The organism is Dysgonomonas hofstadii, assembly GCF_014196915.1.
In the GTDB taxonomy this organism is placed as follows: domain Bacteria; phylum Bacteroidota; class Bacteroidia; order Bacteroidales; family Dysgonomonadaceae; genus Dysgonomonas; species Dysgonomonas hofstadii.
This window is the reverse complement of record NZ_JACIEP010000013.1, coordinates 1-115,343: the sequence shown is the minus strand read 5'-3', so window position 1 is coordinate 115,343 and position 115,343 is coordinate 1. Positions and strand designations below refer to the sequence as shown.

The window sequence follows — 115,343 nt, the reverse complement described above, 5'->3', positions numbered from 1 at the left end:
GAGAACTATAAAAATGGTACTGGACAGAGCGGATCATAAATTAAAAATGAAGAATGAAAAATTAAAAATGAAGAATGACGGACAGGAGGAAAATCGTAAAATTGTCGAAGCCAAAACCGAAGCGCCGGAAATTCCTGAAAAAAGCATGAATGACACTGACCGGGAGCAAGCGGTAGCGGATAATAAGATTCCGGCCGATACGAAAAATACGTCAGTAAAGAATATTAAAAACAGTATAAAGATACTGAGTGATAAAGGATATTGTAAAAGTCACAGGAAGCGAAAATACAGCATAAAAGAAACAACGTGAAAAAAGGTGTAAAAGTGTAACTTTTGTAACTTTTTGTTTTATAACTCATCCTGTTTTTTACTCTGTGGCTCAATAAAAAGCTGAAACGACTTTAATACAAAAAAGAAAAAGTTTTTTTGAAAAGAGAGAAAAACTTGTCACCTTTGTCTGTTTGTAAATTTTATGTATAACCTGAAATATATTCACCATGCGTTGTTTAAGCATTATTTTCTTTTTGTCCTGTGCATTCCTGATGCAGGCGCAACCCAAAGCTCTGAGATTTAATGAGAATGGAGATTTTAAAATCGTCCAGTTTACTGATGTCCATTACAAAAAACTAAGTAAGGAATCGGCTGTCGCTCTGGAACTGATAAATGAAGTTTTGGAAACAGAAAAGCCCGATCTGGTTGTATTCACCGGGGATGTTATATGGGCAAAACCTGTGAAGGAAGGCTTGGATGATGTCTTCGATCCGGTGGCAAAAAGAGGGATTCCATGGGCTTATGTTTTTGGAAATCATGATGATGAATTTGCTATGTCGCGTCAGGAAATAATGGACTATGTTGTGCAAAAGCCTCATTGTCTTGCCCGGGCGGGAGATAAGTCGCTGAAAGGTGTCGGTAATTATATTTTAGAGGTAAGGAACAATGGGAATGACAGTATCGGCGGATTGCTTTATTTCTTCGATTCGGGAGCTTACTCGCAAGTGAAGGGGATAAAAGGCTATGACTGGTTCGATTACGGCCAGATAGACTGGTACCGTGCCGAAAGTGCCGCTTACACAAAAGAGAATAAGGGAAAACCTTATCCGGCCCTGGCGTTCTTTCATATTCCTTTGGCTGAATATCCTATAATGAAGGCCGCTAAGTATGACGAACTTATTGGAAGTAAGGACGAAAAAGAATGTAACGGGGTACTGAATACGGGAATGTTTTCGGCAATGCGCCAGGCGGGAGATGTGATGGGTACATTTGTGGGGCACGATCATGACAATGACTACATAGGTGAATATCATGGGATTTATCTGGCTTATGGGCGTTATTCCGGAGGAAAAACAGTCTACAATAACCTTGGAAAGAACGGCTGCCGCGTGATTGAACTGAAAGAAGGGCAGCGGGAATTTTCTACTTATATTCGTCTGTTGGGCGGGGATATATTATATCCGGTTAAGTATCCGGAAACTTTTGAGAAAAAATAGCCGGATGTTTAATTTATCCGGCTTACTTCCTTTATCCCTTTTACACCCTTGAGTTTTTTCATCAGGCCGTTCAGCATATCGGTGTTGTTGAGCATAACGGAAATATTTCCATGAAACAATCCGTCGTTTGAATCGATACTTATAGAACGCATGCTTATGCCCTGCTCTTTTGCAATGATGGAAGTCAGGTTGTTGATAATACCTATATCGTCATTTCCTATTATCCGTAAGGTTACGGTATACAGTGACCCTGATTTTCCTGTCCAACGGGCAGGGATTACCCTGTAGGAAAAGCGGGATAGCATATCATTGGCATTCGGACAGTTCTTCCGGTGTATTTTGATGCCCTGCGAAGAGACGAATCCGAATATCTCATCGCCGTATATAGGGTTACAGCATTTAGCTAATTTGTAGTCCACTCCTGTCAGATTCTGGTCGATGACGAGTTCTTCCTTGCTTGTCAGCTCCTTTATTTCATCCGACTGATAGGCTACATAATTCTCGGCGCTGATAGTTCCGTGCTTTTCGTGTTGCTCAGTCTCTTTCTTTTCCAGATCGAGATACTGGTCTATTACCGAGTTCACATCAAGGTTCTCTTCTGCGATCCTGATGTAAAAATCGGTAACAGTCTTAAAGCCTAACTTTTTGATCAGGCGCATCATAATAGAATCGTTTATTTCTATCTTACGATTCTTTACCCGGCGTTGAAACAGCTCTTTGGCAATTTCTACCTGCTTGTTATCTTCTTCTTTCAGGCTCTGGCGTATCTTATTTTTGGCCTTTGAGGTAACTACAAAGTTGAGCCAGTCCCGTTTTGGCGACTGGTTAGGCGAAGTAATGATCTCTATCTGATCGCCATTTTTCAGTTTATGCCGGATCGATACATTTCGTCCGTTGATTTTTCCCGAAACACAGGTTGAACCTACACGCGAGTGAATGGAAAATGCAAAGTCGAGAACAGAGGCATTCGCCGGCAGTTTGTGTAAATCTCCTTTTGGCGTGAAAACATATATTTCTTCGTCGTAGACGTCGAGCTTAAAGTTTTCCAGTTTTTCTCCGCTGTCGAGGTCTTTGTTTTCCAGCATTTCCCGCAGGCTGGTGAGCCAGTCATCCATTTTCGACTGGCTTTTCACACCCTTGTATTTCCAGTGCGCGGCAAGTCCCCGTTCGGCGATCTCGTCCATCCGGCGGGTACGTATCTGCACTTCTACCCAGCGCGACTCTGGTCCCATCACTGTAGTATGCAACGATTCGTAACCGTTACTTTTGGGTATAGACAGCCAGTCTTTCAACCTTTTCGGGTTAGGTGTGTACATATCTGTTACGACAGAATAAGCTTGCCAGCATTCGGCTTTTTCCTTTTCCTGAGGCGAGTCGAGAATGATGCGTATGGCAAAGAGGTCGTATACTGATTCGAAATCTATCTTTTGCTTCTTTAACTTGTTATTTATGGAAGATATAGATTTTACCCGTCCTTTTATTTCATATTTCAGACCTGTTTCTTTTAGCTTTCTGTTTACAGGTTCGATGAATTCTGAGATAAACTTGTCACGGGCTTCCTTGCTTTCGCTCAGTTTTTCCTGTACAAAATCATAAGCATCCCTATCCGTATATTTCAGATAAAGATCTTCCATTTCGGTCTTTATTTTATAGAGCCCCAGTTTGTGGGCAAGAGGGGTATATAAAGATGATACTTCGATGGCCAGTTGCACGCGATGTTTTTCATCGTAGCTTTCGGCACATCTGATCATATGCAGGCGGCTGGCGATCTTTATAAGGATTACCCGCATATCTTCGGCCAGTGAGATCAATAACTTTATGTAATTGTCTGAAGCCATTACAGACTCGTTCACATCGAGGGCGTTGACCTTTAGCAGTCCTGTGACAATGTCGTGTATATCTGTTCCGAATAGTTTCTTTATCTCGTCGGTAGTGATCGATTTAGATATGACAGGCCGGTAGAGTATAAGGGCTATAATGGAAGCTCCTTTCATGCCCAGTTCTTCTGTCAGTATTATACAGGTACTCACAGTAAGATCAGTTACGCTGCCAATTTTTTCATCCTGTTTGTATACGCCTTCCGCTAAAGCTTTCTTCACAACTATCTTTAGTTTCTGAAGTTCGTCAGGTGTAAGATTGACATACAGCCCTTTCATCAGCCTCTTGAATTTAGAGAGGGTAAGACCTGTCGCATTATAAGTAGGGTAACCGTTAGTATCCATTGTGTATTGAGCGTATAAAGAAGGTAATGTTTATTTTACTAACCAGATGCAAAATTAATGCTTTTCTGATACTATAACGTCTTTTTCATAACAGATGTTTATTCTTTTTTACTTTTAGAAACTTTATGCTTTTTGTGACATATTTATTTGCAAAGCCTTTTAACTTTGTGTTTTTAACAAATTAAACGGATTATAGTATATGAGAGCTGACGATTATGCAAAGCTGGAAAAAGATATAAAGTTTAAGAAAAGCTATCTGAGCAATACCACGTGGTGGAAGGACGGAGCTATAATAGCGCCAATCGTGTTAATGTTCGGCGGACTGGTTGGTATATTGTATCTGTTCAATATGGATAAGCTGATTTCAATCTCGGCGATTCCCTATTTATTATTGTTTGCTGTAGGTACAATCCTGTTTAAAGCAATAAAGATGAATCTGCAGAAGAGGAAGATGGCAGAGCCCGGAGCTTTCCATATCTGTGTGGCTGTGCCGGTCGGAGAGGAGAACGGATACACATATGCCGTTTTTACGAATGACACACATCGCTACAATAAGCATTATATAAAAAATATCGCCAAAGAAACCTTGTTGGATAGTATTCCGGAAACAGATAAAATAACATGCCGGAAAAAAACGATATTGGCAGAACGCCCGGAGCAGGGAGATAAGTATTGTATCAGAGCCTATAAGACTAAGGATATCAATAAACAAAACATCAATTGGCGAAATGATGACTATTTTCCTGTACTTTTTATAGATGAAAATAATACTCCGGTAATAAAGAGTAAAGATATCAAATAATAAAACGAAGGATAATTACCTGAAAAGGATCTAGCTGCTTGGTATTCTGAAAAATAAGACTAATCAATTATCGGTTTGTATTATTTATATTATCTTTACGCCGGAATTAGACAAAGAAATGAGAATACTTTTAATAGGCGAATATAGCCGCGCACATCTCACACTGGCTGAAGGATTGCGGCATTTGGGGCATGAAGTGTTGACCGCTTCTGACGGGGATGGTTTTAAAAATTATCCACGCGATATAGATTTAAGCCGAAAAAGTTCAGAACTTATTGATACGTTGACAAGCATGTTGTCAGTTATCGATAAGTTTAAACACTTTAAAGACTATGATGTCGTACAGTTGATAAATCCATGCTTCACTACTCAGAATGTGAGAGTAAACAATTACCTGTACAAAAAGCTCCGGAAGAATAATGGAAAGATTTTTATGGGGGCTTTTGGTGATGATTCGTATTGGGTAAGAGCTTGTCTGGGAAACAAAATTTTCGATTACTCCGAATTTTTTGTAGATGGGAATCCTATTAATGTTGATTTTAATCAACAGTTTATCGATAAATGGATAAGTACTCCGCTGGAGGTCTTTAATAAAAAACTGGCCAAGTCAGTTGATGGTATTGCCGCCTGTCTTTACGAATACTATTGTTCTTATCAGCCGTTCTTTCCTGACAGATTAAGGTATATACCGCTTCCGTTAAATACATCGGAAATAGAATTTCAGGAGATTAAAGAAGAACCTGAGAAAGTGAACTTCTTTATTGGAGTAAATAAAGTCCGGGAGAAATTCAAGGGGACAGATGTAATGGAAAGTGCTTTAGCCCGGATTAAAGATAAATATGAGGATAAAGTGATTGTTACGCGGGTCGAGTCAGTAAGTTACGATGTTTATCAGCAGTTGATGTCGCAGGCTCATGTAGTATTGGATCAGTTGTATTCACACACTCCTGCGATGAATGCCCTGCTGGCAATGGCTCAGGGAAAGGTGCTTGTTGGTGGCGGCGAACCTTATATATATGATTTGTACGATGATAAAGACAATCAGCCAATTATAAATGTGCATCCTTCGGAAGATGATGTGTATGACAAACTGGAGTGGTTAGTGTTAAATAAACAGGAAATTCCTGAGATTTCGAAAAAAAGTCGTTTATTCGTAGAGGAAAATCATGATTATATCACTGTAGCCAAAAAATATTTAGACTTTTGGAACAATACCAAGGGCAAATAGATGAAGACAAAATTATAAAGACAAAATTTTGAGGAGTATAGTTTTATACTCCTTTTTCTTTTTTCTTAGCCTCTTCCCATAAGATATCCATCTCGGATAATGTCATATCTTTTAGTTTTTTATCTTGTTTCCGGGCTTCTTGTTCTATATAATTGAAGCGGTGTATGAATTTCTGATTGGTACGTTCCAGTGCATTGTCAGGGTTCACTTTATAAAGGCGTGCCGCATTTATCAGGCTGAAGAACATATCCCCGAATTCAGCTTCTATCTTGTCTTCGTCCATATTCGATATTTCAGTTTTCAGTTCTGATAATTCTTCGGATACCTTATCCCAAACATCTTCTTTTTTCTCCCAGTCGAACCCGGCATTGCGAGCTTTATCCTGTATGCGGTGAGCCTTGGCTATAGATGGCAATGAAGCCGGCACACCTTCAAGAATGGTCTTGTTTCCTCCTTTTTCTTTCAGTTTGATCTGTTCCCATGATTTTTCCACTTCTCCGGCCGTATTGGCAGCTTCATCGCCGAATACATGAGGATGACGGAATATGAGCTTGTCACATAGGGTGTTGCATACGTCGGCTATGTCAAATGTCTCTTTTTCTTCGCCTATTTTAGCATAAAAAACGACATGTAAAAGCACATCACCCAGTTCTTTTTTTATTGCTTCGTCACTGTTTTGTATAATTGCTTCACAGAGTTCATAGGTTTCTTCGATTGTATTTGTCCGCAGGCTTTCGTTAGTTTGTTTGGCATCCCACGGGCATTTAACCCTCAACTCATCCATGATGTCGAGTAGGCGGCCGAAAGCTTCCATTTTCTGTTCTTTTGTGTGCATAGCTTATCCGGAGTTTAAAGAAAAAGCAGATTCATTGATAATCTGCTTCTCCTGTATGTTTTATTGTTTTGTATCCTGTATTTTCTTGAAGTTGGTCAGTCCCTGATTCAGGAATTGAATATATTTTTGTATATCTTCGTTATATGCATATGATTTTCCGATAGGTTTACCTTCGGTATCGAGCAATACATAATATGGTTGCGAATTTGTTCCGAATTTATGGCGTTGGAGATAGCTCCATTTGTCGCCAATAGTCTTCAGTTTTGTTGTTTTTCCGTTTTCCTCCACTTCTATTATTTCGGGTAGTTTCTTCTTGTCGTCCACCATTAGGGTGATCAATACATAATCTTTTTCGAGAATGTCTTTTACTTTCGGATCAGTCCAGACCGATGCCTCCATTTTCCGGCAATTCACACAACCATAACCTGAGAAGTCTATGATGACAGGCTTATTGTTTTTCTTTGCATAATCCATGCCTGCCTCATAATCGTCGAATTTAGCATGCACCTCTCCTTTATACAGGTTGAAATCTTGTGTGATCAAAGGAGGTGAAAATGCGCTGATTGCTTTCAATGGAGCACCCCATAATCCAGGTATCATGTAAACGGCAAAAGCAAAAGATACGATAGCCAGGAACAGACGGGAAACAGACACATGTTTGAGGTCACTGTCGTGAGGGAGTTTCAATTTCCCCAAGAGATACACCCCAAGTAAAACAAAAATGACGATCCACAACGCAAGGAATACTTCGCGATCGAGAATTCCCCATCCATAAGCAAGATCGGCAACCGATAAGAATTTCAACGCCAATGCCAGTTCGAGAAAACCGAGAACGACCTTTACTGAATTTAGCCATCCTCCCGACTTCGGCATACTTTCGAGCCATGAGGGAAATATAGCGAATAAGGAAAATGGAATCGCCAGGGCAAATGCAAAGCCAAACATTCCTATTGCTGGTGCTACAATACTGCCGGAGGTAAAAGCCTGCACCAGTAAAGTTCCAATGATAGGCCCCGTACACGAGAAAGATACGAGTGCTAAAGTGAAGGCCATGAAGAAGATACTGAGTATTCCGGTAGTGGAATCTGCTTTCTGATCCATTTTATTCGTCCATGAAGAAGGTAGCACCATCTCAAAGGCGCCAAAGAACGAAATGGCAAAAATAACAAGCAGACCAAAAAATAAAAGATTGAAAATAGCACTGGTAGACAGATCGTTCAACGCACTTGGCCCGAATATCGCTGTAATTATAAGACCCAAAGCCACGTATATTATTATTATACCAAGCCCATAAGTAATCGCATCTTTAATGGCTTTGCCTCTGTCTTTTTTATTTCTTTTCAGGAAGAAGCTGACAGTCATAGGGATCATTGGCCACACACAAGGGGTTAACAGGGCTATAAAGCCCCCTCCCATACCTACGATAAATATCCACAATAAAGACAGATCGGAAGTGTCACCTTCTGCTCCGTAGTCTCTTAGTTCTTTTATAACAGGTGTCCATAAATCTGTATTGCCAGAGGACGTATTTGTTACCGTCTGAGTTAGAGAATCGGATGGTATAGGTTCTGTAGCCTGTTCAACCGGTTTTTCTTCTACTGGTTGTTCTGTCGCATTTGCCGCTGCAACAGTAAGTGTTGCAGGCAGGTCTTTAGATGTATAATTAAAATCTATCTTAATCGGAATACATTGTCCGTCAACTTCACTACATACCTGGCTGCGGAGATCGCCTTCCAATAGAAAGGCGGCTTTATCAGTTACTTTGAACCGTTGGACAAAAGTGGCTTCGTTTTCATAGTAGCCCACTTCCATCTGGAATATCTCATCATAACTCTTTTTTAATTTGGAATTTACAGCTTTAAAACTCCCCACTTTAGTCGCACCTTTAAGTTTGTCTACAGAAAGGCTGGTTGGCATAGGCCCTCCGTCAGGGATATGGATGTCATAAAGATGCCATGTAGGATCGATTTTAAAACTGGTGGTTAATTCGATCTCCCCGTTTCCTTTGTCAATTAATTTTATTGAAGATTTGGCTGGTTCCTGCGCAAAACCGTAAGTAAAAGATAGAATAAATAATATCAGGGTAAATAGTGATTTCTTCATAAGAAATTCTTTTTTATATGTATTTCAATATTGAGGAACAAATATAAGAAAAAGAGCGCAGGATATCAGATTGACAGATGCTTTTTTAATATTATTAGTATATAGGGGTTCCTTAATGGATATAGATGGATTTTATATCTTTTCATATGTCTTTCTGATAGTTGTGTTTATCGTGTATAGATAAAACTATCGTTCTTCTTCGATTTACATGATTTTATATTTGCTGTCATATTGCCTGTTTTGTATAATAGTTCAATTATTTTTTTTCCTACGTACGATCAAAGATTGCCTATATTCCTTTTCATGTGGCATCCGTCATTATTTCTGCCCCTGTAACAGATCGTAAGTGGAGAATGTAAAATCTGACAAACCTGAGAAGTACATGACAAAAAATATATTACATATATCTAAAAGACTTATTATGTTTCCCTTACAGGGCGCAACCTCTTGGGTTATCAGTACCCGGGGCGTTGCCCCGGGCTAGAATATATCAGGCTTTCAGCCTATTATCTTTCCGGATGGCCTGAAAGGGCTACATAATATAGCCCAATGGCAACGCCTTGGGTCGGGAAACATAAATACTGAAAGGGCGCCCTGTAAGGGCAGTATAGGTTTATATTCTATTTTTTGCCATGTACTGTGCAAACCTGACACTTCGCTACGCTCCGTTCAATGTGCCAATGATGGTAATCAACAAAGAACTCCGGCGACTCTTTTTACTCTGTGTTTCAAAAAAGTTACAAAAGTTACACTTTTGCAGTATTTTCAACCAAAACCTGACACTTTATTCAGTGAACAGTGAACAATCTCATACTTTGCGTCTCTGCGTCTTTGCGAGAAACTTGTTTTGTTAAAACCTGACATTCCTGACAGATTTTCTCGCAAAGACGCAAAGTCGCAAAGTATAATCAGTTATTTTAACTCATAATTCATAATTCATAATTCATAATTCATAATTCATAATTCATAATTCCTTTCTTACATAGATAAACTTCCCCCCAAAAAATGCAGATTACATACGCTTTGCTCCTGTGATTGTTTATTGCCCCGTTTTTGCTTTAGTGAATTGAATTAGCAATCGCCGAAGCAAAGGCGAGGCAAACCTGTAACTTTTAAACGAATATCAAATACAGTGACTTCACATTATTTAATTACCCGCATCAAGATATTTTTAGTACTTTCGTACTCACAAAATGATAGATCAAGTTACCATAGACCGTATAATAGATGCTGCACAGATCGTGGATGTGGTATCCCAGTTTGTTACGCTAAAGCGTAGGGGAATAAACTATGTGGGTCTATGTCCTTTCCATGAAGATAAAACGCCATCTTTTTATGTGTCTCCTGCGAAAAATATCTGTAAATGTTTTGCCTGTGGAGAGGGCGGTTCGGCTGTTCACTTCATTATGAAGCATGAACAGTTATCTTATTTTGATTCGCTTCGCTATCTGGCGAAGAAATATAATATCGAGATACAGGAACGGGAACTTACCGATGAACAAAAGCAGGCTCAGAATGATCGTGAAAGTCTTTTTATACTGAATGATTATGCCCGTGACTATTTTAAAAATATCCTGCACGAGCATATCGAAGGAAAATCGGTAGGACTTAGTTATTTCAAGGAACGTGGATTCAGAGAAGATATCGTAGAAAAATTCCAGTTGGGATATAGCCTTGAACAAAAGGATGCTTTCTCTCAGGAAGCTCTGCGGGCAGGGTATAAAAAGGAATACCTTGTAAAGACCGGACTGACAATAGAAAGTGAGAATAATAACGCTTTGATCGACCGTTTCCGCGGCAGGGTAATGTTCCCGGTACATACGTTGTCGGGAAAAGTCATAGCCTTTGGCGGACGTATACTGAAGAAAGCGGAGAATACAGGAAAATACATCAACTCACCCGAAAGTGAGATTTATCACAAAGGGAATGAACTTTATGGTATCTACTTTGCCAAACAGGCTATAACAAAAACAGACTGTTGTTATCTGGTGGAAGGATATACCGATGTTATATCCATGCATCAGGCAGGAATCGAAAATGTGGTGGCTTCGTCAGGTACGGCGCTTACTCATGGACAGATACGCCTGATTCATCGTTTTACAACCAATATTACTGTTATTTACGACGGTGATGCAGCAGGGATTAAGGCCGCTCTACGTGGAATTGACCTTTTGCTGGAAGACGGGATGAATGTAAAGGTGGTATTGCTGCCCGATGGTGAAGACCCGGATTCATTTGCAAAAAAACAGAATGCGGCATCATTCAACGAATATATAAAAGAGCATGAAGTTGATTTTATTCGCTTCAAAACGCAATTGTTGTTAGAAGATGCCGGAGGAGATCCGATAAAACGGGCTAATCTGATCACGGATATAGTAAATAGTATTTCCATCATTCCCGATAATATAATCCGTACGGTGTATATTAAGGATTGCAGTATACTGATGGATATTGACGAACGGATACTCACACAGGAAGTAACTAAAAAGCGACTGGCTTATCTCGAAAAAACAGGTTCGCGGATAGCAGCAAGTGAAATGCTGGCTGTAAGTAATGATCTCTCGGCGCCTGTTGTGCATAATACAGTCAAAAAGGGTGTAACAAAGACTCCTATCGATAAATACGAGCTGGCGATCCTTTATTATGTTATCCGTTACGGAATGCTCCGGTTGAGGGAAGAACCGGCGGAAGAAGGTCAGGAAGAACTATCGGAATTTGATATGCGGGTTATCGAATTTGTGAAATTCGATCTGGAGCGCGATAGATTGTGGTTTACCAATCCTTTGTATGCACAGATATTGAGTGAGGCGGTAACAAACAGTGAAAAACCGGATTTTAACCCAAGCAGATATTTTCTCGCTCACCCCGAACCAGATATAAGCAGGATAACAGCAGATATATTGAGCGATAAATATCAGCTTAGCAAGGTACATACCAAGCAGTTCGGCGAAAATGCAAAGCGGGAGGACACCCCTATGGCTGAAGAAAAACACCTGTATAAAAATGTACCCCGGGTACTCACCGAATTGAAAGATGCTCATATAACCAAAAGAATTGTCAAGATAAAAGAAGAAATGGCAGCCAGTCAAAAAGAAGGTGATATGGATACAACTATTTCACTGATGCAACAACTGAAAGAATTGGAGGAGATTAAAAAAGCACTGGCCAAGATATTGGGTGAACGGATTATATTGAGGTGGTAAGAATATAAGAATATTAACACCTTATCTGTGATTTTCGCAACTACATAACGACTAATAGTTTAAAAATAAACTTAATCAAATATATACACAATGTTTTATCTTGAAACACAAGACATAGTAAAGCAATATGGGAATCATACGGCTCTTAACGGAGTAAGTATACAGGTTCCTAAAGGTTGCATTTACGGCTTGCTCGGCCCTAATGGGGCGGGTAAATCTTCCTTGATCCGCATTATTAACAGGATAACCGCTCCTGACGAGGGTAAAGTTTTTCTTAATGGCAGGGAGTCCGAAGCTGGAGATATCTTCAATATCGGATATCTGCCCGAAGAACGTGGATTATACAAGAAAATGAAAGTCGGTGAGCATATTATTTTCCTTGCCCGTTTGAGAGGATTGTCCATGGAAGAGGCTAAGACGAAGACAAACTACTGGCTGAAGAAATTCGATATCCTTTCGTGGGAAAATAAGAAAGTGGAAGAGTTGTCGAAAGGAATGCAGCAAAAAATACAGTTCATTGCTACAGTGATTCATGAACCTGATTTGTATATCTTGGATGAACCGTTCAGCGGATTCGACCCCGTAAATGCTGAGTTGTTGAAAAATGAACTGCTGGAACTGAAAGCACAAGGCAAGACCATTATCCTGTCTACACATAATATGGAATCGGTAGAGGAACTTTGTGACGAAATCACACTGATAAACAAATCCAAGGCTGTGTTGCAGGGTAATGTGAAAGAAATACGCGCCCGCTACAGAAAGCATATATTCAAACTGGATGTTGCTGGAGACAGTTTTGATATGGAGTCTGCTCATTTCTCGGTTCTCTCGCAAAATACGAATAACGGATCGACTGAAGTCCGTATACAGCGGAATGATGAGGCCTCTAATTCGGAACTATTACAAGAGGTTACTCGAAAATACGAAGTATTGACCTTCGAGGAAGAACTTCCATCTATGAATGACATATTTATACAAATCGTATCAACAAAAGAACAATGAGCGCATTAGGAATTATAATAGAAAGAGAATTTTCTTCCAGAGTAAAAACAAAGGCTTTTATTCTGACGACTTTGTTAACTCCGTTGTTATTTGCCGCTATGATGTTCCTGCCGGCATTATTGATGAAAGTAAGTGATAATGACGATATCAATAAAGTTTATGTGATTGATGACACCGGAATGTATGCCCGGTTGTTCCAAAATTCGAAAAGTTATGAATTTATCCCCTTGACAGCAAATGATACAACTTCGAAAGAAAAGTCGACCGCATTGCTGCAAATAACGGGAGATCTCAATGCGAATCCTAATGCAGTAACATTTTTTTCAGAAAAGCAACAGCCACCTCGGGAGCTTACTGCGTATATAAACAATACACTGACCGAAGCCGTTCGAAATAAAAAAATAGATGATTTTACGGCCAATAGTAATCTTGATACTACCATCGTTGCCGATTTGCAACAGATATTGAAATCGAAAGATAAGATAAGCGTTTCCACTATACGATGGGACGAAACAGGTAAAGAAACAGAAACACTTGGCGAGATGGCATCTATTGTGGGTATGGGGCTTACTTTCTGTATGTTCTTTTTCATTATGATGTATGGCCAGATGGTGGTGCAAAGCGTAGTGGAGGAAAAGACCAACCGTATCATAGAGGTTATTATTTCATCGGTAAAACCATTTGACCTGATGATGGGTAAAATAATCGGAGTCGGATTGGTGGGGTTGCTGCAATTGGTGGTGTGGCTGTTTGTCGGTGGTGGAATTATGTTTGCCGTGCAAATGTATTTCGGACTGAATACGGAAATGATATCCACCATGGATACTCAGCAGCTTGGTGCAATAATGAACAATAATATGGATATGGGTGTAGCAATGAAAGAATTATTCAGTGTAAACTGGATACAGGTAGCTGTTTGTCTCATCCTGTATTTTGTCGGCGGATACCTTTTGTTCTCTTCCTTGTATGCTATGTTTGGCTCGGCTGCTAACGATTCGCAGGAAGCTCAACAGCTGATGATGCCTTTGACTATCATTTTATTAGTGTCATTCTACACAGGCTTTGCTGCTGCCCGTAACCCAGAAGGAGCTATGGCATTCTGGTGCTCGCTGATACCGTTTACATCTCCTGTGGTGATGATGGTACGTGCTCCATTCGAAATTCCGCTGTGGGAACTTCTTGTGTCTGTCGTATTGCTGTTTGTTGCGGCTGTACTGATGGTTAAGCTGGCTGCTAAGATATACCGTGTCGGTATATTGATGTATGGCAAAAAAGTAACTTTTGCTGAGATGTTTAAATGGTTGAATTATAAATAAGTAGTTAATATAGCTGGTAGTCAAAGTAGTCAAGTAGTACATTTTTCTGGCTATTTTGACTACTTAACTACTCTGACTACTATTTGATCACAGATTCAGCCTGCTTCCTTTCGGATATTTCACACTGTAGCTTATCTGATATACTTTTGTTTCCCCTGCTTTTATTTCTTCTTCCCAGGTGATAACGCCCAGGTCTTCGATGTTGGCAGTCCACGGGGTAGTATCTTTCGTCAGTAGTTCCACTTCGATATTCTTTTGGGTAGAAAGCGGGTACTGATCTTTCAAGGTCATTTTTATAGGTTTATTTTGTCCGTTGCGTACCGTCAGGCGATAAGTGAATACCTGTTTAGTGTCGTTACCTAAGAATTTCGTACTGCTGAAATCCTGCAATTTCTCCCGTTTTACACTCACCCGTTTGTCTGTTCCCAGTGTAAGGGTAAGTTGCTTTTGAGTAGAATTGGCATTGATGAGCGTTTCGCCTACATAGGTGCCGTCGTAAGTAATATTAGCTTTTCCACTGAGGAGTTTCAGTTGTTCCCAGTTAGATATTTCAGCCAGCAGATATGTTTCGGTATCCAGCTTAGGCGCACAATAATATTTATATTCGGCATCGGTTTCCTTGTTTTGCAGGTCGATACTTTGTTCTTTGCCATTGCCCGGAATAGTATAAGGCATATCGATATTGAAAACCATATTCAGGTCGGTTTCTTTTTCGGTCACAAAGTCGTCCATACTGCTCTTTGTGGTGACCATAATTACCCCGTTTGATGCACGTGAACCGTATATTGCTGTAGAAGATGCATCTTTCAGCACATTTACGTCTTTTATCATATTTGGATCGAGTGATTTGAAGTAATCGGCATCAGCGACCTCTCCGTCAACAACATATAGAGGCTGAACATTATCATTCAAAGATGCTTCTCCCCTTATTCTCATTTGTGGGGCGGCGACAGCTACTTCTTCAAGTTGATCTCCCTTATATGAATAAGAGTTTTGCGCCATGCCAAGGTTAAAATAGCCATTAGAGGAATTTGCGCGAGATAAGTTACTTTGAAAATTCAAAAACCATGAATTGAACAATGGCGCTATCTTCCCATTACTAGGCACTGCCGAAGACAAAGTCAGTTTAACTTTCTCCCAATCCAAACCTGTTGTCTGGCGTACTTTCGATTTCATCAGTATTTTTATAGGCTTGTCTGTCGATGCGATATTGATATCATAGTAAGGTGCCCATGCTGCTGCTGTTGTATAATACGAGACTGTAAAATTGCAGTTGGTAGCCAGTGGTGCCGACAGATTAAGACGGAGAACGCCCGATGTTTTATTGTTTTTCAACGATTCCTGTTCCAGTTGGTTTTCAAGCCTGTCAATAGCATTGTCATATTCCTCTTTTTTCTTGCTATTGGCTGTCTGGGTGTTTTGCAGTTCGAGGGATTTATTTTTATAATAATCCATTGTCTTTACCAGTTCGTCTATGCCAAGTCCTTTCTCCGATCCGGCAACATTTTTATCTGTGCCCTTTTGCAGCAGATCTATCAGGTTTTTGGTGATCTTGATGTCGGTGTTTATTTCGTCGAGTTTCTTCCCGTAATATTCAATAGAGTCGTTCAGTTTTTTTGTTTTTACATTCAATGATTTACCTTCTGAAAGGTAATCCACAGAGAATTCGTAAGCCGATACAATCACGTTGTTGGTCGTCTTTATTTTCAGGCTGTTTTTGTCTATATTCGGACTAAGCCCTTCAATATAGATTTCATTTTCACCTTTTACCAGTGTATAGGACGCGCTGTGCATTAGTTCAGCCCCCTGAAAGAATACGGTCGCTTCGTTCAGTTTGGCTTTTACGGTTTTCTTATCCTGTGCATATCCCTTTAAGGAGATGAAAATAGCTAGTAGGACAAGAATTGAAAGTGCTTTTTTTCTCATAAGTATATAGTTTTATAATTTATTGTTTTTCTCAAATGTAGATAAAAATATATTAACACTTTTACAAGAACGGGCAAAACAATCGTTTCGCTTGGTGAATGGTTGAGGGCAGATGATAAAAAAAAGAGGCTGTCCCAAAAGTAATTTTTAATTTCTTTCTGTCATCCTGAACGAAGTGAAGGATCTTCTTTTGAGAGTTGAGATTCTTCGTTACACTCAGAATGACAAAAGAAAGTAACACTTTGATAGTGTAATCTTACTTTTGGGACAGCCTCTTTATTATAATCGGATGTCGATATTTATTATAATTTAGCTATATCATTGATCAATGACATGCGATTTTCTTTCTCCATAAACCGGAAAAACATATATAGTTCATATTCCACATCCAGTCCATAATCCGTTTTCGTATCATAATCGATAGTCGCTTCGTATATTCTGGGGTTATAAATGGATGGATTATTACATCTGTAGTTCCATTCGCTGACCATCAATAGATTTTTAGTCTTCAGGTAAGATTTGGAATAAAAATCTTTTGATTTTTGCGTAGCTAAGAATGTTTCATAACCCGGGGCGAAAACGATGGTTTCGTATTTATCCTCAGGTCTTATAAAAACAGGATCACATAGACAACCAGACAAAGCTTCTGCTATATTATGGAGAGGAGGCTCTTTCCTATTCATTGACAATCGACTAATGTTTAAAGAAAGCATTCGGTCATCAATTTTTATATTTTGGGCGGCATCTTTATATTTTCCAATCTTTGTTGTAATAATATACACTCCATTCATGCCTCTTAGCCCATATATCGCTGATGAATAGGGGTGTTTCAGGATTTCAAAGTTATCAATTTGATCGCAATTGAGGCTGTCAAGATTAAAACTATCTTTCATGCTAACTCCGTCCACAATATATAATGGCATATCCAACCTTAAATCCTTCAAAGGGAACTTGTCTACAATTTTACCCTCATTCTTCGATTGGGCGAAGCACAAGACAGGTGCTATTATTAATAGTATTACTAAAATCTTTTTCATAATGCTAACTTATTTTATCACCGATCAACGATATGTTATTTTCTTTCTCCATAAACCGGAAAAACATATATAGTTCATATTCCACATTTAGTCCATAATTTGTATTGGCTTCGTAATCGATACTGGCTTCGTATATTTTAGGATTGTAGATGGATGGATTATTGCATCTGTAGTTCCATTCGCTGACCATCAATAGATTTTTAGTCTTCAGGTAAGATTTGGAATAAAAATCCTTTGATTTTTGTGAGGCTAAGAAGGTTTCATAGCCGGGGGCGAAAACGATGGTTTCGTATTCAATGGGAGGAATTGTAGATATCCAGATAACTCCGTTCTTTCCTTGAGTCCCAAATAAAGCAGTTGCTTGCTCGTCTTTATATACTTTAATGGCATAAATATCATTGACAGAAATTTCATTTAAATCAAAAGACTCTTCCATTATAATCCCATTCAGGACAATTAAAGGGGATATCCTTTCTTCAATTGGTATACGAGGATGTATTATTAATTTTATGGGAGCCTGAGGAATATGATAGGGGTCTTTTATAAGAGGTATTTTTACGGTCCCCTTATTATTTAATAACATATTATCTGTTATCTTAATTCCATCCTGCCCAAATCCCAAAACAGGCAAAACAACTAACAATACGAGTATAATCTTTTTCATGGCTTACCAAATTGAAAGTTATTATTCTCAAATATAATAAATTATAGGCTAAATAATTCTATTTTAAGAAGTTTTTTAATTTGATATATAAAAAGCAAGCGGCGAAAAACGAAACTTTCAGGCTTTTAGCTATCTTTGCACCCAAATTATCTTTAAAATAACAATCGAATAATACTATTCACCATTATATATTCTAAACGCTATGATGAAAAGATATAACCTGATAAACAACATCCTTGGCTGGTTCAGCTTTGCGGTGGCTGCTGTGGTTTACCTAATGACCATTGAACCAACTGCCAGCTTCTGGGATTGCGGGGAGTTTATCACCTCGGCCTATAAACTGGAAGTAGGCCATCCGCCGGGTGCACCGTTCTTTATGCTGACAGGTAAATTTTTCTCACTGTTTGCTTCTGATCCCAGTCAGGTGGCGATGATGGTGAACGCTATGTCGGCTTTGCTTAGTGCGGCAACTATTTTGTTCCTTTTCTGGACAATTACGCATCTGGCAAAGAAGCTGATATACAGTGACGATAGTAAAGAAATGACAACAGGGCAATTTATCGCTATCATGGGTAGCGGCCTTGTCGGTGCCCTTACATATACATTCACCGATACATTCTGGTTTTCGGCAGTCGAAGGAGAGGTTTATGCCTATTCTTCCATGTTTACTGCATTGGTATTCTGGCTGATACTGAAATGGGAAAACCGTGCCGACCAGCCGGGCTCCGATAAATGGCTGATACTGATCGCATACGCGATGGGTTTGTCTATCGGTGTCCACTTATTGAACCTGCTTTGTATTCCGGCAATCGGGCTGGTATATTACTTCAAGAAAGCTAAGAATATAGACCTCAAAGGAACTTTAATTGCGTTGGCCGTATCGGTGTTCCTTATCGTGGTGCTGATGTATGGTATCATTCCGGGTTTTACCCGTGTAGGGGGATGGTTCGAAATGCTGTTTGTCAACAGTTTCGGATTCTCTTACAATACAGGTTCGCTTATTTACATCCTGCTTGTTGTAATTTCCATAATCTGGGCTCTATATGAAACAATGTCCCAAAAAGGCAATGTAAAGCGGGCAAAGATTGCGACTGTCATTTCCATGACGCTTAGCGGAGTAGTACTTATCAGTGACAATGCATTGTTGTGGCTGGTTCTGATCGCAGGTCTTACAGCGCTCTTGTTTCTATATAAGGGCATTAACACAAGGTTACTGAATACTGCAGTGCTTTGCCTTATGGTGATACTGATCGGTTATTCGTCATTTGCCCTGATTCCTATCCGTTCCATCGCAAATACACCGATGGATCAGAACTCTCCTGAGAATGTATTTACATTGGCAAGCTATCTGAATCGTGAACAATACGGAGACCGTCCGTTGTTTTATGGTAAGACGTATGCTTCTTCCGAAAAAAGAGATGCTAATGGCAGGCTCGAACCTCCTGCGAGTGAGAAAAAAACGTATGATAAGGTAGTGAAAAAATCTCCCGATCAGAAAGATGAATATGTGGTAACAGGCACTGTCCCTACATACGGATATGATAACACAATGTTTATGCCTCGTATGTATTCTACCGAAAGCAGACATATGCTTGGCTATCAGATATGGGCGGGAATAAAAGACACTTCTGTGCCACCAACCATGTTCGAAAACCTGAAGTTCTTCTTCGATTACCAGCTGAATTTCATGTACTTCCGCTATTTTATGTGGAACTTTTCGGGGCGTCAGAACGATATTCAGTCCGTAGGTAATCTGGCTGATGGAAACTGGATCACCGGCATCGGTTTTCTCGATGAATGGCTGGGGCGTGGGCCTCAGAACAATCTGCCACCGGATATTGCAGAAAATAAAGGCCATAATAAGTATTATATGCTCCCTCTCATCCTTGGTATTCTGGGTATAGCTTACCAGTTGACAAGGGGCAAGAAAGGAGAGCAGCAATTCCTTGTCACATTTATGCTGTTCTTTATGACAGGTATTGCCATTATCGTATACCTGAACCAGCAACCGTTCGAACCGCGTGAACGTGACTATGCGTATGCCGGTTCGTTCTATGCGTTCTGTATCTGGATAGGGTTTGGTGTGGCGTTCTTGTGGCGGTTATTGCAAAAGGTATTGCCTGAAACACCTGCTGCGGCAATAGTTTCAGTGGTGTCTTTGCTTGTTCCTATACAAATGGCGAGCCAGAACTGGGACGATCATGACCGTTCGGACAGATACACTATGCGCGATTTCGGGATGAATTACCTGCGTGGATGTGAGCCTAACAGTATATTATTTACGATGGGTGACAACGATACATTCCCGTTATGGTATGCTCAGGAAGTGGAAGGCTTCCGTACCGATGTACGTGTAACCAACCTCAGCTATCTGCAAACAGACTGGTATGTAGATCAGATGCGCCGTCAGGCATATGATTCACCACCATTGCCAATAGAATGGGAAGAAGACCGTTATCAGGGTTCGAAGGGACAATCGGCTTATGTTTTGTCTAAAAAAGATATAGAGAGCGTTTTGCAACGGGAATTAGCATCCGGTGAGAACAGGCTGGCCCGTGTTAATTATAGTGATTATTACGATACGCAGGCATATAAGGACACTATGTTATTGGGTGATGCACTGGAAATATTGAGGACAAAAGATAATTATGCACCACGCAATCCTTTCGGTCTCGATAAAGGTGTGGTTATACCTAGCAGTATTCTCAAAATGCCGGTCGATGAATCGAAAATAGACTGGGCAGCTTTGGGTTCCCAACCTAAGAATGAGTTCATATTCAATCTGGGAGATAATAAAGGTGGCATTTACAGACAGGAAATAATGATTATGGAGATGCTCTATAATATAAATAAAGATGACTGGAAACGTCCTATTTATTATGCGGTAACTATTGGTGAGCCTCCATTAAAATTAATGGATCAATCGGCCTATGAAGGGATTATCTGCCGCATAACCCCGGGCGTGATAGACAGTACTGGTGTAAATGTAGATGCGATGTTCGAGAATATGGTGAACAGGTACAAATGGGGAGGAATTGAAAACCCTAATGTATATCTGGACGAAAACAATCTGAGGTTATGCCGTTCTTTCCGTTTGATGTTTTCTTATCTGATCAGGGCTCTTCTGGAAAAAGGAGATGATGAAAGAGCGCTTATTGCTCTTGACCGGTCAGTAGAAGTACTTCCGGGAAATACTGTGCCGCGGGGAGCAGAGTCTGTTGAGTATGCAGAGAATTACTATCGCTTGGGACATCCTGAAAAAGCACAGAAAATAATCGAAGAGATACTGTATAGGGCAGAAGGGAATCTGCAATGGTATGCAGGTATGAAACAAAGTGATATGATAAGCTGTAGTACCAATATCAGGGATATGCTGAATATTCAGATACAGATATTGGATATATACCAGCATTATGATATTGAAAAATATAAACCATTCCTGGATAAAATACTGGCAAGTACAGAAGTTTTCCTTGTTAACAGGGTAAGCTTCAGTGACCGGAACCATCCGCTTGATGCCTTGATGCGTATAACTATGAGACGCTATATGCTGAATGAAGATACAGTTGCCCGTCAGGAAGATGGTCAATTGATGGAACGCACAGCCGGACTAATGCAGAAATACAGTCCTGCACTTTTACAAAAATATTATCAACAGAATAATTAAAAAAGATATACGGGTTTTCATATAAGATAATATGGAAACCCGATTTTTTTGGACATGTTCATAGAGCAACCCCCTATATTATACCGTTTACTGTTTCCCGGGGCCGTTTGGCGTAAACCTGTCGAAGGAGAAAAAACGGTATACCTGACTTTCGATGACGGCCCCATCCCGGATATTACTCCATGGGTATTGGATGTATTGGATAAATACGATGTGAAAGCAACTTTCTTTTGTGTAGGAGACAATGTAAGAAAGTACCCCGATATTTACAAGATGGTTCTCGACAGAGGGCATCGGGTAGGGAATCATACGTTCAACCATATACAGGGTATTCGTAAATTTTCGAAACGGTATTTAGATAACACGAGACTGGCATCCGGGTACATAGACTCCAACTTGTTCAGGCCCCCTCACGGGCATATGCGGATACCTCAGTTCTTTACCTTACGCAGGTATTACAAGATAATAATGTGGGATGTTGTTACAAGGGATTACAGTAAATATATGACCCCGGAGAGGGTTTTTGAGAATGTGAAAAAATATACCCGTGACGGATCTGTTATTGTGTTTCACGATTCGCTGAAGGCTGAAAAAAACATGAAATATGCTATGCCGGAAAGTATTAAATGGCTCAAAGAACAGGGTTATACATTTAAACTATTATAAAAGAAGCTACATTATTTCGCCTATTTCCTGTACATATTTTTCGAAATTATTCCTGTCTACGATAGAGTAGTTTTTTACTTTATTCCTGTAATTATATATAGTTTGTGGAGAAAAATGCAGGAACGACGCTATTTTGGAGCTATCGCGTATTCCCAATTTTATTAAAGCGAATACACGCAGTTCAGAATTGAGGAGTTCTCCTTTTTTCAACTTTACCTTTCCTTCATCTGAAAGCAGTTTGTTGAATTCCTCCAGAAAATCGGGATAAAGTCTTAAAAATGCGTTGTCGAAAGTCTGCAAAAATGTATCCTGTACCGACTGTATCGATTCGGTAGTAGTACTCATCGAATATAGGTCATCTATTTGTTTAGCCAGTATCTTCCTCTTTACAGTTTCCCTGAAAGAGTCCATTTTATTGAGATATGATGAGCTTAGATCGATAAAAAGACTAATGGATTCTTCCCTTATTCTGTTCGCGCTTTGCAGGTTGTTATTTAGTTTGTTTAACTGATTATTTAAAGTATATAATTCTTTTCTGTTCTTTTTCACTATTTGCACCTGCCTGTATACATAGGTTAATAGTCCTATCAAAACGAGAAGTAAAATACTTATTATTATCAATGATGCACGCAGGTTGCGGTTTTCTTCTTCACTTTTCAATTGATATGCTTTAATTATAATAGGCATGTTCTGAGCCACCTGTACTGTGCGTAAGCGACTGTTGTAGAAACTGGCATCTTCCATTGAGTAATTGATGTATTGATAGGCTCTTGTTAATTCTTCGGGTTTGTTTTGTGAAAGGAAGATGGCGAGCCTTTGCATTGCTGAATTTTCTTTCAAGGCGCATATCTGATCGGAAATGGCAGCCAGTATAAGGTATTTTTCATAGTCCCTATTATTATCCTGCAGCCTGTTTATAGTGGCCAGATTGCTGCAAATAATAGCATATAGTCTCACGTTTTCAGGTAAATTTTCCAATAAATTGAGTAGTATTTCTTTCGCCTCTTCCAATTGATTATTCACCAATCGTTTATAGCCGCTGTAATATATTTGATTGATAGAGCCTTCAGGTAGTAGGCTGTATACGGAATCTATATATGCACGTTCTATTTTTTCGTATTGTGGAGTATATATACTGTCATTTGAATAGTTTTTTGCAGTATAATAAATACTTTCCATTGTTTCGTAATAGATAAGAAGTAATGAATTGTCTAGTTTGCTCCGGTCCAGTTGCGAAATATTAGTAATCGATTCGTTGATTAAACCTGCTGTTGACAATAATTGTGATTGGCTGATTCTGACCTCGTCCTTATATTTGTTGTTTTCCATGAAGTCTGCAATTTCCTTATTCCTGGCGATATAATACATCGCTGAATCATATTTATACGTATGATACTCTTCAAATATTTGTTTGTTGATCCGATATTCTTCACCTAATGGTATATCTTTTTTTATTAATTTTCTCAGGCTGTCTATTTTTGACTCTTTTATATTCATGTATTCATCGCGTTTGCCGATTTCTTGATCAAGTATTTTCAGGAGGCCGTCTGAATTTGCTGAATACAGGCTGATATTTATAAAAATAAGTAATATTGTAATGATTATGTCTTTCATTTCGTATGGTTGTTGATATGTTGAAATTAGTTATTAAAATTAAACAATCATCAAATTTAGTATCGAGAAGCGTCTTAAGCATATAATTCAATGCTTCAAATTTAGTTTTTTTTATATTATCTCCCTAATAAAAGTCTACTTTATTCCGAAAATGATATATTTGTAAATGTTTGATTATTAAATTTATATGTATTCTTAATGATTTGTAATTTCTACTTTACACAATAGATTTGTTAAGTAAAGTAAAAATGTGGTTAAATTTGTGTAAATAAAAATGGGAATGAATATATTATAACCAAAAGGATGTAATTCTTTAGGAATTTATACCCCATATCTATCTTTAATATCTCTTCTTATTATTTATAGTCTGACAAATTAAACTAAGAGCTTTAAAATAATATGAAAACACCAAATAGATGGACAAATAATACAATGTGTTATCCAAGTTTTCTTTCTGAAAATTTGGAAGTTAGCATTGTTTTATTAGAGAGAGAGAGAGAGAGAGAGAGAGAGAGAGAGAGAGAGAGAGAGAGAGAGGAAGTAAACGCTTATTATATACATATAAAAAAGGATAACCGCTCATTTTTATGAACGGCTATCCTTTTATTGTTTAAAAAAATATAGTAAGGTACATAAATATGTTAAGTATCACATACTAATTACACTAGTTTTAATCTTAAACTTAATGACGCTTATGAAAAAAATGGGAATTATTGCCCTATTTTTGTTTTTGGGGGTAGGTATAGCTCTAGCCCAAACTCAAGTAGTGAAAGGGTCTGTAGTAGATGAGTCCGGAGAACCTATTATCGGCGCAACTGTGTCTGTAAAAGGGACTACCACCGGTACTATTACTGATGTTGACGGAAAGTTCCAGATTGCAGTTGCAAATAATGTTACAACATTGACATTCTCTTATGTCGGGCATACAACAGCTGATGTGAAGATTAGTCCTAACATGCGTGTTGTAATGGCATCCGCCTCAACGGAGTTAACTGAGGTAGTTGTTACAGGGATGACATCAATGGATAAACGTTTGTTTACAGGGGCTACCGATCGTTTGAAAAGCGAAGATATTAAGATCGACGGTATGCCTGAAATTACCCGTGCACTGGAAGGACGTTCGGCAGGGGTTTCTATCCAAAATGTATCGGGAACATTTGGTGCAGCGCCTAAGATCCGTGTGCGTGGAGCGACTTCCATTTATGGAGACTCTAAGCCGTTATGGGTTGTGGATGGTATTATAATGGAGGATGCGATCAACGTAAGTGCCGATGACTTGTCTTCTGGTAATGCGAACACGCTGATTAGTTCTGCGATCGCAGGTCTAAACGCCGAAGATATTGCTGAAATTCAGATATTGAAAGACGGTTCCGCTACATCAGTATATGGTGCACGTGCCATGGGTGGTGTAATTGTAGTTACAACAAAAAAAGGAGTTGCAGGCCAGCATTCCATAAATTATACCGGAGAGTTTACTATGAGGGTTAAACCTATGTATAGGGACTTCAATATTATGGACTCTCAGCAGCAAATGGGTATATACAGGGAAATGGAATCGAAAGGATGGCTGAATTTTTCTCAATCGTTCCGTTCAGCAGACAGCGGTGTGTATGGTAAGATGTATCAAATGATGAATACTTATAACCCTACAACAGGAACTTTCTTGCTCGAGCACTCAGATGAGGCACGTAATGCTTACCTTAGGGAAGCTGAAATGAGAAATACAAACTGGTTTGATGAATTATTCCAAAACAGTGTGATGCATAATCATACGGTCAGTATATCTTCGGGATCGGAAAAATCTTCTATATATGCATCAATAGGGGCTATGCTTGATCCGGGATGGTACAAGCAAAGTAATGTAAAACGCTATACAGCTAGTGTTAATGCAACTCATAAGATTTTGCATAACTTGTCGTTCAAGTTAGGTGCCAATGCCGCTTATCGTAATCAGAAAGCGCCGGGAACATTGTCTTCCGACGCGAATGCAGTCTACGGATATGTAAAAAGAGATTTCGACATCAATCCGTACAGCTATGCATTAAATACTTCCAGAGCGCTTGATCCGAATGAATTTTATCAATCGAATTATGCCTCATTCAATATTTTAGATGAGTTGGAAAAGAATCGTATGGAATATGATGTGACCACATTGAGATTCCAGGGAGAATTTACCTATAATCCTATATCCAATATCACACTGAGAGCTTTAGGTGCATTCAAGTATGACCTGACTACAAGAGACCACTATATACATGACGATTCTAACCAGGCACGGTCATACAGAGCTATGGATGACCCAACTATACAAAAAGCAAATCCGCTATTGTATAACAATCCGGACTTTACATACGAATTGCCAATGTCTATCTTGCCTAATGGAGGTATATGGTATCGTAATGATTATAAAATGCATGGTTATGACTTGCGTTTATCTGCAGACTGGAATCAGACATTCAATGATGTGCATATCGTAAACGCATTTGCCAGTATGGAACTGAATTCGGCCAACAGGAATGAATCGGCTTTTACAGGATGGGGAATGCAGTATTCGATGGGTGAAATACCGTTTTATGTATATGAATTCTTTAAGCAGGGAATTGAACAAGGTAATTCATATTATAGCCTTAATAATTCACGGACAAGAAATGCGGCATATATCGGTCAGGCAACATATAGTTATTTAGGTAAATATGTGCTCTCTGGTACTTTCCGTTACGAAGGCTCCAATAAACTGGGTAGATCACGTAGTGCACGCTGGCTTCCTACATGGAACGTCGGATTGGCGTGGAATATATATGAAGAAGAATTCTTTAAGAAATGGCAACCTACATTATCTCATCTGCAAATTAAAGGTAGTTATAGTATGGTTGGAGACTTGCCTCCAGGTTCCATGTCAAGTAGTGAGGTCGAAATACAGGCTTACAAGCCATACAGGCCATTTACAGATATCCAGGAAACTGGTTTAACTATTAATTATCTGGCAAATACAGAATTGACCTACGAAAAAAAGCACGAGATTAATGTAAGCCTTCAGGCAGGATTTATAAACAACCGTATTAACCTTGATTTTGCATGGTACGATAGAAAAAATTATGACCTTATCGGTTATGTAAACACCTGGGGTGTCGGTGGTGAAATTATGAAACGTGCCAATGATGCAGAAATGCATTCGTGGGGACTTGAAGCTACTTTGAATACGAAGAATATACAGATGAAAGATTTTAGCTGGACTACCGATTTCATCTTTGGTTTTACAAAAACAAATATTACTAAACTTACCTCATCGGGAACAAGGGTATTTGACCTTGTCAGAGGACGTAGTCCATTCGAAGGTTATCCTCAGCGGGGAGTATTCTCTATACCATTCGTTAGACTGAATGAAATCGGTCTCCCTGTATTCCTGGATGAGAACGGAGAAGAAACGACTACTGGTATCGATCTTCAGTTGAGTGATCCCGACAAACTGGGATATCTGAAATATGAAGGACCGGTAGATCCTACTGTTACAGGAGGATTCCAAAATACATTCCGTTACAAGAACTTCTCTCTCGGAGTATTCTTCACATATCAGTTCGGAAGCGTAATCAGACTAGACCCTGTGTTTAGTGCACGTTATACAGACCTGACAGCTACACCGAAAGAGTTCAAAAACCGATGGATAATGCCAGGAGACGAAGAGTATACAACGATACCTGTTATATTGAATACCCGTCAGTATAATAAATACAGTAATATGACAAACGCTTACAGTGCATATAACTATTCGACTGAACGTGTAGCTAAAGGTGACTTTATCCGCTTGAAAGATATATCGTTGACTTATGATGTGCCTAAAGCATGGTTAGGACCTTATGTGAAAAATGCATCTTTAAGATTCTTGGCTACAAATTTATTCCTGATATATGCTGACAAAAAACTGAATGGACAAGATCCGGAATTTATTAATTCGGGAGGTGTTGCTGCACCGGTGCCTAGACAGTTTACTTTCTCTGTCAGATTAGGTTTTTAATCATATAAAAAAGATAGAAATATGAAAAATATATTAAAAATAGGACTCTTCCTGGTATCATTTTTGATCTTTATGTCATCTTGTGATGACTATTTGGATACCCTTCCGGATAACCGGGCGGAAGTGGATACAGAAAGTGAAGTTATTGCATTGCTGGTTTCGGCATATCCCAATAATAACACGGCCATGATGTGTGAATATTGGAGTGATAACATTGATAACCATGATTGGAACCTGAATTATAACAATTATATGGAAGATCTTTGGACTCTGAAAGATCAGCCAAGCAGGTCGGGAAATGATACAAATTATCGTTCCTGGGAGTTAGGTTATAAAGCAATAGCCTCCTGTAACCAGGCACTGGCAGTTATGGAAGAAATGGGATTTCCTGCAACGTTGAAAGCAGCAAGGGCTGAAGCGTTGATTGCCCGTGCATGGAATCACTTTGAACTGGCTAATCTTTTCTGCCTTCCATATGGAGAAACTAGTAGCACTGATCCGGGATTAGTGTATATGACTGCTCCGGAAACAACAGTTAAACCTGATTATGACAGAGGAACCGTTGAAGAATTTTATAAAAAGATAGGAGAAGATATTGAAGCTGCTTTACCTGACATAGATAACAGTATATATACTCAGGTTAAATTCCATTTCAATGTAAGCGCTGCCTATGCTTTTGCTGCAAAATATTATCTGGCAGTAGGGAATTTTGATAAAGTTATAGAATATTCCACAAAAGTTCTGGGTAGTGATCCTGCTCAGGTACTCAGAGACTGGCAGGCTATGACCGGTATGGACCTGAATACAACAGATGTTTCGAATGCGTATGTAGATAAAAACAGTCCGGCCACATTGCTTGCATCCTACCCTATTTCGGGTTGGTGTACGGCTGGTACAGGTCCTTATAGCACCGGAAATAAGTTTTCTCATTCCATGTTAATAGCCAAATACGAAACACTTCAATCTTCTGGTCCGTGGGGTAATCATAATAATATCTACATAAAAACATGGTGGAATTCGAATACAAATAAACTATTCCATCGCAAAATAGGATATTTCTTTGAGTATACCGACCCTGTTGCGCGTACAGGATATACACATACAAGTGTTGTTAATTTTACTACCGATGAAGTCTTGTTGCACCGGGCAGAAGCTTATATCCTTACAAAACAGTATACCAAAGCCTATCAGGACCTGACTACATTTATTACCAATTATACGAATAGTAATCCTTCTTATCAGAGTATCATAGACTTTTATAAAAATATGCCGTATCATTCCTATAAAGAGGTTTATGAAGATCCGGTAGGTTTAAATAATCTGTTAGAATATCCGACACCGAAAAAGCCTTTACATCCTTCATTGTATCAGATAGAATATGGGACAGATCAGGAATGGTTGTTGCATTATGTATTGCATCTGAAACGAGTTTTATTGGTAGGTGAAGGTAAACGCTGGTTCGATGTTAAACGCTATGGAATAACTGTACACAGGCGTCTTGTTGACAAAGGCCACATGGTAGTATCAGTATCAGACTCGATAACCTATCAGGATAAGCGCAGAGCTATGCAAATCCCGCAGGAAATATTAAATGCTGGTTGTCCGGCAAATCCTCGATAAAGATTGTATAACGTAAAATTAACCAAGAACAGTATGAAAAAAATATTTATATTTTTACAAATATTACTATTTACGCTATCCTTCTCTTCTTGTGGGGATGAATTGGATACGAGTTATAGTATTTTCGATGATAATGTTATCAAAGAGCAAAATGAATTCGACGAATGGCTGGATAGATATTATGTAAAGCCTTATAATATAAGGGTTATTTATAATTATGTGGACATGTATTCTAATTACGATTACGACTTGATCCCCGCCGATTTTGAAAAATCGAAGGCATTGACATATGCCGCCCGTTACTTATGGATCGAGCCCTATGAAGAACATGTTGGCTCTGCATTTTTCCGCCAGTATGCACCTCGCGTTTTGCACTATGTAGGTAATCCGGGTTGGAAAAGTAATGGCTCTGTAGTGCTGGGAGAAGCCGAAGGAGGATTAAGAATATCATTCTTTAATGTGAATGCCATTACAATAGGAAATGCTTCTACCCTTATGCGCTATATAAAGACGATGCATCACGAGTATGCTCATATATTCCAGCAAAAGAAATTAACTGACCCTGCATTCGACCAGTTGACTCCGGGGATGTATCAGAGTGACAATTGGACAAGTACGTCCCTGGCTGATGCTTTGAAAGGTGGTTGTATTTCAGCGTATGCTACCAGTTCCCCAACTGAGGATTTTGTTGAAGTTTATTCAATATTTGTAGTCAGTACTCCGGAAGAATGGGCAGGTTTTCTAGCTACGGCAGGAACTGATGGTGCAAAAATAATAAATAAGAAATTTGAGATCGTTTATAATTATTATAAAGATAGCTGGGGGATAGATATTTACGAGATGAGAGATATTGTCGGCAGGCGTAAAAAAGAAATAGAAACAATAGATTTGAATACACTTTATAAATAATTGAATATTATGAGAAATCTAAAATATTATATATTGTTTTTCGCCGGAATTCTGTTGATGCCATCCTGTCTGCATGAAGAAGAGGATATCTTTGGCAAATCCGCGTCGGAAAGATTGAATGAGGCTCAGTTGCTCTATGAGAAAATATTAACCACTCCTTCTAAGGGATGGGTGCTTGAATATATTGCAGGTGATACAGATGCAACAAGAAGAGGAGCTTTCAACTATCTGTTAAAGTTTGAAAACGGAGAAGTAACCGCTGCTGTTGATCAGAATGCACTGTATGATATAGCTCCTGCTATAGACCCATACACACAGATAACCTCCTATTACAAACTGGAGCAGGATATGAGTATTACATTATCGTTCGATACATATAACTCATTCCTTCATTACTATCATGAGCAACACGGAAGTTACACAACTTACAAAGGTGACTTTGAGTTTACCATCATGGAAGCTTATGACGATCTGGTAATTCTCAGAGGTAAGAAATATGGAAATATTATGGAAATGCACCGTCTGGCGGATGATGTTACCTGGGATGAATATCTTCAAGATGTGAATACAGTCTACAATCAGTCTCTTGATTACCCTGAATTTTCTATCTTTTCGGGAGCTAATGTAATAGCCAAAGGATCGGTACTTGAAACCAGGCAATTTTCATTTTCGTATGAAAATGTAGATTATTTGAAAAGTGTAATCTATACTACAACAGGCTTGAAGTTTCTCGAGCCATTGGTAGTCGAAGGAAAAGAAGCTCAAAACTTTGTGTGGGACGTAGCTAGTGCAACATTCACATGTACCGATAATGGCGCAACAGGTATTGTTATCCAGATGACTATTCCGGCAGAATATGTGAAATATAGCGAATATCTGGGTACATATACATTTAAATATACGAATCTTTCGGGTGTCGTCTATAACGAGACTATTAACCTGGTGCAACATGTAAATGGCAGGTCGTATATTGCTGAAAACTTTACAAAAGGTATAACCGGTGCTGTAACAATATTGCAATTTGATAAGAGCACAGCTCGGTTGTGTATAGGTGCGCACACTGTGTTGTCGGTGGGTACTGATGATAATTATAACCTGTATCCGATGATAATGCCTCCTACTGGTACTGCCGGAAACTTCTATGCCGGTCTGGGCGATGCTTACGGACGCTTTTGGGGTAAATTAACATCGACCGGCCTAATTAGTATGACAAGAGACCCGAGTGGATCTTTAACGAACGTGACTGCTGGATTCAGGGTTATCCGCAGGCAGGGTACTTCCAATTATGGTACTAATGCTGCAAATTCTTACACGGATATGTCATTCCAGAAGCAGTAAAGGAACTATTGCTTAATGTAAACAGAATAAATAATAGACTATTATGAAAAAAATATTTAATATATTCATCTTTATTACTTTGGGGCTATTGTTAGCTTCTTGTGAGAAAGATACTGGTGTAGATGTTCCTGCCAAAAAAATGAAAGTAATAGAATCAAATGTACTCTTCGAACAGGAAGGCGGGACAGGTTATATCAAGCTTGAGGCTGAAGAAAGCGTGACGGCGACTACCGAACAGGACTGGATAGGTATTTCTGTATCAGGTAAAACGATAACAGTATCTGTGGGTGCGAATAATAATATCGGGGGTCGTAACGGAGTTGTTGTTATCAAGTCAGGAAGTGAAACTATAGAAATGGCTGTAATGCAGTTGTCAGCACTTTTCCGGTTAGTTAATGCCGAAGACGCAGATTCGGTTTTTCCTCTTGTCGGAGAAACGAGAGACATCCCTTATTCAGGTAATGCGTCTTTTACTCTATCTCCTCAGGATAGTTGGGTAAGAGTTGAAGCGGTAACTGTAGAAGGTAATAAGTATCTAAGGGTTACCGTTGACCCAAATAGTGAAGAAAGAACTTCGAAGATTGTTGTAGCTATAACATATGAAGACGGACATCAGGATCAGAAAACAATAAATATAACACAAGAGCTTTTGTATGCTGACTTGTTAGGTGAATGGGAAATGACGTATAACACTAGTGCGAGTGGTACCGTTGACTATAATAAGGATCTTATTTTTAGTGAGGCTGAGGTTGATAATCAATATGATGTTACAGGATTAGGCCTGAATAGCACGATGAGAGTGGTATATAATACTTCGAATAAGAACCTTGAGATATATCCATCACAAGATATGGGACCAGATCCAAATAATAGTAGCAGGAGACTTTCAATATTGCTTTATTCTTTGCCTGGTAACATAACGTGGGGTGCAGCTTACTATTATAAGGGAGTCAAGGACAGCAACCCCAATGATGTAAGCTTTACTTTTACCGATAGTGGAACTTGGTCAGGTTATTCTGTCTGTGGTTTGTATGGTGTTTCTACTTCTGTTATACCTGTTGCTAGTGGTACCTACTCCGCTCTAGCGGCTCTGCATCACTATAATATTTCTATAGTAAAGAAGTAATTAATGGAAACAGACTATGTGATATAGTTTTATTTGGTAAAATTTTCTTTTACTAGAACACTACTTGAGGCACCCTCCACTAACGTAGTGGAGGGTGTTTTCGTTAAAATTTTATAACGTTTTAATCTTGCTATTGTGATGTAATTATCTAAATATTAGATATTTATATTGTTGTGGAATGTGCGCCTGAACTCTAACCTCAAAATAATTACTTATATGGATACCTTGAAAAATATACTTCTAACTATACTGTTATTTGCTTTGTCTTTGGGCTTATCTGCCCAGAAGGAATTTATACTGAAGTCACCGGACAGTAAATTACAGGCAAAGATTATTATAGATAAAGAAGCAATAAAATACACGGTGATACATGATGGCGATATTATGGTCGGTTATTCACAAATATCATTAAGCTTAGCCGATGGGAGAATATTGGGTGATAAGCCGCAACTATCCAAATCATCGGCAAAAATATTTGAGGAAGTTATACAGCCACCGATATATAAAAGAAAGGAAATCGAAAGTATATATAACGAATTATATTTAAAGTTCAAAGGCGATTTTGATATCGTTTTCAGAGCTTTTGATGAAGCTATTGCTTATAAATTTGTATTACATCAGAAGGATCCATATATAGTAGAAGAAGAGGTGGTTGAGTTTAATTTCCCGGCCGATACAAAAGCTTATATCCCTTATGCAAAAGGACGCGAAAAGAATAAATTTGATGATCAGTTTTATAGCTCTTTCCAGAATATATATGAACATGTCTTGCTCTCGCAGTGGAATAAAGACCGTGTATCCTTTCTGCCTCTGGTTGTTGAAGGAGCGAATGGTAAGAAGATATGCATAACAGAGGCCGATCTTTTAAATTATCCCGGTTTATATTTACATAATAAAGATAACTCTACAACACTGAAAGGTGTATTTCCGGCATACCCTAAGAAAATAGTACAGGAAGTACGCGGATTAAAAGGAGTTGTAAGGGATCGTGAATCCTATATCGCCAGGATGAATCCGTCGGATCAATTTCCATGGCGTGTAATCATAGTTTCGGAAAACGATTATGAACTGGCCGACAGCGATATTATATATAAACTGGCCAGTCCGTCGAAAGTTACCGATCCATCGTGGATAAAACCCGGAAAAGTAGCATGGGAATGGTGGAACGACTGGAATATTTACGGTGTCGATTTTGAAGCCGGTATTAACAATGAGACATACAGGTACTATATAGATTTTGCATCTAAGTATGGAATAGAGTATGTGATACTGGATGAAGGATGGTCTGTTCACGGAGAAGCCGACCTGATGAAGGTCATTCCCGAAATAGATATTCCCGGGCTTGTCGCGTATGCTAAAGAGCGGAATGTGGGTATTATCTTGTGGGCGGGCTATTTTGCCTTCGATAAGGATATGGATAATGTCAGCAGGCATTATGCTGCGATGGGCGTAAAAGGATTCAAGATAGATTTTATGGACAGGGACGACCAGTTGATGATCGATTTTAACCGCCGGGCTGCCGAAACGGGTGCCAAATATAATCTGTTGATCGATATACACGGAACATCCAAGCCAACGGGATTGCAACGTACATACCCTAACGTGGTTAACTTCGAAGGGGTGCATGGGCTCGAAGAAATGAAATGGGCAAAGGATTCTACCGATCAGGTCACCTATGATGTTACCCTTCCTTTTATTCGTATGGTTGCCGGCCCGTTGGATTATACCCAGGGTGCTATGCGCAATGCGATCAGGAAAAACTTCAGAAGTATTTATACCGAGCCGATGAGCCAGGGTACACGTTGCCGGCAGCTGGCAGAATATGTAATATTCGAATCACCATTGAATATGTTGTGTGATACTCCTTCGAACTATGAAAAGGAACCGGAGTGCACAAAGTTCATTGCTGAAATTCCTACGGTTTGGGATCAGACGATTGCCCTGAACGGTGAAATTGCCAAATATATTACCATTGCCCGCCAGAAGGACGGCGTATGGTATTTAGGCTCTCTCACTAACTGGGATGCGAGGGAACTCGATCTCGATCTTTCTTTTCTCGGTGAAGGAAAATTCAAGGCCGAAATATTCCGCGATGGAGTTAATGCCCATAAAGCAGCGAGAGATTACAAAGAAGAAACGATCAATATTGCCTCTGATAAACGAATTAAGATAAAAATGGCTCCGGGAGGAGGATTTGTAGCGAAGATTTATAAAGACATGTAATACATGCTATTACGACAAACCGATGAGAGGCCGATTGATATTTATCACAATCGGCCTCTTTTTAATTCCTAACTTCGTAAAAAATCGTACTTTTGTAATCCGGATTATTTATTGCATGCAATGTTATTAGAACGTTTATCCATACTCAATTATAAAAATATAGAACAGGCCGAACTGGCTTTGTCTCCCAAGATCAATTGTTTTTTGGGCAGTAATGGTATGGGCAAAACAAATCTGCTGGATGCGATATATTACCTTTCTTTCAGCAAGAGCTATAATAACCCGATAGACTCGCAGAATATAAAGCATGATGCCGAGTTTGCAGTTATACAAGGCTGGTATAATCTCGATAATAAACCCGAAGAGTTTTTCTGTAGTCTGCGCCGCAGGCAGAAAAAACAGTTTAAACGGAACAAAAAAGAGTATGAACGCCTGTCGGATCATATAGGGGTACTGCCTTTGGTAATGGTTTCGCCATCGGATACCGAACTTATAAATGGCGGGAGTGACGAGCGCCGTCGTTTTATAGACCAGTTCCTTTCCCAGTTCGATAAAGAATATCTGCACTCGCTTATCCGTTATAACAAGGCACTTCAGCAACGAAATGCTTTGTTGAAGACCGATGGGTTTATTGATGAAACATTGATTGGCCTTTGGGACGACCAACTGATTGAGGAAGGTGTGATTATTTTCAGAAAGAGGAAAGACTTTATCGATAAGTTTATACCCATATTCCAGAAGTTCTATGATTTTATCTGTCTTTCTCACGAGAAGGTATCTCTAGCATACGAATCGCATTTCGATACTGAAGATTTCGCGAAACTGCTGAAGGAAAGGCGTGAGAAAGATAAAATACTGGGTTATACAACTGCCGGTATTCATAAAGACGATCTGGATATGCGGATGGATGATTATTCCATAAAGCGTGTAGGATCGCAGGGGCAGAACAAGACCTATGTGGTAGCACTTAAATTCGCACAATTCGACTTTTTGAAAAAAGCTACATCTACCACTCCTGTTCTTTTGCTGGATGATATATTCGATAAACTGGACGCTTCACGTGTGGAGCAGATAATAAAGCTTGTGCTGGATAAAGATTTCGGCCAGATATTTATTACAGACACAAACCGGGAACATCTTTCCGACATATTGTCGCAGACAAGCAACGATTATCACCTTTACGAGGTCGCCGATGGTATAGTGACGCAGAAAAATGTAGCCGCCCTATGAGAAAACGGAATACCGAAAGCATAGGAGAAGTATTGAAGCAATACTTCGAAGAGAACCAGTTTATAAAAAAGAAGCTGGCCGAAAGCCGTGCCGTAACGGGTTGGTCAAAACTTCTGGGAACGATGATCTCTTCTTATACGACAAATATCTACCTGCGGAACGGAGTTTTGTATGTATCGTTGAGTTCTTCGGTATTGCGGTCAGAATTATTGATGGCAAAAGAACAATTGATAAATAAAATAAATGAACATGCAGGAATGTATGTTGTGAGTGATATAATATTCAGATAGAAAAATAAAAAATGGAAATCAAACCAGAGACATTCAATACCACATTGCCTGTTCAGATTCGTTTCAATGATATAGATGCAATGGGGCATATCAACAATAATATTTACTTTAGCTATTTTGACCTCGGCAAGACCGATTACTTCGACAGGATACGTCCTACTTCTATAAGCTGGACAGACGGACTTATTGTTGTCGCTCATATCGAAGTGGATTTTCTATCGCCTATATTCTACAAGGAAAAGATAGTAGTGGATTCAAAAATTATTAAGCTGGGTGATAAAAGCGGTGTATTCCTGCAACAGATACGCAATGTGAAAAACGGTGATATTAAGTGCCGTTGCCAGTCGGTATTCGTTACCTATAATGCGCATACACAAGCTTCGATGCCTATTCCCGACGATTGGCGGGAAGCTATATCGAAATATGAAAAACTGGAATATTAGTATAAAAAGGGAGATAAATATAAGATTTATCTCCCTTTCCCTTTTCTGTTTTATTCTATATATCAGTCTTTTATCTCCTCATAGGAGACATATTCCCCTTCATCTTTCGGAAAAATTTTCTTTTGATTGTCCGAAGTATATGAATTATGTTGTTCCCTGTTCCATGAAGAATATCTTCTGCCTTCAGGGTTTCCCATTGAAGAAGGCTTGCCTGAAATTAAAGACCATACACCTTTTACCATAGATAAAAACAATGCTATTACCAGCAGGAGTATAGTGAAAAATATAAAGAGTATAAATCCCATTCTTAAATAATTTGTTTATAACTAAAAGCAAATATAGCAACTTGTATTTTAGTTAATAACATCTCCAGTAAATCTTCGTTCGGTTGTTTCGTTTATTTAACAAGACTTTGTGATTGTAAACAAATCATGTAGCGCAGTATGACCGGTGAGGACAGTATGTTCGGCCAGAATGCTGAAAGCTATGAGAATGAGTATGATGCCTCCAAGAATATTGATGCGCAGATTATAACGTTTGCCAACTTTCGATCCGAAAATGATTCCCAACGATGAAATAAGTAATGTTACTATACCAATGATAATAGCTGGCTTTAAGATATCTATGTTCACCAGCGACAAGGATAATCCAACAGCCGTAGCATCTATGCTGGTGGCAATAGCCAGACTTAGCATTACTTTGAAATTCAGTGGGTTGAATGGTGTGCTTTCCTCTTCTTTAATGGCTGAAACAATGACTCGTATGCCTAAGAACAATAGTATAGCAAAGGCGATCCAATGGTCGTATTTATCGATGTAACGGACAAAAGTAGAACCTATCAGCCAGCCGAATATGGTAAGGTTCATCTGTATGAAAGCCAGCATGCCGGCAATCTTCAGCACATTGACTACCTCATGGTTCTTAATAATGGCTCCGCTGGTCAGCGCTATTATCAGGCTGTCCATCGAAAGGCCTATTGCCAGTATGATTAATGGGGCTATATCCATAGCCCCCGTACGTATTTCTTCACTCTTTTTTCCTCTCTTTTACAAGTTTAAATGTGGCTGGTGCTATCCAGTCTATATTCTTACTGCCATTGATATGAATATTACTAGCCTGAACTATCCCTCCGTTTTTATATACATCTATAACAATAGTATCTGACTCATTTTCGTTCCATTTGATAATAGTGAGTGTCTTATTTCCTTCATATTCTTCATATGGAGAAAGTCCAAAACCGCATATGTATTCATGATCGTCATCTAGTTCATGCTTGCTAACCCGATATCCTTTAGGACTATCCAGATTATTATAATAAAATTTGATGAATTCCCCATTTCTTAAATAATATTTTTCTATTTTCGAAGTATCAATAGCCCCTTCTGTATCTGGGTTCAATAAATCGTTGCCATCTTGGTCTATTACTATGCAGGATAAGGACATGTCAATAACCATTGAGTTTACATCTTTATCACATGAGTTCAATACGAAAAGTACTGCACATATTAATATATATTTCCTCACTCCCCTTTTCTTTCTTTTACCAGTTTGTATGTGCGATAGCCCACCTTTTCAAGGTCTTCGTCACTAATATTATTATATGTAAATTCATAGACACCTGTAATATTTCCATGTGTTGTTATTGTTGAAATTATTGTATCCGACTCGTTTTCATTCCATTTAATAACGGTTACCGATTTATTCTTTTCGTATTCTTCATAGACTGAAAGTGCTATACCTAGTATATATCCAGTCTTTTCTCCGGCTTCTGGTTCTCTAAGTGAATATGCATTCCGACCACTCGAGGTATTGTTGTATAGCCTAATATATTCACCATTTTTAAGATGATATATCTCTATTTTATGTACTTCAATAGAATTCTCAGTAGAAGGATTTAAAAGATCATTTCCATCCTGATCAACGATTGTGAAAAATAAATCAAAATCAACAATTGCTTCTTCATTATTTTTATCGCATGCTGTCAATATAGCAAGTATTGAGAAAATTAAAATATATTTTTTCATATATTACCTCTTTTTTACCAGTTTAAAGGTACGAGAGGCTATCCATTCTATATCAGAACTTCCGTTCAGTTCAAAGTTTGTAGTTATAGCCAAGCCTCCATCTTTATGTATTTCTGAAACAATAGTATCCGATTCATTTTCATTCCATTTTACAATGGTAAGCGTTTTCTTTCCCTTATATTCTTCATATGGGGAAAGGAAAAAAGTGCATTTGTATTCATGATCGTCATCTAGTTCATGCTTGCTAACCCGATATCCTTTAGGACTATCCAGATTACGATCATAATATTTAGAAAACTCCCCGTTTTTTAAGTAGTAAATCTCTATTTTGGAAATCTCTATAGCACCCTGTGTGTCTGGATTTAAAAGATCATTCCCGTCTTGGTCTACTACTATACAGTGAAGACTATAAACAAATTCAACTGGATCTTTATCACATGCTGTCAATATAGCTAGTATTGAGAAAATTAAAATATACTTCTTCATAATTTCTTACGGTTTTATGTTGTATACCATTTTTTTTGTATAATTGAAATTATATTCTCCATCATTGGTATCCCAACTATTCCATGAATACCAACCATTATAATTAGTATTATCTATATTCCAGCCCCAGTTCATATACAGCCAAGTGCTCATAGTATAATTACCATTAAACCTTCCGTTAAGGTCATATTCACATTGTATATTTTTCTTATAGCCGTCACATACCCAAGCATGTCCATCTCCTCTATATGGTAATCCCAAAGCGTATTCTTTTCGCGCTCCACTTAGTATAACCGGTCTTCTCTGTTTAAGGTTTGCAGTCACTATGTCTACATTAAAATGATCATAAACGGCAGAACTATATCCGAATCGATTTTTTAATATTTCAGGGACTTTGCTGGTTTCAGCATTTGACTTTTCGCAACTATACTCCGTGCCTAAGGCTGTTCCAATATCTGAAACCAGCCGCGATGCTTCATCTGTTCCTGTTCTGTCCAGCATAAAGATCCAGAAATATGAAGTAGTAGGAAACTCGTGGTATCTCATCACCTGTGCTACTGCTATAGCAACACATCCGGCCGGATATCTACCATTTGTTTTGTCTGTATTGCATCCACCATATTGTAAAAGATTATTGAAACCGTCTCTTTGATGCCATGCTGTAGTCAATAGAGGACCTACCAACTCATTTTGTGGGCATTGTCCCCAGTCTGGCTCGAATTCATCGTTGCCTCCACCACCGATAATAATACGTTGTACCGAAATCGGGTTCCATGCATCGGCGACATTGCCCGTTTGTTCTTCATCCGATTCCCTGATATAACTTACATAGGCTGCTGTTTCTTCAAGCCATTCCGATACACCGGGTGGTAATTCTCCGGCTATTGCAAATTTTCCTGTTTCTGAGTGTGCCAGTACGGGTGTGAGTCTATTATCCGCTGGCATAATGATAAATCCACTATCTTCGTAGTTTACAATGTAGCACGATGGTAAATTATCTGTTCCCGTAACAACTCCAATATCTTCTACTTGTTTCAGAACAGAAGATTTAGGTCCATTTCCGTCATCAGTAGTAAACGAAAGCTGAGAAGCCAGCCCTAAGATCGTTTCTTTATCTACAAAATTATCGCTTTTCGGGATTTCTTCTTGCATTTCTGTGTTTTGACAGGCAGTAAAGAGTAGAATAGCAATTGCCAAAAAAATTTTTGAAGAGTATTTCTTCATAAGTTCTATGTTTAAGGATAATTTTATGTTAAATATACTCTTTTTAGGTTAATAATCGTTTTTTTGTTGAAATATTTACATTAATTAATGTATTGGTGGGCATTTACTCCCAAAAACTATATCCATTCTGTAATGTCAGAAAGTGGTTTTCTTTTCTTTTCGGTTGGCTTGCTGCTTTCTTCGTCGGTATATCCTATCGGAAATATGGCTACAGGCTCTATATGTGATGGCAGGGATAATGCTTCTCTCAGAATTTGCGGATTGAAGTTGCATATCCAGCATGTTCCCAAACCGATTTCAGCCGCTGCAAGGCAAATATGCTCTGCTGCTATGGCCGCATCTATATCGGCATGATCCTTATTATCGTAGTTTTTCCTTTTCCACGAAGCAGAAGTGTCTTCGCAAACGATAATTTGTATCGGAGCGGTTTTGAACCAATCCCTGTCGTACGCCTTGTGTACTTTTTGTTGCATATCGCCATCCGCGATCACATAAAATTTCCAGGGTTGCAGGTTACAGGCTGAAGGAGCTAGCCTTGCACATTCCAGGATATATTCGATTTTTTCGTCTTCTACTATTTGCGACAGGTAAGCTCTGACCGAATAGCGGTTTTCGATTAGTTCTTTCAAACTCATAATTTTTCTATCTTAAGTTTACTTTTTATGTGTTGTTGTGTTTAATTGGTCTATTTATTGTTCATTTTGGCATTGCCCAAAACGAACCAAAAGGCTAGTGCTTCGTTTACCGCCGACCTGACATTGGCTTTGCCGGCTAAACCAAATAAACTCGCCTGCGGCTCAAACAGTATTTGGTTTCACGCCGTCTTCAGCCGTCAGGTGCCCGGCTTGTAAACCTATGCACGGGAAGCTGACGCACTCGTGGCTTCGCCCGGTGGCATTAGGCCGGAGAGCTGGGCACCCGTCAGGTGAAAGGGGCGTGAAATTAAAAGCGTCCGACAGGACAATCTTTTAATTTAGCCCGTGAACCTGTAACGGGTAGCACGGAGGACGAGCCACCAAAGACTTTTTGCATTCTTTTGGGGCTTTGGCCAAAAGAATGACAAGCAATCTTTGATTGCGCGTAGTAAAAATAAATAGACCTCTTTATTACAACAAAATACATAAAAAATGCCGGTATTATCTATCGGCATCTATTTAGTTTATAGTTCTTCTTCTATCTTATAATCGTTTCGGGTAGTGGCATTCCGGGATACAATTTCTCCCAGAAATCCGGCCAGAAACAACTGGGTTCCCAGTATCATCGTGGTAAGCGATATATAGAAATATGGCGAATTTGTTACCAACGGATGCGCTACGCCTTTGTTGATGGCATATAGTTTCGAGGCTCCGACAATAATGATAGCCACAAAACCGAGGAAAAACATAATGCTACCCCATAGTCCGAAAAAGTGCATAGGCTTTTTGCCGAATACCGACAGAAACCATAACGTGAGCAAATCGAGATATCCGTTCACAAAGCGGCTGAGTCCCGCAAATTTGCTTTTTCCAAATTTGCGGGGACGGTGTTGTACAACCTTTTCTCCTATTTTATTGAATCCTGCTATCTTTACCAGGTATGGTATGTAGCGGTGCATATCGTTATATATTTCTATAGATTTTACCACCTCTTTGCGATACGATTTCAGGCCACAGTTAAAATCGTGCAGCTTTACGCCCGACACTTTCCGTGCCGTAGCATTGAACAGCTTTGTAGGAATTGTCTTCGATAGTGGATCGTAGCGTTTTTTCTTCCATCCCGATACCATATCATAGCCTTCGGCCTTTATCATATTATACAGCGCCGGAATTTCGTCGGGACTGTCCTGCATATCGGCGTCCATCGTTATAACGACATCTCCCTGAGCCTTTTGGAAAGCACAATGCAAGGCCGGAGATTTGCCATAATTGCGACGGAACCTGATAGCTTTTACATTTTGCGATTTTTCGCGCAGTTCGCAAATCACATCCCATGAATGGTCGGTGCTGCCGTCGTCAACAAATATAACCTCGTAAGAATAGCCGTTCTCCTGCATTACACGCTCTATCCAGGCGTATAATTCGCCAAGAGATTCTTCTTCATTCAGCAACGGTATAACGACAGATATATCCATATGGCAAATATATGACTTTTATTTCTTTTGACTATTAATAAGTAGTCCCATCATCAAACCAAGTATCAGACCGAGAATGGTATTCCCTATAAAATTGGAGACAATATATAAAGGTTTGCCTGTGACCAAATCCATAAAAAATTTTCTTAAAGGTTCTTCTTCCTCCGGCGGGAAAGACAGATTGTTTACCATTTCCACCATGGGCTCTGTCATCTTATAAAAATAGCCGGGATCGATAAGTTTAAAATGCGCATACATCATGGTACTTTCGAAGAAAGAAGCAAAGAAACAGACCAACGTGACAAACGCAATACACGACAATATACCTCTGGGATTGTCGGGGTCGGCATTCTTGAATTTGAATGTGAATATATATATCATCAGGAATGTTCCCACATTCAACAGGTAGAACACATAAATGAATATGTGGTCAGAAAATCCGGCGCCTATCCTGAACAAGTATTTGAATGCCCAGAAGAGTCCCAGTATCATACCATAATGCATGGCATAACGGAGTAGGGTGGTCCCTTTTTCTTTTATATCGGGGCTGTTCATCATTGCGATGCCAAAGGTACAAAATAGTTTAGAAAGTGATGTTATCGGGGCTTTTATCTTTTGGGAGAGAGTGTTAATAGCTGTTACAAAAATATGATTATATTTATAAGATATTTTTATAAAATAAGAAAAATGGAAAAAATTGCTTCGAAAGTAGAAAATGATAGAATAATTATTTATATAGGACTATTGTTATTTGTTATAAACAGTTCATTCTTTCATAATATTTATGTGTTACATATATCAGCAGTTATTATATCTCTAAGTTTTATTTATGGTGTCTTTTTATTGGTTAAGTATATAGGTAAAGATTGGATAATAAAACATAAATGGGCTTCATTTATGTTTTTCTTTGGATTGTTATTTTCCTTGGTCATTATAATTGAGTATCTGCTTATAGTGTTTAATATCATTGAATTATAATAAATATTCGGCTTTTTAATTAGTCCCTTTTTATTTCTTTTCCTCCTTTACTGCCAAGTTGAGTGTTTGTTTTTATTTTTTCATTGCTTCGGCTCTTAATTCCGGCGGCATTTTCTCGATGGCATAACGCAGGGCTGTACGTGGCATTACCGCCTTTCTAGAAATTACATAGTCAAATACTTCTTTCCGGTGGGCTTCGCTTGCTGCCTTGAGCATCCAGCCATAGCCTTTCTGCACCATATCGTCCTTGTCCATGAGAAGGATGTCTGCAATTTCGAATATATCATTCAGGAACATTCCTTTTCTTGCGGGAATGATCAGGGTAACTGCCGATGCTCTCTTTTCCCAGCGACCGGGTGATTTGGCCCACTTTTTTAATTCATGTATGTATTTGGGATACATCATTATAAAAGTGCCTATCGTATGGTTGCACAGGGTGTCGCAATCAGCCCAGTTGTTTACATAGTTTTGAACCCAGTATTCGAAGACTTTGAAATCGGAAGGTTCGTATTGTTCGTGCATGGCATCGGTAAAGATACAGGCGATAACAGCCTCTTCAAGATAGGCTGATTTCCATAATCCTTCACAAATTTCGAAAATTTCATGTTTAGGCATATCCTTTATCTGACTGTAAAAGAGCTTGCCTAACTTACTGATTTCGCCCATCCGTACGCCATAGACCTTTGGTTCTTCTCCTTCTTTAAAATAACGTTTCGGGGAATTAAGTGTCTTTTCGTCCACACTATCTTTTAATATCTGGCGGATTTCCTTTATTATTTTCGTTTTCATGTTTTTTATATTACCATTGTTTTTTGGTTGCTGCCGACTTTTATCACCTTTGTATGAGATAATTTATCGTGTAATCCATTTCGGGTGAAAAGAAAAGAAATAAGATCGAATGGAGCAATGATTCTTAAAAGCGTTCTTGCCAGGATATCCGCAGTGCTTGGTTTCTCTTCATTGTATTTCACTACTTTGGTTTTTGTGAGCATTTTACCTAATGTCTGTTGGAATTTCGTCTCGAGAAAGAAATAATAGCCGATATATGTTCCCAGCATCACAATATATCCGATAAGCATTTGCCCGTTATTATTGGCATTTAAAGGAAATGTAAATATGAAGGCAATTATAAGCCAAACAAGCGAATCAATTATAAAATTGAAAAATCTTATTCCTGGATTAACGGTATTTTTTTCAATCTTAATATTTCGTATTTTGTCTTCAAGTGTTTTTTGCTTTGTGCTTTCAATCTCAAAGTCGGAGATATTACGTTTTTTTAGTTCGTTTTCGGCGGCTTCGATAGCGAGTAGTTGATAATCCTCCCGGTCGATAGTTACGATTTTTATTAGCTCAGTATTTGTTTTTCGGAACATCTCCTGATCAAATTTGTTTTCCATAGGTATAGAGAATCTATTTCTTATTTATAGGGTAATAATATACAATAATACAAAAAAAAGTGCGAACCCTCCGATTCACACTTTTCTATTTATTGATTTATTCTCAGTTTCCTTTTTCTGTCTTCTCTTCCTTTACTGTCAGGTCGAGGGGATGTTTTACTTTTTCCTCGAGCAGCGCGATATTCAGTACCTGTCTGATATCGTCCACATAGTGGAATTTAAGACCTTTCAGGTACAACGGTTTGATCTCATCTATGTCCTTCTGGTTCTCCTTACACAGGATGATCTCTTTTATACCCGCGCGTTTCGCCGCAAGGATTTTTTCACGTATCCCGCCCACGGGAAGAACCTTTCCACGAAGCGTGATCTCTCCTGTCATGGCCAGATTTGGCTTCACTCTACGCTGAGTAAGAGCCGATGCCAGCGATGTCACCATGGTGATACCTGCCGACGGGCCGTCTTTCGGAATGGCGCCTTCGGGCACGTGTATGTGTATATTCCAGTTTTCGAAAACACGTTCGTCAATCCCCAGTTGCTTGTCATGCGAATGAAGATATTCGAGAGCCAGTACTGCAGATTCCTTCATCACATCGCCCAGATTTCCGGTCAGGGTAAGTTTACTGCCTTTGCCCCGGCTCAATGATGTTTCGATAAATAGTATCTCACCTCCGACAGAAGTCCATGCCAGTCCGGTAACTACTCCGGCATAATCATTGCCCTGATAACGGTCGCGGGTATATTCTACCGCTCCGAGGTATTCCTGCAGATCTTCGGGATCGATCACTTTCTTGTATTCTTCTTCGGAAGCCACTTTGCGGGCTACTTTGCGCATTATTTTGGCAATCTTCTTGTCCAGTTCGCGTACTCCCGATTCGCGGGTATAGTTTTCGACGATCTTTTCTATTGTTTTCTTCGGAATGTCGATAACGTCTTTTTTCAGGCCATGATTCTCCAATTGTTTAAGGATCAGATGGCGGCGTGCAATCTCCACTTTTTCTTCGATTATATATCCGCTGACATCGATCAACTCCATGCGGTCGAGCAATGGTTGCGAGATTGTGGAAAGATTGTTTGCTGTGGCAATGAACATCACTTTCGACAAATCGTATTCCACATTCAGATAATTATCGTGAAAAGCCGAATTTTGTTCAGGATCGAGCACCTCGAGCAGGGCCGACGCAGGATCGCCCCTGAAATCGTTGCCGATCTTATCTATCTCGTCAAGGACAAATACCGGGTTCGAAGAGCCGGCTTTCAGTATATTCTGTATAATACGTCCCGGCATAGCTCCTATATAGGTGCGACGGTGTCCGCGGATTTCCGATTCATCGTGCAACCCACCGAACGAAACACGCACATAGTTGCGGTTCAAAGCTTTGGCGATAGATTTTCCCAGCGATGTCTTACCCACTCCCGGAGGGCCATACAGGCAAAGTATCGGAGATTTGAGGTCGCCTTTCAATTTTAGTACGGCAAGATGCTCTATGATGCGTTCTTTCACTTTTTCCAGTCCGAAGTGATCCTGGTCGAGCACTTTCTGCGCATGCTTCAGGTTGAAATTATCTTTGGTATATTCAGCCCATGGCAGGTCGAGGAAAGTTTCGATATAGGTGTATTGCATCGAATAATCCGGCGATTGCGGATGCAGACGCTCCAGTTTGCTTATTTCTTTTTCGAAAGCTTGTGCTACATCTTTCGTCCATTTCTTTTTAGCTGCCCGCAGCTTGAATTCTTCTACATCGGCCTGTTGGGGATTACCGCCCAGTTCGTCCTGGATGGTTTTGATCTGTTGTTGAAGGAAATATTCTTTTTGCTGCTGGTTCAGTTCCTCTCTGGTTTTCATCTGAATGTTCAGCTTCATTTCCATCATCTGAGTCTCGCGGTTCAGTATCATCAACAGGCGGTAAGCACGTTCCTTGTCGTCATCTATTTCAAGGAGAACCTGCTTCTCTGATCCCGATACGGGCAGATTGGCACAACAATAGTTGACTAGCACTGGTGAAACTATATCGGACTTCAGCCGCTGTATAAATTCTTTTGGCGGTTCTCCATACATGCGCAACATCTGTATCATCAGGTCGCGAATAGAATCGAGCAAGGCTTTATACTCGGTGTCGGTTTTGATAACAGGGATTGTTTCCTTTATTTCATGCCGGCCTTTCAGGTATGGTTCTGTTTGTGTCAGTTCTGTCAGTTCAAAACGTTTTTTACCCTGAAAAATCACGGTTACATTTTCATCGTCGGGAAGCTCTATTACACGGATTATCTCACCGATAACACCCATGGGATAAAGATCGCTAAATTCGGGATCTTCGTTTTCCGCGTCCTTTTGGCAGATGAGGCCGACATATTTACCTTTTTGCCGGTTTATTGCTTTTATCAGTTTCAGTGATTTTTTGCGTGCAACGGCAATCGGCATGCTTGTACCCGGGAATATAACAGTGTTGCGTAGCGGAAGTATGGCCAGTTCCTCTTTCAGGTCACGTTCGTTTATATAGCAGTCGCCGTCGTCGAAGTCATTAGTAATGATCGAGATGACAGGTTCACTTCCCTCTTCGATAGCGAGTAAATCTTTTTTCTTGTTGAACATATATTTATCCTTTTATATTGTGTTAGCCCGTTTACATTAAAATGGGCTGTAAAAATACAGATTATTAACTAACTTTGCTTTAAATATATAACAAAAGTTGTGCCATAAAGTTATAATCTTCATATCATGCCAAATCCGTATTTCCGGTTTAAGAAGTTCACTGTTTATCACGACCGTTGTGCCATGAAAGTGGGTACCGACGGTGTATTGCTCGGCGCATGGACTGATGTGGCAGGAGTGGATACTGCACTCGATATTGGTACAGGGGCAGGATTGGTAGCCTTGATGATGGCTCAGAGGAATGACAAATCATTGATTGATGCTATTGATATTGATGCAGATGCTATAGGGCAGGCTAAGGATAATGTAGATAATTCGCCTTTTAGAGGACGGATAAAATGTATTCATCGGCCGTTGCAGGAATTTGTTTGTGAAAATCGGCGGAAATATGATCTGATAGTTTCCAATCCTCCGTATTTTACCCAATCGCTAAGATCGCCCAGTGACAACAGAACCTTGGCCCGTCATACTGATAGCTTATCGCTAGAGGAACTGATCGGTTTATCTTCGGGTATATTGAACAGGGAGGGGAGGTTTGCGATGGTCTATCCTTACGATGAAAAGGAGAAAATTATTTTATTGGCAGAAGAAAATAATCTGTATGTTTCGAAACTGACAAATATTTACCCCAAACCGGATTCTATGCCTAAGCGGGTTTTGGTAGAACTGTCGAAAAAGCAAATGCCTGTAAAAGAATCGAGCCTTGTAATAGAAAAGGCAAGGCATGTTTATTCGGAAGAGTTTGTTGCGCTGGTCAGGGAGTTCTACCTGAAATTGTAAGATTTTGGTTGTGTTCTGAAGGATTTTTAGTCAAAATTCCACTGAAAGTGAGTTTTTTTGTTATCAAATCTGGACAGGTTTATCTATACTGGAAAACCACGGCCCCCTAACCCCCGTAGGGGGAATAGCCTCCTCTGTGGGGAGGTTGGAGGGGCCTCTAAAAACAAAAACTATGTCCAAGTACACAAAAGAACTAGTATCGGAAATCCTATCCCTGATCGAATCCGACATTTACACAGTAAAAGAACTATGCATGGTGGCGCGTATCTCCCGCGAAACTTACTACCAGTGGCTCGACACCAAACCCGAATTTAAAAAGGCGGTGGATGAAGCCATGCGCCAGCGGGACGAGATGCTGGTGTCCATCGCCCGTGCTTCGCTTCGCAAGAAACTGGAAGGTTATACACTGGAAGAAGAAAAAGTGGTGTATGAACCAGCCAAAAGCAATCCGCATGTGCAGATAGAAAAATCACGGGTAGTAAAGAAGAAACAATATCCACCGAACTTGGCAGCTATCAAATATGTGCTGGAACAGGAGGAAAAACGCAAGGAGAAAGAAGCGGCAGAAAAGCCGAAACTACGGCAGCAAATTATTTATGTAAATAACCAGCATGAGGCCGACTTGTTTATTAAACTGGATAAGCATCTGAACGGGGAGGACAGCCAGGTCATCAGGATGGCGACCGAAGAGGAGAGGAAGAGTATTGAGAATGATGAAAGAATGAGAATAAATGAAAAATGAAGAACTAAGAATTAAGAATTAAATGCATTGTTAACTGGTTTTTGCCTCCTTTTACCCTTGATGCTACGGGGAATTATTTATCTCCGGGGAAATTTTAGATATTGATATTTTACTTCCATGTGGGAATGTTTATATATTTGCGTCGAATTTTGCCATGCTGACGAGGAAAGGCATTTCTTTTGTTTAGATAGGATCTTTCGTTACTTCAGAATGGCAGATGAAAGTAATAAAAATATGAACCATATAGATATAAAGGAAGTAACTATCAGCGATCTTCTCCAATTACAGTATATTAGTAAAAGAACATTTTTTGAAGCGTTTTCTGATGTAAACACAGAGGAAAACATGGCAAAATATCTGGAAGAGGGTTTTTCATTGGAAAGATTGACAGAGGAGCTGAACAATGCTGATTCAGAATTCTATTTTGCCCTGATCGATGATAATATAGTCGGTTATCTGAAGTTAAACTCCGGACAATCACAAACCGACTTAAAAGATGACCATTCGCTTGAAATTGAACGTATTTATGTGCTCCCTGAATTTCATGGGAAAAAGATAGGACAACTGTTTTACGAAAAAGCTGTGCAGATTGCCATGCAGAAAAATGTGGATTATATATGGCTGGGAGTCTGGGAAGAAAATCACAAGGCATTAAAATTTTACAGTAAGAACGGCTTTGTAGAGTTCGATAAGCATTTTTTTATGTTGGGTGATGACAAACAAACGGATATCATGATGAAATTGCGACTGAAAGATTGAGAAAATGTCAGGTTTGTCAGGTTTTATTTAGTTACGAGTTACAAGTATTTCTGATAACTGCTAACTGAAAAAGCCGCCTGAAGAAGTCTCCAGACGGCTGATTATATAGTGAAAGTCGATTTTTCTGTTTATTTCGCCGGAATATTTTTCAGAATATCTAATAATAGATCCCACCATAGAGGTACAGTTGCTATTTCGATCTGTTCTTCCGGAGAATGCGCATTCCTGATGGTTGGGCCGCATGAGATCATATCCAGATGCGGATATTTTTCGAGGAACAGTCCGCATTCCAGTCCGGCATGTATGGCCATAATTTCAGGTTCTTTTCCAAATAGTTTTTTGTATGATTCTTTGGCTACGCCTAATACTTTGGATTCAGGGTCCGGTTTCCAGCCCGGATATCCGGCAGAATGCTGCACATCTGCTTTCGCCAGTGTGAATACAGTATTTACCATATTGGCCGCATCATCCTTCAGTGAGTTGGTCGAACTCCTTTGGCTGGCAGTGATAACTATAGTATTGCCTTCTTTCATTTTCACCGAAGCCAGATTGGTAGAGGTTTCCACCAGTCCTGTAATCTCGTGGCTCATTCCTAATACTCCGTGCGGACAGGCATATATGGCATTTAGCAAATTGTAACTGGTCTCTTTGTCTATAATAAAGGCCGGGGTATCGGTTGACCCTACTGTCATTTTCAGGTTAGGATCTACCATTTTTAGCTCAGCCTCGATTTCGGGAGCAAGTGTATTCAGCTCCACTATAACGTCTTCTTTTTTGCTGTAGGGAACACCGGCTACTGCATACGCTTCACGGGCAATGGCATTGTGGAGGTTTCCTCCGTTTATTCCAGCCAGGGCAAGGTCGGATTTCCGGGACAGAGCCCACAGGTACCGGTTCAGTATTTTATTGGCATTACCCAGCCCTTTGTCTATGTCGGAACCCGAATGGCCGCCACTCAGCCCAGTTACCTGGACTTTGAACCAGAAGTAGTTGGATGGTACCGGTTCCGGCTTGTAGGTAAAGGTTGCAGTGGTGATCTTTCCTCCTGCACAGCCGATATATATTTCACCTTCTTCTTCGGTATCCAGATTAATAAGGATATCCCCGTTGAGGAAGTCTTTGCCAAGCGCATAGGCTCCGGTAAGCCCGGTTTCTTCGTCCACAGTGAACAGACATTCCAGCTTACCATGTTCTATCGTGCCGGATGCAAGTATCGCCAGGGCAGCGGCAACACCTACACCATTATCAGCACCAAGCGTGGTGCCTTTAGCCTTCAGCCAATCGCCGTCTACATAGGTTTCTATCGGGTCTTTGTCGAAATCGTGTATAGTATCGCTGTTTTTTTCAGCCACCATGTCCACATGTCCTTGCAGAATAACGGTAGGCAGGTTTTCGAGGCCTTTGGTTGCAGGTTTTACTATAAGAACGTTCCCAGCCTCGTCTTTTTTAGCTTCGAGATTATGCTTGCGTGCAAAATCAAGCAAGTATGCTATCACTTTTTCTTCTTTCTTGGAAGGACGCGGTATTTGAGTCAGTTCGTAGAAGTAATGCCATACTTCACTAGGTTTCAGATCTTTTATTGTCATAATCTTTTTTAATTTGAATTATCTATATAGAAAAATGTTTATTCCAGTTATAAAATTATGGAGTTAACAGATAAAAAGCAATTTTTTTACATCTTTTAAAGGTTTCGATGTAGTGTTGTTTTAACATAAAGATATATCTTTGCCAGACCGTTCTTGGAAATAGATATATTTAGTTATATTTGCACAACTTTCAACGGGTCTAAATTAGATTAACTAAATGAATGAAATAAATGAAGAACCTCTCTGTTATTAAGAAAGTCCTGTTAGGGGCAACCTTGTCTGTTTTCTTTTTTTCATCTTGTAACAATAGTAATTCCCAGGGCGGTGGCTCTTCTGTGAAATTTATAGAAGGAGATTCCGTAGGTGTATTGCCGATAGCATATGTGAATTTGGATTCGCTGTTAAGTCATTATGATTTATATAAAGATGCCAGCGAAGTGTTGATGGAAAAATCGAAAAAAGCAGACGCTACCCTGAAATCGAAACAAAGACAATTCGAAAATGATGTGCAGGATTTTCAGAGAAAGCTTCAGAATAACGCTTTCCTGAGCGAAGATCGTGCCCGTCAGGCACAGGCCGGCCTCCAAAGACAAGAAAATGAATTGCATGCATTGGCACAGAAGTTGCAGGAAGATATAGCAAAAGAACAAATTCGTGTAAATAACCAGATTGCCGATTCGGTTCGTTTAAATCTGGAAGAATATAACAAGACAGCCAATTATCAGATGATATTATCGAATACAGGTATGGATAACATCCTGTTGGCAAAAGACCAGTATAATATTACCGACCAGATAATAAAACTGATGAATAGCCGCTATAAGTCAGAATCGTCTAAGTAACAGGCTGATGAAATAGAAATTAGGATAACAACAATCTGGGGTTATCCTATTTTTTTGTATATAACACCTAAGTCTAGCTTTATGGATTTGTATGGTATAATAGGGAATCCCCTTACACACTCATTCTCGCCGAAATTCTTCAATGAGAAGTTCCGGGTAGAGAATATAGATGCAGAATACGTTAAGTTTGAAATATCGGATATCAGTTTGTTTCCGGAGATAATAAAGTCACATGAAAACCTTAAAGGAATGAATGTGACTCTCCCTTATAAGCTGCAAGTGATGCAGTATCTGGATGATTTTGATCCGCAGGCAAAAGATATAGGAGCTATCAATGTAATTAAGATAATCAGAGACGGCGGCAATGTGAAATTAAAGGGATATAATTCCGATATCATTGGTTTCCAGAATTCGATTTCGCCTCTGATTAATAAAGAGGATCATAAGAAAGCCCTGATTTTAGGTACAGGAGGCGCATCGAAGGCTGTGCTTAAAGGTTTGCAGAATCTGGGGCTGGAGGTAACTTTCGTGTCGAGGACAAGTCAGCCGGGTATGCTTACTTATGCCGAACTGGATGGAAATATTATGTCTGAGTTTAAGGTGATAGTTAATGCGTCTCCGGTAGGAATGTATCCTAAAACGGAAGAAGCACCTGATATTCCATATGAGCTACTATCTTCAAAACATCTGCTGTACGATCTGGTTTATAATCCTTCAGAAACAAAGTTTATGAGGCTGGGTAAGGAAAACGGAGCTGTTGTAAAAAACGGGGAAGAGATGCTTGTTTTGCAGGCTGTAGCTGCCTGGAAGATATGGAATAGATAATATTTAACGCTCCTGATCTGTTATTTTGAAAGAAAACTACTAATTTTGGCGTAAAATCTTTATATGAAAACAATAAATCTTTCGGAACAAAACACTATTTTGAATCGTTTTGTTAGCGAGCTACGGGATGTAGATGTTCAGCGCGACAGTATGCGGTTCAGGCGAAATATTGAAAGGATAGGCGAGATAATGGCCTATGAAATTAGTAAGACGCTCGATTATTCTTCATTAGAAACACAAACGCCATTAGGCACATCAACGACGAATGTCCCGGTGGACTCACTTGTTATTGCTACTATTCTTCGTGCAGGGCTTGTTTATCATCACGGTTTCCTGAATTGTTTCGATAAGGCAGAGAATGCTTTTGTTTCGGCATACCGTAAATACAGGGAGAATCATCAGAGTTTTCATATTCATATCGAATATATTGCTTCACCCCGTATCGATGGCAAGGTGTTGATCCTGACCGATCCGATGCTGGCAACAGGGGGGAGTATGGACCTCTCATATCAGGCATTGACCACGAAGGGTGAACCTAAGCATATCCATATAGCTACTATAATTGCAAGCAGGCAGGCTATTGAATATTGCGAACGAAACTTCCCGCAAGACAAAACTACAATATGGGCCGCAGCTATTGATCCGGAACTGAATGAGTCTGCGTATATTGTTCCGGGATTGGGTGATGCCGGTGATTTGGCTTATGGGGAAAAAGAAGGATGATTGATAATAAATTATATAATGAATAAAGGCCGGGATTCCGGCCTTATGTGTTTTATATGGAGATGAATTTATTATCAGGGATTTCTTTTAGAAAGTAACCATGCTGTCCCGTATTTAGGGTTGTCTTTCCTGAACCCTTCGAGAAATAATTCAGCTTCTTTCTTGTCGAAGAATGATGCTACATAGATTCTATATCTGTCCGGGGATTCTATGATGGAAGCATCTTTAAAGTCTTCGTTTTGTATCTTGCTTAGTAGTATATCGGCTCTGCTTTTAGACTCTTCACCACCTATTATAATATAATAGGTACGTGCAGGCTTTTCCCAGACCTGATTGTTTTCCAATCTTTGTGTTGGCGTCTCCACTTTGGGAAAGGTGATGGTGGTTACTTCTTTGTTTGTCAGAGATAAAGAAGTGCTTATAGAAGAAAGGAAACTGGCACTCTGAGTCACCTCCTGATTGTTATTAATGTTAACACTTGGGATTGTAAATAAGAGTATGGCAACAGCGGCCGCTGCTACGCTTCCAGCTATGTACTTGAATGAGATATATTTTTTCTCTTTATCAATGGATTCGTTTATGTCCTCTATACGTCTGATCCCAGTATGGTATAGCCCGATATAGTCCGGATGTGTGTAATCCCTGTTCGGCGTAAATATGATGTTCTCATCAATATTCATACTCATAGAGCCTATGTTTCCACAAGAGATATATCTGTTGATCTTCAGGTCTGATTTGATCCTTTTTACAGATTCTTTTATCTTGTTACAGGCAGCATCGTAAGTAATGTTCTCTATCTTCATTATGTATGAAGGTAGAACGCCATCATTATGAGTTATTTCAGGATTGAATGTGATTGTATATCGTGGGGCCTGAACTTCTCCGTTTTTTGAAATGGTGGAAATATCCAGGTTTATAATAAAAGCTCCTAGATTCTGGATGATGACACAGTTATGTGTGGGTAATAAAAAATCTAAATAATTAAAGAGTTCTCTTTTCATAATACAAATATAAATATAATATATATCATTCCCGAGTTAAGGAGAGTAAATACTTATCAACATTTTTTCATCAATTGTAAATTCTTGGTTGTGGTGGGTTTTTATGTATGTTTTGTCTGTAATAAAATTAAAGTCTTTTGAGAATTATTTCATTTAAAAACATTACTTTTGTGCAATAATTAACCACAAACGATACAAAACTGCAAGATTTATATTTGTAGAAAAGGTATTTACGTATGAATTTAGATAATATAGTTATCCGTCAGATACAAGATTCCATCTCTGTGAAAGAGAAAATGCTTGATGATTTAGACTTGCTAAAGGCTGTGAGAGTTGCGGCTGAAATGGTTATTTCTGCTTATCAGGACAATAAAAAAACGATGCTTGCCGGAAATGGAGGAAGCGCAGCCGATGCTCAACATATTGCCGGGGAATTTGTAAGCCGGTTTTATTTTGATCGACCAGGAATTCCGTCCATTTCATTATCAACAGATACTTCAATAATAACAGCAATCGGGAATGATTATGGCTTCGAAAAGCTTTTTGCCCGGCAGATTCAAGCTCAGGGGGTTCCGGGAGATGTTTTTATTGGTATAACAACATCGGGTAATTCGGAAAATATTATCCAGGCTTTAAATGTGTGTAAAGAAAGAGGAATCAAATCTATTGTGATGAGTGGAGAGACTGGAGGTAAGGCTGCTACTCTATGCGATCTTTGTATAAAAGTTCCATCAAAAGAAACGCCAAGAATACAGGAATCTCATATATTGATCGGACATATAATATGTTGTATAGTGGAAGATGTGTTGTTTGGGTATTATAGATAAGCTGTTATTATACTCTAGTAAGAAGTGATTGGCTGGTTATCTATTGAAAATGTTGGAATAAAAAGCTTGCTTTCAGTTAAAAAATCCCTACATTTGTAGCGCAAAAATAAAATCGATGGTTTTGTGATATTGCACTGAGACGTAAATACTTGTTTTCTTGGGTGGTAATTGAAAACTTATTTTGATCAATAAGCTCTTGGTTTTATTGATCTTATTAATCCAAAATTAGAGATAATGAAATTATTATTAAGAAGGATATGTTTAGTATTATTGATACCTGTGTTGTTAGGATCTTGTACGGCATATAAAAAAATCCCTTATTTAACAGACGCAGAGTTAATATCGACAGAGGAATTTGCTAAATCAGCAGAAAACTATGAAGCAAAAATAATGCCTAAGGATGTATTAAGTATAACGGTTAATACACCAACGCGGGAGGCTGCGAGTGATTTTAATTTGCCTATACTTCCTTCCGGATCTAATAATGTTTTGCAAACACAAATAACAAACATTAGTACAGGAGGTGTTTCAGGGAGTCTTCAAAATTATATTGTCGACAATAGTGGCTTCATAAATTTTCCTGTAATAGGAAAGATTGAAATTGGAGGGTTGACAAAAAAAGAGGCGGAAAAGAAGATCTATTCATTGGTTTATCCTAAATATCTAAAAGAAGAGCCTATTGTTAATATTCGTTTTTTGAATTATAAAGTTGCTGTATTAGGTGAAGTTGCAAGGCCTGGCCTATATACGTCAGAGAACGAACAAATGACTCTCTTTGATGCATTAGCATCAGCTGGAGATCTTACTATATATGGAAATCGGAAAAATGTACTCCTTGTAAGAGAAAATGCAGATGGAGAACGTAGTGTTCGCCGGATAGATTTGCAAGACAAAGATGTATTGCTTAATAATGATATTTATTATTTGCAACAAAATGATAAGATAATTGTTTCACCAAATAAGGCAAAAGGAAATAATTCTTCATTTGGTACATTCGAATCGTTGGCTTTGTCTGGTTTGTCTATACTGATTTCTGTTATTGCTATAATAACTAGATGAAACTCTATTAATGGTTGATTTTTAATGTAAAAACAGATTGTCTAAAAGTATGAATAAATTTTCTTCAGAATCTGGTTATAGTAATCTCGAAAATAAAGAAGAGGAAATTGATTTAAGAGAAATCCTTTTTAAATATATACTCCATTGGAGGTGGTTTGTATTATCAGCAATAGTATTTCTTATAATAGGGGTTTTTGTATATTTGAGAATGGATCGACAATATGGTGTTTCTACATCTGTCTTATTGAAAGAAAATACAGGAACAGGTGCTCAAAAAAACAGTCCTTTAGGTGCATTGGAAGATTTGGGCTTATTGAGTACAACCAATAATGTTGATAATGAAATTGCTGTTTTTTCTTCGCCTAATTTAATGCGACAGGTTGTATCTACGTTAGAACTACAGACTTCTTATTTTGAAAGTGGTTTTTTTAGGGATACTGAAATTTATCAAAATTGTCCTTTCTATGTAAGACTGGAAGATGTAAAACCTGACGAATTAGATGGCTTTATAAAATTACACATAAAGAAAAATGGACCATCTGTTTCTGTCCGGGGTAAATATTATTTGAAGAAAGATGAAACAGAAATAGATGGAAATTTGGATAAATTACCCGGATTCATAGAATTACCTTCGAATTTAGGACGCCTTTATGTTACTGATAAACCGAATATAGATGAAGAGCAACTGGATGAAGAATACATTGTTACTATACAGAATGTTCAAAAAGTAGCTTATGGATTGGCTAGTGAGCTAAAGGTGTCTTCAACAACTAAGAACTCATCAGTATTGACCATTGGCCTCGATCTGCTTAATGTTGATAAAGGCATAGATATCCTTAATGAAATAGTTAAGATTTATAATGAAAATAATATTAAGGATAATAATGAAATGGCGTATAATACGTCTAAATTTATAAATGAGCGTTTAGATAGTATTTCAATAGAGTTAAGCGGCATTGAAGATAAGGTTGTTAATTACAAAAAAGAGCAAGGAATCACAGACTTAAGCACTGAAGCAAAAGTTTTTGTAGAACAGACCTCTACTGTAGAACAACGCCGAATTGATATTGAAACTCAATTGAAAACTATAGAGTGGGTAGAGAACTTTGTACAAAAGCCAGATAATAATTATAAACTGATTCCAAACCTAGGAATTACAGATCCGGGATTATCTGCAATTATCGCACAATATAATGAGTCTTTATTAGCGTTTCAAAGATTAGAACGAAGTACAAGTGAAAGTAGCCCTTCGCGACAGGCTGTGTTATCAGAGTTAGCTAACACACGAGAAAGTATTCAAAGTGCGGTAAATACTGTTCGCCGGGGGTTGAATATCGCAAAGCTAGATGCAGACCATCAAGCCTCTCAGATTTCTGCTCGAATACGTACTGTGCCAATGCAGGAAAGAGGACTGTTAGAGGTGACTCGTCAACAGCAAATCAAACAAGCGTTGTATCTTTATTTGATGCAAGTACGCGAAGAGACAAGTATAACCATGGCTTCTACGGCAGATAAAGCTAAGGTAATAACAGATCCTGTTGTTCCAGATGAACCTATTTCTCCTAAGAGGAATATAATATTACTGGCATCACTCTTAATTGGCCTTGTAATTCCTGTTGCTGTTATTTATATCCGTGATATGATGCAGTTGAATATAACGGGAAGAGAAGAACTTGAAAAATTATCTGATGTTACTGTTATTGGTGAAATTATGAATAAAGACGAGGATGGAGTAATAGTTATGGGTAAAGATAAAACAACTCCTATTGTCGAATTATTCAGAACATTAAGAAATAATATTCAGTTTATATTAAATGATCCTGACAAGAAAGTCGTTTTGGTAACATCGACAATACCAGGAGAAGGTAAAACATTTGTAAGTGTAAACACAGCCGTATCCTTTGCTTTGTCTGAAAAGAGAGTTCTTTTGATAGGTATGGATATCCGGAATCCAAAATTAGCTGTGGATATGGGTTTTTCTAAAGGAGACGGGCTGACTGCTTATTTGTCTGGAAGCGAACCTGATTGGAAGCAATTGTTAGCTTCTGTTACGGAATTTCCAAATTTGGATATCTTGCAGGCTGGAATTATTCCGCCAAACCCGAATGAGCTACTGATGAAACCGTCATTGAAAGAATTACTAGATGAAGCAAGAGAACTCTATGATGTAATTGTTATCGATTCCGCACCAATAGGCGTTGTTTCCGATACGTTTTTGCTTAGTCTATATGCTGATACGACAATATATGTTACTAGGGAAAATGTAACACCTAGGAATGCGATAACATTTGTAAATGATGTATATCATGATAAAAGGCTACCAAATATGTATTTGGTCATAAATGGAGTTGAGCCATCTAAGAATAGGGGAAGATATGGCCGTTATGGGTATGGGTATACTTATGGATATGGCGAAAATAAAAAATAGTATTTGAAAATAGCTTGCCTGATGGTGAGGTGAGTCGGTTTTATTGGTTCAAATTTAGTAAGGCTTTATATACATATTCTTTATAAAACGAACCATATTTGATATTTTACCTATGTAGGTAATTCGGTTTTTTAACTAGTGGGCTATATATATTTATATCAATACAGAACTAATGAATGCCGCAAATAAAGTAGCATTAAATACAGGTATTTTGTATGCTAAGATGTTGATTACAATAGGTATCTCATTGTACTCGACACGGCTTGTCCTGAACTATTTAGGTGAGTCTGATTTTGGCGTGTTCAATTTGATAGCTGGTGTAATAGCAATGCTTGCCTTTTTGAACGCAGCAATGACTACCTCCACTCAGCGGTATCTCTCTTTTCATCAGGGTACAGGTGATTTTGAAATGCAAAAGAAGGTTTTTGCAAACAGTTGGATTTTACATATCCTAATTGGAATTATTGTCGTTATTGCATTGGAAGGTATCGCCCCATTTTTGTTTAATGGTTTTTTGAATATTTCTCCTGACAGAATATCTGCGGCAAAAGCAGTTTATCAATTTATGACGGCTTCTGTCTTTTTTACGATTATTGCGGTTCCCTTTACTGCGTCATTAAATGCACACGAAAATATGCTGTGGATATCTATTGTATTAATCATAGAATCAATTTTTAAATTGTTGATAGCTATTTCCTTGGCGTATTTTATTCAGACAGAACGATTAATTTATTATGGATTTTTTACTGCTATTATAGCATTTGTGTCTTTCTTACTTTATGGAATATATTGTTTGAAAAAATATAAAGAATGTATTGTTACCAATTATCAAATAGATAAGTCTTTGATGAAAGAAATAGGCAGTTTTGCAGGATGGAGTTTGGGGGGTGCATTAACATACAATGTCAGAACACAAGGTATTGCAGTGATTTTTAATATCTTCTTTAATACAATTATTAATTCAGCGTTTGGCATTGCACAGCAAATTTTCGCTCAGGCAAGTTTTCTATCGCAGGCATTGCTTCGGGCGTTCAACCCACAAATAGTAGCCAGTGAAGGAATGGGTAATAGACAACGGATGTTACGTCTTTCAATGAAAGCATGTAAATTTAGCTTTTTGCTTGTTACAATAATTGCTGTTCCCTGTATTTTTGAAATGCCTGCAATTTTGAGGTTTTGGCTAGAAAATGTACCTGATTATACAGTTTCATTTTGTTCTTTGATTCTGGTTGCACTTTTATTCAATCAGCTGACAGTCGGTTTGCAACCAGCTGTTCAGGCTGTTGGTAAAGTTAAATATTATCAGATTATTATCAGTAGTATTTACTTGTTTAACTTGCCGATTGCATATGTTTTGCTGAAAGCAAAATTCCCTATAAATTCTGTTATGATTTGTTTTGCCTTGATTGAATTTTTAGCAACTATTTTTCGGATAGTATATATAAAAAAGATTGCGAATATGTCAGTTAGGGTTTTTTTTAATAATGTAATATGGCGAATAACGATACCTTTTTTTGTTATTATTTTGGTTTGTTGGATAATAACAAATAACTTTTCATTTGAATATCGTTTTATTTTTACAGCAATTATTTCGGCTGCAATTTTTATTATAAGCATTTTTCTTATAGGCTTGTGTAAGGATGAAAAAAAGATGATTAATGGGATGTTACAAAATGTTATATGTAAAATAAAGAAATAATTTTGATGAAAGATAAAGTTAAGAAGATGTTAAAATATATATTACCGAAGTGGTTTAAACAAGGACTGGTTAATTGGGCTAATTCACTCAAAGAATTATATATTTGTGAAATAATTCCAATAATTCTATCTCGTCACGTTAGAAAAATTATGTATAGGTTGTTGGGGGCCAAAATCGGAAAAGATGTTGCAATGTATCGCTCGTTGGAAATACGTAACCCTGCAGGGCTAATGATTAAAGGAAATAATTCAATCGGGAAAAATGTCGTTTTAGATGCACGGAAAGGACTGGTGATAAATGAAGGTGTAACGATTGCTTCGCAAGTTATTATTTGGACTTTACATCACGATTATAATGACCCTGATTTTGCAACTGAGGGAGAAAAGGTGGAGATTGGTGACTATGCGTGGATTTGCTCTCGAGTAGTTATTTTACCAGGTGTAAAAATTGGAAAGGGAGCCATAGTCGCTTCTGGTGCAATTGTAACTAAGAATGTTCCTGATTATGCAATAGTGGGAGGAGTTCCCGCAAAGATTATAGGAGAACGAAAAATTAAAGAATTTAATTATAGTCCTTTCCATGTAAAACATATTGTTTAAAGTGTATGGAAGTAAAAAATAGAATAATGAGTGTTTTTCGATACATAAAAAGATATTCTCCATTTTTTAAAGATTACAGTAATGATCAGGAAGTTATCTTCACAAACTTGCGAGTTAAGTGCCATATATTAGACAAGGGAATACATATTGTTCCTTTTGAGAAGGGGCATAGTGGTGCAGCCTACAGGCAATGTATTGAACTACGCGATAAACTGACTGATGAGAAAATACTTGCAGATGATTCGTATTTCTGGGCTTGTGCTGTGATAGAGAAATATGAAAGATTACAAAATGGCAAATCTGTAGAACTAAATGAAGATGTTGCTAATAATTACTCACAGCAGGATAAAGAATTTTTTTATAAAATAATAAAATCGCGAATTTCAACCCGTAATTATATAGACAAACAAGTGCCAGATGAACTTTGGAATGAAATTGTTGATATAGCTAATGATGCACCAAGTGGCTGTTGTCGTCAACCTAGTCGTTTCTATATTGAAAGTGAGGAGAAAAATATTGTTAAATTATTGCCAAATATAGCAGGTACAACAGGTTATAGTTCAAAAGTTCCGCATTTGATATGTATTACCGCTGATACCCGGCCATTTCCGGTACAGGCGAAATTGATGCCAGTGATTGATGCGACTTTAAGTATTCAAAATTTTCTGCTTGCGTGCACTGTAAATAATATTTATACTGTGCCGTTAAACTGGCAATTTGCAACTCTAAAAGAGGAGAAAGCAGTTAAACAAATTTTAAATATTCCTGATTATGAAAAGATAATTCTTTTTGTTACAGCAGGATATTCCAATACAATACCAGAAAAGCCCAAAAGACTAAATGTGAATTGGATAAGGAAGAGATAGGAAATTATGACAGGCAATACGATTTTGATACTTAATGCAAGTGTTTATACGCTGACATTATTGATTTACTATATAAGGAGCAAATCATTTAATGTCGGGGTATTTTTGTTATTGCTCTATTCTGTTGCTGCGTGGAGTTCAGTACTGTACTATAATCATAAATTATTTATTTACTCTTACAGTTATTCATCTATAACAGTGGAACCATTTATATACTTGTATGTAGTATTAATGTTGTTTCTTTATCCTTTCTTGAAATTTAAGACAAATGAAATTTTAAAGATTGAAGCACCCAATAAAAGAAAAATGCTTTTGTTGATTAAGATATTGACAATATTACAATTGTTTATTATTTTAATCCAACTTCCCAATGTGGCAGATATAATAACTAGTGCAAATTGGGGTGAATTAAGAAACTCTCAATATGATTTAGAATATAAATTCTGGTTTAGCAGTATTCCTATAGTTAGCCGTTTTTATGGTTTGGTAGCAGGAATATTACCTATTTCCATTGTTTTGTCGTTTTATTTTTATTTTATTGATACATATAAGAATAAATGGCAAAGTTGGTTTTTTTATTCTACAATAATAGTTGTTGTACTTAACCAAATAGTAGTAGCTGGACGAGGCTCCCTCTTGTTGTTTATAGTATATATATTTAGTGTGTTTTTATTATTTTACAAAAAAATACCTGAAAGGAAAAGAAAATTAATTATAAAACTATCTGTTGTACCCATAGCAATATTCATTGTTTTTTTTGTCTCTGTTTCACAATCCAGATTTGGAGATGCGGTATCATTTGAAACATACCGTTATGCAGGTGAAAGTATGATAAATTTTAATGGAAAATTATATTATGAATTGAAGGATAGTACCAATGGTAATGCCTATTTTGTATTATTAACAAACATATTTGACCGGGATAACGCTTTTAAAACTGTTATTGAAAAGTGGAACTATATAGAAAATATAACGGGTGTCGATGCTCATTACTTTTATACATTTATTGGGGCATTTCTACTGGAATTTGGAAAGATAATTACTTTTTTAATTGCAATCATATTTTGTATTATTAGTTCTTGGGTTTTGAGAAAAAATAAAACAACAACTTTACCTATTATTTTATATTATTCAATATGGGGTTATATGTTTTCTTCCGGTATCTTTTTCTTTAATTTACAAAATGCAACAGGGAATTTTACGATTATTCTATTAATTTTTCTTATGTTTTATTTAAAAAACAAAAACGCTAAAAAAATATATTATGAAAATAGGTCTTCTTACTTATCACGCAGTCGCTAATTTTGGAGCACAACTGCAAACTTTTTCGACTGTATCATATTTGAGAAACAATGGATATGATCCGGTAATTATAAACTGGTTTCCAGAGGATTTGGAAAATTTTTATAAAAAAATAATTCCTCAAAAACAATTGAATGAACATTCGAAGTTTATTCTGGAAAATATGCCAATAACACAGCTCTGCAGAACAGAAGCAGATGTTATATCTGTGATAGAAGAAGAAAATATTGAGGGAGTGATAATAGGAAGTGATGCTATACTTAATTATCAAACTTTTAGATCGAGAATAAACTTGACTAAAAAAGGATTGAAACTTGACAAAAAAGAAAGTAATAGAGCTTACCCTAATCCTTTTTGGGGTAGTTTTGCAACTAAATTAAATAAAAAGATACCGATTGTAATGATGTCTGCTTCTGCTCAAAATTCTTCTTATACTCAAATTCATAACTCTTTGCGTAAAAAGATGCAGGAAAGTCTTTTAAATTTCGATTTCATTACAGTACGTGATAAGTGGGCTCAAAATATGGTTAAATATTTGACGCAAGGAAAACGTATACCAATGATTACTCCCGACCCTGTTTTCGGTTTTAATTATAATGCAGAAAAGGCAATCCCCACTAAAGAAGAAATTTTATCTAAATTTAATTTGCCTGAAAAATATATTCTATTAAGTTTTAATGAAAACGGAGGATATTCTGTATCGGAAGATTGGTTCGATACATTTGAACAATTGGCGAACAAGGCAGGTTATTCTGCTGTTGCTTTATGTATGCAGAGTGGAATTAAATTTAAAAATAATTTGAAATATAAAATAGATATACCATTGGCTCCCTTCGATTGGTATGCGTTGATTAAATATTCGCAGGGTTATATTGGGCATAAAATGCATCCTATTGTTATATCGCTTCATAATGCAAATCCATTTTTCAGTTTTGATAATTTTGGAATTGTAAGATTCAAATATTTTGTTAATTATAAATCAAGTAAAATATTTCATATATTGAATGAAGCAGGATTATTAAAAAACAGGTGTACGGCACTTGGAAGATTTAGTTATAAAGAACCTGCCCCTGAAATGGTACTTGATTGTATTTTGAATTTCGACAAGAAAAAGTGTAAAGAATTCTCGGATCGATATTTGAATTGTTATGTGAATATGATGAAAGATATAGAGAACACTTTAAGGAGTTAAATAAATTAATTAATGATATTGTATCTGGCAATATGACGTAAAATATTTATTTACTAGATGACAACGATTATATATAAATAAATTACATGAAAAATAAACCAAAAATAGCATGGGTAACAGCCGATTATTTTATTGATTGTGATATTGATATTATTAATGGCTTATTAGATAGATATAATATTGATTGGTTTATTATTCTGCCTCGTAATAATGCTCGTTATAATGAAACACAGATTAAGAATGTTATTAATAATAGTGTTAATTTACATTTTATATATGATGCTAGTCGCTTTCGAAGTATAAGAAAAATTAAATTTTATTATAGTCTCTGTAAACGTATTGAAAAGATAAGATCAGATGTTACTTACATTAATATGCAAGGATTTCCGTATCTATTTTTTATTGCATCATTTTTTTTGAAAAGAAGAAAAACTATTTTTACTGTTCATCAAAGTGTAGTGCATGGAGGAATGAAATATAAAAAACTTACTTCAATATATTTTAAACTTCTATATTCATGGTTCTCTTATTTTCATTTATACTCAGAAAGCCAGGCTAAAAGTTTCAGAGAAAAATATTCGAATAAAAATATATTTATTATCCCTCTTGGTCTGAAGAGTTTTGGTGAAAAACCTAAAACTAATCTACGAAATAAAATTGTTTTTCTGAACTTTGGTACGATATTGAAGAATAAAAATATAAAAAGTTTGATATTAGCCTCTAATAATCTATATGAGAAAGGCTATAGCAATTTTACTACAAAAATTGTGGGACATTGTGATAATTGGGAAGAGTATTCTCAATTAATAAAGTACCCTCAGGTATTTGATTTAAATATAAATGCAATATCTAATCAAGAGATACCTGAATTATTTTCTAGTGTCGATTATTTGGTACTTCCTTATTCTCAGGTTTCTCAGAGTGGACCTCTGAAAATTGCTTTTAATTATAATGTACCTGTAATTGCTTCTGATTTGGATGAGTTTAAATATGAAATAGAAAATGATTATTCCGGCTATTTGTTTGAGTGTAATAATATATCCTCTTTAACAGACGTTTTAGCTAAAGCAATAAATAATTATTCTTATGAGTATGAAAATCTAAGAAAGGGGCAGAAACAATTAGTAGATGAAAGATATTCAGGAGATATAATATTAAGTAAATATATAGAAACGTTTAATTTTGTATTGAATGCTGAAAAAAATTAAGACTAATCTTCGCTATAATAGCGGAATAATAATACTTCGTTTATTTAAAGAGATACTCTTGGAATATTCTACTATAATAAAACATTTAGGAGAAGTATCGAAGAAAAAGAAAAAAGAAAAATGGGAGGCAGATATACTTATAAGGTTTCATGCTATAGAGAAAGGGTTGTCATTAAAAAATCCAAGAATCGGTTTTGGTGAAGAAAAAGTGCAGATACTATTAATTAATATACTAGAAATTACTCAAAAGTATGGATATATAGAAAATTTGGCTAAATATAAAAGTATTTTAGATGCCTATTTTAATTTTAATAAACAAAATGGACATCAGAATGAAAAGTTATATAATTTTTTTATAGATGTTTATAGTAAAATACCGAACAAGTTGCCTTTTGATGGCGGATCTAAAGTCGTTTGGAAAAAAGATATTCTAGAGAATGTAAACTTTAATTTCGAAGATTTTTTTAATAACAGATATTCTATACGAAATTTTTCTACAGAAAGTATTCCGTTTGAATTAATACAAAAATGTTTTAAAATTGCTGAAAAAACACCATCCGCATGTAATAGGCAATCATGGCGAATATATGTAGTTCGTGATAAAAAGAAGAAAAAACAGATTTTAGAATGGCAAGGTGGAAATAGAGGTTTTAGTGATGAGATTGATACAGTAATCGTTGTGTGTAGTGATATCAATATGTACTTTATTAATGAAAGGCATCAACCATATGTCGATGGAGCTCTTTATGGAATGAGTCTAATATTGGCTTTTCACTCAAAAGGCTTGGGAACAATTCCTTTAACATTAGGTATGCTTAATAATAAGATGAATTTATTACATTCATATTTAGACATACCTAAAAATCATATTCCTATTTTAATGATTGGAGTAGGGCAGTTGGAAGAAAGCTTTGAAGTCGCATGTTCCTCTCGGATACCTAGTACTGACTATGTCCAAATTTTATAAAGAATGTTAATATAAATATGAAAATAGCAATACTTACTTTTACAAAGGGAATTAATCCGGGAACATTTATGCAAGCATATAGTGTTCAGTATGCACTGAAGGAAATCTTTCCTGATGCCAATATTACGTTTTTAGATATAATAGACTTTAAAAAAAATGCAATTACTAAATTGCCAGATCGTTCGATAAAGACCCTATTTTTTCAAAAGTTATACGCTTTTATAAGACTCATCAATTATCGAAAATCATATAAGAAAATATTTAATCTAACTAATGAGAAATACGATCTGTTTAACTACGATCAGAATCGAATTAAAGAGCAATTAGAAAAGTTTGATTTGCTGGTTATAGGAAGTGATACAATATTGGAACAGATGTGTCTAAATGGGAAGATTGGCTTAAATTATCCATCCTATAAAATCAATTTAAAAAAGATATACTTTTCGGCTAGTGCTTCTCCGGCAAATTTTACTATCACAGGTTCATTGAAAGAAGAAGTGAAGTTAAACTTAGAAGACTTTACATTTATAGGACTAAGGGATGAATTAACGATGAGGCTATTTACTGAGAGAATTGGGCTCAATCCTGTGTTGATCTTAAAACAGCCGGATCCGACTTTTTGTCTCAAAAATATTAATGAATTCGTATTGCCTAAGCGATATGTAAATAAATTAAGAGACAAGAAGAAAATAGCGTTATATAATTTTAATATTAATTTTCCATATAGAAAAGAACTCGCTACTTTGTTGAAAGATAAAGGGTATACTCTTATTTCTACTTTTTATAATCCTTATGTGGATATACCGATAGCTACAGTTGATGCTTTTGGGTGGGCTGGAGTATTCAAATATTGTGATATTGTTATAACAGAAAGGTTTCATGATACGATATTTGGTCTTCGAAATGGCAAACCGGTAATTGCTATAGATTGGGATCAAGAACGGTTTTCAGAGACGAAAGATTCTAAAACTTTGAAATTACTAGAAGATTATGATCTGAAAGAATTTCATTTCAATCTTTATAATAATAGTGATCTGAACCCTATTGCTCAAGTAATAGATTCCTTAGATTCTTTTGATAAACAAAGAATCTTGGATAAAAATGAATTTTTATGTAATAAGGCTCAATCTCTTTTAATGCATATAAAGGAAAAGATTATTTTATGAATAGGATAAAGATATGCTATCTTGTTTCTTCACTATCTAACGAGGGGCCTGTAAATGTAATGTATAATATTATAAAATACATTAATCTTGAGAAATTTGATGTGTCAATAATTACTCTTATTCCTGAAAAAGAAAATAGCCGGTTTAAAGAATTTAAGAAATTACCTGTTGTTATTCACCAATTATCAGCAGATTTTAAATTGAACTTACTAAAGCTTTTTTATTTATTGAAAGATAAGGTGAGCGAAGTTAATCCGGACATACTTCATTCTCATTGTCCCCGTTCCCTTTATCTGATGAAATTTTTATCCTCAGAATATAAAAAGACCTATACAATACATATTTATCCCGGTCAACAGCAAATTGTATTATATGGGAAATTACTGGGCAACATAGTTATAAGATTAAATAATTTCTTCACAAAAAGAATAGACCTTCCAATTGGCTGTGCAGAAAGTGTAAGTGAATTGTACAAAATAAATCAAGGATGGAATATTACGAATATCCCCAATGGAACGGACTTACCCTTATGGAAAAAAGACTTAGAATATAGACAAGTTTTACGCAAGGAACTAGGACTTAAACAAGATATAAAGTATTTCATTTTTATCGGACGCTTCTCGAAAGAAAAGAATCCAGATATTTTATTCAATGTTTTTAAGCATTATTTACGCTCTGATATAGGTTTAATTATGTTAGGTAATGGACCTATGTGGGATAACTTAAAAAATGAAGAGTGTGATAATATCATAATGCCCGGTTTTACTACAAGAGTATATGATTACTTAAAAGTAGCTGATTATTATATTTCAACATCAGATACTGAAGGTCTGGCAAACACATTACTTGAGAGCATGACAGTCGGGTTGCCTATGTTGTTGTCAGATATACCTTCTCATCACGAAATATTGCGTAATTTTGAACATAATGAAGTTGGAATGATAATTGATCAGCATAATGTGGAAAGTATTAAAAAAGGAATTGATTTTATCGGGGAACTGGATCATGATAAGGTATGTCAAAGTGTCCAACATTTATTTCTTGAAAAATATACAGCTAAACGCATGTCTGAACAATATCAGTATGAATATTCAAAAGTATTAAATCAATAAATATGAAATATCTAATCACAGGAGGCTCTGGCTTTATTGGAACCAACTTAATATCTTTTCTGCTTAAAAATAGTGACGGAGAAATATTGAATATTGATTATAAAAAACCAAATTTAGCAGAGCATACTGTCTTGTGGAAAAATATTGATATTAGAGAGGGTGAACAACTGAAAAAAGAGGTAATTTCCTATCAACCGGATATTGTAATTCACCTCGCTGCACGTACCGATTTGAATGGTAAAGAATTGGATGAATATTCGACAAACACCGAAGGTGTAAAGAATCTTTTAGAGGCATTGGCCGAGGTTCCAAACCTGAAACGGGCTATATTTACTTCGTCTATGTATGTCTGTGAGCCAGGTTACAAACCAAATAGCGATGAAGACTATCATCCTCATACGATATATGGTGTAAGTAAAGTTGAAACGGAACGGATAATAAAAATATTTGATCCACAATATACATGGAGTATAATACGTCCAACTTCAATTTGGGGACCATACTTTGGAGAACCGTACAATTTATTCTTTAAAATCGTTCTTTCTCGAAAGTATTTCCATATGGGAAGACGTGCCTGTAAAAAAACATATGGATATATTGATAATACAGTATATCAAATCGTTTCGCTCTTAAGTGCTCCTGAAAGTTATATATCAAAAAAGGTCTTCTACTTAGGTGATTATGAACCTTATGATATAACTGAATGGGCTGATGAAATAGCAAAGGCTGCGGGGTTTAATATTCCTAATGTTCCTTTCTTTGCTTTCAGATTAGGGGGCTGGTTTGGCGATTTTCTTAAAATATTTAGAATAAAATTTCCGATGACCAGTTTTCGACTGAAAAATATGACTACAGATAATATCCATGATTTATCATTGATACAAGAGATTGCCCCTGATTTACCTACTAAAAGAATTGAAGGTGTAAAGAAAACTATAGATTGGTTGAAAAATAATTGATATAGATGCGTATTCTTATTTATGGAATAAACTATGCTCCAGAACTTACCGGAATAGGTAAATATACTGGAGAAATGGCTGTATGGATGGCTCAGCAGGGCTACGATGTAAGTGTTATAACAGCTATGCCATACTATCCAGAATGGGAAGTGCATACACGATATAAAGGGAAATTATGGTATAAAGAAATAGTTGATGGAGTTAAAGTATATCGTTGTCCTTTTTATGTGCCTAAAAAAGTTGACTCAAAAAAGAGAATATTGCATGAATTTTCTTTTTTATGGAGTAGTTCCTTTCGATGGTTTGCTACATTATTTAAGAAGCAATATGATTTGGTAATAACTATTTGCCCCCCCTTTCATATTGGAGTATCTTCATATATATATTCTATCTTTAGGAAAACGACTCTTGTAACTCATATTCAAGATCTGCAGATAGATGCGGCGAAAGATTTGGACATGCTTTCTAATCCAAAAGTATTGGGCACTATGTTTAAGCTGGAGAGATTTCTTTTGAAAAAAAGCAGTTTTGTGTCTACCTTAACTAAGGGGATGAAAGACAGGGTGCTTAACAAGGGGATTGATGAAAATAAGATTGTGTTGTTGTCTAATTGGGTGGATATAGATTTTATTAAACCCTTGTCTAAGGCACAATCTTTAAGAGATAAATTTAATATATCTGAAAATGATAAGGTTATTTTGTATTCTGGAAATATGGGGAAAAAGCAAGGCCTTGAAATGTTAATAGACGTGGCAGTTCAGTATAAAGACAGACCAGATATACATTTTATAATGGTAGGCTCCGGTGCTGAAAAGGATAACCTTCAAAAACAGGCAGCTGATAATAAACTTACAAATATGAAGTTTTATCCTCTCCAACCTTATGATCAATTGCCTTCTTTACTGGCTACTGCCGATATCCATCTAGTACTGCAAAAAAAGGAAGCTTCGGATTTGGTGATGCCAAGTAAACTGACAGGGATATTGGCTACGGGAGGCTGTGCTATCGTAACAGCTGTACACGGGTCTTCATTGTATCAAGATGTAGAAAATTATAGCATGGGTATCCTTTGCAAACCTGAATCGAAAGAGGAACTGAAAAAAGCTATAGATAAAGCATTGTCTATCGACACATCAGATATAAGAAAAAATGCGCGGAACTATGCAGAGAATTATCTAGATAAGGATAAAATATTATCTCGGTTTTTAGATAAGGTAATTTCGAAATAAACAATGATGGAATATTTAATTACCATTCCAAATTCTACTAAAGAGCAAAAATACCTCACCCTCCTCCCACAACTAAAAGCCTTACTTGAGGGAGAAACCGATACCATTGCCAACATGGCAAATATATCCGCAGCCTTGAAGATGACCTTCGAATTCTTCTGGGTAGGCTTTTACATTGTAAAACGGGAAGAGTTAGTATTAGGCCCTTTTCAGGGAACAATAGCCTGTACCCGTATCAAATATGGTAAAGGTGTATGCGGAACTGCATGGAAAGAGGAGCGAACAGTCATAGTGGATGATGTCGACCAGTTTCCGGGGCATATCGCCTGCGATGCTGCGTCTCGTTCAGAAATAGTCGTGCCTTTATTTCATCATGACGAAGTAATAGCAGTTCTTGACATCGATAGTGAACATCTTAATCATTTTGATGAAACCGATGCGCACTATCTGCAACAAATCGTAAAACTACTGGAATCTCAGTTATAATCTCTTTAGAATGGGAATAATAATGGTAGTACAAAGATCATTACTATACCCATTATTATCTGTAGAGGCAATCCGACTTTTACATAATCCATAAAACTGTACCGTCCTGCACTCATGACCAAAGCATTTGGCGGAGTTGAGAATGGAGAGGCGAAACACATACTGGCTGCCACAGCCACAGCAAAAAGGAACGGATAAGGGCTTACCCCCATAACGATCGCAGCCTTTAATGCTATCGGCGTAAACAGTACGGCCGTAGCTGTATTACTGATGAACATGGTCAGCAAGGAAGTACAGAAATATATTCCGGCCAATAGGGCATATGGTCCCATGTTTCCTAATTTATCTACTAATCCTGTAGATATTAACGTGTCTACACCTGTATTTTGAAAAGCGGTAGCCATCGGTAGCATCGCGGCGATCAGTACAACACTTTCCCAGTTTATACTGCCATAGGCTTCTTCGATGTTTCTCAGGCATCCGGTAATGACCATAGCTACTGCAGCCAGCATAATAGCTATTACAGAAGGTATAATCTCAAATACCATGGCAATGATCATCAGTAACATTATTATAGCTGCTACCGGGGCTTTCTGATCCAGTGTTACCTTGGCGGCTTCTTTCAGAGGCTGTCCCACAAGTACCAGATCGTCTTGCCTGTCGTCCAGATTAGCCAGGTCTTTCCATGCTCCTTGTATAAGCAGGGCGTCGCCCGAATGCAGTTTTGTATCTTTTATGTCCTGCATCTTATACTCTTTTTGGCGTTGGATACCCAACACATTGACATTATATTCTTCACGGAATCTTATTTCCGATATGGTACGGTTTATCAGCTTCGAATTAGGCATAATAAATATCTCGGCAATACCTGACTCCTGAAAACTGGAAAATGGCTCTTTATCACTCTTCTCCATAAATAAGCTGTTCTCGGATACGAAACGTTCGATATCGGATAATTCGCCATGGCAATATAAAATATCGTCTTTCTGAATTATTGATCTGGGTCCGGCAACTTCTTCCACAGTATTTTTTCTAAAACGGGAATTTCCTACCTTTCTGATAATTTTACTGACACTTACATTATAATGAGTCGCAATCCTGAGTTCAGCTAATGTTTTATTTAATAAAGGAGAGTCTTTACGTACTTCAATCCTATATGACTGTTGTTCGAGCTGATACTCCTGCGCCAGTTCAACAAGTGATTTCCCTTTAGCCTTTTTGTTAGCAGAAGTATCTTTTTTAGTAATAAGAAACCTTGTCAGGAAAAATAGGACAATAATACCTACAGAAAGGGCGACAAAACCGATCGGTGCGAATGAGAAGAAAGAAAGCGCATCGTGTCCGGCCTCTATAAGCGCATTATTAATCACCAGATTGGGTGGCGTACTGATAAGGGTAAACATTCCCATACTGCTGGCGAAAGCCAAAGGCATCAGATACCTGCGTGGATCGAGGTTAGCACTTGCCGCCATACTGATAATGATAGGCATCATTACGGCTACTGTTCCGGTATTGCTCACGAAAGCACCGATTGAAGCTGTTACAAGCATCACGGCGACAAATAGCATATTCTCATTGCCTCCGGCCATTTGCAGAATCTTACTGCTTATCATTTTGGCAAGACCTGTACGGAAAATACCTGCTCCTACAACAAACAGTCCAATCATCATTATAACAACAGAATTGGAAAATCCAGCTAAAGCTTCAGCAGGACTTAATATCCCGAATAAGCTCAATGCCAGCAATGAACACATGGCTACCAGATCGGAGCGGACTTTGCCACGCATAAAAAAAACAGCGGATATTATTAGAATAGCCAGTGTGATATTTATCGGAGAAAATAATGATGATAAGTCCATAATTGAAGCGTTAGTTTAGTTTCCTTTCAATTTTCAGAGTTTATGCAAAGATAGAAAATACTGTTTTATAAGACGAAACATTTTTATATATGAACGATAAAAAGATAAGAATTGTTTGGAAATTTTTACATTTGTTTTATATCATGTTTATTTAATATTCTTTCAGCAGGGTTTGATAAAACAAAATGATAGTTGATCAAAATTGAGAAACTTTATCTATGTATGGAAAGAGTTATGAATTATGCCAATCAGTATTTGAAATTATTATGATTGTAAAAAATAATCGTTCTATTGTTTTTTACTACGTGCAATCGAAGATTGCTTGTCATTCTTTTGGCAAAAGCCCCAAAAGAATGCAAAAAGTCTTTGGTGGCTCACCCTACATGCTACCCGTTACAGGCTCATGGGCTAAATGGAAAGATTGTCCTGTGGACGCTTCCCATGTCACGCCCCTCTCACCTGACGGGTGCCCAGCACTACGGACAAATGCCACCGGGCGAAGCCACCTCAAGGCAGGGTAATTTCCTGTCGTGCGCCAGCTTTCCGTGCATAGGTTCCTACGACGGGCCACCTGTCCGGTGAAGACGGCGTGAAACCAAATACTGTCTGAGCCGCAGGCGAGTTTATTTGGTTTAGCCGGCAAGCCGATGACAGGTCGGCGGGGAACAAAGCACTAGCCTTTTGTTTCGTTTTGGGCAATGCCAAAATGAAAAACAAACCCGAAGGGTGCGTTAGTACAATAGAACGATTAAATCTAACTACTGATTCGCATGAGTTATGAATTATAAATTGAAATATCTAATAATATTTTGGGGGATAACGTTTTTGCGGGATAATCTGTCAGAAGTGTCAGGTTTTAACAAAACAAGTTTCTCGCAAAGACGCAGAGACGCAAAGAATGAAATTGTTAACTGTTCACTGTTGACTGTTCACTGAATGAAGTGTCAGATTTTGGTTGAAAAAGATGCAAAAGTGTAACTTTTGTAACTTTTTTCTTGACTGTTAACCGAACAATCTGTCAGGTTTTTATTATTTACTACTACTAACCAGAGAAGACTTTTGGCAAGCCTTTTGTTGTATATACATAAACTACAATAAATGATGCAGATTCCCAAATGGTAATTTGTTGAATTTGTTTTGTAATAAGCTGTAAATAAAAATAATACAAGATATGGAAGAAAAACTGACAGATAAGGAAAATCCGGAAGAGTTAGAAAACGTGACAAATAATCAGTCGGAGGTGGTAGAAAACACAGAAGAAAATGACAATGTGACTGATTGGGCGGCGAAGTATAATGAACTGAACGATTCTTATTTGCGCCTGAATGCAGAATTTGATAATTATCGGAAGCGTACACTGAAAGAAAAAGCTGAACTGTTGAAATCAGGCAGTGAGAGGGTCTTGCTGGATGTGATTAATGTTGTGGACGATTTTGAGCGCGCTTTAGATAATATATCTAAGACTGAAGATGTGGAAGCAGTGAAAGAAGGGGTGGATCTGATCTATAGTAAGTTTGTGAATTTCCTGACAAAACATGGAGTAAAGGAAATAGAGACTATAGGGCAGCCATTCGATACCGATAAGCATGAGGCATTAACAACAGTCCCTGCACAAACAGAAGAAGATAAAGATAAGATAGTGGATAGTGTGCAGAAAGGCTATATGCTTGATGATAAAGTGATCCGTTATCCGAAAGTAATTGTTGCAAAATAAAAAAGGAAAAACCTGATGGCAACTAAACGAGACTATTATGAGGTGCTTGAAGTCACCAAAACAGCAACGTTCGAGGAAATAAAGAAAGCTTATCGCAAGAAGGCTATTCAATATCATCCCGATAAAAATCCAGGAGATAAAGCTGCTGAAGAGAAATTTAAGGAAGCAGCCGAAGCTTATGAAATACTAAGTGACGAACAGAAGCGGTCTAAATATGACCGGTACGGACACGAAGCTCCCGGAGGTTTTGGCAGTCATGCCGGAGGTTTTTCAATGGACGATATTTTTTCCCAGTTCGGAGATATATTCGGAGGCCATTTTGGCGGCGGATTTGGTGGATTCGGCAGTTCAAGAGGCCCACGGGCTAACCGGGGCTCCGATCTGCGTGTCAAGGTAAAATTGTCATTGAAGGATATTGCAAATGGTGTAGAAAAGAAAATCAAGGTTAATAAGTTTGTTGCCTGCTCGTATTGTAAAGGTACAGGTGCCGATAATGGCACAGCTTATGAAACCTGCAATACCTGTAAAGGTTCTGGTGTTGTAACCCGTGTAATGAATACAATACTGGGACAAATGCAGACTCAATCTACTTGTCCGGCATGTAATGGTGAGGGAAAGACCATTACAAAGAAATGTTCGCATTGTGCAGGTGAAGGAATTGTAAAAGAAGAAGAAGTAATAACAATCAATATACCAGCCGGAGTAGCCGAGGGTATGCAGCTTTCCATGAGCGGAAAAGGTAATGCTGCCCGCCATGGCGGAGTTAACGGCGATTTGCTTATCCTGGTAGAAGAGGAGCAACACCCGGAACTATTCAGGGATGATAACGATGTGGTATATAATTTGCTGCTAACCGTTTCTACTGCGGCCCTGGGAGGTAATGTAGTTGTCCCTACAATAGATGGGAAGGTAAAGGTGACTATCGAGCCGGGTACTCAGCCGGGTAAGGTGCTTCGCCTGAAAAATAAAGGCTTGCCAAGTATCAATCGTTATGGAACGGGAGATTTACTGATCAATATAAGCGTATATATACCTGAAAATCTGAGTGATGGTGAAAAGGCGACATTGACAGGATTAGAAAATTCTCCGAATTTTCAACCCAGCAAGTCCGTGAAAGAAAAGATATTCAGCCATTTCAGGAAAATGTTCGATTAGATAATGTAAATAAGAGAGTAACCATCCGGTTGCTCTTTTATCTTTATAGTCCAATATTAGTAATTGTTCTTCCAAAACTTTATCTTTGGTGTAGAAAAGCGGAAAATTATGAAAATAAGAGAAATTCTACACGCCATAGAGCAGATAGCTCCTATCCCTTTGCAGGAAAGTTTCGATAATAGCGGAGTTCAGGTCGGAGATGTCAATCAGGAAGCCAGAGCCGCACTTGTTTGTATCGATGTTACCGAAGCGGTGGTGGACGAAGCTGTAGCCTTAGGGTGCAATCTGATAATATCGCATCACCCCTTGGCTTTCCGTAGTTTCAAATCGTTGACAGGGAAAAGTTATGTGGAACGTTGTATGATAAAAGCCTGTAAGCATGATATTGTTGTTTATGCTGCCCATACAAATCTGGATAATGCCTGGCAGGGCATAAATCAATACCTGGCAGATATGCTGAATTTGCAACATGTGAGGATTCTTGATCCGCAAAAGGATAAACTGTTGAAACTGGTAACCTTTGTACCTCATTCGCATGCAGAACTGGTGCGCAATACATTGTTTAATGTAGGGGCGGGTAATATTGGCGGTTATGATTCCTGTAGCTTCAATGTGCATGGAGAAGGTACTTTCAGGGCGGGAGATGATACAAATCCGTATGTTGGAGAAAGAGGTGAACTGCACTACGAGCAGGAAACTCGTATAGAGGTAATATTGCCTGTTTATAAACAATCGGAAGTATTGCGGGCACTTATATCTGTCCATCCCTATGAGGAACCGGCTTATGATTTTTATGCATTAACCAATGTCTGGGAAAAAGCCGGTAGTGGTATTGTCGGCACTTTGCCCGAAGAAATGGATGAGGATGATTTCCTTTATTTGTTGAAAGATACATTTCATCTGAATATAATACAACATTCGGCATTACGGGGTAAGCCGGTCAGGGATGTCGCTATTTGTAGCGGTAGTGGAGCATTTCTCATCCCGAAGGCAATTTCATATAGTGCGGATGTGTTTATTACCGGTGAAGCAAAATACAACGATTTTTACGATGTGGAAGATAAGATATTACTAGCCACTGTGGGGCATTATGAATCTGAAATATTCACAAAGAATATTTTTTTCGATATTATTTCAAAAAAATATCCTAACTTTGTGATTCATATGTCGGGATTCGATGTTAATCCTGTGAACTATTTGTAATCGGGCAGTGATATACTCCTGCTTATTACAGATGATGTAGTAAGAAGAATTTATCTGATTACTGCATTTTTTTATTAAATAGGGTAAGGTGTTGTAGGTACACATAATATTTAACTATAAGGCTAAGAACAATCAATTTTATGGCTAAGAAATCGGAAAAAGAAGTAACTGTAGAGGAAAAGCTAAAAACGCTTTATCATCTGCAACAGAAATTATCTGAAATAGATAATATTAAGATCTTAAGGGGGGAGCTTCCTCTTGAAGTGGCTGACCTCGAAGATGAAATAATAGGTCTTGAGACCCGTATTAAGAAATATGAAACCGAGCTGAAAGAAGCTGAGACTGGAGTTTCGCATCAGAAGCAAAAAGCACAGGAAAGTACTCTTAAAATAGAAAAGTATAAAGAACAGTTGGACAATGTGCGTAACAACCGTGAATTCGATCACCTGAGCAAGGAAATAGAGTTTGAATCGCTGGAAATAGAGCTGTCCGAAAAGCGTGTGCGTGAGTTTACTCAGGATTCTAAAAATCTGAGTGAGCAGGTTGAAAAAAGTAAATCTTTTCTGACTGAGCGTTCGGCAGATCTTGCACAAAAGAAAGAAGAGCTGGATAGTATCGTGTCGGAAACAAAACAGCAGGAAGAACAATTGAGGGAAGAAGTTAAAGAAATAGAAGCTGATGTTGAGCCCCGTTTGTTGACTGCATTCAAACGTATCCGTAAAAGTGCACGTAATGGTCTGGCTGTGGTTATGATCGAACGTGGAGCTTGTGGCGGATGCTTCAATAAAATCCCGCCACAAAAACAAATGGATATAAAAATCGGTAAAAAGATTATCGTTTGTGAATACTGCGGACGTATAATGATTGACCCTGAATTAATAGGTGTAGAGTAGTATCTATATATTCATAACTAATAACTAAACAGCCGGGGAAATTGTTGATAATTTTCCGGCTGTTTTTTTGTGTTTATAGTTTTCTGTTGTTATCTTATAGGGGGAAGTTTATCTATATATAAAAATAAAAAATGGAAAACTTTTTTTAGATTTATAAAAAATAAATATCTATATATCAGTGTATTAAAAAATAAAATGGAAAACTTTTGTTTTTGTTGGAAAAAAAATGTTTGAAAATTTGTGTCGTTTGTTCCTTTTGAGTAATATTGCATAGAGAAAGCAAGACACATTCTTTGCAGGGGTAAGATTTCAAAAAAATATTAAAATATAAAACAAATGGCACAAAGGGTTTACACTTTTGATGAGGCATACAGCGCCGCATTGGAGTATTTTTCCGGTGATGAGCTGGCCGCTAAAGTGTGGGTTAACAAGTATGCATTAAAAGATGCAGCGGGGAATATTTATGAACATTCCCCCGAAGATATGCATTGGCGTTTAGCTAATGAGATAGGTCGTATGGAGGCTAAGTATAAAAATGGCTTGTCGAGCAAGGAGTTGTTTGACCTTTTCGATCACTTTAAGTATATAGTACCTCAAGGAAGCCCGATGACGGGAATCGGTAATGATTTCCAGATAGCTTCGCTTTCCAACTGCTTCGTGATAGGAATTGATGGGCCGTCCGACTCTTATGGGGCGATTATCCGCATAGATGAAGAGCAGGTACAACTGATGAAGCGCCGTGGTGGGGTAGGGCATGATTTGTCTCATATCCGCCCTAAAGGTTCTCCTGTGAAAAACTCTGCATTGACATCTACGGGATTGGTACCGTTCATGGAAAGATATTCCAATTCTACCCGTGAAGTGGCACAAGATGGACGTCGTGGCGCCCTGATGCTTAGTGTGTCTATTAAGCACCCCGATTCGGAGTCTTTTATAGATGCAAAAATGACAGAAGGGAAAGTGACAGGAGCGAATGTTTCTGTAAGGATTGACGATGCTTTTATGCAGTCGGTTGTCGATGGAACAAAATACAGACAACAATATCCAATAGATTCGGCTAACCCGACTAATGTGAAAGAAATAGAAGCAGGAGAATTATGGAAGAAGATAGTTCACAATGCATGGAAATCAGCCGAACCGGGAGTTTTGTTCTGGGATACTATAATTAAAGAGTCGGTTCCTGATTGTTATGCAGACCTTGGCTTCAAAACCATTTCTACCAATCCGTGCGGCGAAATTCCTCTTTGTCCTTACGATAGTTGCCGTTTGTTGGCAATAAACCTATATTCGTATGTTGTCAATCCATTCAGGGCAGATGCCTATTTTGATTTTGAACTGTTCAAAAAACATGTTGGGCTGGCTCAGCGTATAATGGATGATATTATCGATCTTGAAACAGAGAAGATAGAAAAGATCCTTGAGAAAATTGATGACGATCCGGAAACAAATGAAGTGCGTGGACCTGAAAGACATCTTTGGGAAAAGATCCGTAAAAAAACATTGCAGGGACGTCGTACAGGTGTGGGTATTACAGCCGAAGGTGATATGATCGCAGCTATGGGACTTCGTTACGGAACAGAAGAAGCCACAGGATTTGCAGAAGAAGTACATCGTACACTGGCTATTGCAGCTTATCGTTCATCTGTAGAGATGGCCAAGGAGCGTGGTGCATTTGAAATATTTGATTTTGAACGTGAAAAAGGTAATCCGTTTATCAATCGTTTGGCAGAGGTTGATCCTCAATTACTGAAAGATATGAAGAAATACGGACGCCGTAATATTGCCTGTCTGACTGTTGCTCCTACCGGGACAACCAGTCTGATGACCCAATCGACATCGGGAATAGAGCCTGTCTTCCTTCCTGTTTACAAGCGCCGTCGTAAGGTAAATCCTAATGATAAGGATGTGCGCGTAGACTTTGTGGATGAAAATGGAGATTCTTGGGAAGAATATATTGTATTCCACCATAAGTTTGTAACATGGATGGAGAGTAAGGGGTATCCTACAGCAAAGAAATACACAAATGAAGAGATCGATGCATTAGTAGCAGAATCACCGTATTATAAGGCGACATCAAACGATGTGGACTGGTTGCAAAAAGTGAAGATGCAAGGCCGTATTCAGCAATGGGTAGACCACTCTATCAGTGTAACTATAAACTTGCCGGCCGATGTTTCGGAAGAATTGGTAAACGATCTGTATATTGAGGCATGGAAGAGTGGATGTAAGGGATGTACAGTATACCGTGACGGTTCCCGTGCAGGAGTGCTTGTTGCAGCCGATGATAAGAAGAAAGAAGAAGATTGCACAGACTGCTATGAGCGTCCTCAGATTGTAATGGATCGTCCTCGCGAATTGGTTGCAGATGTTATCAAGTTTCAGAATAACAGAGAGAAATGGATTGCATTTATAGGTCTGCTCGATGGACGTCCTTACGAAATTTTCACAGGGTTGTCCGACGATGATGAAGGATTGGTATTGCCTAAAAATATAAATCATGGGGTGATCATTAAGACAATAAATGATGAAGGACAGCGTTCGTATGACTTCCAGTTCAAGAATAAACGTGGGTATAAGACTACTATCGAAGGCCTCAATGGTAAGTTTAATCCTGAATTCTGGAACTATGCGAAGCTTATCTCAGGGGTATTGCGTTATGGTATGCCTATCGATCAGGTAGTGAAACTGGTTCAGGGACTTGAGCTCAATAGCGAGACTATCAATACCTGGAAAAACGGGGTTGAGCGCGCCTTGAAAAAATACCTGCCGAATGATACGGAAGCCAAAGGACAGAAATGTCCTGTGTGCGGACTGGAGTCGTTGATCTATCAGGAAGGATGTATGAAGTGTACCAATTGCGGGGCTTCTAAATGTGGATAATACAGGTAAATGATTATATTGAGTTTAGTTTAGTCGGGGGCGGTTTTTACCGTTCCCGCTTTTATTTTATCTTTGCACAGAACCTCAAAAAAACAAAAATATTATGATGACTGTTACCGTTGAAGAACGGCATTTGATAGAAGAGATAATTGCAAAGAATACGGTTTGCTATGTTGGTATGATAGACCTGAATGGCTTTCCTTATGTGATTCCCATGAATTTTGGCTATAAAGATGATGTGATCTACCTGCATTCTGCACAGGAAGGATCCAGCATCAATGCTTTGGCGAAGAACCCGGAGGTATGTATCACTTTCTGTACTGAACCGGTACTTACCTTTCAGAATGAAAGTGTGGCTTGCAGTTACCGGATGAAAGGAGCGAGTGTGATTTGCAGAGGCAAGGTTGTCTTTGAGGAAGATTATGAAGAAAAGATAAAAGCGCTTGATATTATAATGAAACAATATACGGAACGTGCTTTTACTTATTCGGAACCCTCTGTCCACAATGTACGTGTGTGGAAAATAGAGATAGAAGATATCTCTACAAAAGTGTTTGGCGTACCTCACCCCAATTCCCGCAACTATAAGGATAAACTGGAATTTTAATTTTACATCAGGTGGTTTTCCGCTATGTATTTCCAAAGAGGAGCGACCTGTGTTGCTTGCATCATCTTATTATTGCGAAGAAGTTCTTTTACCTCATCGAGAGTCAGTAAATGCACCGTAATATCTTCTGATGGTTCGAGATGTTGCCCTGAAACGACTTCAACATCCGTCGCCACGAAGCAATGAGTGATATTCGTGTTGGTGCTGGGATTTGGCGATACCTGCATAATTTCTTTCCACTCGCCTTTGCCGTAGCCTGTTTCTTCCAATAATTCACGTTGGGCGGACACTAAAGGTGACGGATCATCATTTTCGCATACACCTGCGCATAGTTCCATCTCGGTGATGCTTAGCCCGTGCCTGTATTGACGTACGAAAACAAATTTATTGTCTTTGGTGATTGCTATCACATTCACCCAGTCGGGGTATTCATATATATAATAATCTTTTATCTGGTTGCCGTTGGGTAATTCTACATGCTCGCGGCGGACTGTAAACCAGGGCTCGTGTGCCAGATATTCACTTTTCAGAACTTTCCATTTCATGTCATTTGATCCCATATTCGATTATTTGTTGTAAAGATGTTAATGTTTCAGAAAATCTTCCCTTACAGGAGTGAATGTATCGATGATGATACCCTCTTCAAGGCATAATACACCATGAAGACAATTTCCGGGAACAAAAAAACCGTCTCCTTCTTCAAGATTCTGTCTATTGTTATTTATGGTCACTTCAAATTTCCCTTTTACTATATAAGATGTTTGAATATGTGGATGGCTATGTATATCGCCGATAGCACCTTTTTCAAAGGCAATCTTTACCAGCATTATATCATTATTATAGCCTAGTATCTGGCGCGTTACACCTTTGCCGACTGTTTCAACCGGGATTTCGTTGTGTAGTATGAATTCCTTGCTTTGTTCCATAATCTTTATTATTTTTCCAGTACAACTATATTCATTATAACGGGGGAAAGAGGTTTGTCCTTTTCGTTGGTCTTTACATTCTGTATCTTATCCACTACATCCATACCTTCTATCACCTCGCCGAAGACAGTATAAGCCCCATCCAGATGAGGGGTTCCACCTCTGGTCTTGTAGAATTCTCTTTGCTCTTCAGTATATAGTGTCTCTGTTTTTCTTTCATTGGCTTCGATCTCTGCCTCGGATCTCCATTGTTCTCTCAGTTCGGTAATCGCTATACGATTTCCTTCTTTATAAAGAGCTTTTATGGTGTCCATGTTGGCCGATTGCAGTTTATTATAGATATCTTGCTTCAGATTTTCAAAACGTTTTTTCTCTATTTCGTCCAGTTTTTCATCGAACCGGAGTTCACCCGTAACAATGTAGAATTGTGAAGCATCCGAAGCTCTTGTCGGGTTTTCCGCATCACCCCAGCGTGCAGCTGCTAGCGATCCCCGCTTATGGTACAATTGAGGAAACCTGATTTCAGCAGGAATTGTATCCCTCATTCTCTTTTCTTCCGGAGAATCGGCAGAAATGGAATCTGTTTCATTCTTGCTTTTCGGATCGCCGCCTTGTATCATAAAGTCTTTGATAACCCGATGAAAAGTGAGATCCTTAAAAAATCCCTCTTCTGCTTTTTTTAGGAAGTTGTCCCTGTGTCTGGGTGTTTCGTTATATAATTTTACTTTTATATTTCCGTAATTGGTTTGGATGAGAACTATAGGCTCTTTCTTGCTACTGCACATTGTTGTGGAGATTAATAGGATTGTTATATATAATAGCTTCTTCATATAGTTTTATTAAGAATAACAAAAGTAGTTATTATTTTCTTTATAGAAATTTGTTGTGGTTTTTTCATCTGTTGTGATTTATTAAAATTGATAATAGAAAATCTGACAATTAGCAATCGCCGAAGCGAAGGCGAGGCAAAAAGTTACAAAAGTTACACTTTTGCATCTTTTTCAACCAAAACCTGACACTTCATTCAGTGAACAGTTAACAATTTCATTCTTTGCGTCTCTGCGTCTTTGCGAGAAACTTGTTTTGTTAAAACCTGACACATCTGCACATTTTATACCCTCCATTCATAACTTATAACTCATGCGGATCAGTAGTTAGATTTAATCGTTCTATTGTTTTTTACTACGCGCAATCGAAGATTGCTTGTGTTCCTTTTGCCCAAAGCCGCAAAAGGAACCAAAAATGCTTTGGTGGCTCATCCTGCATGCGACCCGTTACAGGCTCAGGAGCTAAATGGAAAGATTGTCCTGCGGACGCTTCCCATTTCACGCCCCTCTCGCCTGACGGGTGCCCCGCACTACGGCTTAATGCCACCGGGCAAAGCCACCTCAAGGCAGGGTAATTCCCTGTCGTGCGCCAGCTTTCCGTGCATAGGTTCCTACGACGGGCACTTGTCCGGTGAAGACAGCGTGAAACCAAATACTGTCTGAGCCGCAGGCGAGTTTATTTGGTTTAGCCGGCAAGCCGATGACAGGTCGGCGGGGAACGAAGCACTAGCCTTTTGTTTCGTTTTGGGCAATGCCAAAATGAAAAACAAACCCGAAGGGCGCGTTAGTAAAATAGAACGATTATTTTTTACAATCATAATAATTTCAACTACTGATTGGCATAATTCATAACTCTTTCCATACATAGATAAAGTTCTTCAAAAAAAATACAAAACCGGATTGCTTTCAATATATCTGACCAACCCTATTATTTATGTGTAAATATTAATATCGCTGTGTCAGGTTTTCATAATTTCGCAAAATATGCTAGATTTGCATAGTTATAAAGAATAGATATGGTAAAATACGGAAGAATACTCCTCAAGCTAAGCGGAGAATCCCTGATGGGGGAACAACAATATGGCATAGATGTAAACCGGTTGAATGAATATGCTACTCAGATAAAGGCTGTAGCCGATATGGGAGTGCAGATCAGTATTGTTATAGGAGGAGGAAATATTTTCCGTGGATTGAGTGGAGCCTCGAAAGGTTATGACCGGGTAAAAGGCGACCAGATGGGCATGTTGGCTACAGTGATCAATAGTCTTGGGCTGAGTTCGGCATTGACTGCTGTAGGACAAAAATCGCGGGTGCTGACAGCTATCCGTATGGAACCCATAGGTGAAGTTTACAGTAAGTGGAAAGCTATTGAAGCAATGGAAAACGGCGAAGTCGCTATCTTATCATGTGGAACGGGTAATCCGTTTTTTACAACTGATACAGGTTCCTCACTTCGTGGAATTGAGATAGAAGCTGATGTGATGCTTAAAGGAACACGTGTGGACGGCGTATATACAGCTGATCCGGAAAAAGATCCTACTGCGACTAAGTTCGATACGATATCGTATGATGAAGTATATGAACGTGGTTTGAAGGTGATGGATATGACGGCGACTATTATGTGTAAGGAGAATAATCTGCCGATTGTGGTATTTGATATGGATACGCCCGGAAACCTTGAAAAATTGATAAAAGGGGAAAAAGTCGGTACTTATGTACACGCATAAACATAAGGGAGTTTCAAGATTTAAGGTTTTAAGATTTCAAAATTGAATAAATCCAGATAATCTTGAAACCTGAAATCTTGAAATCTTGAAACTAAAAATATAATAATTATGGCAACAGACCTGAAACAGATCGAACAGAAAGCAGAAAAGAAGATGCAGGATTCCGTTGAATTCTTGGATGAAGCGTTAGCCCATATCCGTGCCGGAAAAGCGAATCCCCGTATTCTTGATGGTATTAAACTGGACTATTATGGTACATTGACGCCTTTGAGCGGAGTAGCTTCCATCAATACGCCAGATGCACGTACTATTATAGTGCAGCCATGGGAAAAGCAAATGCTGAAAGACGTGGAAAAAGCTATCCTTAATTCGGATGTAGGCATAACACCTGATAATAATGGAGAAGTTATTCGCCTGTCCATTCCTCCGTTGACAGAAGAGCGCCGTAAACAATTGGTAAAACAGGCCAAACAGGAAGCTGAAGACGCAAAGGTGAGTGTGCGTAACGCCCGCCGTGACGCCATAGATGCTTATAAAAAGTCGGTGAAAGACGGAGTCGCTGAAGATGTGGCCAAGGATGCAGAAAACGAAATGCAGAAACTTCACGATAAATACATCAAAAAGATAGATGAAGTTTTCGCATTGAAAGAAAAAGAAATATTGACAGTATAATTAGCCAATTCGAGAATTTGAAAATTAGCAAATAGCTAAGATCCTGAATTTTCAAATTTGCTAATTTTCAAATTTGCTAATTAATGAACGGTCTTGTAATAAAAAATACAGGTAGCTGGTATCTTGTTCGTACTGACGACGGACGTGATATTGAGTGTAAAGTGAAAGGTAACTTTCGCCTGAAAGAAATAAGAAGTACCAATCCTATAGCTGTGGGAGACAGGGTAGTTATTGTGGAAAACAACGAGGGTACAGCACTTATTACAGAGATAGAAGACCGTAAAAACTATATCGTACGCCGTTCCTCAAACTTATCGAAACAATCACATATCCTTGCTGCTAATATCGACCTTTGCTTCCTTGTAGTCACAGTTGACCAGCCGGTGACATCCACGGTTTTTATAGATCGTTTTCTGGCTTCGGCCGAAGCATACAGAGTTCCTGTAAATCTGGTTTTCAATAAGACGGATATCTATGATGAGGATGATAATGAATACATGAACGCTCTTATCAACCTGTATGAATATATAGGCTATCCATGTGTAAAGATATCTGCCCTGCAAAAGGATGGTTTAGACGCCTTACAGGAAAAAATAAAAGATAAGGTCACGTTGTTTGCAGGCCATTCGGGGGTAGGAAAATCCACGCTGATAAATTCCCTGATACCAAGTGTTGATTTAAAAACAGGAGCTATATCCGGTTATCATGGTAAAGGGATGCATACCACTACATTCTCGGAAATGATAGAGTTGCCCGGAGGTGGATTTATTATTGATACTCCCGGAATTAAGGGGTTTGGGGTGGTGCACATGGAAAAAGATGAGATATTTCACTTTTTCCCCGAGATATTCAGATTTTCGAAAGACTGCCGGTTCAATAATTGTATACATATCAATGAGCCGGGGTGTGCTGTACGCAAAGCAGTAGAGGAACACTACATAAGTGAAAGCCGGTATAAATCGTACCTGAGTATGATGGAGGAGGAAACCGAAGAAAAATACAGGAAATAAGTATGTCCTTTAAATTCAGATTCAATCTTAAGCCTTTCATAATATTCCTCATTATTTTTATTGTAGAGATTATTATCGCCAAATTTGTCAATGACAGTTTTGTTCGCCCTTATGGTGGCGATATATTGGTGGTGATACTGATGTACTACTTTGTGAAAACCTTTGTGCAAACTAAACCGTTATATATTGTCACTGGTGTTGTCCTTTTTGCGTGGTTTGTCGAAACAGGACAGTATTTTAATTTGGTGGAAGTGTTGAATATGCAGAATAATAAGGTAATGCGTACGGTAATAGGCTCTTCGTTTAGCTGGGGAGATATAGTTTGTTATACTGTAGGTGGTGCTATCTGCTATTTTATTGATAGAAAGCAAGGTGATAAAGATAATGCAGAAGCAAAACTACAGTAGTGAAATTTTATTTATACCTTTGACATGAAGGAAAGTTAAATCGGTCTATGGAAACAGCTAGCAATCTAATCCTGATATTCCAGATTTTGTATGTAGCGACTGCATTGGGTACAATGATTATCGTTATTTCAGAAAACAGGAATCCCCTGAAAACAATTTCATGGGTATTGATTTTGCTGTTGTTGCCATTGGTCGGGCTCATCATATATTACTTTTTTGGGGAAGACAGTCGTAAGCAGCGGTTAATTTCCCACAAGATGTATAAAAAACTCAACCGGAGGTCTATCGGACGGAAAGAACTTCTCGAAACATTGAATCCCCCTGCAGAACATAAAGGATTGGTTAATTTACTTAACCGGTTGAAATCATCGCCTTTATATGGAGGAAGCAGTGTTGAGTTTTATTCGGACGGAAAGAAAAAATTCGAAGCTCTTTTTGAAGAACTGGAAAAAGCCAAAAAGCACATACATATTCAATATTACATCTTTTTGGATGATGAAATCGGATGTAAGACCCGGAATATTTTGGTGCGCAAAGCAGCGGAAGGTGTAGAAGTTCGTCTTATATATGATGATGTAGGGTCATGGAAAGCTAAGCGTAGCTTTTTCAAAGATATGCAGGCTCAGGGTATTGAAGTACAGCCATTCTTGAAAGTGGCGTTTAAGTTCCTTACCAGCAGGGTGAATTACCGTAACCACAGAAAGATAGTAGTTATAGACGGAAAGGTCGGATTTGTGGGGGGCATGAATATTGCAGACAGGTATGTAAAAGGAATAAATAACGGAGTATGGCGTGATAGCCATATTAAAATTGAGGGCAAGGCTGTTGCCGGATTGCAAACTTCGTTTCTGATAGACTGGTATTCTTCCCGTAAAGAGTTTCTGGCGTCTGATGCATATTACCCTGTTTTGGAAAATAAGGGAGATAACCTGATGCAGCTGGCAACAAGTGGTCCTGTCGGTCCTTATAAAGATATTCATCTGGGGATTTTGCAGGCTATTTCCAATGCGAAGGAATGTATTTATATCCAGACACCTTATTTTGTGCCGACCGATTCCCTTCTTCTGGCTCTCCAGATGGCCTCTATGCGTGGGGTCGATGTGCGTCTGATGCTGCCACGAAGTTCCGATACTACATTCGTGCATATTGCATCAATGTCATATCTGAAAGATGTTTTGGATGCAAAAGTGAGTGTTTATTTTTTTGAGGCGGGTTTTTTGCATTCCAAACTAATGATCATTGATAATTCACTCACCATAACCGGTTCAGCCAATATGGATGTGCGAAGTTTCGAACACAACTTTGAAATAGATGCTTTTATCTATAATGAAACTACATGTACACATGCTAAAAATGTATTTTTGAAAGATATGGAACAATCGACCTTTTTATCTGTTGAAGAATGGGATAAGAGAGGACGGTTCGAAAAGTTCAAAGAATCGGTGATGCGGTTGTTTTCTCCATTATTATAAAACTACAGTTCCTGATGATAAAAAAAATATTACTATTTAATCTTACATTTCTTGTATCTTTTGTGATCAGTGCCCAAAAGATAAGTTTTACATTGCCTGACGATGCAAATAAGGAATATACTTTTATGCTGAATAAAGGAATTAATCAGGATGTTATTCAAAAAGGGAAAATTTCTTTTTCGGGAGGTACAACCATTGAGATTCCTGCAAAAGATAAAGGATATGTAGGGATGGGAACAATGCAGATAGAAGGGAGCCCGGTATTAAATATCATTGTTGGCGAAAATGATTTTAGCGTAGAGCAGGATGCCGATAAAAAGTACAGATTTAAAAATTCCCCTGATAATGATTATCTGTATTCTATTATGCAGGACCGGATAACTCCTGCAGAAGATACAACTCTATATGCCTATCACTTTGTGAACTTTATCCGTTATATGCAGCAATTGGAAAGAGCCGGAAACAGCTTTACTCTCAATGACAGGGCAAATGCACGTCTGTATGCATTTAATAACTTGGATGTGGATAAGCTATATACAAGCAGTGTATGGTATAATGTTATAGATGGATTAGTGAAATTGGGTAGTGATCAGCAAGTTATGGCTGAGGATATGGTTCGGGTATTGAACCGTGTAAAATCAGATGAAGTGTTTGAACATTTAACTGAAAATCTCGTTACCATAACAGGTCAATATGGGTGGGATGATGCATTTGATATTATAATACCATATGTACAGGAAACAGGGCGTATAAAGGTGCCCAGGGATAATCTCTTTGCAGCTTTCGCAATGGCCAAAGTAAGAAAAGGGATGCCGGCACCTGAAATAAAGGGTTTGACGCCATCCCTGAAAGATTCGGAAGCATCTGAAACTTTACTGGTCTTTTATCAGCCTGATTGTGAGAATTGCCATAAAGAATTAGAAGAATTAATTAAAATTTATCCAAAATTAAACCAAATGGGGGTTAGAGTAGTCTCAATATCATCGGATCATCAGAGAGATGCATTTGAAAAAGATAAAAAATGGTTTCCATGGCCCGATAGCGATAAGCTTTGCGATTTCGAAGGGTTTGCAGGGGCGAACTTTTTAAACTATGGGATAATGGCCACGCCAATGTTTTATCTTATTGGCAATGACCAAAAAGTCATTAAACGTTATGCTTTAGTGTCTGATATTGAATTTTCTAACAATAATCAGTAAAGAAATTGTTGAAAAAAGGCCAAAATAAAGATATTTTTTATTGTATTCGTTAAAAAAAACATATCTTTGTGCCTTGTATTATTCCCTTTGGGAAACAGGGTGTAGTAGAATTGTATATAAATTAAATTGATCTTAATAGCGTTTTATTAAGTTTTTAATATGGGCAATAAAGTTGCATTGATCACAGGCGTTACAGGACAAGACGGGGCTTATCTGTCTGAGTATTTAATCAAGAAAGGATATACAGTCCATGGGGTTAAACGGAGGTCTTCTCTGTTCAATACAGATCGTATTGACCACCTGTATCAAGATCCTCATGATGAAAATCGAAATATGATTCTTCATTATGGAGATATGACTGATAGTATGAATCTTACCCGTATTATTGGCGATGTTCAGCCTGACGAAATATACAATCTGGCTGCTATGAGCCATGTTAAGGTCAGTTTTGATACACCAGAGTATACAGCAAACGCAGATGGTATAGGTACGCTTCGTGTATTAGAAGCTGTTCGTTTGTTGAATATGGTTGATAAAACAAGGATATATCAGGCCTCTACATCCGAACTGTATGGTTTAGTACAAGAGGTTCCTCAGAGGGAAACCACTCCATTTTATCCGAGAAGTCCGTATGCTGTAGCCAAATTATATGCCTATTGGATAACAGTGAATTACCGTGAAGCATATGGTATGCATGCCAGTAATGGAATTCTTTTCAATCATGAATCTCCACTGAGAGGAGAGACTTTTGTGACACGGAAAGTAACCCGTGCAGTAGCCCGCATAGTCTTGGGATTGCAAAAGAAAGTTTATATGGGTAATCTTTCCAGTAAAAGAGACTGGGGGCATGCCAAGGATTATATAAAAGCTATGTATCTGATTCTTCAACAAGATACACCGGATGATTATGTAATATCGACAGGTGTAACTACGACTATCAGGGATTTCATAAAGATGTCTTTTGCAGAGGTTGGTGTCGTTGTTGATTTTAAAGGTGAAGGAGAGGCAGAAGAAGGTTTTATTGTTGATGTTAATGATGAGAAATTTAGTAAGATAGTAGGAGAAGAGCAGTTAACTGGATTTAAAAAGAGAATTGGAGAATCTATAGTTGGGGTTGACCCTGCATATTTTCGTCCTACTGAAGTAGAGCTTTTAATCGGAGATAATACAAAGGCGCGTACCAAATTGGGATGGGAGCCTAAGTATGATCTAAGCGCTCTTTGCCAGGATATGGTTACAAAAGACCTTGAACTGATGAAAAAAGAAGAGTATCTGAAAAATGCCGGATACAGAATCTTAAATTATTTTGAGTGAGGAGACCTAATTAAATGATAAATAAAGACGCGAAAATATATATTGCAGGGCATAGAGGCTTGGTAGGATCGGCGATACTTAGGAATTTGCAAGAAAAAGGATATACAAATTTCGTGTTGCGGACACATAAAGAACTCGATCTAACAGATCAACCTGCAGTAGCGGAGTTCTTTGAAAAAGAAAAGCCTGAATATGTTTTTTTAGCAGCAGCTAAAGTCGGAGGTATTATAGCTAATAATACTTACCGCGGACAGTTCATATATGAAAATATGATGATACAAAATAATGTTATTCATCAATCATATGTGAATAATGTTAAAAAATTAGTATTTTTGGGGAGTTCTTGTATCTATCCCAAAGAGGCTCCTCAGCCAATGACTGAAAATGCATTGCTAACAGGGCCTTTGGAATATACTAATGAACCGTATGCCATAGCAAAAATAGCAGGGTTAAAGATGTGTGAAAGCTATAATCTTCAGTATGGAACTAATTTTATAGCAGTAATGCCTACTAATTTGTATGGACCGAATGATAATTTCAATTTGGAAACATCACATGTTTTGCCGGCAATGATTCGTAAGATACATTTAGGTAAATGCCTGGATGAGAATGATTGGAATACCATAAAGAAAGACCTGGATATGCGTCCTATAGAGGGCGTTTCCGGGAATTCGTCTGAAAAAGAGGTTCTTAGTGTGCTAAACAAGTATGGAGTAAACAAAGAAGACGATAGAGTACATGTTGAACTATGGGGTTCGGGCAAACCTATGAGAGAATTCCTTTGGAGTGATGAAATGGGCGATGCTACAGTTTTTGTAATGGAGTCTGTAAACTTTTTAGACTTAACAGATGTTATTAAAGGTAAAGAAATTCGCAACACACATATTAATATTGGTACTGGTGTTGAAATTTCAATAAAAGATGTAGCTGAATTAATAAAGAGAATCATTGGCTTTTCGGGAGAGTTATGGTTCAATATTGAGAAACCTGATGGAACAATGAGAAAGCTTTCGGATGTAACTAAATTACATTCTTTAGGATGGCGACACAAAGTAGATATAGAAGAAGGGGTTACCCGGATGTATGAATGGTATAATAAATATATACTTTTATAAGTTAGAAAATAGAATAGTGTTTAATTATAATTTAAAAGATTGATTATGAAAAAAGTAAGTTTACTTTTAGTTTTAGTTTTTGCGACTCTAACTATTTCTGCTCAGGAAAGTGGTTTTAGTACTCAAGCAGGCTATAAAACAACTTTTGCTGACAATGGTTTTTGGGACAATTGGTTCTTTGGTATTGGTGCCGGAGGTAATGTTATGCTAGGAGATAACAACAGTGATGCTGATTTCCTGAACCGTATTACTGTAGCTCCTACTATCCAGATTGGTAAATGGTACAATCCTTTTATCGGAGGACGTTTGAAATTCCAGGGCGGATCATTACACAACTTTGCTCCGAATGCGGCTTCGATGCTTCACAACAAATATGTTGCCGGAGAATTTGATTTTATGTGGAATCTGTCGAACTATTGGGGAAAATATAGCGAAACTCGTTTTTATAGCTTTATTCCTTATGTAGGTCTTGGTTTTGCTTATGGCTGGGATTACAAAAATCAGGGAGTTAAAATTGCTTCTAAATCCAGAAGTTTTACTCTTAATGGTGGTATCATCAACAAATTCAGATTTTCAAACAGAGTATCTTTAGATATCGATTTGTCTGCAATGTTGTTGAAGGAAGCTTTTAATCAGGATGGTGATAAGTCTTATGATGGCCTAGTTGCAGCTTCTGCCAGCTTAGTGTTCAAAATTGGTAAGAGAAATGACTTCTCTGAAGCATTATTAATGGATCAGGGTCTTATCGACGACCTGAACAACCAAATCAATAAGCTTCGTCAGGATAATGCAAGACTTGCAGCTCAAGAGCCAAAAGTTGTTGAAAAAGTTGTTGAAAAAGTTGTTACTAAAGAAGTTGCTGCTAAAGGAAACTTCGTATCTAACGTAGTATTCTTCCGTATCGGTAGTGCGCACATCGACAAAAACCAGGAAGTAAGCATCTTTAACACAGCTAAATATCTACAAGATAATTCTAGCGCTAAGGTTAAAGTTGTAGGTTTTGCTGATAAGAAAACAGGTACTGCTTCTATCAACATGAAACTTTCTGAAAAACGTGCGAAAAATGTTGCTAATGCGTTGATCAATAAATACAACATCAGCAGCGACCGCGTACAGGTTGAATGGAAAGGCGATACTGAACAACCATATGCAGAAAATGCATGGAACCGTGTTGCAATTTTCTACGCTGAATAATCCAGCAATTGAAATACTAAAAAATGAAAGAGTGAGGGTTATTCCTCACTCTTTTGTTTTATAATGATTTTAATACTGTTGAGATAAAGATTTTAGCCTTACTTTCTCTTCTTAGAGTTTAATAATAAGTAAGGATATAAATTGATTTTAATCAATTACTTATTTGGTTACTTAGCAAAGGAACGATCTCTATAATATCAGGCAAAAGGAACTTCTTAAAATAAATAATAAAGGCTTTATATCAGCTAAAAATAATAAGGTCCGACAATGAATATATTGCCAGACCTTTATTATTTTGTATACAATTTTATTTATAGTTTATTGGCCAGACTCTTGGGTAAATAGAATGTGTCATTTTTATCTATATATACTGTGACAGAATTCAGAGATATCGGTTGATCATTCAGGTATACTACAGATTTAAAAGCTGGTATAGTTAAAGTGACATTACCTTTCTTCACCTTTAGTACAGGAAAATCTGTTGACTTATCGATAGAATATTCCATGCCTTTAAACACATCAGTGTGCTTGGCGAATATCTCTTTTGTCATTTCGGGCAATGGTGTTTTAATGCCTAGAACATCAGATAAATAATGGTTGATATCGATGTTTGTATTCATTCCGATAGGCAGGTCTCCATTTGGATGATAGGCAGCAAGGAATACTTCTTCTCCGGTATGACCTCCGGTAGTGAAACCAAAATAAGTACGCGAATTCATGATATTGACAATAGTAGATCCCATATTTACACTATTGCTTACTTTCATGTAATCGCTTTCATGATAATTTTTCGAACTTAGCAGAAGTTTCAGCTCGTCGTCCGTTATATCAATATCAGTATATTCTTTAAAGATACGCTTAAAGTCTTCCGGTTTCGATTTCAGTAGTATTTTTTCTAACCCTTCTCCTGTTTTCTTGTATTTAGAAACATTTTTGAATAGATCATCTATGGTAGCCTTGTCATATTTAGGTAGATCGCGACGGCCGATGGTAAATCCACTGTTTCCATGGTCAGGAAGTACTATGACTGTTGTTTCTCCGTTCTTTTTAGCAAAGTCCATAACCACTGCTACGGCTTTGTCGAAAGCCAGATATTCAGTGATGCATCCTACTGCGTCGTTTCCATGAGCCGACCAATCCACTTTGCTGCCTTCCACCATAAGGAAAAATCCGCTTTCATTTTGAGAGAGCCGGTCTAGTGCCTTCTGTGTCATTTCCGATAATGATGGTATTAGCGAATCGTCCCTGTCCAGATCGTAAGGATGAGCGCCTTTTTCAAATAAAGCCCATATTTTTTCCTTTCCTTTAAAATTGCGAAAAGCTTTTACATCATCTTGTATCAATAAAGTATTCGTGTTCTTAAAGTGCTGTTTAATATCATCTGTGATTTGATCGTTTCCTCCGCCAAACATCACATCAAGATTCTGATAGGCCATCTGTGGAGCAATATATTTATATTTTCCTCTGTTATAGTAGTGCGCTGAACAATCGGCAGGTGTCGCGTGCGGAAATTCCACTGTAACCACCAGCCCTGTCGCCTTATTCTGTTGATATTTGGCTGCTTCGAGTATTGTAGCCAGAGGCTGGTAGGCCATGGCCGGATCAACAGGTACCAAATCGTTTGCCGGATCGGCTACAGGATAAATAGAGACATTGCCCGTTTGCTGAGGCATACCTGTCATATATGCGGAAGTAGTGGGTGCCGAATCTCCAATAGGAGCATTTGAGGAAAATGTTTTAACTGTACCACATAAATATGGGTCTATAGCCAGATTCTCTCCACCCAATTTATTATAAATCTGATACCAGCGGGCAGCCGAAACGACTCCGATAGAAGTCCCATCGGGAATCATTACTATAACGTTTTTGGTAGGTCTTACCGGTGTGCGATATTGCTGCTGGGCGATAGCAGTAGTCGCAAAAATAAGAATGAGCAAGATGCTCAAATTCAATTTTTTCATGATTTTGTGTGATTTTTAAGATACTTGAACCAAAGTTAGTAAATAAGCGTTGAGAAACAAAAGACTATAAGACTGAATTGAAAATATTGACGTATCTTTGTACGTTTCTTAACAGAAAAGGAATAATAGGTAAATATAGAATGAAAATGAACAGAAAACCGTTGATCCTGATTACAAACGACGATGGCTTGCATGCTAAGGGAATAAAAGCGCTGACTGATAGTGTAAGGCAACTTGGAGATGTACTGGTAGTAGCTCCTGATGGCCCACGATCGGGAATGTCGAGTGCTATAACTTCTTTACAACCCTTGCGGGCGCATCTTGAAAAAGAAGAAGAGGGATTAAAAATATATAGTTGCAGCGGCACACCCGTGGATTGTGTAAAACTGGGAGTCAGTGAATTGGCAGACAGAAGACCTGATATCGTATTGTCGGGTATAAATCATGGCTCTAATGCAGCAGTTGCTGTTCTGTATTCGGGAACAATGGGTGCGGCACTCGAAGGCGCTGTTTTCAAGATCCCATCAATAGGTTTCTCCTTGTTGGATCATAGCCATAACGCAGATTTTTCCTACTCGACAAAATATATTACCGCATTAACCAGGCAGGTACTTGAAGAAGGGTTACCTGTGGGGACCTGTCTCAATGTGAATATACCCAAGGGGGATAATATAAAAGGCATAAAAATATGCCGCCAGACTTCGGGTAAATGGGAAAATGAATTTATGCATTCCAAAGATGGGTCGGGCAGGGGAGTGTACTGGCTGACAGGTGAATTTGTCAACGATGAACCTTATAACGAAATGACTGATGAATGGGCTTTGGCTAACAGGTATGTATCAGTGGTGCCAATACGGATAGATATGACGAATCACCGGCATATCGAATCAATCAGGTCCTGGGAAAGCCTTCTTGGTTAACAATCATCAGTTAACAATGCGTTATCATTTTTAATTTTCAATTTTTTCCATTCTATGAAATACTTCCTTGTTGCAGGAGAGGCTTCAGGTGATCTGCACGGGTCGAACCTGATGGCTGCTTTAAAAGAGCAGGATACGAATGCCGAATTTTGTTTTTTCGGAGGCGATCTTATGTTGGTACAAGGAGGCAGACTGATAAAGCATTACAGAGAACTGGCGTTTATGGGATTTATACCTGTTTTGCTCAATCTCAGGACAATACTCCGTAACATGAAGATGTGTGAGGAAGAAATTGTGAAATTTCAGCCTGATGTTGTTATTCTCATAGATTATCCGGGGTTTAATCTGAAAATAGCCAAATATATAAAAACGCATACGCAAATACCTGTATATTATTATATTTCGCCAAAAGTGTGGGCATGGAAAGAATACAGGGTGAAATCGTTCAAAAAATATGTGGATGAGATGTTGTCGATTCTTCCTTTTGAAGTTGATTTCTATAAAAAACATAATTATCATATCGATTATGTAGGAAACCCTGTAGTAGATGCTGTCGCAAAATTCAGAGAAGAGAACAAAAATGACTCTTTGGATAAATTTATCGTAGAAAATGACTTGGATAATAAGCCTGTTATCGCACTACTGGCCGGTAGTCGCAAGCAGGAAATAAAGGATAACCTTCCGGCGATGCTCGAATCAATAAAAGATTTCAGCGACTATCAGCCTGTAATTGCGGGAGCTCCGGGTATAGACCCCGGATATTATAAGGAGTACATAGGAGATAATACGTGCAGGATTGTTTTCGGACAGACATACCGCCTACTGGAGTATGCGCAGGTGGCACTGGTGACATCAGGTACTGCTACGCTCGAAACGGCCTTGTTCCGCGTACCGCAGGTTGTCTGTTATAGAACACCCGTTCCGTCAGTTGTATACTGGGCTTTTAAAAATATTTTACATACAAAGTATATTTCTTTGGTTAACCTTATTGCTGATAAAACAGTTGTACAAGAATTGTTTGCAAAGTTTTTTACAATTGAGAATATCAGATATGAGGCGGACAAGTTACTCCATGATAATATGTACAAAGACACAATGCTTGCCGATTATGACGAAATAATCGATATTCTGGGTGCGCCAGGGGCTTCGGGACGTGCTGCCGCTATTATTGTACGCAAGCTGCAAAAACAATAACAGAATCCTATAAACTGTTAAAAAACAGTTCTTTTGAGAGCATTTGTTTGCTTTATTATGCCTACCTTTATATATTGGTTCCCTTAAAACCATAATCTAATGAGGAAAAATAGCTCTTATGCTTTATGCTATCTTTTGTTAGCATCCATTATTTTATTCTGCTCGTGCCCGGGCAATGGAGAAGTTGCTTTAGTACCTGATATAGAGTTGTCCGATACAAATTTTTTTTATAAGAGCGCTGAAGCTGATACCAGAAGCTTTAGTATGGAAGTGAATACTGATTGGGAGATATTGGTAAGGAATAAAGATGATAATTCGATCTCTGACTGGTTGTCTGTTTCCCAGGAATCGGGGTATGCCGGAAAGTTTAATATACAAATATTTCTATCGGGGCTGAATGAAAATCAAAATGCACGTGCAGCCATTATTGAGATCAAGGCCGGAAACCTGACTAAAACCGTTACAGTAAAGCAAAATGGTATAGCTACCATCAGCCTGGAAACAAAAGAAATCGTTATAAAAGGTACAGAAACCGGTGAGATAAAATTTTCGGTAGACTATAAATGGACAATATCACCAGAATCGATATCGTGGGGCGATTTTTCAAAAACCTCGGGAGAGGCCGGCGACCATACCATCACATTTACACCTAAGGCCACAAATAATTCGGCAGCAGATATATCTGTAGAAGCCTATATTAACACGGATGGAGCATCGGAATCCTTTACGATAATACATAAAGCCGATCTGGAATCATATAATGATAAAGATGTCGTGCAGCTACAAGCGGCAACAAAGGGTGTGGGTATCGATCTTATATTCATGGGTGACGGATTTACCCGGAAAGATATGGAAAAAGAGGAGGGGAAATATGAAAAGTCGATGAGGCAGGCTATCGATTATTTCTTTTCTATAGAGCCATATCTGTCATACCGGAGCTATTTTAATATTTATATGGTAGTAGCAGAGTCTGCCGAAGAGGGAGTGAAAAATGAATTAGGTGATGTAAATAATAAATTTTCATCAGCCTATGAGGGAGGAACGCTCATAAATTGCAATTATCATTTATGCCGCGAATATGTTGAACTGGTTACTCAATTTAAGGGGGAAGCCGTCACAGAGTTTGGTGACCTTACAACGGTACTTATCCTGAACAGTACCAAATATGCAGGCACCTGCCTCAGATGGGCCGATGGTTTTACGTTATCCTTGTGTCCAATGAGCACAAGCGCCAGCCCCTACGACTTCAGAGGGGTAGTCAATCATGAGGCTGGAGGCCATGGCTTTGCCCTTCTGGCAGATGAATATGTGGATGCAATAAACACAAATATGACAATCCCTCAGTTCGAGATAGACCAGGTGCGGGCTACCCAGGCAGGAGGAGATACATATTTCAATGTTGACTTTACCAGCGACCTGTCACAGATATTATGGAAGGGTTTTATCGGTAACTCTAAATATTCCATGGTCGGGGCATACGAAGGTGCATATTATTATGGACATGGAGTATGGCGCCCCGAAGCAGGAAGTTGTATGATAAATAATATACCTTATTATAATGCACCCAGCCGTTGGGCGGCAGTAAACCGGATAATGATGATAAATAATATCCCATTCTCACTTGCGGATTTTGTGAATGTCGATATTATAGATGTGAATGGGTTGAATGTTGCACGCACGAAGGGTGCAGTAATGGATATGCCGCCACTTGCGCCACCGGTTTTTATAGAATAGGTTGGCGTAAATAAATCTTACCTATTGAATAATAGAGATTTTTATGTCAAACAATCACCTTCTTAAGCTATTAGTCGTTATCTTCGCAATCCGATAGCTGAGTCTTTCGTTGAAAGGCTTCACACTCACTAACAATACAAGTCCTATGAGAGGAAAAAGCAGCGTTAGCAACGCTGCTTTTTCTTTTTATGTAGATTTGTTTATTTTATAAAATTATCTTTGGGAGATAACCTTTTGAATAAAAGGCTGTAAGCGGGATTTTTCAGCGGTAGAGGTAACGATTTGGCAACCGTGCGTATTTCTGCGTTTTGCGCTGCATTTCCTCAAATAACTCACTACAAATCTACGAATTATTTCTCACAAACCAACATATATTTTTTTTCTTTTTTTAATTGATATACATCTCATTCATGCAGGGAATAGATAAGGCAATACTTTTTAGAAATTTACTCTTTCCGTATGTGGAAAGGAAGAAATTTCTAAAAACCGCTTGCGGCTTGGTGTTGACGTTCTATTGCCGGAATGTACTTTTGTAAATCAAATAAATAAAGAATTATACTACTTTCCCTTTCTTTTGCCATTTTCCTTTATAGTACTCTTTAAACTTATGCCAATAAGTTTGAATTTTATCAGTAATGTGGTATGTATACCAATTTTCAGCTTCTAACAAGATTGGAGAAGTAGAATATTTTTCACGTATACTGTTAACATATGATTGAAAATCCACAATTGTATCAATTGTCTCAAAATCAATCTTATTATTGGCTTTTGCCTTGAGGAGAAACTTTTTTAAAGAATCTTTGTTTTCAAGAGATTCTTCCGTAAAATCTATATCACTAAAGTACTGCACTTTAGCATCTTTCCAAATGGGGTATGTTACTAATCCAAAATGCTTTCTTTTGATAACAACTAAGTATAATGTCTGGTTGCCATAAGTGCTATAATCAATTGCAGGATTTGTCTGCTCCTTTTCTTTACCTTTTCTCCCATAGATTGAGTTATCAGAATAGTATCTAATAGGATTAATTACCACAGTACCATAATTATTAAAATAATCGGAAATAGGACTCCATCCTTTTTTGAAAGGGCTAACAACAACTTTACCTTGATTGGTCGATAGAATAATCTTTTTACTTATCTTTTCATTAGCAAAAAGTTGGGATAAATTTACTAAATCAGTACCAGAAGTATATTCTATTGCTGGTCCAAATCGAAATTCTTTTGTACTTAGTGCAGGAATTATATGAAAATAGCTTTCATTTAAATTGTCTTTGTCAAGCATATCCAACTAGATATTATGTCCAAAGCGAACAAAAATATCAAAAACTATCAAATCCTTATCTTTCAAGTTCTCTAAAATGAGAGTATGAAAATAATTACTGGATGACGTGATTGAATATGAAATTCCTGTCCAACCACGAACCTTATGTCCATATTTTAAAATGTAAGTTTTATAAGTGAATAGAAGTACAATTACGGATACAAATAAACTGATACAAGAAATCGCTATAACTAATAAATCAGATTTATTTAGATCTTTCAAAAAATCTTCCATTGCTGTTTTACATTAAAAATTACTAGTTGACGTATAGGTGATTACTGACTACATATTGAACCCCTTCTCTATATATTATAAATACATTTATTCTCGCAAGTAATCAAGTACAAATTTACATAATAATCATCAAATTTTAAGTATGTTATCCTTTAGATAGTCACTATTTCTTTAATCCTCGCTTCGGTTTTTTATTTTTTCTTTTCATGGGAATTTGTTGCTCCTCTTGCTCGTTAGTATCGGGAGTAAGCAAACCTAATGGAGAGGATAAGCCCAAATCAGGAAGATTGAAAGATTGTTTATTCTTCGTCTTATTTTCCTGCTTATCTGCATACAAGCCTGTTTGCATATTAGTGTTTTTCCTTTCATCGGCAATTTGTTTTTCCAGTATATTGAGTTGGTCAGAAATATTGCCGTTCTTCATCGTGTTGCAGTATTCAAAGGATTCGGTTAATTGCCGTTGGTAGCTGAATAACCTGTCAAACCCTTGTTCTATCTGTTGGAACAGATTCTTTCTGTCAAAACCACCCTGAACCGTTCCTTTTTTGGTATTCTTGTGGTTGGTAAGCGGGGATAGCTTCTTTTTGTTCGTTTGGTCTTTCCGGCTAACTATTAAATGACAGTGCATATTCAGCTCATTGTTTGACCTGTCCCGGCTGAAATGTATCTTGCCGTAAAATTTTATATCCTCTGCCGATAGCCCTTTATTGAAGTTCTTGGCATATTCGGGAATAACCACTTCACGGATATACCGTTTCATGGCTTCGGCTTGTTCCTGTTCTGTATTACCCATTGCACAAAGCTCCTTTTCCGATGGGCTGACGTGGATAGCGTAAAACTTGGCATCCGTTTTTAGTAGCTGACCGATATTACTGTCTATATCTTTTACGACCTGTGATTTATAGATATTATCATCCGTCAGGTTGAAAAAGCCTTCGGTATAGATTCCCTGCTCCATGCGTTCCAAATCTTCATGCTCGCAATAATCCGCTAATCTCCGGCTACTGCCTGCGTTGTTGTATGTGCCTTTGGACGGTGGCGGGAAATCTATGTTCATTGAGTTATACTCCTACTTTTCGTTTATCAGGTCGTTTATTTCGGTTTTCAGATTCTCTTTCCGCTTGCCGTCCATTACTCCACAGGCTGACAATTCCGAATAAAGGGAAATCAATTGCAGGAGTTTCTTGTTATCCTTTTGCTGTGCATGGGAAAGGTCATTAATCTGCTTGGCTTGATTGTTTACTACCTGTACGACTTTGCCAAACTGTTCATCCAGTTTTTTCAGTACATTGATAAGATTCTCTTTTGAGTTCTTTATCTCTAAATCCACATTTTCGGATAAGGTTTTGACAGCCGTATCGAAGCGAACGGCAATAGAATGGCTTGTGCGTATCATCGGATTTAACTTTTCTTCCTCGTAGTGGCGAATGAAGCGGATAATATCGTCCTGACGTTTGTTGATTTTGGATAGCTCTGATTTTACCGATTCGGGAGCATCGGCGGGGTTTATATGTGCTTTATCCAGATACAGAAAAGCCAGTTTTATAACTTCGCTCTTTTTCAGCGAATAGCGTTTGCATATCTTTTCAACTAAACGCCCTGTTTCCTTATCTATGGAAACGGTAGTATATATAATCTTGGGGGCTTCATTTTTCATTATAATTACTTTTTAATAGAATTTTATACTATTAAATGGCTGATAATTAGCCATAAGGATTAAAGGCTAATTATTAGACTAATTATAGCGGGTTATACTAAACCGCTAAAGCCGAAGGCTTTGCCCCGCAGGGCAAGAGGGAAGAACAGGACTTGTCCAGTTCCCTCTTGCTTAATTTAGCGAAACGAACAGAGCCGGAAGGCGAGGTTGTTTCTGCTAAATGCGGAGCTATTACTTGAAGGCATAAACTAAAAATAGCCTTCACTCATTTGCACCATTCTGCATAGACTAAAAAGCAGAATCATTCATCTTTTTTATCCTTATCATCTTTCAGGTGCTTCTTTTCAAACTCCTGATAGGTTTTAAAGTCCATATGTTCACGGACAAAGTTCCGAACGTCAACAGTCCGGTAATAGGTCTTATGAGCAATCATAAAATAAGGGAGCTTACCGCTTGCCCGGTAACGTTGGAGGGTACGATAGGAAACCTTTAAAAGAAAGGCTAAATCCTGATTGTCGAGCAATTTCTCGTCCTCGTCAAATACTTCGTTGGTATTAATCAGTGATATTAAATCCTGACCAATCTCATTTAACTTCTTGGATAGCTTGTCCATCCATTTTTCAAAATCTTCGTTATTAATATACATTTTGCTTCATTTTTGAGATTAATAATTCGTTATCTCAATGCATTGATGAAGCAAAAGACGGCAAAGCGGAGAAGCAAAAACAGAGGAGTAGATAACTACTCCCCCTAAAGTCTTTTGTAATATGCTTGGATATAGTATGTTACAAAACGGTTATTTCCCATCTTGTTATTCTTTACTCTCTTTATCCTTACGAATTATGAGATTTCGCAGGAAATCAAGGGCTTTTGTTCGGTTGAATGGCTTTCGTCTGAAAACCATTACTTCTTGGTCGTAAATACTCCCGAAACTGCAATTAAACATCTTTTCAAAGACTTGTGCAATTTGGTTCAGGTGTGCAGGTTTTCCGTTCCGTTAAAATACTTTCTTTGAAAAGAAAAGAGCAACTATAATCTCCCCTAAAGCAACAATCCCCAAATCTTTCGACTTTGGGATAATATAAAGGTCGGATTGAAATGTTATTAGATTGGATTGGTAGAATTGTTCGGGGTGTTGGATTTTGAGCCTTAATAGTTCAAGTTCATAATCAATTACAGATAATGCCTTTTGAAGATAGTTAAATTTAAACGCATTTTTCCCCCTGCCCGTGCTGATAAAGTGATTCTATGGATACTAACTCAACACGAGTAATATTCAGTATCCGAAAGATTTTGGAGTACTTGTTTTCGGATTGACTGACTTTATTTACCTGTTCCAAAAAGCATCCATAGGCACTTTGCATTTCTTCGTTTGTGTTTTCCTGTGAAGATTCAGACAATAAGCTGAATAACTCCGTCTTTACTAATTCATTCATAAGCATAATTTTTTTGATGATTAATATTGATTGTCAGACCGAAGTCCTGTTTTATGCTGAATGATTTTTTATTTATGTGTTTTATCGTTCTTACTACTTTTTATAATTCTGATGGGGGTTTGTTTGCTAAATTCTTAGCTTCTTTTACAAAATGAGAAAAATCAGTATAGCCCAATTCGTCATATAAATCATAACTACCTTTGGCTCTATAGCTTTTCAATGCTGTTTTGAAGCGTAGGGCTTTAAAGCATTGTTTAGGCGATACTCCTAATACTTCTTTGAAATATCTGTTGAGAGTAGGATTTGATACTCCGACCTCTTTGCTTACAACATTTAGCTTGTAATCATGGCTATTATTAATGTAGTAAATTGCTTTTGTTACGGCTTTAAGCTTAAAGTCAGAACTAAAGATTTTCATATTACTTAAAAGCCAATTCTCTACAAACAGAACCCGCTCATCAAAAGAGGTTTTCAATTTTAGTTCGTCTATTATTTTTTGATCTAGATATTTTTGCAATGGCAAGATATTATCTATGAAAGTCGGAATATCTTCGGATAAACAGGAGTATAAAACTCCCGGCTTGAATTTTATTGAAAATTCATGGGTTCCGGGAGCGTGTATCACGGCGATTGCGTCTGTCAAACTGCCGGAGATTTTATCTCCTGATGTATCAGACATACCCTGTCCACGATGAACTTTGAATGTTTGGCTCTTGTCTGACAAGTAAACTGAAACTATAACATTAGCATTGGGCAAAGCTATAAGTGAGAACGGATTTATAGAATTGTCCGGAGTTTTTATTTCGAAATAATACTCGACAATATCCTTTAGTTCAAAACAGGGATATTTAATCTCTATTTTTTCTTCATCTTCAAATATGACTTTGCCCTTTACCATGTTATTTTGTTATTATATGTAGTACCGAAAAGCCAATACCCATTGTCATCATGCGTTCTTTCCTGTTGGTTAGAAGTTGTTGTGTCCAGTCGAGCAACCCACCGTCGCCAATCTCAATCACATTCTCGCCTACTACTATTTTTGCTTTTATCCGAAAACCATAGTAATAGTTATTTTCATAGTCGGGTTCGACAACCGATACTTTTATATGGTCGCTGTTTTTCTGAACATATGATATTGACTCTGTAATTAATGGGCTTTGACCGTCATACCCTTTGCATGGGATAATCTCGAAGTATATATGTTCAAAGCTGTAACTTCGTAAAACGTCATACGATGCTGTCAGGTGTTTAAATAGTTCCTCTTTTTCAAAATTAAAACTTCCTGTATCTTTACCACAGGAAATCAGGCAAATAACTGAAAAATGAGGAGTGAAATTAGGATTATCAAATACCTGTGTCCGAATAATCCGTGAAATATTACTGTAGTTGTAGGTTCGGCTATCTAATCCGCCTTTTTTCTTTAATGAAGCATAATGCAAGGCTGTTGCATTGGTTGGGTCTGCCTGCATTTCTGTATTTCTTAAAGCCGTCAACACTTTCTTTTGGTCTACGGTAGCAACAACACTACTCGTTCCCAACTGTGCGGCAGGAGAATGTTCTATGGGTTCAAATCCTCTGCTGGCTAATACTTTATAGCACGTCAATTCTTGTTCTTTGTACCTTAGAACATCTATATTGGCAGGTTTGACAAGTTTATTCCCCTCGTATTTATTTAATAAAGACGAGGGCGTTTCTTGCTGGATGCGCCTGTTAAAAACCTCCAATAAAATAGTGTTCAGTTCCGACCCACTTAATTCATCGGATAGTATCTTAACTATATCCGGTAAATCCAATTTGCTGATAATATGTTCACCTATATCTTTTTTCATGTTTTTCTAATACTGTATAAATATTCATCAATTATTTTCCCCTCTTTTATTACTGAGGATTTAATAACAGCCTCTTTTTCAAAACCCACTTTTTCTAACACTTTCATTGAACCTGTATTATACTCGTAAATATTTGTATAAACCCTCAATAAGTTAAGTGCTTCAAAAGCAAAATTTAATAATAGCCTTACTGTTTCAGTAGCATAGCCTTTCCCCCAATAGGGTTCTCCAATTCAATATCCTATCTCTGCATTAATACGATATACGTCATGTTGTGGTATTAAACACCACAACCGACAAATGTATTGTCCTCATATATTCCGAAAACATGCCCTAATACACCATTTTCGGCTAAACCGAGAAATGTAATTGCATCCTCAATCGTATAAGGATGTGGAAACGCATCCCGTAGGTTTACAGCGATTGCGTGATTATTAGCTAATCTCTGTATTGCTTCAGGAGAAGTTAGGTTTATATTTTGTAATCGTATCATTTTAATATACTTATTGTTCTTTGCAAAGGTAACTCCATATATCAAATCAAAGAGTGTAAAAATGAATCAATTTTATCAATAGAATTCTTGTTTGATTCACATTCTTTCAATTATCTGCTTTTCCAATCCTTTTAATTTATGGGATAGGGCTTCCATATCCTGTGAGATTTTCTCTTTCGTTATCTTGGCGTAAATCTGTGTGGTTTTGATATTTGTATGCCCCATCATTCGGCTGACGGTTTCAATCGGAACTCCCTGTGATATAGTCAATAAAGTTCCGAAAGTATGCCTACTGACATGGTAGGTCAGCCGTGTTTTAATCCCGCATTGCTTGCCTATCTTTTTTAATATGGCATTACAAGTACCATTACCCGGTACAGGGAAAATTCTGTTATCCCTTGTGTAGCCTTTGTACTTCTCTATTATCCGTTTGGGAATTTCTAACAGCCGGATACTCGAATCGGTATTTGTTTTCTGTCTGCGGGTGATTATCCATAAATGACCGTCAAAAGACGTTTTAAGGTTGTCTTTAGTCAGGTTCTTTACATCCGAGTAGCTTAACCCGCAAAAACAGGAGAACACGAACAAATCCCGTACTAATTCATATTGGGCGTTCTTCATCTTAGCGTTTACAAGCGAATTGAGTTCCTCTTTGCTTAGGAATCCCCTGTCTTTTACTTCGGGGCTTATCAGGTATCCTGCAAACGGATTGATAGCTAATTGTCCTGAATTTCTGGCTATAGCTACTATATGCTTTACACCAATCATATAACACCATATCGTATTGGTAGAACATTTCCGTACTGTTCGTAAATAATGCTCAAAACCATTGACAAAAGCGAGATTCAGTTTTTTCAGAAATATATCATTCCGGTTATATTCCTGTTTGACATAGCTTTCTATATGTTTATATAGGGTACAATATTTAGAATAACTCGCTTGCGCCCTGTTGTATCCGACTTTTCGGGAAAACTCTTGGTTATGTTTGGCAAAGAGGGTTAAAAATGTATCTTGCTTTACTCCTAACCCTAAATAGGCGTTCTTTACCTTATCAGCCGTAACAAAGCCGTCCGTTTGCATTACTTCCTGATAGTGGCGGTTAATATCGACACGGATTTTATCCAAAGCGAGGTTGGTTTTTACCGCTAATGTACTTTTACCTGTCAGCCTTCCGGCTTTGGTATCCCAAAGGTTGGGCGGTACATTCATCTTACAACTGAACTGGCTGATTGTTCCGTCAATCGTGATTCTTCCCATTACGGGAACTGCTCCGTTGGGTTTAGGGTTGTTCTTTTTGAGATAGAACAAAATTTTAAAGGTACTTCTCATCTTACTCAAAGTTTACAGATTACAAAATTAGTTTACTTTGAGTTACAAGAGGTTACGCGACTTAACGCAAGAAGCAGACAATTAGCGACTTATAGCTGATTTGCATTTTTACCGTTGGTAATGATGTGGTAACCCAACTTTGTCTTACCTTTGTCTATCGGTGGCTTTTGCCGTCCAGAAGAAAAGCCAAACAAAGAGCGTTTCCCGCACATTATCAGGCGGTTGTCCTCGTTTGGCTGAAACTTGCTTTTTTATCAAACTTTTATTTTAAGAATTCACTTATTTTTTCAAAAGTCATCCTGTATTGTTCATCCACAATATCTGCTATTTTAGGAATTGCTGGGAATGGATCTTCATGGATATATTTGTATGGATAGTCCAGTTCTTCTATTTTTATAGGAATATCCCGTAGAGAACCCTGTAATGTGTTTACTACCTCGTAGGTTGGAACAACTTCGTCTTTGGCTAGGGTAACAGCGTAAAACTGTTGACTCATATCTTTAAATCGTTGTTCTCGTTCTCCTGTAAGGCAACGATAATTGAGCATACTGCGGAAATTATTCCCTTCTGGATGGGTATGCATATAATGCCGTAAAACTTCGTCGCGTTTCATATGACTTTCGAGGTGTTCTACGACGAAAGAGTAAAGACTTACATTGGCTTCGCTGTCGAGGATGAATCTCGAAACAGGAGTCAGGCGGTTAAATACAGCTCCGCCACAGAACGTAGCGTATCTGGAATCTGAGAAATGACCGTCTTTGTTACTCATCATCAATATTTCTCCAAGGAATGTGCCGATAGAATAGGAGAAGAAGTCGATGGTCGCATCTTTATCTATAGCCGGGTGTAATCCTTCTTTAAAATTCTCAACGAAATCGATCACATCGTAATAGGTCTGTAATCCCGACCAGATAAAACGTTGCGGTTTATTATGCAGACGTGTGCTGATAGCAACATTCGACAGACTGGAGCAGATGACATCGGGGTGACGTTGTTTCCTTTGTTCGCTTACACGGTACATTTCACGGGTACTGCTCCATGTGGCAGGAGCACGGTTCATGTGGAACGCGATAGGGAACATGACGATTGATTTCCCTGTTTTGTCTACTATATATTTTGCCCAGGGCAGGTATTTATACCAGGTCTTTTCATTGAAACCGTGAAACAGAAATATGATGCCTTTAGCTTTCTCAATATTTTTCGGCATCATGATGTGATAACGGAATTTTATATTCTCGGCTATCTCTGAATCTTTCTTGTTCAGCATTTGCTGGATGACATCGGGCTCGTAATCTTTCGGGAAACTGGGTATATATTCATAATCATCGTTATTACCCAGTCCTCCGGGAAGGATAAAGCGATAATTCGACTCGAACGTAAAATTGCGGATAACCAGATTTTCGTCTATATCGATTTCGTTATCTGTATAATTTTCTATCTTTCTCAGATGATCATAAAGGTCTATATACTTCATATCCAATTTATTTTTCAGTCAGTAATTGATGTCCTATTCTGCAAAACAAACATTTACGGGGTTCACAGTATTCCCTTTTCAATTGTATCATAGCCTGTGAGTCGGCGGCATTGTTAAGTGGTACTTTCAGTTTAGAAAAACGCTTTGTTATACTGTTTTGTTCGGGTTTTATCGTTTCCAGAAACCGGAAAGCCCTGTCGCAATGCGTTTCGCTATCGATGTGTTTCCCATATAAAAACAGCAGGGGAACTACCGTATTGATCAGGATAATATCCAGCGAAGCATCACCCAGATATTTGGATTTCCTTTCCGATGCGGCCCCGAATGTATAGTGCGTCTGCCAGTATTCCGATGCGTTTACATGGAACATCAATCTGAGACGGCCTATATCTTCACAGGAAATAATTTTTGAAAATAATCCGTGCGAACTATGTAAAAGAGCAGCAAGTTGTGCTATCCTTATTTGAGGAAAGGCTGTCGGCCTTATCCTTAAATTCTTGAACACATATGATTCTAACGGATTCAGGCCGTATTTATTTCTCAGAAAGTTGTATTCTTTTTTTAGAAGAGCAAAATAATCGTCATCGGTCTTCTCCTCATCAAGCATGCCGGCCTGTCCGAAAAGCAGGGCTTCTATCTGGATCAGGTTGTCGCCTTGTTTTTGAAGGTATCTTAATGGCAGGCTCAAGGCTAATCGTTCGAAGGAATCGGAGTTAAGACCAAAACCGAAATTACGGGATAAGAGTATATAAAACACCTCTTCCCACGAATTACTGTAATTCTCCAACAGGCTCTTTATATGACCTGATTTCCTTTCCAATCGTTCGATCAGCAATATGTTCATCCACGAATTCAGATGAAAATGAGAAAAAGATCCTATGTAATTGGCACATGGAATATCGGTGTTGGAATGAATCAGAAAATCGTAATTCTCTTTAATCTTATCGGGACATTCGATCTCACACTGCAAAACGGCTTGTCCTTTCTCATTAAATACTTCGCAATTGGCTTTTTCCACCACATGAAGTATTACCGAATTGTAATTTTTATTCGTATGGTGATTATGTTTCACCCATTCATCGGATCGCTTATGTATCTCGATATTACCCGCCCAGATTTTATCGCCTATTTTGATTTTTGCATTAAAGAAGTCAGGACCTTCGTTGATATTGGGTAAACCAACATCGATAACCTCAATGGCCAGTCCGTCTGTTGTTTTAAGATCCTTTTGAAAAAGGCGAAACTTCCATATATAGTGCAATATATCTTCCATATTATTTAGTAGTTAGTAGACTGTAGTCAGTAGAGAGTAGATTGTGAAATCATAATTCATGCGAATCAGCAGTTAGATTTAATTGTTCAATTTTTTGTGCTACGCGCAATCGGAGATTGCTTGTGTCCCTTTTGGCCAAATCCCCAAAAGGAACCAAAAACTCTTTGGTGGCTCACCCTCCGTGCGACCCGTTACAGGCTCACGGGCTAAATGGAAAGATTGTCCTGCGGACGCTTTCCATTTCACGCCCCTTTCGCCTGACAGGTGCCCTGCACTTCGGCTTAATGCCACCGGGCGAAGCCACCCCAAGGCAGGGTAATCCTTGTCGTCGTATTGCGACTCCGGCATCATGTCCGCAGCAGGGGTACCCACCCTGCGAAAGCGGTGTGAAACCAAATTCTGTTTGAGCCGAAGGCGAGTTTATTTGGTTTAGCCGCTGAGCAGATGGTGGGTCTGCGAGGGCTGCAGCCTTGATTTTTTGCAACTTTTTTATCAAGAAAAAAGTTGAGAAAACAAGCCGATAGGCGCGTTAGTATAATAGAATGATTATTTTTTACAATCATAATAATTTCAACTACTGATTGGCATAATTTATAACTCATAACTCATAATTAGATCACAGTCCTGTTATTCCCATTTTTTTCATCAGGAAGCTGGCGTTCATGTTTTGAGCAACACCCTCCCTTATTTTATAGGTAAACGAAAGATGATCGTCCTTTATATCAGCTTCGAAACGGTAATTCTTGATGGCATCGGGAAACTCTTTTTCCAGATTACCCAAAACCAGGTCATGGGTAGCGATAATCCCATTTCCATTAAGAGAAACCAATTGTTTCATCAGGGCAATCGAGCCTTTTTGCTTATCCTCCGAGTTTGTTCCTTTCAGTATTTCGTCGAGAATAATAAACAAAGGTTCGCCTGATTGCAAGCGGTCTATGATCATTTTCAGCCTTTTCAGTTCGGCGAAGAAATAAGACTCGTTTTCGGACAGTGAATCGGAAGTGCGCAAATTGGTAACCAGATGATATGGATAGAATTTAAGATGCGTGGCGCATACAGGTGCACCTGTACATGCCAACGTAAGATTAATGCCGATAGTGCGCAGGTAAGTGCTTTTTCCGGCCATATTAGCACCTGTAACCACGAGGAAAAATGGTTGTTTGCTTATAGTGACATCGTTTCGTACGCAAACTGCCCTGTTTAGCATCGGATGTCCGAGGTCTTTTCCTTCGAGAACGAAAGAATCTGACACCACGGGGTATGTATAGTCCGGATGATTGTATGCGAATATGGAAAAAGATACAAGGCTGTCAAATTTGGCCAATACCTTAAACCATATTGAGATATCGTCCTTGTGCTTAAATATCCAGTTCTCGATTCTGATAGCATATATTATATTCCAGAAGAATATAGGATTTAGAAGGATAAGGCCTAGGATATTGAAAGACTGGTCGAGATTGTTGCTGTAAGATTTTAGATGATGGATAGCAAGGGATGCTGATTCCTTATCTTTAATTTTACCTTGTAGTTTCTTTAATAACGGTGAGTCAAAATCTTCTGTTTCCAGTATTTTTAGAAGTTGGGAATAGGTATCCAACACTTTTATACGCTTTTCAAACAGATTCATCTTTTCCCTGATATCTTTTAGCGGAACCAGGCTCAGCATAAAAGCAAGTGACCAGCATAGTCCTACTACAGATAAAGGAATCAGCCCCGATGTGTACAGCACGGCAACAGCAGCAAAGGCAAGTGGAATAATATATATGAAATATCTCCAGAAGCTTTTTGCCAGCGATTTGGTCTGCATAAATTGCTGTGAGAAATAATGTATGTCCAGATCATCGGTTTCGGTCATCTGGCCGATTGCCCTGAAATGATTCAGTAGCCTGGGGTTTGAAGTTAATTCCTGTATGGCCTGTTGTTGTGCTTCAATATCTTCTTTCTTTTCATAGGGCTTCAATAATGAGTCGGCCAGTCTGTTTTTGCCAAAGCATGTAACACTTCTGTTGATGGACTGGAAGAAAGAATGGTTGCCGAACATATCCAGATCGACACTGTAACTATGGTCGGAATCCGCCAGTTCGGAGGCTCCGTCGAAAGCCGAAAAATCGTAGTTAATTCCTTTCAGTTCGTTTTCGGCATTTTCGATAAGTAATTCGCAATATCTCTTTTTTAGGAAAAGCTTGTTGTGATATTTTACCAGAAACAGATAAATGATAATGGATATGAGTATTACAGCTAATACGAATATAAGTTTGCTCCAAAGTAACCAGGATAATACAATGCAAGTCACTACGATGATAAGGCGCAGAGTCCCTATCTGAAAGATTGCCTTTTTTACCTTGGATAGTTTGAGTTTTTCCTTTTCTGCCAGTTTTTTATATGAGTCTTTTACTTCTTCAAATGTCATTATATGTTAGATTTCGTAATTTCATACTTCCAAAAGTATATCATTTATTATTAATGCCAATAAATAGTTAAGATATTTATGATAGAATAATTGTTTAATTTTCCTATACTACGCGCAATCGAAGATTGCTTGTGTCCCTTTTTGGCCAAATCCCCAAAAGGAACCAAAAACGCTTTGGTGGCTCGTCCTTCGTGCGACCCGTTACAGGCTCACGGGCTAAACCAAATAAACTCGCCTGTGGCTCAAACAGTATTTGGTTTCACGCCCATTTCACCTGACCAGGTACCCCGCACTGCGGACCAATGCCACCAGGCAAAGCCATGAGTGAGGCGAAAGCGAGGCAAACTTGTAACTTTTAATTGAACCATAAAATACGGCTATTTATTTGCATAATACTCTATAGATTTAAAATAATTCGTGTAAAATGTCTAATGATTTTAATGCCGGAAAATCGTATAAATGGAGGCGGTAGTATTCCAGCATACGGTTTATTATATTTAGTCTGTCATGCCGCGAGAATGCAAATTTATGCATGTTCTCGTAAGATATACGAGCCAGCATAGATAGGGCTTTACTATCGTAGCGATTCAGGAAATGACGGTGCAGGGGTTGAAAAGAAACGAATTCCCCGTTTATCATATCGAACAGGTCATTTTCACGGTATTCCTCCAGATTGGGGTAGAACCCCAGGAAATGACTCAGTTTAAGCATAAATATTAAATGGTAGTTGGCAATGCTTTTATCGGTCATTTCCAGTATTTGCACAGACTGTTCCAGAAAACTGAAAAGCAATTGGCTATCATTTGTATCCCTGAGAACACGTGACAGAAATTCCGAGAGGAAAAATGCCATGGAAGTTTTACTCAGATCAGCGGATATATCGTAGAGGTAAAACTCAGAACGGGCTTCTCTGACTCTCTGGATATCCCTCGATGCCTGATGCTCGACTTCGAGGTCGAGAACGGCCAAAGGTGAGAACAAAGATCTGGGTGCTTTTGAGTTTCTTCCTTTAGCTTTCGATACCATATAGGTAACCCGCCCGAACGATTCGGTGAATACCTGCACAAGGACATACTTGTCGTTGTAATTAATGGTATTGAGTACTAACCCTTTTGTTTTATAGAGCACTTCCGGTTTATTTTTAGTGTTAACAAAAATACAAATACAAAATTGAAAATACCCGGTCTTATGGAATAAATGAGTAACTTCGTGGCGGAATTATTGTTATCATATTTTTCCGGGAAGATTATCTATAGTATGCGAATATGCTAATTGGTAGATATGCCAATGAAAGCATGATCTTTGAAATGGATAAAGTTGACAAGTAAACGGGATACAAGTAAACAAGTTTTTCGTTTTTTGTATTTTACTACGTTTCTCTCCGTTGACCATTGGTTGTGATTTGATGGGATGAGAAATTATAAGTATTTTTTTAACTGTTAACTGAACAATCTGTCAGGCGTGTCAGGTTTTAACTAAAAAGCCTATAGCTATTAGCTAATAGCCAACAGCTAAAAGAAGTGTCAGGTTTTGGTTGAAAAAGCTGCAAAAGTGTAACATTTGCCTCGCCTGCGCTTCGGCGATCGTTGATTGTAACTTTTTTGAAACACAGAGTAAAAAGAGTCGCCGGAGTTCCTTGTTGATTACCACCATTGGCACATTGGCATATTTACTAATTAGCTCATTGAACAGAGCGTAGCGAAGTGTCAGGTTTG

The 115,343-nt window shown here is 38.1% G+C and carries 103 protein-coding genes (1 of these 103 running past the window's edge); 60 read left to right on the top strand and 43 right to left on the bottom strand.

Features of this window, described 5'->3' with window-relative positions; genetic code table 11:
- On the top strand, positions 1–310 hold the final stretch of the coding sequence (locus tag GGR21_RS16095) for a phBC6A51 family helix-turn-helix protein (protein WP_183308251.1). 335 nt of this gene lie to the left of the window's left edge; the window shows 310 of its 645 coding nt (coding positions 336–645); the start codon falls outside the window, past its left edge; its stop codon occupies positions 308–310.
- Between the two features lie 187 nt (positions 311–497).
- On the top strand, positions 498–1,487 hold the full coding sequence (locus GGR21_RS16090) for a metallophosphoesterase family protein (protein WP_183308250.1): 990 nt from the start codon (positions 498–500) through the stop codon (positions 1,485–1,487).
- Between the two features lie 8 nt (positions 1,488–1,495).
- Here GGR21_RS16090 and GGR21_RS16085 read toward each other — a convergent pair whose 3' ends face one another.
- Positions 1,496–3,709 (bottom strand): RelA/SpoT family protein, encoded by a 2,214-nt coding sequence (locus tag GGR21_RS16085; protein ID WP_183308249.1) that lies wholly within the window; start codon positions 3,707–3,709, stop codon positions 1,496–1,498.
- Positions 3,710–3,908: 199 nt separating this feature from the next.
- Between GGR21_RS16085 and GGR21_RS16080 the strand changes: the two genes are divergently transcribed.
- Both GGR21_RS16080 and GGR21_RS16075 read left to right on the top strand, forming a co-directional pair.
- Positions 3,909–4,511 (top strand): hypothetical protein, encoded by a 603-nt coding sequence (locus GGR21_RS16080; RefSeq protein ID WP_183308248.1) that lies wholly within the window; start codon positions 3,909–3,911, stop codon positions 4,509–4,511.
- Positions 4,512–4,629: 118 nt separating this feature from the next.
- Complete coding sequence (locus GGR21_RS16075; protein WP_183308247.1) at positions 4,630–5,739, top strand: glycosyltransferase family protein; 1,110 nt, start codon at positions 4,630–4,632, stop codon at positions 5,737–5,739.
- Positions 5,740–5,782: 43 nt separating this feature from the next.
- Here GGR21_RS16075 and mazG read toward each other — a convergent pair whose 3' ends face one another.
- Positions 5,783–6,574 carry a nucleoside triphosphate pyrophosphohydrolase gene (gene mazG / locus GGR21_RS16070; RefSeq protein ID WP_183308246.1) on the bottom strand — a complete coding sequence of 264 codons (792 nt, stop codon included), beginning with the start codon at positions 6,572–6,574 and terminating at the stop codon, positions 5,783–5,785.
- Between the two features lie 60 nt (positions 6,575–6,634).
- Positions 6,635–8,677 (bottom strand): protein-disulfide reductase DsbD family protein, encoded by a 2,043-nt coding sequence (locus GGR21_RS16065; protein WP_183308245.1) that lies wholly within the window; start codon positions 8,675–8,677, stop codon positions 6,635–6,637.
- A gap of 1,193 nt (positions 8,678–9,870) precedes the next feature.
- On the opposite strand from GGR21_RS16065, the gene dnaG reads away from it, so the two are divergent.
- From dnaG to GGR21_RS16050, 3 genes are all read left to right on the top strand, one after another.
- Complete coding sequence (gene dnaG / locus GGR21_RS16060; RefSeq protein ID WP_183308244.1) at positions 9,871–11,880, top strand: DNA primase; 2,010 nt, start codon at positions 9,871–9,873, stop codon at positions 11,878–11,880.
- Positions 11,881–11,970: 90 nt separating this feature from the next.
- Positions 11,971–12,882 (top strand): ABC transporter ATP-binding protein, encoded by a 912-nt coding sequence (locus GGR21_RS16055; RefSeq protein WP_183308243.1) that lies wholly within the window; start codon positions 11,971–11,973, stop codon positions 12,880–12,882.
- Complete coding sequence (locus tag GGR21_RS16050; RefSeq protein WP_183308242.1) at positions 12,879–14,198, top strand: ABC transporter permease; 1,320 nt, start codon at positions 12,879–12,881, stop codon at positions 14,196–14,198. Before GGR21_RS16055 ends, GGR21_RS16050 begins: the two co-directional genes overlap by 4 nt.
- An 87-nt stretch (positions 14,199–14,285) precedes the next feature.
- Here GGR21_RS16050 and GGR21_RS16045 read toward each other — a convergent pair whose 3' ends face one another.
- From GGR21_RS16045 to GGR21_RS16035, 3 genes are all read right to left on the bottom strand, one after another.
- Positions 14,286–16,124 carry a DUF4139 domain-containing protein gene (locus GGR21_RS16045; protein WP_183308241.1) on the bottom strand — a complete coding sequence of 613 codons (1,839 nt, stop codon included), beginning with the start codon at positions 16,122–16,124 and terminating at the stop codon, positions 14,286–14,288.
- Between the two features lie 302 nt (positions 16,125–16,426).
- On the bottom strand, positions 16,427–17,161 hold the full coding sequence (locus tag GGR21_RS16040; RefSeq protein WP_183308240.1) for a DUF6146 family protein: 735 nt from the start codon (positions 17,159–17,161) through the stop codon (positions 16,427–16,429).
- A gap of 4 nt (positions 17,162–17,165) precedes the next feature.
- Positions 17,166–17,825, bottom strand: coding sequence for a DUF6146 family protein (locus GGR21_RS16035; protein ID WP_183308239.1), 660 nt, complete (start codon positions 17,823–17,825; stop codon positions 17,166–17,168).
- 205 nt (positions 17,826–18,030) lie between these two features.
- Between GGR21_RS16035 and GGR21_RS16030 the strand changes: the two genes are divergently transcribed.
- Both GGR21_RS16030 and GGR21_RS16025 read left to right on the top strand, forming a co-directional pair.
- Positions 18,031–21,492 (top strand): glycosyltransferase family 117 protein, encoded by a 3,462-nt coding sequence (locus GGR21_RS16030; RefSeq protein ID WP_183308275.1) that lies wholly within the window; start codon positions 18,031–18,033, stop codon positions 21,490–21,492.
- Positions 21,493–21,546: 54 nt separating this feature from the next.
- The gene (locus GGR21_RS16025; RefSeq protein ID WP_183308274.1) at positions 21,547–22,158 is read left to right on the top strand and encodes a polysaccharide deacetylase family protein; all 612 of its coding nucleotides are present in this window, start codon (positions 21,547–21,549) and stop codon (positions 22,156–22,158) included.
- Positions 22,159–22,164: 6 nt separating this feature from the next.
- Here the strand turns inward: GGR21_RS16025 and GGR21_RS16020 are convergent, their stop codons facing one another.
- A complete protein-coding gene (locus GGR21_RS16020; protein ID WP_183308238.1) occupies positions 22,165–23,772 on the bottom strand; it encodes a DUF6377 domain-containing protein in 1,608 nt (535 codons plus the stop codon).
- Positions 23,773–24,171: 399 nt separating this feature from the next.
- On the opposite strand from GGR21_RS16020, the gene GGR21_RS16015 reads away from it, so the two are divergent.
- The 10 genes from GGR21_RS16015 (at position 24,172) to GGR21_RS15970 (ending at position 36,963) form a co-directional block, all read left to right on the top strand.
- On the top strand, positions 24,172–24,363 hold the full coding sequence (locus GGR21_RS16015; RefSeq protein WP_183308237.1) for a hypothetical protein: 192 nt from the start codon (positions 24,172–24,174) through the stop codon (positions 24,361–24,363).
- A 103-nt stretch (positions 24,364–24,466) separates the two neighbouring features.
- Positions 24,467–27,784, top strand: a complete 3,318-nt coding sequence (locus tag GGR21_RS16010) for a SusC/RagA family TonB-linked outer membrane protein (protein WP_246348093.1) — start codon at positions 24,467–24,469, stop codon at positions 27,782–27,784.
- A 21-nt stretch (positions 27,785–27,805) separates the two neighbouring features.
- Positions 27,806–29,404, top strand: coding sequence for a RagB/SusD family nutrient uptake outer membrane protein (locus tag GGR21_RS16005; RefSeq protein WP_183308235.1), 1,599 nt, complete (start codon positions 27,806–27,808; stop codon positions 29,402–29,404).
- A gap of 33 nt (positions 29,405–29,437) precedes the next feature.
- Entirely contained in the window at positions 29,438–30,313 is an 876-nt protein-coding gene (locus tag GGR21_RS16000) for a zinc-binding metallopeptidase (protein WP_183308234.1), read from the top strand.
- A gap of 9 nt (positions 30,314–30,322) precedes the next feature.
- Positions 30,323–31,651 (top strand): DUF4302 domain-containing protein, encoded by a 1,329-nt coding sequence (locus GGR21_RS15995; RefSeq protein ID WP_183308233.1) that lies wholly within the window; start codon positions 30,323–30,325, stop codon positions 31,649–31,651.
- Between the two features lie 43 nt (positions 31,652–31,694).
- The gene (locus tag GGR21_RS15990; protein WP_183308232.1) at positions 31,695–32,777 is read left to right on the top strand and encodes a BACON domain-containing protein; all 1,083 of its coding nucleotides are present in this window, start codon (positions 31,695–31,697) and stop codon (positions 32,775–32,777) included.
- Positions 32,778–32,993: 216 nt separating this feature from the next.
- Positions 32,994–35,000, top strand: coding sequence for a glycoside hydrolase family 97 protein (locus GGR21_RS15985; protein WP_183308231.1), 2,007 nt, complete (start codon positions 32,994–32,996; stop codon positions 34,998–35,000).
- Between the two features lie 120 nt (positions 35,001–35,120).
- A complete protein-coding gene (recF, locus tag GGR21_RS15980) occupies positions 35,121–36,230 on the top strand; it encodes a DNA replication/repair protein RecF (protein WP_183308230.1) in 1,110 nt (369 codons plus the stop codon).
- Complete coding sequence (locus tag GGR21_RS15975; RefSeq protein ID WP_183308229.1) at positions 36,227–36,520, top strand: DUF721 domain-containing protein; 294 nt, start codon at positions 36,227–36,229, stop codon at positions 36,518–36,520. Before recF ends, GGR21_RS15975 begins: the two co-directional genes overlap by 4 nt.
- 11 nt (positions 36,521–36,531) lie before the next feature.
- Positions 36,532–36,963, top strand: coding sequence for an acyl-CoA thioesterase (locus GGR21_RS15970; protein WP_183308228.1), 432 nt, complete (start codon positions 36,532–36,534; stop codon positions 36,961–36,963).
- Between the two features lie 62 nt (positions 36,964–37,025).
- Here the strand turns inward: GGR21_RS15970 and GGR21_RS15965 are convergent, their stop codons facing one another.
- The 12 genes from GGR21_RS15965 to lon all read right to left on the bottom strand — a co-directional run bounded on the left by GGR21_RS15965 (position 37,026) and on the right by lon (position 47,772).
- Positions 37,026–37,268, bottom strand: coding sequence for a DUF4834 family protein (locus GGR21_RS15965; protein WP_183308227.1), 243 nt, complete (start codon positions 37,266–37,268; stop codon positions 37,026–37,028).
- 96 nt (positions 37,269–37,364) lie between these two features.
- Positions 37,365–37,970, bottom strand: a complete 606-nt coding sequence (locus tag GGR21_RS15960) for a manganese efflux pump MntP (protein ID WP_221233022.1) — start codon at positions 37,968–37,970, stop codon at positions 37,365–37,367.
- Positions 37,971–37,989: 19 nt separating this feature from the next.
- Entirely contained in the window at positions 37,990–38,418 is a 429-nt protein-coding gene (locus GGR21_RS15955; protein ID WP_183308226.1) for a hypothetical protein, read from the bottom strand.
- A gap of 65 nt (positions 38,419–38,483) precedes the next feature.
- A complete protein-coding gene (locus tag GGR21_RS15950; RefSeq protein WP_183308225.1) occupies positions 38,484–38,987 on the bottom strand; it encodes a membrane lipoprotein lipid attachment site-containing protein in 504 nt (167 codons plus the stop codon).
- Between the two features lie 3 nt (positions 38,988–38,990).
- On the bottom strand, positions 38,991–39,473 hold the full coding sequence (locus GGR21_RS15945; RefSeq protein ID WP_183308224.1) for a membrane lipoprotein lipid attachment site-containing protein: 483 nt from the start codon (positions 39,471–39,473) through the stop codon (positions 38,991–38,993).
- Between the two features lie 6 nt (positions 39,474–39,479).
- Complete coding sequence (locus GGR21_RS15940; RefSeq protein WP_183308223.1) at positions 39,480–40,625, bottom strand: C10 family peptidase; 1,146 nt, start codon at positions 40,623–40,625, stop codon at positions 39,480–39,482.
- A 188-nt stretch (positions 40,626–40,813) separates the two neighbouring features.
- Positions 40,814–41,332 carry a nitroreductase family protein gene (locus GGR21_RS15935; RefSeq protein ID WP_183308222.1) on the bottom strand — a complete coding sequence of 173 codons (519 nt, stop codon included), beginning with the start codon at positions 41,330–41,332 and terminating at the stop codon, positions 40,814–40,816.
- A 524-nt stretch (positions 41,333–41,856) separates the two neighbouring features.
- A complete protein-coding gene (locus GGR21_RS15930; protein WP_183308221.1) occupies positions 41,857–42,807 on the bottom strand; it encodes a glycosyltransferase family 2 protein in 951 nt (316 codons plus the stop codon).
- An 18-nt stretch (positions 42,808–42,825) separates the two neighbouring features.
- Entirely contained in the window at positions 42,826–43,365 is a 540-nt protein-coding gene (locus GGR21_RS15925) for a DUF4199 domain-containing protein (RefSeq protein ID WP_183308220.1), read from the bottom strand.
- A gap of 492 nt (positions 43,366–43,857) precedes the next feature.
- Positions 43,858–44,574, bottom strand: a complete 717-nt coding sequence (locus GGR21_RS15920) for a DNA alkylation repair protein (RefSeq protein WP_183308219.1) — start codon at positions 44,572–44,574, stop codon at positions 43,858–43,860.
- Positions 44,575–44,579: 5 nt separating this feature from the next.
- Positions 44,580–45,182, bottom strand: a complete 603-nt coding sequence (locus GGR21_RS15915) for an RDD family protein (RefSeq protein ID WP_183308218.1) — start codon at positions 45,180–45,182, stop codon at positions 44,580–44,582.
- A 103-nt stretch (positions 45,183–45,285) separates the two neighbouring features.
- Positions 45,286–47,772: an endopeptidase La gene (lon, locus tag GGR21_RS15910; RefSeq protein ID WP_183308217.1), complete on the bottom strand. Its 2,487-nt coding sequence runs from the start codon at positions 47,770–47,772 to the stop codon at positions 45,286–45,288.
- A 126-nt stretch (positions 47,773–47,898) separates the two neighbouring features.
- Here lon and GGR21_RS15905 point away from each other — a divergent pair, with 126 nt between their 5' ends.
- From GGR21_RS15905 to GGR21_RS15895, 3 genes are all read left to right on the top strand, one after another.
- Positions 47,899–48,612, top strand: a complete 714-nt coding sequence (locus tag GGR21_RS15905) for a tRNA1(Val) (adenine(37)-N6)-methyltransferase (protein WP_183308216.1) — start codon at positions 47,899–47,901, stop codon at positions 48,610–48,612.
- Between the two features lie 172 nt (positions 48,613–48,784).
- A complete protein-coding gene (locus GGR21_RS15900; RefSeq protein WP_183308215.1) occupies positions 48,785–49,354 on the top strand; it encodes a hypothetical protein in 570 nt (189 codons plus the stop codon).
- 234 nt (positions 49,355–49,588) lie between these two features.
- Positions 49,589–50,113, top strand: coding sequence for a GNAT family N-acetyltransferase (locus GGR21_RS15895; RefSeq protein ID WP_183308214.1), 525 nt, complete (start codon positions 49,589–49,591; stop codon positions 50,111–50,113).
- Positions 50,114–50,241: 128 nt separating this feature from the next.
- On the opposite strand, the gene GGR21_RS15890 is transcribed toward GGR21_RS15895, so the two are convergent.
- Entirely contained in the window at positions 50,242–51,699 is a 1,458-nt protein-coding gene (locus GGR21_RS15890) for an aminoacyl-histidine dipeptidase (RefSeq protein WP_183308213.1), read from the bottom strand.
- Positions 51,700–51,929: 230 nt separating this feature from the next.
- Between GGR21_RS15890 and GGR21_RS15885 the strand changes: the two genes are divergently transcribed.
- From GGR21_RS15885 to upp, 3 genes are all read left to right on the top strand, one after another.
- On the top strand, positions 51,930–52,541 hold the full coding sequence (locus tag GGR21_RS15885) for an OmpH family outer membrane protein (protein ID WP_183308212.1): 612 nt from the start codon (positions 51,930–51,932) through the stop codon (positions 52,539–52,541).
- Between the two features lie 81 nt (positions 52,542–52,622).
- On the top strand, positions 52,623–53,366 hold the full coding sequence (locus GGR21_RS15880) for a shikimate dehydrogenase family protein (protein WP_183308211.1): 744 nt from the start codon (positions 52,623–52,625) through the stop codon (positions 53,364–53,366).
- Positions 53,367–53,429: 63 nt separating this feature from the next.
- Complete coding sequence (gene upp, locus GGR21_RS15875) at positions 53,430–54,089, top strand: uracil phosphoribosyltransferase (protein WP_183308210.1); 660 nt, start codon at positions 53,430–53,432, stop codon at positions 54,087–54,089.
- Positions 54,090–54,163: 74 nt separating this feature from the next.
- On the opposite strand, the gene GGR21_RS15870 is transcribed toward upp, so the two are convergent.
- Entirely contained in the window at positions 54,164–55,090 is a 927-nt protein-coding gene (locus tag GGR21_RS15870) for an HU domain-containing protein (protein WP_183308209.1), read from the bottom strand.
- A gap of 236 nt (positions 55,091–55,326) precedes the next feature.
- Between GGR21_RS15870 and GGR21_RS15865 the strand changes: the two genes are divergently transcribed.
- The 15 genes from GGR21_RS15865 to GGR21_RS15795 all read left to right on the top strand — a co-directional run bounded on the left by GGR21_RS15865 (position 55,327) and on the right by GGR21_RS15795 (position 72,189).
- Positions 55,327–55,917: a D-sedoheptulose-7-phosphate isomerase gene (locus GGR21_RS15865; RefSeq protein ID WP_183308208.1), complete on the top strand. Its 591-nt coding sequence runs from the start codon at positions 55,327–55,329 to the stop codon at positions 55,915–55,917.
- 234 nt (positions 55,918–56,151) lie between these two features.
- The gene (locus GGR21_RS15860) at positions 56,152–56,976 is read left to right on the top strand and encodes a polysaccharide biosynthesis/export family protein (RefSeq protein WP_183308207.1); all 825 of its coding nucleotides are present in this window, start codon (positions 56,152–56,154) and stop codon (positions 56,974–56,976) included.
- 49 nt (positions 56,977–57,025) lie between these two features.
- Complete coding sequence (locus GGR21_RS15855; protein ID WP_183308206.1) at positions 57,026–59,404, top strand: GumC family protein; 2,379 nt, start codon at positions 57,026–57,028, stop codon at positions 59,402–59,404.
- 172 nt (positions 59,405–59,576) lie between these two features.
- Entirely contained in the window at positions 59,577–61,103 is a 1,527-nt protein-coding gene (locus tag GGR21_RS15850; protein WP_183308205.1) for an MATE family efflux transporter, read from the top strand.
- 5 nt (positions 61,104–61,108) lie between these two features.
- Positions 61,109–61,702, top strand: a complete 594-nt coding sequence (locus GGR21_RS21055; protein ID WP_317169898.1) for an acyltransferase — start codon at positions 61,109–61,111, stop codon at positions 61,700–61,702.
- A 5-nt stretch (positions 61,703–61,707) separates the two neighbouring features.
- The gene (locus GGR21_RS15840; protein ID WP_183308204.1) at positions 61,708–62,568 is read left to right on the top strand and encodes a nitroreductase family protein; all 861 of its coding nucleotides are present in this window, start codon (positions 61,708–61,710) and stop codon (positions 62,566–62,568) included.
- A gap of 6 nt (positions 62,569–62,574) precedes the next feature.
- The gene (locus tag GGR21_RS15835) at positions 62,575–63,870 is read left to right on the top strand and encodes an O-antigen polymerase (RefSeq protein WP_183308203.1); all 1,296 of its coding nucleotides are present in this window, start codon (positions 62,575–62,577) and stop codon (positions 63,868–63,870) included.
- A complete protein-coding gene (locus GGR21_RS15830; protein ID WP_183308202.1) occupies positions 63,833–65,062 on the top strand; it encodes a polysaccharide pyruvyl transferase family protein in 1,230 nt (409 codons plus the stop codon). Before GGR21_RS15835 ends, GGR21_RS15830 begins: the two co-directional genes overlap by 38 nt.
- A gap of 86 nt (positions 65,063–65,148) precedes the next feature.
- Complete coding sequence (locus tag GGR21_RS15825; RefSeq protein ID WP_183308201.1) at positions 65,149–66,270, top strand: glycosyltransferase; 1,122 nt, start codon at positions 65,149–65,151, stop codon at positions 66,268–66,270.
- On the top strand, positions 66,254–67,237 hold the full coding sequence (locus GGR21_RS15820; RefSeq protein ID WP_183308200.1) for a nitroreductase family protein: 984 nt from the start codon (positions 66,254–66,256) through the stop codon (positions 67,235–67,237). The genes GGR21_RS15825 and GGR21_RS15820 overlap by 17 nt, the downstream gene beginning before the upstream one ends.
- Positions 67,238–67,254: 17 nt before the next feature.
- Positions 67,255–68,403 carry a polysaccharide pyruvyl transferase family protein gene (locus tag GGR21_RS15815; RefSeq protein WP_183308199.1) on the top strand — a complete coding sequence of 383 codons (1,149 nt, stop codon included), beginning with the start codon at positions 67,255–67,257 and terminating at the stop codon, positions 68,401–68,403.
- A complete protein-coding gene (locus GGR21_RS15810) occupies positions 68,400–69,515 on the top strand; it encodes a glycosyltransferase family 4 protein (RefSeq protein ID WP_246348092.1) in 1,116 nt (371 codons plus the stop codon). Before GGR21_RS15815 ends, GGR21_RS15810 begins: the two co-directional genes overlap by 4 nt.
- 2 nt (positions 69,516–69,517) lie before the next feature.
- The gene (locus tag GGR21_RS15805) at positions 69,518–70,474 is read left to right on the top strand and encodes an NAD-dependent epimerase/dehydratase family protein (protein ID WP_183308198.1); all 957 of its coding nucleotides are present in this window, start codon (positions 69,518–69,520) and stop codon (positions 70,472–70,474) included.
- A 5-nt stretch (positions 70,475–70,479) separates the two neighbouring features.
- Positions 70,480–71,703, top strand: coding sequence for a WcaI family glycosyltransferase (locus tag GGR21_RS15800; RefSeq protein WP_183308197.1), 1,224 nt, complete (start codon positions 70,480–70,482; stop codon positions 71,701–71,703).
- Positions 71,704–71,706: 3 nt separating this feature from the next.
- Entirely contained in the window at positions 71,707–72,189 is a 483-nt protein-coding gene (locus tag GGR21_RS15795; protein WP_183308196.1) for a GAF domain-containing protein, read from the top strand.
- 5 nt (positions 72,190–72,194) lie between these two features.
- On the opposite strand, the gene GGR21_RS15790 is transcribed toward GGR21_RS15795, so the two are convergent.
- Positions 72,195–74,021, bottom strand: coding sequence for an SLC13 family permease (locus GGR21_RS15790; RefSeq protein ID WP_183308270.1), 1,827 nt, complete (start codon positions 74,019–74,021; stop codon positions 72,195–72,197).
- Positions 74,022–74,381: 360 nt separating this feature from the next.
- Between GGR21_RS15790 and GGR21_RS15785 the strand changes: the two genes are divergently transcribed.
- The 7 genes from GGR21_RS15785 (at position 74,382) to GGR21_RS15755 (ending at position 82,500) form a co-directional block, all read left to right on the top strand.
- Complete coding sequence (locus tag GGR21_RS15785; RefSeq protein WP_221233020.1) at positions 74,382–74,630, top strand: hypothetical protein; 249 nt, start codon at positions 74,382–74,384, stop codon at positions 74,628–74,630.
- A gap of 589 nt (positions 74,631–75,219) precedes the next feature.
- A complete protein-coding gene (locus tag GGR21_RS15780; protein ID WP_183308194.1) occupies positions 75,220–75,762 on the top strand; it encodes a nucleotide exchange factor GrpE in 543 nt (180 codons plus the stop codon).
- Between the two features lie 15 nt (positions 75,763–75,777).
- Positions 75,778–76,917: a molecular chaperone DnaJ gene (gene dnaJ / locus GGR21_RS15775; RefSeq protein WP_183308193.1), complete on the top strand. Its 1,140-nt coding sequence runs from the start codon at positions 75,778–75,780 to the stop codon at positions 76,915–76,917.
- Between the two features lie 105 nt (positions 76,918–77,022).
- On the top strand, positions 77,023–78,120 hold the full coding sequence (locus GGR21_RS15770; RefSeq protein WP_183308269.1) for a Nif3-like dinuclear metal center hexameric protein: 1,098 nt from the start codon (positions 77,023–77,025) through the stop codon (positions 78,118–78,120).
- 140 nt (positions 78,121–78,260) lie between these two features.
- Positions 78,261–79,013: a zinc ribbon domain-containing protein gene (locus tag GGR21_RS15765; protein WP_183308192.1), complete on the top strand. Its 753-nt coding sequence runs from the start codon at positions 78,261–78,263 to the stop codon at positions 79,011–79,013.
- 336 nt (positions 79,014–79,349) lie between these two features.
- Complete coding sequence (locus GGR21_RS15760; protein WP_183308191.1) at positions 79,350–81,893, top strand: adenosylcobalamin-dependent ribonucleoside-diphosphate reductase; 2,544 nt, start codon at positions 79,350–79,352, stop codon at positions 81,891–81,893.
- A 103-nt stretch (positions 81,894–81,996) separates the two neighbouring features.
- Positions 81,997–82,500 (top strand): pyridoxamine 5'-phosphate oxidase family protein, encoded by a 504-nt coding sequence (locus GGR21_RS15755; protein ID WP_183308190.1) that lies wholly within the window; start codon positions 81,997–81,999, stop codon positions 82,498–82,500.
- Positions 82,501–82,502: 2 nt separating this feature from the next.
- Here GGR21_RS15755 and GGR21_RS15750 read toward each other — a convergent pair whose 3' ends face one another.
- The 4 genes from GGR21_RS15750 to GGR21_RS15735 all read right to left on the bottom strand — a co-directional run bounded on the left by GGR21_RS15750 (position 82,503) and on the right by GGR21_RS15735 (position 84,905).
- On the bottom strand, positions 82,503–83,060 hold the full coding sequence (locus GGR21_RS15750; RefSeq protein ID WP_183308189.1) for an NUDIX hydrolase: 558 nt from the start codon (positions 83,058–83,060) through the stop codon (positions 82,503–82,505).
- Positions 83,061–83,084: 24 nt separating this feature from the next.
- Entirely contained in the window at positions 83,085–83,426 is a 342-nt protein-coding gene (locus GGR21_RS15745; RefSeq protein ID WP_183308188.1) for a cupin domain-containing protein, read from the bottom strand.
- An 8-nt stretch (positions 83,427–83,434) separates the two neighbouring features.
- Positions 83,435–84,211, bottom strand: a complete 777-nt coding sequence (locus GGR21_RS15740) for a peptidylprolyl isomerase (protein WP_394353489.1) — start codon at positions 84,209–84,211, stop codon at positions 83,435–83,437.
- A 397-nt stretch (positions 84,212–84,608) separates the two neighbouring features.
- Positions 84,609–84,905, bottom strand: a complete 297-nt coding sequence (locus GGR21_RS15735; RefSeq protein WP_183308186.1) for a hypothetical protein — start codon at positions 84,903–84,905, stop codon at positions 84,609–84,611.
- A 364-nt stretch (positions 84,906–85,269) separates the two neighbouring features.
- Here GGR21_RS15735 and pyrH point away from each other — a divergent pair, with 364 nt between their 5' ends.
- The 9 genes from pyrH to GGR21_RS15690 all read left to right on the top strand — a co-directional run bounded on the left by pyrH (position 85,270) and on the right by GGR21_RS15690 (position 94,363).
- The gene (pyrH, locus tag GGR21_RS15730) at positions 85,270–85,980 is read left to right on the top strand and encodes a UMP kinase (protein ID WP_183308185.1); all 711 of its coding nucleotides are present in this window, start codon (positions 85,270–85,272) and stop codon (positions 85,978–85,980) included.
- Between the two features lie 108 nt (positions 85,981–86,088).
- Positions 86,089–86,652 carry a ribosome recycling factor gene (gene frr, locus GGR21_RS15725; protein ID WP_183308184.1) on the top strand — a complete coding sequence of 188 codons (564 nt, stop codon included), beginning with the start codon at positions 86,089–86,091 and terminating at the stop codon, positions 86,650–86,652.
- A gap of 83 nt (positions 86,653–86,735) precedes the next feature.
- On the top strand, positions 86,736–87,662 hold the full coding sequence (gene rsgA / locus GGR21_RS15720) for a ribosome small subunit-dependent GTPase A (protein WP_183308183.1): 927 nt from the start codon (positions 86,736–86,738) through the stop codon (positions 87,660–87,662).
- A 2-nt stretch (positions 87,663–87,664) separates the two neighbouring features.
- Entirely contained in the window at positions 87,665–88,069 is a 405-nt protein-coding gene (locus GGR21_RS15715; RefSeq protein WP_183308182.1) for a ribosomal maturation YjgA family protein, read from the top strand.
- A gap of 47 nt (positions 88,070–88,116) precedes the next feature.
- Positions 88,117–89,541 carry a cardiolipin synthase gene (gene cls / locus GGR21_RS15710; RefSeq protein ID WP_183308181.1) on the top strand — a complete coding sequence of 475 codons (1,425 nt, stop codon included), beginning with the start codon at positions 88,117–88,119 and terminating at the stop codon, positions 89,539–89,541.
- A gap of 14 nt (positions 89,542–89,555) precedes the next feature.
- Positions 89,556–90,740 (top strand): peroxiredoxin family protein, encoded by a 1,185-nt coding sequence (locus tag GGR21_RS15705; protein WP_183308180.1) that lies wholly within the window; start codon positions 89,556–89,558, stop codon positions 90,738–90,740.
- A 159-nt stretch (positions 90,741–90,899) separates the two neighbouring features.
- Positions 90,900–92,054, top strand: a complete 1,155-nt coding sequence (gmd, locus tag GGR21_RS15700; protein WP_183308179.1) for a GDP-mannose 4,6-dehydratase — start codon at positions 90,900–90,902, stop codon at positions 92,052–92,054.
- A gap of 17 nt (positions 92,055–92,071) precedes the next feature.
- Entirely contained in the window at positions 92,072–93,169 is a 1,098-nt protein-coding gene (locus tag GGR21_RS15695; RefSeq protein WP_183308268.1) for a GDP-L-fucose synthase family protein, read from the top strand.
- A 45-nt stretch (positions 93,170–93,214) separates the two neighbouring features.
- On the top strand, positions 93,215–94,363 hold the full coding sequence (locus GGR21_RS15690) for an OmpA family protein (RefSeq protein ID WP_183308178.1): 1,149 nt from the start codon (positions 93,215–93,217) through the stop codon (positions 94,361–94,363).
- 311 nt (positions 94,364–94,674) lie between these two features.
- On the opposite strand, the gene GGR21_RS15685 is transcribed toward GGR21_RS15690, so the two are convergent.
- Positions 94,675–96,324, bottom strand: coding sequence for an alkaline phosphatase (locus GGR21_RS15685; protein ID WP_183308177.1), 1,650 nt, complete (start codon positions 96,322–96,324; stop codon positions 94,675–94,677).
- Between the two features lie 146 nt (positions 96,325–96,470).
- Between GGR21_RS15685 and surE the strand changes: the two genes are divergently transcribed.
- The 3 genes from surE to GGR21_RS15670 all read left to right on the top strand — a co-directional run bounded on the left by surE (position 96,471) and on the right by GGR21_RS15670 (position 100,172).
- On the top strand, positions 96,471–97,244 hold the full coding sequence (gene surE / locus GGR21_RS15680) for a 5'/3'-nucleotidase SurE (protein WP_183308267.1): 774 nt from the start codon (positions 96,471–96,473) through the stop codon (positions 97,242–97,244).
- 54 nt (positions 97,245–97,298) lie between these two features.
- A complete protein-coding gene (gene lpxB, locus GGR21_RS15675) occupies positions 97,299–98,438 on the top strand; it encodes a lipid-A-disaccharide synthase (RefSeq protein ID WP_183308176.1) in 1,140 nt (379 codons plus the stop codon).
- A gap of 99 nt (positions 98,439–98,537) precedes the next feature.
- Entirely contained in the window at positions 98,538–100,172 is a 1,635-nt protein-coding gene (locus GGR21_RS15670; RefSeq protein WP_183308175.1) for a M64 family metallopeptidase, read from the top strand.
- Positions 100,173–100,725: 553 nt separating this feature from the next.
- Here GGR21_RS15670 and GGR21_RS15665 read toward each other — a convergent pair.
- From GGR21_RS15665 to GGR21_RS15600, 14 genes are all read right to left on the bottom strand, one after another.
- Complete coding sequence (locus tag GGR21_RS15665) at positions 100,726–101,454, bottom strand: hypothetical protein (RefSeq protein WP_183308174.1); 729 nt, start codon at positions 101,452–101,454, stop codon at positions 100,726–100,728.
- A 436-nt stretch (positions 101,455–101,890) separates the two neighbouring features.
- Positions 101,891–102,784 carry a DUF5712 family protein gene (locus GGR21_RS15660; protein WP_183308173.1) on the bottom strand — a complete coding sequence of 298 codons (894 nt, stop codon included), beginning with the start codon at positions 102,782–102,784 and terminating at the stop codon, positions 101,891–101,893.
- Positions 102,785–102,796: 12 nt separating this feature from the next.
- Positions 102,797–103,384: a BfmA/BtgA family mobilization protein gene (locus GGR21_RS15655; RefSeq protein WP_183308172.1), complete on the bottom strand. Its 588-nt coding sequence runs from the start codon at positions 103,382–103,384 to the stop codon at positions 102,797–102,799.
- 301 nt (positions 103,385–103,685) lie between these two features.
- A complete protein-coding gene (locus tag GGR21_RS15650; protein WP_183308171.1) occupies positions 103,686–104,030 on the bottom strand; it encodes a helix-turn-helix domain-containing protein in 345 nt (114 codons plus the stop codon).
- Between the two features lie 559 nt (positions 104,031–104,589).
- A complete protein-coding gene (locus tag GGR21_RS15645) occupies positions 104,590–104,820 on the bottom strand; it encodes a hypothetical protein (protein ID WP_394353486.1) in 231 nt (76 codons plus the stop codon).
- Positions 104,821–104,920: 100 nt separating this feature from the next.
- Positions 104,921–105,718, bottom strand: a complete 798-nt coding sequence (locus GGR21_RS15640) for an AraC family transcriptional regulator (RefSeq protein WP_183308169.1) — start codon at positions 105,716–105,718, stop codon at positions 104,921–104,923.
- A gap of 1 nt (position 105,719) precedes the next feature.
- On the bottom strand, positions 105,720–106,649 hold the full coding sequence (locus GGR21_RS15635) for a hypothetical protein (RefSeq protein ID WP_163209616.1): 930 nt from the start codon (positions 106,647–106,649) through the stop codon (positions 105,720–105,722).
- On the bottom strand, positions 106,646–106,882 hold the full coding sequence (locus tag GGR21_RS15630; RefSeq protein ID WP_183308266.1) for a GNAT family N-acetyltransferase: 237 nt from the start codon (positions 106,880–106,882) through the stop codon (positions 106,646–106,648). The genes GGR21_RS15635 and GGR21_RS15630 overlap by 4 nt, the downstream gene beginning before the upstream one ends.
- Before the next feature lie 47 nt (positions 106,883–106,929).
- Positions 106,930–107,142: a hypothetical protein gene (locus GGR21_RS15625; RefSeq protein WP_183308281.1), complete on the bottom strand. Its 213-nt coding sequence runs from the start codon at positions 107,140–107,142 to the stop codon at positions 106,930–106,932.
- 96 nt (positions 107,143–107,238) lie between these two features.
- Entirely contained in the window at positions 107,239–108,471 is a 1,233-nt protein-coding gene (locus GGR21_RS15620) for a site-specific integrase (RefSeq protein WP_183308168.1), read from the bottom strand.
- Between the two features lie 262 nt (positions 108,472–108,733).
- Positions 108,734–109,945, bottom strand: a complete 1,212-nt coding sequence (locus GGR21_RS15615) for a DUF6051 family protein (protein ID WP_183308167.1) — start codon at positions 109,943–109,945, stop codon at positions 108,734–108,736.
- A gap of 7 nt (positions 109,946–109,952) precedes the next feature.
- Complete coding sequence (locus GGR21_RS15610) at positions 109,953–111,218, bottom strand: DUF2851 family protein (RefSeq protein WP_183308166.1); 1,266 nt, start codon at positions 111,216–111,218, stop codon at positions 109,953–109,955.
- Between the two features lie 99 nt (positions 111,219–111,317).
- A complete protein-coding gene (locus tag GGR21_RS15605; RefSeq protein ID WP_183308165.1) occupies positions 111,318–111,614 on the bottom strand; it encodes a hypothetical protein in 297 nt (98 codons plus the stop codon).
- Between the two features lie 220 nt (positions 111,615–111,834).
- A complete protein-coding gene (locus tag GGR21_RS15600) occupies positions 111,835–113,628 on the bottom strand; it encodes a MutS-related protein (protein WP_183308164.1) in 1,794 nt (597 codons plus the stop codon).
- A gap of 141 nt (positions 113,629–113,769) precedes the next feature.
- On the opposite strand from GGR21_RS15600, the gene GGR21_RS20810 reads away from it, so the two are divergent.
- Positions 113,770–113,952 (top strand): hypothetical protein, encoded by a 183-nt coding sequence (locus tag GGR21_RS20810; protein ID WP_221233017.1) that lies wholly within the window; start codon positions 113,770–113,772, stop codon positions 113,950–113,952.
- 81 nt (positions 113,953–114,033) lie between these two features.
- On the opposite strand, the gene recO is transcribed toward GGR21_RS20810, so the two are convergent.
- Both recO and GGR21_RS20805 read right to left on the bottom strand, forming a co-directional pair.
- The gene (gene recO, locus GGR21_RS15595) at positions 114,034–114,756 is read right to left on the bottom strand and encodes a DNA repair protein RecO (protein ID WP_183308163.1); all 723 of its coding nucleotides are present in this window, start codon (positions 114,754–114,756) and stop codon (positions 114,034–114,036) included.
- Between the two features lie 369 nt (positions 114,757–115,125).
- Positions 115,126–115,343: hypothetical protein (locus GGR21_RS20805; RefSeq protein WP_221233016.1), on the bottom strand; the 218-nt coding region annotated here is incomplete at its 5' end.

Excerpts from the sequence above, each read along its gene's own strand:
- GGR21_RS16080 (WP_183308248.1), top strand. The coding sequence starts at position 3,909 with ATGAGAGCTGACGATTATGCAAAGCTGGAAAAAGATATAAAGTTTAAG.
- GGR21_RS15655 (WP_183308172.1), bottom strand. The coding sequence starts at position 103,384 with ATGAAAAATGAAGCCCCCAAGATTATATATACTACCGTTTCCATAGAT.
- GGR21_RS16035 (WP_183308239.1), bottom strand. The coding sequence starts at position 17,825 with ATGAAAAAGATTATACTCGTATTGTTAGTTGTTTTGCCTGTTTTGGGA.
- GGR21_RS15865 (WP_183308208.1), top strand. The coding sequence starts at position 55,327 with ATGAATTTAGATAATATAGTTATCCGTCAGATACAAGATTCCATCTCT.
- GGR21_RS15715 (WP_183308182.1), top strand. The coding sequence starts at position 87,665 with ATGTCCTTTAAATTCAGATTCAATCTTAAGCCTTTCATAATATTCCTC.
- GGR21_RS15920 (WP_183308219.1), bottom strand. The coding sequence starts at position 44,574 with ATGAAAACGAAAATAATAAAGGAAATCCGCCAGATATTAAAAGATAGT.
- GGR21_RS15765 (WP_183308192.1), top strand. The coding sequence starts at position 78,261 with ATGGCTAAGAAATCGGAAAAAGAAGTAACTGTAGAGGAAAAGCTAAAA.
- GGR21_RS15780 (WP_183308194.1), top strand. The coding sequence starts at position 75,220 with ATGGAAGAAAAACTGACAGATAAGGAAAATCCGGAAGAGTTAGAAAAC.
- rsgA (WP_183308183.1), top strand. The coding sequence starts at position 86,736 with ATGAACGGTCTTGTAATAAAAAATACAGGTAGCTGGTATCTTGTTCGT.
- GGR21_RS15820 (WP_183308200.1), top strand. The coding sequence starts at position 66,254 with ATGCTGAAAAAAATTAAGACTAATCTTCGCTATAATAGCGGAATAATA.
- GGR21_RS15815 (WP_183308199.1), top strand. The coding sequence starts at position 67,255 with ATGAAAATAGCAATACTTACTTTTACAAAGGGAATTAATCCGGGAACA.
- GGR21_RS15660 (WP_183308173.1), bottom strand. The coding sequence starts at position 102,784 with ATGAACATAGATTTCCCGCCACCGTCCAAAGGCACATACAACAACGCA.
- GGR21_RS16085 (WP_183308249.1), bottom strand. The coding sequence starts at position 3,709 with ATGGATACTAACGGTTACCCTACTTATAATGCGACAGGTCTTACCCTC.
- GGR21_RS16000 (WP_183308234.1), top strand. The coding sequence starts at position 29,438 with ATGAAAAAAATATTTATATTTTTACAAATATTACTATTTACGCTATCC.
- GGR21_RS15665 (WP_183308174.1), bottom strand. The coding sequence starts at position 101,454 with ATGCTTGACAAAGACAATTTAAATGAAAGCTATTTTCATATAATTCCT.
- GGR21_RS15810 (WP_246348092.1), top strand. The coding sequence starts at position 68,400 with ATGAATAGGATAAAGATATGCTATCTTGTTTCTTCACTATCTAACGAG.
- cls (WP_183308181.1), top strand. The coding sequence starts at position 88,117 with ATGGAAACAGCTAGCAATCTAATCCTGATATTCCAGATTTTGTATGTA.
- GGR21_RS15750 (WP_183308189.1), bottom strand. The coding sequence starts at position 83,060 with ATGGGATCAAATGACATGAAATGGAAAGTTCTGAAAAGTGAATATCTG.
- GGR21_RS16055 (WP_183308243.1), top strand. The coding sequence starts at position 11,971 with ATGTTTTATCTTGAAACACAAGACATAGTAAAGCAATATGGGAATCAT.
- GGR21_RS15800 (WP_183308197.1), top strand. The coding sequence starts at position 70,480 with ATGCGTATTCTTATTTATGGAATAAACTATGCTCCAGAACTTACCGGA.
- GGR21_RS16045 (WP_183308241.1), bottom strand. The coding sequence starts at position 16,124 with ATGAGAAAAAAAGCACTTTCAATTCTTGTCCTACTAGCTATTTTCATC.
- upp (WP_183308210.1), top strand. The coding sequence starts at position 53,430 with ATGAAAACAATAAATCTTTCGGAACAAAACACTATTTTGAATCGTTTT.
- GGR21_RS15895 (WP_183308214.1), top strand. The coding sequence starts at position 49,589 with ATGAACCATATAGATATAAAGGAAGTAACTATCAGCGATCTTCTCCAA.
- GGR21_RS15925 (WP_183308220.1), bottom strand. The coding sequence starts at position 43,365 with ATGATGAACAGCCCCGATATAAAAGAAAAAGGGACCACCCTACTCCGT.
- GGR21_RS16020 (WP_183308238.1), bottom strand. The coding sequence starts at position 23,772 with ATGAAAGACATAATCATTACAATATTACTTATTTTTATAAATATCAGC.
- GGR21_RS15985 (WP_183308231.1), top strand. The coding sequence starts at position 32,994 with ATGGATACCTTGAAAAATATACTTCTAACTATACTGTTATTTGCTTTG.
- GGR21_RS16050 (WP_183308242.1), top strand. The coding sequence starts at position 12,879 with ATGAGCGCATTAGGAATTATAATAGAAAGAGAATTTTCTTCCAGAGTA.
- GGR21_RS15670 (WP_183308175.1), top strand. The coding sequence starts at position 98,538 with ATGAGGAAAAATAGCTCTTATGCTTTATGCTATCTTTTGTTAGCATCC.
- GGR21_RS16065 (WP_183308245.1), bottom strand. The coding sequence starts at position 8,677 with ATGAAGAAATCACTATTTACCCTGATATTATTTATTCTATCTTTTACT.
- GGR21_RS16090 (WP_183308250.1), top strand. The coding sequence starts at position 498 with ATGCGTTGTTTAAGCATTATTTTCTTTTTGTCCTGTGCATTCCTGATG.
- GGR21_RS16010 (WP_246348093.1), top strand. The coding sequence starts at position 24,467 with ATGAAAAAAATGGGAATTATTGCCCTATTTTTGTTTTTGGGGGTAGGT.
- GGR21_RS16015 (WP_183308237.1), top strand. The coding sequence starts at position 24,172 with ATGAAAACACCAAATAGATGGACAAATAATACAATGTGTTATCCAAGT.
- GGR21_RS15885 (WP_183308212.1), top strand. The coding sequence starts at position 51,930 with ATGAAGAACCTCTCTGTTATTAAGAAAGTCCTGTTAGGGGCAACCTTG.
- GGR21_RS15940 (WP_183308223.1), bottom strand. The coding sequence starts at position 40,625 with ATGCAAGAAGAAATCCCGAAAAGCGATAATTTTGTAGATAAAGAAACG.
- GGR21_RS15745 (WP_183308188.1), bottom strand. The coding sequence starts at position 83,426 with ATGGAACAAAGCAAGGAATTCATACTACACAACGAAATCCCGGTTGAA.
- GGR21_RS15995 (WP_183308233.1), top strand. The coding sequence starts at position 30,323 with ATGAGAAATCTAAAATATTATATATTGTTTTTCGCCGGAATTCTGTTG.
- GGR21_RS15740 (WP_394353489.1), bottom strand. The coding sequence starts at position 84,211 with ATGTGCAGTAGCAAGAAAGAGCCTATAGTTCTCATCCAAACCAATTAC.
- GGR21_RS15870 (WP_183308209.1), bottom strand. The coding sequence starts at position 55,090 with ATGAAAAGAGAACTCTTTAATTATTTAGATTTTTTATTACCCACACAT.
- GGR21_RS16025 (WP_183308274.1), top strand. The coding sequence starts at position 21,547 with ATGTTCATAGAGCAACCCCCTATATTATACCGTTTACTGTTTCCCGGG.
- GGR21_RS15855 (WP_183308206.1), top strand. The coding sequence starts at position 57,026 with ATGAATAAATTTTCTTCAGAATCTGGTTATAGTAATCTCGAAAATAAA.
- mazG (WP_183308246.1), bottom strand. The coding sequence starts at position 6,574 with ATGCACACAAAAGAACAGAAAATGGAAGCTTTCGGCCGCCTACTCGAC.
- GGR21_RS15615 (WP_183308167.1), bottom strand. The coding sequence starts at position 109,945 with ATGAAGTATATAGACCTTTATGATCATCTGAGAAAGATAGAAAATTAT.
- GGR21_RS15915 (WP_183308218.1), bottom strand. The coding sequence starts at position 45,182 with ATGGAAAACAAATTTGATCAGGAGATGTTCCGAAAAACAAATACTGAG.
- GGR21_RS16030 (WP_183308275.1), top strand. The coding sequence starts at position 18,031 with ATGAAAAGATATAACCTGATAAACAACATCCTTGGCTGGTTCAGCTTT.
- GGR21_RS15705 (WP_183308180.1), top strand. The coding sequence starts at position 89,556 with ATGATAAAAAAAATATTACTATTTAATCTTACATTTCTTGTATCTTTT.
- GGR21_RS15930 (WP_183308221.1), bottom strand. The coding sequence starts at position 42,807 with ATGGATATATCTGTCGTTATACCGTTGCTGAATGAAGAAGAATCTCTT.
- GGR21_RS15830 (WP_183308202.1), top strand. The coding sequence starts at position 63,833 with ATGAAAATAGGTCTTCTTACTTATCACGCAGTCGCTAATTTTGGAGCA.
- GGR21_RS15620 (WP_183308168.1), bottom strand. The coding sequence starts at position 108,471 with ATGAGAAGTACCTTTAAAATTTTGTTCTATCTCAAAAAGAACAACCCT.
- GGR21_RS15850 (WP_183308205.1), top strand. The coding sequence starts at position 59,577 with ATGAATGCCGCAAATAAAGTAGCATTAAATACAGGTATTTTGTATGCT.
- GGR21_RS15645 (WP_394353486.1), bottom strand. The coding sequence starts at position 104,820 with ATGAATGAATTAGTAAAGACGGAGTTATTCAGCTTATTGTCTGAATCT.
- GGR21_RS21055 (WP_317169898.1), top strand. The coding sequence starts at position 61,109 with ATGAAAGATAAAGTTAAGAAGATGTTAAAATATATATTACCGAAGTGG.
- GGR21_RS15635 (WP_163209616.1), bottom strand. The coding sequence starts at position 106,649 with ATGAAAAAAGATATAGGTGAACATATTATCAGCAAATTGGATTTACCG.
- gmd (WP_183308179.1), top strand. The coding sequence starts at position 90,900 with ATGGGCAATAAAGTTGCATTGATCACAGGCGTTACAGGACAAGACGGG.
- GGR21_RS15860 (WP_183308207.1), top strand. The coding sequence starts at position 56,152 with ATGAAATTATTATTAAGAAGGATATGTTTAGTATTATTGATACCTGTG.
- GGR21_RS15990 (WP_183308232.1), top strand. The coding sequence starts at position 31,695 with ATGAAAAAAATATTTAATATATTCATCTTTATTACTTTGGGGCTATTG.
- dnaG (WP_183308244.1), top strand. The coding sequence starts at position 9,871 with ATGATAGATCAAGTTACCATAGACCGTATAATAGATGCTGCACAGATC.
- GGR21_RS15600 (WP_183308164.1), bottom strand. The coding sequence starts at position 113,628 with ATGACATTTGAAGAAGTAAAAGACTCATATAAAAAACTGGCAGAAAAG.
- GGR21_RS15935 (WP_183308222.1), bottom strand. The coding sequence starts at position 41,332 with ATGAGTTTGAAAGAACTAATCGAAAACCGCTATTCGGTCAGAGCTTAC.
- GGR21_RS15975 (WP_183308229.1), top strand. The coding sequence starts at position 36,227 with ATGAGAAAACGGAATACCGAAAGCATAGGAGAAGTATTGAAGCAATAC.
- GGR21_RS15805 (WP_183308198.1), top strand. The coding sequence starts at position 69,518 with ATGAAATATCTAATCACAGGAGGCTCTGGCTTTATTGGAACCAACTTA.
- GGR21_RS15760 (WP_183308191.1), top strand. The coding sequence starts at position 79,350 with ATGGCACAAAGGGTTTACACTTTTGATGAGGCATACAGCGCCGCATTG.
- GGR21_RS15945 (WP_183308224.1), bottom strand. The coding sequence starts at position 39,473 with ATGAAGAAGTATATTTTAATTTTCTCAATACTAGCTATATTGACAGCA.
- frr (WP_183308184.1), top strand. The coding sequence starts at position 86,089 with ATGGCAACAGACCTGAAACAGATCGAACAGAAAGCAGAAAAGAAGATG.
- GGR21_RS15905 (WP_183308216.1), top strand. The coding sequence starts at position 47,899 with ATGCCAAATCCGTATTTCCGGTTTAAGAAGTTCACTGTTTATCACGAC.
- surE (WP_183308267.1), top strand. The coding sequence starts at position 96,471 with ATGAACAGAAAACCGTTGATCCTGATTACAAACGACGATGGCTTGCAT.
- recF (WP_183308230.1), top strand. The coding sequence starts at position 35,121 with ATGTTATTAGAACGTTTATCCATACTCAATTATAAAAATATAGAACAG.
- pyrH (WP_183308185.1), top strand. The coding sequence starts at position 85,270 with ATGGTAAAATACGGAAGAATACTCCTCAAGCTAAGCGGAGAATCCCTG.
- GGR21_RS15650 (WP_183308171.1), bottom strand. The coding sequence starts at position 104,030 with ATGTATATTAATAACGAAGATTTTGAAAAATGGATGGACAAGCTATCC.
- GGR21_RS15835 (WP_183308203.1), top strand. The coding sequence starts at position 62,575 with ATGACAGGCAATACGATTTTGATACTTAATGCAAGTGTTTATACGCTG.
- GGR21_RS15755 (WP_183308190.1), top strand. The coding sequence starts at position 81,997 with ATGATGACTGTTACCGTTGAAGAACGGCATTTGATAGAAGAGATAATT.
- lon (WP_183308217.1), bottom strand. The coding sequence starts at position 47,772 with ATGTTCAACAAGAAAAAAGATTTACTCGCTATCGAAGAGGGAAGTGAA.
- GGR21_RS15825 (WP_183308201.1), top strand. The coding sequence starts at position 65,149 with ATGAAAAATAAACCAAAAATAGCATGGGTAACAGCCGATTATTTTATT.
- GGR21_RS15690 (WP_183308178.1), top strand. The coding sequence starts at position 93,215 with ATGAAAAAAGTAAGTTTACTTTTAGTTTTAGTTTTTGCGACTCTAACT.
- GGR21_RS15685 (WP_183308177.1), bottom strand. The coding sequence starts at position 96,324 with ATGAAAAAATTGAATTTGAGCATCTTGCTCATTCTTATTTTTGCGACT.
- GGR21_RS16075 (WP_183308247.1), top strand. The coding sequence starts at position 4,630 with ATGAGAATACTTTTAATAGGCGAATATAGCCGCGCACATCTCACACTG.
- GGR21_RS15610 (WP_183308166.1), bottom strand. The coding sequence starts at position 111,218 with ATGGAAGATATATTGCACTATATATGGAAGTTTCGCCTTTTTCAAAAG.
- dnaJ (WP_183308193.1), top strand. The coding sequence starts at position 75,778 with ATGGCAACTAAACGAGACTATTATGAGGTGCTTGAAGTCACCAAAACA.
- GGR21_RS15960 (WP_221233022.1), bottom strand. The coding sequence starts at position 37,970 with ATGGATATAGCCCCATTAATCATACTGGCAATAGGCCTTTCGATGGAC.
- GGR21_RS15795 (WP_183308196.1), top strand. The coding sequence starts at position 71,707 with ATGATGGAATATTTAATTACCATTCCAAATTCTACTAAAGAGCAAAAA.
- GGR21_RS15640 (WP_183308169.1), bottom strand. The coding sequence starts at position 105,718 with ATGGTAAAGGGCAAAGTCATATTTGAAGATGAAGAAAAAATAGAGATT.
- GGR21_RS15840 (WP_183308204.1), top strand. The coding sequence starts at position 61,708 with ATGGAAGTAAAAAATAGAATAATGAGTGTTTTTCGATACATAAAAAGA.
- GGR21_RS15970 (WP_183308228.1), top strand. The coding sequence starts at position 36,532 with ATGGAAATCAAACCAGAGACATTCAATACCACATTGCCTGTTCAGATT.
- GGR21_RS15955 (WP_183308226.1), bottom strand. The coding sequence starts at position 38,418 with ATGGTTATTGACATGTCCTTATCCTGCATAGTAATAGACCAAGATGGC.
- GGR21_RS16040 (WP_183308240.1), bottom strand. The coding sequence starts at position 17,161 with ATGAAAAAGATTTTAGTAATACTATTAATAATAGCACCTGTCTTGTGC.
- GGR21_RS15950 (WP_183308225.1), bottom strand. The coding sequence starts at position 38,987 with ATGAAAAAATATATTTTAATTTTCTCAATACTTGCTATATTGACAGCA.
- lpxB (WP_183308176.1), top strand. The coding sequence starts at position 97,299 with ATGAAATACTTCCTTGTTGCAGGAGAGGCTTCAGGTGATCTGCACGGG.
- GGR21_RS15900 (WP_183308215.1), top strand. The coding sequence starts at position 48,785 with ATGTCCAAGTACACAAAAGAACTAGTATCGGAAATCCTATCCCTGATC.
- GGR21_RS15880 (WP_183308211.1), top strand. The coding sequence starts at position 52,623 with ATGGATTTGTATGGTATAATAGGGAATCCCCTTACACACTCATTCTCG.
- GGR21_RS15625 (WP_183308281.1), bottom strand. The coding sequence starts at position 107,142 with ATGATACGATTACAAAATATAAACCTAACTTCTCCTGAAGCAATACAG.
- GGR21_RS15965 (WP_183308227.1), bottom strand. The coding sequence starts at position 37,268 with ATGGGATTTATACTCTTTATATTTTTCACTATACTCCTGCTGGTAATA.
- GGR21_RS16005 (WP_183308235.1), top strand. The coding sequence starts at position 27,806 with ATGAAAAATATATTAAAAATAGGACTCTTCCTGGTATCATTTTTGATC.
- GGR21_RS15890 (WP_183308213.1), bottom strand. The coding sequence starts at position 51,699 with ATGACAATAAAAGATCTGAAACCTAGTGAAGTATGGCATTACTTCTAC.